The organism is Robiginitalea aestuariiviva (genome assembly GCF_029537735.1).
Taxonomy (GTDB): Bacteria; Bacteroidota; Bacteroidia; order Flavobacteriales; family Flavobacteriaceae; genus Robiginitalea; species Robiginitalea aestuariiviva.
On sequence record NZ_JARPUQ010000002.1, the window covers coordinates 966,926 to 1,082,032 of the forward strand.

Consider the following 115,107-nt stretch of genomic DNA (forward strand, 5'->3'; position numbering starts at 1 on the left):
CCAGAAACAAACCCTGGCCCCGTACGTTTGCCAGAACCGGGTACCTTTGCTGCAGGCCCTGGAGTTCCTGAATAAGGAAGGCTCCGACCCCTGCCGCGTGCTCCGGCAATCTTTCCGCTTCGAGGACATCCAACACAGCCAACCCAACAGCACAGGACACCGGGTTACCCCCAAAGGAGCTGAAGAATTCTGGGCCGGACGCAAAGGCCTCTGCCACCGCCTGGGTACACACCACGGCCCCGAGGGGGTGGCCATTGCCCATAGGTTTGCCCAGGATCACCATATCCGGTGTCACGCCGTATTGCTCAAATCCCCAGAAATACTTACCCAGGCGCCCGAACCCAACTTGTACCTCATCGCTGATGCAGAGTCCGCCCTGCCGCCTAACTTCCGGATAGATGGCCTCCAGGTAGCCCTGGGGCAGGGGTACCTGCCCGCCACAACCCATGATGGGTTCGGCCAGAAAGGCAGCCAGGTCCGTGCCGTGGGTTATGGCCGTTTCCAAGGCCGGGGCTGCAAAGGCATTCCCGGCTTCCCCTGTGTCCGGGTAGCTGGACCCGAAGGCTTTCGGCATAGGGCAAAGCAGGGTATTCGGATAAGCCTGTCCCGGCTGGTGTTTGTAATGGCTTACCGCAATAGCAGCCTCCGTATTCCCGTGGTATCCGTATTCCAGGGCCATGATTTTGCGTTTTCCTGTAACATGGCGGGCCAGCCTTAGGGCCAGGTCTGTGGCAGCGCTTCCGGAATTCACAAGAAATACCCTGCTGAGTTCCGGCGGGAAGGTTGCCAGCAGTTTTTCAGCATAGTCCAGCAAAACGTCGTAGTGGTAACGCGTATTGGTGTTCAGTTTTCGCATGGCAGCGGCACCGCAGGCCACAACTTCCGGGTGGCAGTGTCCTACCAGCATGATATTGTTATAGGCGTCCAGAAAGGTGGTGCCATCCTGCGCATACATATATTGCAAGGCTGCCCGTTCCATAATGATGGGCCGCTTGTAACTCAGGCTCAGAGACGGGCTCAGCAGGTTTTTCCTGCGTCGGGCAAAGGTGTCCGGGTCTGTGGTGTGGGACACCGGCAGTTGCAGGGCCTTGCGGAAGCTGCGTCGGGCCTGTTCCGGCGAAATGCGCACCCATTGCTGCAGCAATTGCCGGGCGGCTGTTTCGCTAATGGCCACATAATCGGATTCCGGACGCAGTTTAGCGGCATGGGCGCTTTGACACAGGCTCATACAAAGGCGGGCAGCCACCAGGTAATACAACAGGTCTGCCTCCGTTTCCTCCAGTGCCGTGATGGAGCGGTAACCGCACAGCACCTGGCTGGCGGCCTCCAGGGGAGCTTCCTTAGTCATCAGGGCATAGGTCAACCCTACAGCCAGGTCCCCGGCCAGCCAGGAATAGGTGGCATCCCCAAAGTCGATCAGGCCCCTAGCACCGCCATCACCAACCAGCAGGTTCCAGTCGTTGGCATCGTTGTGGATAAATCCCTTCCGCAGCTTATACTGTAGGGGTAATACCTGGGCACGGAATTGCTGGGCAAAATAAGCAATGAGCGTGCGTATGCGCGGGTCTGATACTTCCGGCAGGTACTCCAGGCTCAGGGAAAGGTGCTGCAGATCCCAGGAAGAAGGTTCGGCAGGTGGGCAGACGGCGGTAAAGGTTGCAGCCCGCAAGGCAGACACCCCAAGCAGGGCGCCTACGGATTCGAGAAGCACGGGCGTGTGCGATACTTCCGCCAGGAAATCCCCTTCCAGGAATTCCAGCAGGCGGCATATGCAGCCATCCCTTTTGAAATGGTTGGCCCCCTGCCGGGTTTGCAGGGTTTTGGGAAAAGTAAACCGGGGCGCCTGGGCATAATGGGCCATCAAGTCTGCCTCCAGGTCAATACGCGCCTCACATCCGGGCCGCTCCCGATGTTCCTTATAGATCCACCGACCCTGGGGGCCTTCCAGGAGGAAGGTGCGGTCTTCGTACCCTTCCAGGGGTTTTAAGCGAGAGGCGGTTATGCCATAATGGTGGGCAATGGCCTTAAATACATCCTGCATTCCGTTGCGCTTTGCTGGTAAACTTAACTAAAATCCGCAAGCGGGGAATGCCCTTCAGGCAACCTTAAGGGATGGCGCTTTTAGGCCGGGTATTACAGGGGCGGGTAGTGGGAGGGATCGGTTTCGCTCAGGATGGCATAGACCTTTTCGAAAACGTCCTCGGTGTTGGGTTTGGAAAAATAGTCTCCGTCGCTGGCATAGGCCGGGCGGTGGGCATGGGCCGTGAGTGTTTGGGGGGGCGAATCCAGAAAACGGTAGGCGCCCTGCACCTCCACAATCTGTTGCAGCAGGTAGGCGGCACATCCCCCGGGCACATCTTCGTCCACCACCAACAGGCGGTTGGTCTTCTCCACGCTTTTTACCACCTGGTGGTCCAGGTCGAAAGGCAGGAGGGACTGGGCATCGATCACCTCGGCGGAAATACCCACCTCTTCCAACTCCTGGGCTGCCTGCAGGACTACCCTGAGGGTAGAACCATAGGACACGATGGTGATATCCCGGCCTTCGCGGAGCGTTTCCACCTTCCCGATGGGGGTACAGAGCTCACCCAGGTTGGTGGGTACGGGCTCCTTCAGGCGGTAGCCGTTCAGGCTTTCCACGATCAGCGCCGGTTCGTCACTTTTCATCAGGGTATTGTAGAATCCGGCAGCCCGGGTCATGTCCCGGGGCACCAGAATGTACATCCCTCGAAGTAAGTGGATCAGCCCGCCCATCTGGGATCCGGAGTGCCAGATGCCTTCCAGGCGGTGCCCCCGGGTACGTACAATCAGGGGCGCCTTTTGTTTGCCCACGGTGCGGTAGAGCAGGGTAGCCAGGTCGTCGCTCAGGGTTTGCAAGCCGTAAAGCACATAATCCAGATACTGGATTTCGGCAATGGGCCTGAGCCCGCGAAGGGCCATCCCGATCCCCTGGCCAATTATGGTGGTCTCCCGGATCCCGGTATCGGCTATCCTAAGCGGACCGTATTTTTTTTGCAATCCTTCCAGGCCCTGATTTACGTCCCCGATGGCCCCGCTGTCTTCTCCAAAAATTACGGCTTCGGGGTGGCGCGTGAACAACAAATCAAAATTGTCCCTCAGGATCACCCGCCCGTCCACCAATTCCGGATCCTCCGGGTATTGGGGGGGCACGCCGGTAATATTGGTGGCCTTGTTGGGCAATTCGGAATAAAGGTGGGAGCTGTAGTGGGGCTGGTTTTCCGCCATAAAGGCATCAATCCAGGCTTTGAGGGCCGTTTTCTGGGGGTGGTCTTCCCCGATCAGATACCGTATGGCCTTGCGCGCCTTGGAGACCAGGTCCCGCTTCAGGGGTTCTTCCACGGCAATCAAGTCGTTTTTGATGCGGGAAATAAATGCCTTGTTGGGACTGGTCTGAGCAGCGGCTTCCAGCAATCCCTGTAATTCTTTTTTATGTTGCAGGTGCGGCCCCAGGAATTCGGCCCAGGCGTCTTTCTTGGCGGCCCGTACCTCTCGTTTTACTTCTTTTTCCAGGGCGGAGAGTTCCTCTTCTGAAATAATCTGGTTGGCCAGGATCCACTCCCGGAATTTAAGATTGCAGTCGTGCTGCCGTTCCCACTCCAAACGCTTTTCGGTTTTGTAACGCTCATGGGAGCCCGAAGTGCTGTGCCCCTGGGGCTGGGTGAGTTCGGTCACGTGGATCAGCACGGGCACATGCTCTTCCCGGGCAATATCCCCGGCATTTTCGAAGGTGTGGATCAGGGCGGTATAATCCCAGCCATTGACCCGGAAAATTTCGTAACCGCTTTCCGTTTCCGTACGGCGGAACCCTTTTAGGATCTCCGAAATGTTTTCTTTGGTGGTCTGATATTTTGCAGGAACGGAAATACCATAGGCATCATCCCAGATACTGATTACCATGGGAACCTGCAGAACGCCTGCGGCATTGATGGTTTCAAAGAAATGCCCCTCACTGGTGGAAGCATTTCCGATGGTACCCCAGGCCACCTCATTTCCGTTTACAGAAAAGCCTTCGGATGGGATATCCTTCAGGTTGCGATACAGCTTGGATGCCTGGGCCAAACCCAGCAGGCGGGGCATTTGCCCGGCTGTGGGGGAGATGTCGGGGCTGCTGTTGGGTTGCTGGGTGAGGTCTTTCCAGCTGCCGTCTTCATTCAGGCTGTAGGTGCCAAAGTGGCCGCCCATCTGCCGTCCTGCACTCATAGGTTCCAGGGCAATGTCTGTGGTGGCGTATAAACCGTGGAAGAAATCCTTGGCTGTAAGGAGCCCCAGCGCCATCATAAAGGTCTGGTCCCTGTAATACCCGCTGCGGAAATCCCCATTTCTGAAGGCGCGGGCCATAGCCAGTTGGGGCAGTTCCTTCCCATCGCCGAAAATCCCGAATTTGGCCTTGCCGGTGAGGACTTCCCGACGGCCTAAGAGACTGCATTCCCGACTTAGGACGGCTACCCTGTAATCCTTCAGGATTTGGTCTTTGAAATCTTTGAAAGAGATGTCTTTTTCGGGATCCAGATGAACTTCCATAGGTGTGCAGTGGGATTGTCGCGAAGGTACAACTTCTCCTACTTTTTTGCAATGGAAATCCGCAAATAAATTGGATTATTCACAAAATATCATTAAAAATAGGCGGATATATTGCGTATATAACAAAATAAACTCAAAATATTGCGAAAAATATAACTAAAACCACTTCCGGGTAAACAATCCCGTTAAGGTCTTGGGGCTGATGGTGATAATGAAGCGGATGCGTTCCCCGTAGTTAGGCGCTGCAATTTCCCACCCCAGGTTGGAATGCAGGGGGAAATAGAGTTCGAAATAATCCGTAACCAGGTTCAGCCGGATGCCGGAATCGTAAACGAATTGCGGATTGGCGCCCCGGTTTCGAATAAAACCGATGTCTCCGTACAGTTCAAACCACCGCCAGAGGTTAAAGCTGGCGTTGCCCGTTACCATCCAGGAATTGGCGTAGGGCTGGGGGAGTTTGGATTTAAAACCACCTTCGGCAATGATGATCTGCTGGCTCATGAGTCCGGAATCTTCGGAGCGCCCCAAAAAATTATAATCAAAGAGATAATCCGTGGGCCGGTCCAGGGCAAAACTAAAATAATCGGACTGCGTCTTGTTGCGCAGGAAAGCCCCGGCAAAGAGCCGTAAGTTCAGCTGGCGGTTATTGTCGAAAAGCTTTCGGTATTCTGCATTGAGGGAAAGCTTGGTGAAGTCCGGGGCATGCTGAGCATCTGCAAACCCAGAAAAGTAATCTATAATATGGTTTTTCAGGTAGTTGAACCTCAAATTCAACACGCTGTAATCCGGGTCCGTTTCCAGGTCGCCTATGGCCGGGTCAATGGTCCGGAATACGTTGACATAGCGCAGCAGCAGGCTTGAGCGGGTATTGGAGATCAGGTCGTCCGGACGCCATCCCAGCAGGATGGAAGGCGTAAGGGTTGAATAACGGGAATTTTCTGCAAAATGGTAGGAAGACCCGTTAAAGGAATACCGCGTAAGGTAAAAGCCCGTTTTTCGGTGGAATTGCTGGTAACTCAGCCGGCCATATCCCACCAGGGCGCTTTCCTTGGTGGCATAGGTGGGGGCAAAATCGAAGACAAAGGGCCGCTGCAGCAGGGTTTTGTTGGTCAGGCGGATGCCCGGGGTAATCCCATCGTACAGGTTGTAATTCGCCACGGGCACCCAGAAGACCTGGTTGTAATATGGATTTTCGGAATCCCGGAAGAACTGCAGTTTCAGTTTCCGGTTGCCGGAGAAGAACCCGCCCAGGGTTTTCCAGTTGTCCCGCTGGTTGAATTCCGGGATGGTTTGGTCGTAATTCAGCACCAGCCGGCGTTCGCCTTGCTGTGGGATGGTAAAGGTTTTGGTGTTTTGGAATCCCTTAAACCAGTATTGGGATACCACGGAATCCCGGTCTATTCCGAAGAGGGAGATGGGTACTTCGGCCCCGGTCTTGTTTTTCAGGGTCACCCGCAGGGAGTCCTCCGTTTTTTCTATGCGCCTGATCTTGTAATCGATCTGCTTGCTGGTGGTCACATAAGTGTCGAAGAACCAGTGGACGTCTTTCCCGGCATGGGTGAGGATCAGGTGTTCAAAGTCTTCCGGATGAGCGGCCTTTAATTTAAAGGTTTCATAGAAGATCTTGATCGCCCGGTTAATCCCATTGGATCCGGCGTAGCGCCCCAGATAGGCCAGCCCCAGCCCGGCCTTGTAGGTGTTGGCGATCTTCTGGTTGAACTTGATCAGCGAATCGTTGGGGGTGTCCAGGGCCTGGTCCAGGTTCCGCCGCGCCGAGATCATATAGAGGAAGGGGTACTGCTCGTTGAACTGCATGCGCGAAAGGTGGAAGCCCCGAAGCAACCACCAGTCCGAGAGTTTGCCCAGGAGTTTCTGATCCGGATAAAAGGTTTCTACATAGCGGATCATCAGGTAATTGACAATGGCGTCGCTGATCCATTTGTCCTGGCGCGGGTTTAAAAAGATGGATTCCCGCATATAGCTGATCAGGGCGGTCTTCAGGAATTTCATCTCAAACTGAAACTGCTCTTCATACGGGCGTATGAAGGAGGGGAGCTGGTTGAGGCCGTAGAGCGGATTTTTGTTAAAGTCGATTTCGCTTACCAGGAGTTGCTCATAGGGGAAGTCCCCCAGGTTTTCATGGATAAAACGGGAAATGCGGTCTATGGATACCCCCTGCAGGACTTCGTTGTACCGTGGGGACTGAATGTCTGTAATGATCAGCAGGAAGGGGGTCAGGTGCTTCTGGAAGGGGCGCTGCGCATTCAGGATGATGTCGCAATTCTTGCGTTGAACCCCCCGCAGGGTGGCCAGTTGCCGCCCGGGCAGCGGCCTGAGGCTGTAATCCACGTAATTGGTTCCCAGATAAAGGGAATCCGGGAAGTTCAGGTCGATGCGGGTATCGGCAATATCGGTATAGAGGTCTTCCAGGTTCTTATTGGAATACAGGTGCCATTGCCCGTCTTCGTACACGGCCGGGGTCAGGTACCAGTCTTTCAGGTAATAGCTTCCGTTGGGGCTGTAGCCGTATGGAGTGTATCGGTTGGGGGGAAGTTTTACGGTGTAGGTAATAAACAGGCGGGTGGAATCTCCCGGGGCGAGAGGGGTTCCCAGGTCAAAACGCACCACGTCCTTGCCTTCAGTGCGTTCCCATCGCAGCCCGCGGTACACCTGGTCCACCACGCTCAGGATTTGGGTGGCCCCGCGTTCTTCGGCCTTGGCCAGATGGAGGGATTTCTTGAATTCCTCTGCAAAGCGTTTGGCCAGGGCCGTGCCTTTGTGCGAGTAGGCGTTGTTCCAGTCGTTAAAATAGAGTTCCGGGAGGGTGTCCCGGGAGGCATTGATATAGGTGAATTCCTGCTGGATTTCCAGGGTCTGGGATTCTTCCACCAGGTTTACCTTCATGATGTTGCGGTGTTGGGCCCGGGCGCACAGGCATGCCCCGGCCACCATAAGGGCAGCCAGTAGGCGGGGGGTCCGGGATATGTACCGCAGCAATCCCACAGACTCAGAAGTTCGGGCTGAGCATATTGCCTTTATAGAACCCGTCAATCACCTGTACCACATCCTCGGGGCGGTCTACTACATGGATCAGGTCCAGGTCTTCCGGGCTGATATTGCCGGCCTCCAGCATGGTGGCTCGCACCCAGTCCAGTAACCCCATCCAGAACTCCGTCCCAACCAGTACAATGGGGAAGCGCGCGATCTTTTCGGTCTGGATCAGGGTAATGGCCTCAAAGAGCTCGTCCAGGGTGCCGAAGCCGCCCGGCATCACCACAAACCCCTGGGCGTATTTAACAAACATCACCTTACGCACAAAGAAATAATCAAAATCCAGGCTCTTGTCTTCGTCTATGTAGGGGTTGTTGTGCTGTTCAAAGGGCAGGTCGATGTTCAGACCCACCGAAGTACCTCCGGCCAGTTTGGCTCCCCGGTTCCCGGCCTCCATAATTCCCGGGCCGCCCCCGGTAATGATGCCGTACCCGGCCTCTGCCAGTTGGCGGGAAACTTCCACGCACAGCTGGTAGTAGGGGTGGTCCTCCCCGGTGCGGGCAGAGCCGAATATGCTCACGCAGGGCCCGATCAGGCTCAGGCGTTCATACCCGTTCACAAATTCGCCCATAATCTTGAAGATGGCCCAGGAATCGTTGGTCTTGATTTCATTCCAGCCTTTGTGGTGCTTTTCTTTTCTCATGTTACTACTAACGGTAAATTCCCGGAAATTTTATTTCCCGGAAGGGTTTTCTTCTTACGCAGGACTGGGATGACCCAGTTCCTTCCTCAGATAGCGGGCGGTATGCCCCTCCGAGTTGGCACAAACCTCTTCAGGGGTGCCGGTTGCCACCACCTGTCCGCCCCCGCGGCCGCCTTCCGGCCCGATGTCGATCAGGTGGTCCATCATCTTGACCACATCCAGGTTGTGCTCAATGATCAGGACGGTATTGCCTTTGTCCACCAGTTTGTTAAGCACCTCCATCAGCACGCGGATGTCCTCAAAGTGAAGCCCTGTGGTGGGTTCGTCCAGGATATAAAAGGTATTGCCCGTATCCCTTTTAGAGAGTTCGGTGGCCAGTTTTACCCGCTGGGCCTCCCCCCCGGAGAGGGTGGTGGACTGCTGCCCCAGGGAAATATACCCAAGCCCCACATCCTGTATGGTTTTGAGCTTGCGGTAAATCTTCGGGATATGCTCAAAGAAGTCCACCGCCTCGTCTACGGTCATTTCGAGCACGTCCGCAATGGACTTGCCCTTATAGCGGATTTCCAGCGTTTCCCGATTAAAACGTTTGCCGTTACAGGTCTCACAGTCTACATAGACATCCGGGAGGAAATTCATCTCGATCACCCGCAGGCCCCCGCCCTGACAGGTTTCGCACCGCCCGCCTTTAACGTTAAAACTGAACCGCCCGGGTTTATACCCCCGGATGGAGGCCTCTGTGGTTTTGGCAAATAGGGAGCGAATTTCACTGAATACCCCGGTATAGGTAGCCGGATTGGAGCGCGGGGTACGGCCAATGGGAGACTGGTTGATGTCAATCACCTTATCGATGTGTTCCAGCCCGGAGATGCGCTTGTAGGGTTTGGGCACTTTAACGCCGTTAAAATAATGGGCGTTCATGATCGGGTAGAGGGTCTCGTTGACCAGGGTGGATTTCCCGCTTCCGGACACCCCGGTTACCCCGATCATTTTCCCCAGGGGGAAGGTCACATCCACCCCCTTAAGGTTATGCCCGGTACACCCTTCCAGTACCAGCTGGTACCCGTTCCCCGGGCGGCGTTCGGACGGGACGGGGATTTCCTTTTTCCCATTGAGGTAGGCCGCGGTAAGGGTGTCGTGCTGCTTAAGGGCTGCCGGTGGGCCTTCGGAAATAATGGTGCCCCCGTGCTTTCCGGCTTTGGGGCCAATGTCGATCACATAATCCGCCTCCTCGATCATGTCCTTGTCGTGTTCGACCACCAGGACGGAATTCCCCAGGTCCCTCAGGGCCTTCAGGGAGCGGATCAGCCGGTTATTGTCCCGCTGGTGTAGGCCAATGCTGGGCTCATCCAGGATGTAAAGCACGCCCACCAGCTGGGAGCCGATCTGGGTGGCCAGGCGGATGCGCTGGGCTTCCCCCCCGGAAAGTGTCCGGGAGCCCCGGTTCAGGGAGAGGTATTCCAGGCCCACATCCAGCAAAAAGCCCAGCCGGCTGTTGATTTCCTTAATGATTTCGGCAGCAATGACCTTCTGGTCCCCCTCCAGGCGCTCCGGGAGGCGGGCGAAGAACGCGGCCAACTGGCCGATGTCCATCCCGGAAAGGTCCGCAATGTTTTTTCCGTCAATCCGGAAAAAGAGGGATTCCTTCCGCAGGCGGGAACCCCCGCATTCCGGACAACCCACCTTGTCCATAAAATCTTTGGCCCACCGCTGTATGTTGCTTGAATCGCTGTTTTTAAACTGTTCCTGGATAAAACGGGCAATACCCTCATATTCAATGCGGTATTGCCGCTTAACCCCCAGGGTTTTGGAATCTACGTCGAAGCGCTCATTCCCCCCGTAGAGGATTACCTCCATGGCCGCTTCCGGAATCTGGCTGATCGGGTCGGCCAGATCAAACCCATAGCGCATGGCAATGGTTTCCAGTTGTTTAAAGGCCCAGGATTTTTTGAATTCCCCCAGTGGGGCCAGCCCCCCATTGCGTATACTGCGGGACGGGTCCGGGATAATCTTATTCCGGTTTACCTGGTAAATATGACCCAGGCCATTGCACTCCGGGCACATCCCCTTGGGGGAATTGAAGGAAAAGGTGTTCGGTTCGGGTACCGGGTAGGAAATACCGCTTTCGGGACACATCAACTCCTGGCTGAAATAACGGGGGTCCCCATTGCCCTGCTGGGTGACCATCAGGACGCCGTCCCCGGCATACAGGGCGGCCCGGATACTCTCATCCAGACGCTTACGGGTATCATCGGTTTCGGATACCTGCAGGCGGTCCACCACGATCTCGATGTCGTGGGTCTTGTAACGATCTACCTTCATCCCTTTTTCGAGGTCCCGGATTTCTCCGTCTACCCGGACCTTTACAAATCCCTGTTTGGCAATTTGTTCAAAGAGCTCACGGTAGTGCCCTTTCCGGGCGCGTACCACCGGGGCCAGGATGTTGATGCGCTCCCCGGCATAATCCGCCACAATCAGGTCCCTGATCTGGGCATCCGTATAGCGCACCATTTTCTTTCCGGTCACATAACTGTAGGCATCGGAGCCCCGCGCAAAGAGAAGGCGTAAGAAATCATAGACCTCGGTAACGGTTCCCACGGTAGAGCGGGGAGACCTGGAGGTCGTTTTTTGTTCGATGGCAATAACCGGAGACAGGCCGTCAATTTTGTCGACATCCGGGCGTTCCAGCCCGCCCAGGAACTGTCGGGCATAGGCGGCAAAGGTCTCGATATACCGGCGTTGCCCTTCGGCGTAAATGGTGTCGAAAGCCAGGGAGGATTTTCCGCTGCCCGAAAGCCCGGTGATCACCACCAGTTGCTCCCTGGGGATCTCTACGTCGATATCCTTCAGGTTGTGGACCCGTGCCCCTTGAACGCGTATATAGTCTTCGGTACTGCTCACGTGCGAATGCAAGGTTGCGAAATTACGATTTTACGCACGAAAAAGGAAGGTGGCTTCCCTTTGCATTTGATTATTCGCAGCGGTCGATCTAATTTAGGTCCCAAATCAAAAATATACACCATGGAGTTACTTGGAATCGGATCCCGGATCAAACACCCCGATCACGGAAAAGGCGTTGTGGTTAATGTGAGTTCGCGTCACTACTGGGTGACCTTTATGGATTCCGGCCTGGAAACCATAGACCTGGACGATGAATTTGAAGTGTTGGAATCCCTGCAGGACGACGTGGATACCGTAAGCTTTTCCGAGGTGGAGACCTCGTTGATCCGGATTCTGAGGAAATGGAGCGATGTCACCAGCCTGGTCCCCCTGGGCGATAAATGGAAAGGAGGCACCGTACTCCTTAAACCCGGTGATCCCGGGCTCACGGAAAAGGAGATTCCCATTGACACCTTCTTTCATAAAATTGTGATGGTCCGGGACCGCCTGCGCGTGCTGGAGCAAAAAATCAATGCCCATGCCCAACTCTCCGATGTGGAGAAGGTGGAAATGCAACAGTACGTGACCCGCATTTACGGCAGCCTGACGACTTTTAATGTGCTGTTTAAAAATAAAAGTGACCAGTTTATTGGGGAGCGCAGCAAATGATCAGACCGCCCTGCGTACCTGGCCCCATGCTGCTGTAGCCTGCAACCCTTCCGGCAGCGCACTCCCGTAAAAGGCTGTGGGCGGATCGGATGCTTTCCGGTTGGAGAAGAGGGAGACCCCATCCGGGTTTCCTGAGAGCCCATACTTTCTTTTCTGGTCGTACAGTACCCAGGCCCGGGCACCAAATTGTTGCCTTAGCGCCTTGCTCAGTAAGGGCAGTACATCGCAATCCGGACGGATTTCACAGCGGGCGGGTTGCTCCGAGGCCCCGGTAAAGAAGAGGCGGGAGAGGACTTTTTCCTTTTCGGCTGCCGTTTCCCGGGCCAGCCGCATCAAGGGGTCCTGGATGGATTTGGGGATGGGCCCGCCCCCATGGGTTTCCGGATATAAGAGGGCTCTCAGGTAATGCAACAAGATGGCCTCCCGCCCGGACTTTTCGGCAAGGAAGGCAAAATACACCAGGCGTTGGTGGGCCACCCCTTTCTGCCCCAACCATTCCCAATAATACTGGGCCAGTTCCCGGTCTGTGGGTAATACCGTTGGGGCGACAAATAGATTGGGTTCTTCCGCCCCCGCCTTACACAATACCGGAGTGGCTTCCGGATGGGCCAGGGCCCAGGCGGCTGCGGTAAGGAAACCTTCGAAGGTGCCGTCGTACAATCCTGTGGTGCCATTTTCCATAACGCGATGTATTGAGTTGGATATATTCCAAAAATATGGAAATAAGCCATAATATGGAAATATTCCGCAAATTATTTTGGAAAATCTCCAAATTTCATAACTTTGAAGGCCTGCCGGGCGCTAAATCACGGGTTTATGGAATCAGAAATCAGCACCAAACGCTTTACGGACCTGCGCCGGGAACTGGGGTATACCCAGTCGGAATTTGCAGAAATCCTGGGGATTCCCAGCACCACCGCAGACATTGAACGGGGGCGCACCAAGCTCTCCGGGAAAGTGGTAGCGGAATTGCTGCGGCAGTTTAAGGTAAACCCACTCTGGCTCTTTGGCAACAGCACGCAGAAGCATCTGGAGCCCTCAGGGGTGCAGGTGTTGCCCAAGGTGGTTACTGTAGATAGTGCCGAACAGGAAAATATTGTTTTGGTCAATGCCAAGGCGGCGGCGGGGTATCCGCAAAACATACAGGACACCAGCTGGTACCGGCAGCTGCCGGCCTTTGACCTTCCCATCCCCCAGTTCCGCAACGCTTCCTACCGGGGTTTTCAGGTGGAAGGGGACAGTATGCTGCCCAACCTCAGGCCCGGGGACTGGGTGCTGGGCCGGGCCGTGGAAGACTGGCAACATGTAAGCCCGAACCGGATTTATGTGGTGATCCTGCAAGATGCCGTGCTGGTCAAAAAGATTGAAAAGCTGCCCGGTAACGGGAACTTCCGGCTGATCTCCCTGAATGAATCCTATGCCCCTTATGAAGTGGGTGAAAGCCAGTTGCAAGAATTATGGGAAGTGAGCAGCAAGATCACCTTCGGGGTGGAAGCCACCACCGAAAGCGGGCTGCTGCGGCAGTTGCAGGCTTCCATGGAAGAACTCAAGCAAAAACTGGGGCAGGCCTAAAAGCCCGCGGCCGCATCGTCCCCCCTGGGGTCTGCGCCCCCTTCCAACCGCCCGTCCGGCAGTACCCGGATGGCATCGACCTTCCCAATTATCGGCGTCCGGTTTTCATTGATGTGATACCCCCTGGCCCGCAGGCTGTCCTTCAGGGCTTCCGAAAAGCCTTCCGGTTCAAAGGTGATCAGGTCCGGTAACCACTGGTGGTGGAAGCGGGGAGCACTCACTGCCTCCTGCATGCTTTGTTCAAACTCGTATACGTTCAGGATAGTCTGGGTTACCGCCGTAATTATGGTGGACCCCCCGGGGGTGCCAACAACCATCCACAATTCCCCGTCCCGCTCCACAATGGTGGGGGTCATGCTGCTGAGCATGCGCTTCCCGGGGGCAATGCTGTTGGCTTCCGCCCCAATCAGCCCGAACATGTTGGGCACACCCGGCTTGGCACTGAAATCGTCCATTTCGTTGTTCAGGAAGAAGCCCAGGGGGGTGCAGTACAGCTTGGAACCGTAAGCCCCGTTCAATGTGGTGGTGGCCGAGACGGCGTTACCCCATTGGTCCACGATGGAATAGTGGGTGGTTTCGGAGCTCTCGTAGACTTGTATTTCGCCTTCTTTTACCTCCGAGGACGGGGTGGCAGCCTCAAAGGAAAAACCAGCCATCCGTTCCTGTAGATAGGCTTCGCTCAGGAGGGTTTCCAGGGGAATATCCACAAAATCCGGGTCGCCCAGGAAGTAATTCCGGTCTGCATAGGCCCGGCGGGCGGCTTCCGTAAAAAGTTGGATGCTCCGGCTGCTGTGCTGGCCCATTTTGGAAAGCTCATAGGGCTCCATCATCTTAAGAATCTGTTGCATGGTAACCCCGCCGCTACTGGGCGGCGCCATGGAGATAATGCGCAGGTCCTTATAGCGGAACTCCACCGGATCGCGCCATACCGCCTGGTAGGCAGCCAGGTCTTCCAGGGTGATATATCCGCCCCGTGCCTGCAGGAAATCCACCAGGACCCGGGCCGTTTCCCCTTTGTAGAATTCATCCCTGCCATGGGCCGCGATCCGCTCCAGCGTTCGCGCCAGGGCGGCATATCGCAGGGTATCCCCGGCCTGGCAATCGTTGGCGAACAACACGCTGTCACCATTGACCTCCATCATCTCGTCCCGGTAGGCTTCCAGCCGGCGGGCCTGTTTTTCCGTAACCCGCACCCCGGATTCGCAAAGGGCAATGGTTGGGGCCAGCAACTCTTTCATGGGGAGGCTGCCAAAGCGGCGGTGGACCTCGAAGATTCCGGCTATGGTGCCGGGCACGCCCACGGCAGTGGCGCCTTTGCGGCTCAGTTCCGGGTTGGGGTTTCCCAGGGAATCCAGATACATGTCTTTATGGGCGGCCAGGGGCGCCTTTTCCCGGTAATCCAGGCTGCCGGTTTCCCCTTCGGCCGTCCGATAGACCATAAACCCACCCCCGCCCAGGTTCCCGGCAAAGGGATAGGCACTGGCCAGAGCGATCTCGGTAGCTACCATGGCATCGAAGGCATTGCCCCCCTTTTTAAGGACTTCCAGCCCAATACGGGAGGCCTCCTCCCGGGCGGAAACCACCATAGCTTTTTCGGCCACCGTACCGGTAGGCTCCGGGGCAGATTCCGCACACGAGTTCAGGGAAAGCAACAGGAGGGTTAGGCTGGCCAGCAGCGCCTTGCCGCCGGCACGGCCGGAAGGGATCAATGTTTTCAAAGGGTGTCGAATTTTTGTCGCGAAAAGATAACCAATTCCTCAAAGAAGCTCTGGAATTCGGTTTCGAATTTGTCGTAATGCAACCAGAGGTCTTCTATGGCCCGATCCATACCGCTGCGCAAGCGGGTACGCCGGTTCATCCCTTCCAGCACCCTGGCAATCCCGTCCATTTCCGCATAGCTAAGCAACCAGTTATCCGAGATCATATAGGGCATCATCCGCTGCACGTTAGGCGGGAGCATGGCGTACCGGGATTCCAGCAGGTCATAGAATTCATTCACAAAGGCCTCCAGGGGCGTATCGCTGTAGGCCTGCCAGTTGCGCGCCAGGAAATGGTCGTAGAAGATGTCCACAATTACCCGGCTGTAATGGCTGTATTTGGGGTGCAGGCGCTTGCTGCTTTTGCGCGTGGTGGGGTGGGTATCCGTAAAGGTGTCTATGGCCCGGTGCAGGTGGATGCCCTGCTGGATACGGTCCGGGTACTCCTCATAGGCCCGGCCCCGGATGCTGTCTGCAATAAAATTCCCGATGGCGATGTCTGCATCGCCGAAGGAAAGGTAGATGTGTGCGAGAAAATTCAAATACGACTCGGTTTGCCTGCAGCCTAAAAGTACAAATTCGCCTGAATTGAGGCGGAAGCCTGTATATTTGCCTGCAAAATAATACACCATGACGCTGATCAAATCTATCTCCGGGATCCGGGGGACCATCGGGGGCCGCCCGGATAACAACCTCACACCGCTGGACGCGGTTAAATTTGCCGCGGCTTACGGGCAGTGGCTGCGGGCCGAGAGCGGTAAAACCCGGCCCCGGGTGGTGATCGGGCGGGATGCCCGCCTCTCCGGGGAAATGATCCACCAATTGGTGGCCCAGACCCTGGTGGGCCTGGGGATCGACATCGTGGACCTTGGACTTTCCACCACCCCGACGGTAGAACTTGCGGTTCCGGGGGAAGGGGCGGACGGCGGCATTATCCTAACCGCCAGCCACAACCCCAAACAATGGAATGCCTTGAAACTGCTCAACGCCCGTGGCGAATTCATTAATGCCGCCCAGGGGCAGCGCATCCTGGAACTGGCTGCTGCCGAGGATTTTGATTTTGCCCAGGTGGACGACCTCGGGACCGTTACCGCCCACGATGCCTACATGGACATCCATGTGGACGAAGTCCTGGATCTGGAGCTGGTGGAAGCCGATGTGATTCGCAAGGCCGGGTTCAAAGTCGTGGTGGATGGGGTTTGTTCCACCGGAGGTGTGGCCATTCCCAAGCTGCTCGATGCCCTGGGAGTAGAAGTGGTGAAGCTGTATTGCGAGCCCACCGGACACTTTCCCCACAACCCCGAACCCCTAAAAGAACACCTGGCAGACATTTGTGCCAAAGTAAAGGAGACCGGAGCCGATTTCGGGATCGTGGTAGACCCGGATGTAGACCGCCTGGCCTTTATTGACGAGACCGGGGAGATGTTCGGGGAGGAGTATACCCTGGTCGCCTGTGCGGATTATGTGCTGGGTAAAACCCCGGGGAATACCGTTTCCAACCTGTCGTCCACCCGCGCTCTTCGGGACGTGACCCAGGCGCATGGCGGCACCTACCGCGCCGCAGCCGTGGGGGAGGTGAATGTGGTGGCGACCATGAAGGATCACCATGCGGTTATAGGCGGGGAGGGTAATGGCGGCATTATCTATCCCGCCAGCCATTACGGCCGCGACGCCCTGGTGGGTACGGCCCTCTTTCTGATGCTGCTGGCCGAACGGGGTATTACCGTAAGCGCTTTAAAGGCCGGGTACCCCCAATACTTTATGAGCAAGAAAAAAATCGAACTGACCCCGGGCCTGGATGTAGACGCCCTCCTGGCGCGTATTGCCGAACGCTATAAGGACGAGGATCTCACCACCGTAGACGGGGTGAAGATCGATTTCCCCGAGGCCTGGGTGCACCTGCGTAAATCCAATACCGAGCCCATTATCCGGATCTATACAGAAGCAGGCAGCCAGGCAGAAGCGGATTCCCTGGCTGATCGCTTGATTGCGGAATTGAAGGAATTGTCTGAAAGCGCCTGATCAGGCCCGGGCAGCGTCCTTTTTTCCGCGGTGCTTCCACCGCTTGTGGGTCCAGAAATAATACTCCGGGGCTTCGCGTATGGCCCGTTCCGTTTCCCGGAAGAACATATCGGTAATCTGGTAGTCGGGCACGGCAGATGGGTTATCGCTCAGCAGGATGCATTCCCCGTGGTAGTATCCCCTTTTGATCTTGGTGACCTTGAGGTAAATGGCCGGCAGGTCCAGCTGCTTACACAGGAGTTCGGCGCCGGTGTGCATGGGCACTTCAATCCCCATAAATGGCGCCCAGTAATGGGTTTTCTTCAGCATGGGGGATTGGTCTGTGAGGATGCCATAAGTGGCTAAAATCCCGTTTTTCCGGTTCTGGGCTACCACCTCCCGGGTCTGTTTGGTCGTGATCAGCGTCATCCCGAATTTACCCCGGATATCCCGGATGAGCTTGTCAAAATCGGGATGATTGATGGGTTGGTATATGCCGAAACCCCGGGAACGGATATGGCTGTCCAGGATAATGGCCCATTCCCAGCTGGCGTAGTGGGGGAATTGGATCATCACACTTTTGCCCTGGTCTTCCAGGCGATGGAGCAACTCCAGGTTGGAAAAGGTAAAGCGGCGGCGCATTTCTTCCGGGGTCATCCCCATGGTTTTGATCATCTCCAGGAACATGTCGCACATATGGGCGTAAAAGCGGCGCTCTATGCGGCTGCGCTCGGCTTCCGGTTTTTCAGGAAAGACGAGTTTCAGGTTTTCCCTCACTACCTTCCTGCGGTAACGCACCAGGTAATATACCAGCAAGAAAACCCCATCCGAAAGGGCGTATAGCAGCGGAAAGGGAAGGCGGGAAACCAGCCAGAGAAAGGGAAAAGAGAGGAGGTATACGGCTCTTTGCATGGGCTCGATTCTGCGCAAATATAGCTATATTTGAGGCGTCCGATAAGGCTTCACTATGAATTTACACTGGGCAACCCTGTTGCTGATCGCCTCCAATGTGCTGGTGAGCATCAAAGGGTTTAACGACCTCGGTTTTTTTGAACGCTATAAGTTTAATGTGAGCGCCATTCGCGCCGGGCAGAAAGACCGAACCCTCACCTCCGGGTTCCTGCATGTGGATGTGGCCCACCTCTTCCTGAACATGTTCACCCTCTATTTCTTTGCAGATGTGGTGATTGCCTGGTTCGGCCCCTCCCGGTTTCTGATCCTTTATGCAGCAAGTTTGCTGGCTGGAAGTGTGTTGGCCCTGTATTTCCACCGCAATGAACCGTATTACAGTGCCGTGGGTGCCAGCGGGGCCGTTACCGGGGTGCTGTATGCGGCCATCCTGTTGCAGCCGGATATGCGCCTGGCCCTGATGTTTATCCCAATCCCTTTTCCGGCCTATGTTTTCGGGATTGCCTATCTGCTCTATTCCATTTACGGGATGAAAAGCCGCGTGGGCAACATCGGGCACTCTGCCCACTTTGGCGGTGCCATAGGCGGTTTTGCCGTCACCCTACTTTTTAAGCCGGACCTGGTGACTGACCATCCGCTTATGGTATTCTTGCTCGCCATTCCCATTTTGCTATTGTTTGTGTTGCAAAAGATGGGTCGGATTTGAGCTCCTGATGGCTTATACGAATCCATGGTTATGGGCGTTAGTGTATTAGCAACACCCTAAGCCCATGAACTTCCGACAGGTATTACCCGCCCTGCTGTTCTGCCTTTCACTGACTGGTTGCAGCGACCAAACCACCATTTTTGACGAACCCCTTAGGGACCAACTGGTACCCGAAACCCGTGCTGCTGTGCTGGCAGGGGCGGTTCGTTTTGATACGGCCGGCGTCCTCGAAATCTATGAAGACCCTTCCAATACGGGGAAAGCTGCAGACGTAGCCGGAGATTTTCCGCTGAACCTGATTGCTTCCGTTGCTCCGCCATCCTATGCCGCCGGAGATCAGTTAACTGCTTCACATGTGGACCTGGACGGCGACTATGCCTATGTTGGCTATAATACCGTGGGGGAGGAGTTCTATGGCGCCATAGACGTGGTGGACATTTCGGACCCGCATAACCCCAGGGTGAGCGGCCGGATGTTCTACCTGGAAGCGGACATTAATGCCCTGAAATACGACCAGGGCTACCTGTATATAGTCGGGGGCGTAAATGCGGAAACCTCCGTGGAAGCCACCTCGAATTCCTTTGTAGCTCAAATCCCGGTACAGGATGGGCAATTGGTAACAGCGGGTATCCGCTACGGCTTTCAGCAGGGCAATAATGCCACGGATGTCCTGACCCTGGACGATCGCATCCTGGTCAGCAGCGGGAAGGAAGGCAGTGTAACGGCCTATTCTAAAGCGGATATGAGTATCATGGGGGAGGTATACGTTGCCGATGCCCGGGCCCTGGCGCGTACCGAAACCGGTTTTGCCGTGCTTGATGCCGGAACCGGGGTACGGCTCATGCAAACAGATTTTACCGAAACGGGCCTTGTTCCCATTGCCACAGACCTGGGGCTGGCTACCAAAAGAACCCTGGATTTCCGGGACGGCCGTATCCTTGTGGCAGAAGCCCAGAAGGGTGCAGGGGTTTATGACGCAGCCTCCGGCAACCTGCTCGAATATCTGGATATCCCCATCCACCCGGACGGGGCCGATACGGCAGATATTGTCACCAACGCCGTAGTGGCCAACGCCGATGCCTTGTTTATGGCTAATGGGGGTGCAGGGTTTTCCCTCACCCAATGGGGTGGGGCCGCCTCCCGCCTGGTGGGGATTATTGAATTGGAGGGCTCAGTGAATTACGCGGCCTCCCGTGATGATTATGTCTTTGCCGCTACGGGCCAGGGCGGGCTGCAGGTGATCCGTTTGTTACGCCCTGTGGAATCCCTTGCAGGAAGCTGCGAGGCCCTTCCCCTGTATGAAGGCAGTTCCAACCTGGTGGTTAACCCCGGGGAAAACCTCGCTTACCGCGGGTCCAAACGCTTCCAGAGTATGGATATCGCTGGTTCCGCCCTACTATGCGGGGCCTGGACGGTATTTAACCATGTCGATATTCAGGCGGGCGGCACCTTTGAATGGTATGGCAGCCTGGCTGTTGGGCGGTTTTTCCGCAGGCGGAACATCACTGTGGGCGAAGGAGCCGTCTTGCGGATTGAAGGGGACCTGACCCTGTATGGGGACCTGATCCTGAACGATGGGGCCACCCTGGAAATATTGGGCGGGCAGGATTCTGTCCTGGACATTTTCGGGCAGGTGATTACCAACGGGGAGGTTACCATCAACGGAACCTTCAGGGATGTGCGCCGAAGATTCTAATCCCCAGGAACACAAATAAATAACCCCCGAATTCAACAGAATCCGGGGGTTTACTTTCTGTAGGGGGTATATCACGGCAACAGTTCCGCGATCTTTTCCTCCAGGGCTGCACCCCTCAGGTTTTTGGCTACAATGACCCCGTTTTCGTCCAGCACAAAACTCGCCGGGATGGCCTGTACATTGTATTGCAGCGCAATTTCATCATTGAAATACTCCAGGTGGGAGACCTGCGGCCAATCCAGCCCGTCTTCAGCAATAGCCTGCCGCCAGAGGTCGCCGTCGCGGTCCAGGGAGACCCCAATTACCTGAAAGCCCTTGTCTTTGAATTTATGGTAAACCCGCACCACATTGGGGTTTTCGGCCCGACAGGGTTTGCACCACCCGGCCCAGAAATCCACCAGGGTCACTTTCCCGAGATTTTCGCTCAGCGTCAGGGTACCCCCATCGGGGGTTGGCCCGCTAAAATCCGGGGCCTGGGAACCTACTGCCGTTTGCCCCATGGCGTTGAGGCGCTCGCGCAGGGTGCTGGCGTGGTGGCTGTTCAGAATGGACGGATCCAGGCCTTTGTACAGGCTTTCCAGGTCACCGATGGGCAGGCTTTCCCCTTCCAGCAGCCGGTTGATGACCAGCACGGAGATCAGAGCGTCGGGATGGGTTTCCACAAAGGTTTTTTCGTAACCAGCCATCTGGTCCTGCAATTCAAAATATTCGTCCCGTAGGGCGCCAATCACCGCGCTGTCCTGCTGCATCATGGCCTGCCGCAATTCCTGGTTCATGGATTGGCGACGGGCCGAGAGTTCCCTGGCTCCTTCCAGATAGTCGGCATAGGCTTCGTTTTGGGGGGTACCGCTAACGCGGGCCAGTTGCAGGCTGTCCTTGTGGCCCTGCACCTGGACGGTTCCCGGCTCCAGTACCATAGGCACGGCGCCACGGGAGCCTTCCACGAAGATATAGTAGAGTTCCGGCTGGGCGATTTCGCCTTCAAAACCAAAGGTGCCGCCCTGCACTGTGGTGGTGTCCACATCGACGGTTTGCAGGTTTTCATCGCTTTTTCGCAAGAAAACCTGTTTCCCGTCTGCCGCGTTTCCTTCGAGTTGTCCTTCAATCCGGAAGCCCGCCTGGCCTCCCGGGTTGCAGGAAGCGATCAGCATCAAGGCAAAAAGCAGCATAAATGGGTGTTTCATCTGGGGTCAAATTTGGTGAATGTCAAAGGTAGGGAAGTCCTGAAGAGAAGAAAAGAAAAAGCCCTTAACATATGTGTTAAAGGCTTTTAATTTTCTGTTTCTACCGAACTCAGAATTGGTATCGGATCCCCAGGGCAATGTCGAAGTCCAGGTTATCGTTAAAACCGTCATAGCCCACCAGCCCGATCTCCGGCCGGAAGTCCAGGGAGAGCAACAACGGGATATCGAAATTGTATTCAATCCCCAGGTCTCCGGCCCCGAAAATAAAGAGGCCGCCATCATCGGTGGTCACGAAATCCGGGTCAAAGTCCACGCTGCCCAGGCCGCCGCCCACGCCAAAGTACCAATTGAAATTCCCGTCAAGCGGGCGTACCCATTGGTAGATGCCGGCCAGCTTAAAGGCGTCGAAATTCCGGGAATCCCGCCAGCCGAGGTCAAATTCCACCCGGTTGTAGCGGGCTACCGATTTTTGGTAGGAAATCTCAGCCCCGAACCCGTCGCTATCGCCCAGGCGAAGCCCCAGGGCGTGGTTAGAGATGTCCTGGGCAAACACGCCAGCGGAGGCAAAGAATGCGAATACCGTAATAATGCGAATCAGTTTCATAAAGTCCATTTTAATTGAAGATCAAAAATAGGCAGAAGCGGTCTTGCTGCCGCTAATAAAAACTTAAATTAGCCCCTGAAAATTGTTCGGCCTTGGAAATAAAAGCTCTGGAAAATCTGGCAAGCCGCCTCTCCGGAACCCTGCATTGGGACGCCCTGCACCAAACCCTTTACGCCACAGATGCCTCGGTCTACCGTATGCTGCCTCTGGCTGTGGCTTATCCCCGGAATGAGGAAGACCTGGGCGTACTGATCCGTTTTGCCGGGGAGCACGGGGTCGGGCTTATCCCGAGAACAGCCGGCACCTCCCTGGCCGGGCAATGTGTGGGCCCCGGGATTGTAGTGGATGTCTCCCGCCACTTTACCCAGATCCTGGACCTGGATGTGGCCAACCGCCGCGTACGGGTACAGCCCGGGGTGGTGCGGGACGAATTAAACCGTTTCCTGGAGCCCCATGGGTTGTTTTTCGGCCCCAATACCTCTACCTCCAACCGCTGTATGATCGGGGGGATGGTGGGCAACAACTCCAGTGGCACTACTTCGATCCGATACGGGGTAACCCGCGATAAGGTAGCCGGGATGCGCGTCCTGCTCTCGGATGCTTCTGCGGTAGAAATAGCGGGTCTTACGCCCCAGGCACTTGAGGAAAAGATCGGGAAAAATAGTCTTGAAGCTTCAATTTACCAAAATATAATTAAAGAATTATCAGACAGTGATATACAGCAGGAGATAAAGGCAGAGTTCCCTAATCCTGAGATCCACCGCAGAAACACCGGATACGCCGTGGATGCCTTGCTTGGAGCCGGCGTATTCTCGGGGAATGAAACCCCGCTGGACCTGGCCCCCCTGCTGTGCGGGAGCGAAGGCACCCTGGCCTTTACCACCGAGATCACCCTGATCCTTGATGAACTGCCCCCGAAGCATGCGGCTATGGTAGTGCCCCATTATGCCACCCTGGAGCAAAGCCTGGCCGATGTGGTCCCTGCCATGGAGCATCCGCTTTACCTCTGCGAGATGATGGACAAGGTGATCCTGGACTGTACCAAAAGCAACCGGGAGCAGCTGGAAAATCGCTTTTTTGTAGAGGGGGACCCGGCTGCCCTGCTCATGCTGGAGGTGCGCGCCCATACCCCGGAGGCCCTGGAGGACGAAATCCGGGGGTTGCAAACCACCCTTAAGGCCAGTGGAAAATCCTATGCCGCCCCCGTGCTGCGGGGTGACGACATCCGCAAGGCGGTAGACCTGCGCAAGGCTGGTCTGGGCTTGCTGGGCAACATGGTCGGGGATAAAAAGGCGGTGGCCTGCATTGAAGACACCGCGGTTGCCCTGAAAGACCTCAAGGACTTTATAGGGGAATTCTCTGGCATTATGGACGGCTACGGGCAACAGGCCGTGTATTACGCACACGCCGGGGCAGGGGAGTTGCATTTGCGTCCCATCCTGGACCTGAAGAAAACGGAAGATGTTAAACTGTTCCGGGCCATCACCACGGATGTAGCCCGCCTCACCAAGAAGTACAGGGGCTCCTTCAGCGGGGAGCACGGAGACGGCATTGTACGGGCGGAATTTATCCCGCTCATGATCGGGCAGGCTAATTATGAATTGCTTCGGCGCATTAAATCCTACTTTGACCCAAAGGGGATCTTTAACCCCGGGAAGATCGTGGACGCCTTCCCCATGGATCGTTCCCTGCGGTACACCCCGGACCGGGAAGAGCCTGAAATCCCTACCCTGATGGATTTCTCCGACAGTATGGGGATTTTGCGGGCCGCCGAAAAATGCAATGGCAGCGGGGATTGCCGCAAATCGCACGAAATGCCGGGGGCCATGTGCCCCAGTTACCAGGCCACGCGACGGGAGCAGGATACCACCCGGGGCAGGGCCAATACCCTGCGGGAGGTACTGACTTCGGGTTCAGGGCCTAACCGCTTCAACCGGGAGGAGCTCAAGGAAGTTTTTGACCTTTGCCTGAGTTGTAAGGCCTGTGCCCGGGAGTGCCCGAGCAATGTGGATGTGGCCACCCTGAAGGCCGAATTCAGTTACCAGTATCAGCAGGCCAACGGCTACAGTTGGCGCAACCGCCTTTTTGCCCACAACACAAAGATCAATGCCTTTAACAGCAGGATCTCCGGGCTGGTAAACCCGGTGCTCCGCTCCAAAGCCCTGGGTGGCCTGGCCAAACGCGTATTCGGGGTGGCGCCCCAGCGGTCGCTGCCCCAGGTGGCGCGCTTTGATTTTGATAAAGCCCTAAAAAAACTGCAGCGCCAATACCCGGGCGGGACCCGGCAGGTAGCTTTGTTTATTGACGAGTTTACACGCTATCTGGATGTGGAACAGGGCTGTGATGCCCTGGAACTCCTGCTGCGCCTGGGCTATGACCCCCAGGTGTTTTACGCCGAAAGCGGGCGGACCTATATTTCCAAAGGATTTTTAAAACAAGCCCAGGCCCTGGCCTTAAAGAATGCCCCGGCCCTCAAGGAGCTGGCAGATAATGACATACCCCTGCTGGGCCTGGAGCCGTCCGCTATCCTCACCTTCCGGGACGAGTACAAAAGGATGGGGCTGCCGGCAGCTACGGCAGAGGCCATTGCTTCCAATTGTTTTCTGATCGAGGAGTTCCTGGCGGCAGAGGCAGAGAAGGGCCATTTTGGGACGGAGCATTTTACCCGGGAACCCCGTGTGGTTAAAATCCACAACCACTGCTATCAGAAGGCGCTTTCTACCCAAAAGGTCACCTTTGACCTGCTCAACCTCCCGGAGCATTACCAGGTGAGTATCATCCCCAGCGGCTGTTGCGGGATGGCCGGGTCCTTCGGGTATGAAAAGGAGCATTACGAGGTCAGTATGAAGGTGGGCGGGCTTCGATTGTTTCCAGCCATCCGGAAGGCTGGCCAGGAGGTATTGCTTGCGGCGAATGGCACCAGTTGCCGTCACCAGATTAAGGACGGCACCGGGCGGCAGGCCCGGCACCCGGTCAGCCTGCTGCTGGAAGCCCTGGAGTCCTAGAGGGTTTCGGGTGTTTCCTTTTGTTTGTCCGGTTCTCCGCCCAGCAAGGCCGCCAGCAGGGCGTCCGTATCCCATTGCTTTAACTCCTCATCCGCATAAAATGCAGGGAGTTTATCTTCCCGGTAACGGTAGAGCCTCCAACGCTTAAAGGCGTATTCCAGGGCAGTGAGGTGTTCGGTCCAATCTCCCGAATTCAAATACAGGCATTGGCCCTTGGGGGTTTCTATCCATGCTTTTTCGGGTTGGTGCAGGTGGCCGCAGACCACACTGTCGTATCCCTTGTCGATGGCCAGGTCCGTCACCGCTTTCCGGAAGGCACCCACCCGTGTTGCTGTGCAACCTGGCGATCGTTTAAATCGGCCCAATTCCCGGGCAAGCCAACCCATTACCCTATACCCCGGACTTCCGAAACGGGCCAGCCATCGGGTATTGGATGGCGTAAGGTCCAGGACGTCGCCGTGGAAAAACCAGGCTTTGCGCCCGCCCAGGTTCAACACCAACCGGTCGCGTACCCGCAGATTTCCCAGTTGTGATCCTATAAATTTTCGCATCAGACGGTCCCGGTCCCCGGTCAGGTAATAGACCTGGGTGCCAGAGGCAGCCAGGTTCATGATCTTGCGGATTATTTTCAGGTGGGATTTGGGGAAAAATCGTACCCCGGGCTCCAGGGATTCAGCGATATCCCCGTTCAGGACAAGGATCGAAGGCGAAATACTGCTCAGGTAGGCCAGGAGTTCCTCGGCCCGGCAGGCCTGGGAGCCCAGGTGTACATCCGAAATTACGGCAATGTCAATTTTCCTTTTTCTCAATGCCTAAATGGTTACTGCAAAAGTAAGCAGCCACCCGGCCCCGGCCCAGGAATCAAAATCAAGCTTTTCTGACATCTGGGTTAAATTTCCATGAAGGATTTATCGCGTGTGTTATGCCAATATTATCGGGCGCCTTTTGGCTAAGTTTACCCGATACGGTACCTTTGGCAGGAGCGGGCCTTTGCCCGCATTCTGATAGTACACCCTATGGCAGGAAACACCTTTGGCACCGTATTCCGGTTAATGACTTTCGGGGAGTCCCACGGACCCGGCCTGGGCGGGATTATTGACGGCTGCCCTGCGGGGGTGGCCCTTGACCTGGATTTGGTACAGCGCGAACTGGACCGGCGCAGGCCGGGGCAATCTGCTATTGTAACCCAGCGCAAGGAACCGGACCAGGTAGAATTCTTTTCGGGCCTCTTTGAGGGGAAGACTACGGGAACGCCCATCGGCTTCCTCATCCGGAACACCAACCAGAAATCCAAGGATTACACCCATATTGCAGAGACCTACCGCCCTTCACACGCAGACTGGGTCTACGATCAGAAATACGGGTTCCGGGATTATCGGGGAGGCGGTCGCAGTTCTGCCCGGGAAACCGTGTGCCGTGTGGTGGCTGGCGCTATTGCCCGCCAGCTCCTTCCGGAGGTGCAGATTCAGGCCTATGTGTCCCAGGTAGGGGAGATGGCATTGGAAAAACCCTATACCGAATTGGATCTTACCCAGGTGGAAGCCAATGCGGTGCGTTGCCCGGATCTTGAAATGGCCCGGGAGATGGAAGCTTACATTAAGGCGGTGCGCAAAGACGGGGATACCATTGGCGGGGTGGTGAGTTGTGTGATCCGGAATGTACCGGTGGGCCTAGGCGAACCCGTCTTCGACAAACTCCATGCCCGCTTGGGGCAGGCCATGCTCTCCATCAATGCGGTGAAGGGCTTCGAGTACGGCAGCGGCTTTGAAGGGGTTCGCATGCGGGGTAGTGTGCATAACGACGCCTACAATCCGGACGGAACAACGACTACCAACCACAGCGGGGGCATACAGGGTGGGATCAGCAACGGGATGGATATCTACTTCCGGGTGGCTTTTAAGCCTGTGGCCACCCTGATACAGGCCTATGAGACCATAGACAGGGAAGGCAACCCGGCCACCGTGCAGGGGAAAGGCCGGCACGACCCTTGTGTGGTACCCCGGGCCGTTCCCATTGTGGAAGCCATGGCAGCGCTGGTGCTGGCAGACATGCACCTGCTGGCCCGCCTGTCCAAAATATAACCGGCTTTTGGGGGGCTCGCCTCAAAATGGTATCTTCCCGTTCCAATAAAAACGACCAATTCTATGAGGAAAATCGAACTGCACTGGCAGATCCTGATCGGGATGTTGCTGGGGATTGTCTTTGGTTTCATAATGACCTACCCGGATTGGGGTGCCGGTTTTATACAGGACTGGATCAACCCCTTCGGGACCATCTTTGTGAAATTGCTGAAACTCATTGCCATCCCCTTGATCCTGGCCTCCCTAATCAAAGGGATTTCCGACCTCAAGGATATCAGTAAATTCCGGAATATTGGCCTTCGGACCATTGGCACTTATGTGGTGACCACCGTGGTGGCCATTAGCCTGGGATTGCTTTTGGTTAATCTGTTACAACCCGGGGAGGGGATTTCCGAAGAAACCATAATCCGGCTTACGGATACCTTCGCCTCCGATGCGGGGGTAACCTCCAAGCTGGAGGAGGCCAGCCGGCAGCGGGACAGCGGCCCCCTGCAATTTTTGGTAGACATGGTGCCGGACAACGCCTTCCGGGCAGTTAGCGATAACGGCCTGATGTTGCAGGTAATTGTCTTTACCATGCTCTTCGGGATCAGCCTGCTGTTGATCGGGGAGGAAGCCGCCAAACCCCTGAAAAGCTTTTTCGATTCCCTGAACGATGTGGTCCTGAAAATGGTGGACCTCATCATGCTGACAGCGCCCTATGCCGTATTTGCCCTGCTGGCCAATGTGGTGGTCACCTCCGGTGACCCGGACCTGCTTTTGGCCCTGCTTAAATATTCCGGGGTTGTGGTTCTGGGGCTCCTACTGATGATTGTGTTTTACGGCCTGGTGGTTTCCTTTTTGGTCGGGTATAACCCCTTCAAATTCCTAAAGGAGATGAGCCCGGCCCAATTGCTGGCGTTTTCCACCAGTTCCAGCGCGGCCACCCTGCCGGTAACCATGGAGCGCGTGGAGGAACATATTGGCGTAGACAAGGAAGTTTCAAGTTTTGTGCTGCCGGTTGGGGCTACCATCAACATGGACGGCACCAGCCTTTATCAGGGAGTGGCGGCCGTATTTATTGCACAAGCACTGGGCTTTGACCTGACCTTTGCGGGCCAACTCACTATTATCCTGACCGCCTTGCTGGCGTCCATTGGCTCTGCCGCTGTGCCCGGTGCGGGGATGGTCATGTTGGTGATTGTGCTGGAATCCATCGGCTTTCCGGCCGATAAGCTGGCCATTGGCCTGGCCCTGATCTTTGCGGTAGACCGTCCCCTGGATATGTGCCGGACGGTGGTCAATGTAACGGGGGATGCCACGGTTTCCATGCTAGTGGCCAAATCTGTTGGCAAACTCGGAAAACCCCATGTAAAGAATTGGGACGACCACCTTGACGAAATCAAAAAATGAGGCCTATGAATATTTGTTTCCTGATGTACCCCTGGGAGGAGATTGATCCGGAAAACGACACCAGCCTGGCGCTCCTTCACGAGTGTGTACGCCGGGGCCACGGCGTAGCCCTGTGCACCCCGGCCAACCTGACCATCCGCAATAGTGTGACCAATGCCTTCTGTACGGTCATCAACCGTATGGATAAGGTGCCTGTGAGCCTGAAGGCTTTTTATAAAAAGGCTGTCACGCGGGAAGAGATGCTTCCCCTGGCCGGGTTTGACGTGATTTTTATGCGGGCCAACCCGCCCCTGGACCCCCTGATGCTCAACTTCCTGGATTCCGTTAAAGACGACGTCTTTATCGTTAATTCCCTGCAGGGGCTGCGGGAAGCGAATAATAAATTGTATACCGCTGCTTTTGGCGACAGCCACAGCAATATTATCCCGGCCACCCATGTTTCCAAGAACAAGAATTACCTGATCCGGCAGATCCGGGAGTCCAAATCCGATAAAATGATCCTGAAGCCCCTGAACGGCTATGGCGGCTCTGGGGTGATTCTGATCGAGAAGTCGGCCATGAGCAATATCAATTCCCTCCTGGATTTCTACATCAGCAATTCGGACGGCACCTCAAATTACGTTATCCTGCAGGAGTACATCGAGGGGGCTGACCAGGGCGATATCCGCATCCTGTTGCTGAACGGGGAACCCATTGGCGCCATGCGGCGGATCCCGGGCTCGGAGGACCACCGGTCTAATGTTTCGGCTGGGGGGTCCGTGGCCAAACACGTGCTTACGAAAGAGGAAAAGGCCCTGTGCAAACAAATTGGGCCCAAACTGGTGAACGACGGGCTGTACTTTGTAGGAATTGATGTGATTGGGGGGAAACTGGTGGAAGTAAATGTGATGTCGCCAGGCGGCATCACATACATGAACAAGACGTACAAGACCAAGATCCAGCAAAAGGTGATCGATTTTGTCGAAAGCAAGGTGCTGGATAAGTTGCAAGCCTTCGATCGCCGGTCCCGCCTGCGCAAAGAGGTGGAGGATGCATAGGCTCACCCCGGCCGAGATGATCTCCCTGATCCGGGCACAAAAACCCTTTGAGGCGGTATCCGATGATTATGCCTTTCGCCTGAAAGTTGAAGCGTATATACCCCTGGTATGCGGTGCCGTGCATGAAGGACACCAGTTCCGGCCTTCCCTATGGGAGCGGTGCACCCATACCGCATACGAACGCTGGTACGAGGAAGACCCCTGTACCCTTAGCATGGTTTCGGGCCATCCCATTGTCATCAGCGGGTGCGACAGCCGTTTTGAATATGACCTGAACCGCCCCCCGGATACCGCCGTTTACGAAGATGCCTGGGGAAAGCCCTTATGGAAGCAACGGTTGCCCCAAAAGGAAAAGGACCGCAGTCTGGAGAAGCACCACCGGTTTTACGAGGTGGTCCATGCCCTGGTCGAAACCCTGGAGGCCCTGCACGGGGCTGTGCTGGTGGTAGACATGCACAGCTACAACTGGAAACGATGGGACCGGCCGGTTCCCACCTGGAACTTGGGCACCCACAATATAGACAACCAGCGCTTTGGCGGGGTTATGGAGGCCTGGCGTTCCCGCCTGGCCGATATTCGCCTGCCCCACGATATCCCGCCCACAGCCCTGATTAATGATACCTTTTACGGAAACGGGTATTTCCTGAAATACATTACCGGGCATTTTGACCATACCCTGGTGATGGCCACGGAAATTGCCAAGGTGTATTGCGATGAAAGCAGCGGGGTGATCTATCCCGAAGTAGTGGCCTCCGTACGCCGGCAATTGAAAGAATTGATACCTTTGCAGCTTCTGGAATTCCAGCAAGCCTTATGACGGAGCCCCTTTTGCACCCCGACCTGCAGCGGCAGTACGCCCGCGTTTTAGAAATCGATGCCCACCTGGACCGGCTGGTCCGCCGCATTGAATTGCTGCAGTACATCAACCCGCTGAACACGGAAAAAGAGAAGCACCGGTTCTTTGCTTCCAAATACACGGAAGAGCCCCAGTTCAAATACCCCAAACTCAAGTTTGACCCCTACAAGTTGCACCGGCTCTTTTTTGCCCATCGCCTGGATCGTATCGAGGACGAAACCCTGCGGGAGCTCTACAAGGAGGTGATTTACTTTTACGCCAATATGGTACAGTGCATTGAGACCATCGGCAGCACCAAGCGCTTTTATTATAATTCGCTACGGGTTTATGGGACACCCCGGGAAAAGGATGTGGAAAATGCCCGCTTTATCCTGCATTTTGCGGACGAGCCCCAGACTGCACAGATGGAGAAGCGGCATACCCCGGAGGCGGCCAGGGATTACTTCGAAGCCTTTGCTAAGGACTATGATTTCCCCCTGCAAATCCGGTTTTCCACGCATATTTCTGCAGAGGCCATGGTGAGCAACAGCAGCCGCACCCTGCATATTAAACGCAACGCCCGTTTCTCGGACAACCAATTGCTGACCCTGGCCCACCACGAAATCGGGGTGCATCTGGTGACCACCTACAACGGCCAGGCCCAGCCGCTGAAGATTTTCTCCAATGGCCTGCCCAAGAATGTGGAGACCCAGGAAGGGCTGGCGGTGTTTAGCGAATACATGGGGGGAGCACTCACCTTAAAAAGACTTAAGGAATTGTCTTATAGGGTATTGGCATCAGATAGCTTAAGTAAAGGTTATAGTTTTGCGGACACCTTCGACCTCATCCATAACCAGTACAAACTCAACCGGGATGCCGCCTTTACCATCACCCTGCGCGCCCATCGCGGCGGCGGTTTTACCAAGGACCGATTGTACCTGAGCGGCCTGCGCAAGATTTACCAGCGGTATCTGAAAGAGGAACCCATGGACCCGTTGCTCACCGGGAAAGTTTCCCTGGATTACGAGCGCCAGATCGCTTATATGCAACGCCTGGGGCTGGCCGTAGAAGGCCCGCACCGCTGCCTTTCCTTCCGGGAAAAGCGCAATACCAACCCAACCCTGGATTTTATCCTGAACAACCTCAAGTAGCCTTCATAGGGTAATGCTGCGACCCCTGGGGTAGCGCACCTGAAAACCGAACTGCCGTACGTCCTGCTGCCGGGGCGCCAATTCCAGGACCCACTCCAGGATTCCTTTTTCCTTGTCATAGGCTGCATTGCCCGTTTCCTGGTCCGTTACCCGGATTTCCTTGTTCTGGGATATGGGGATCCGATCCAGCAAGCGGACCCGTACAGGCTGCGTCCCGTTGTTTTTCAGTTCCAGGGTATAGGTGCGGTCCAGTACCCGGGTGCTCCCGCTCAGGTTCTTGCTCTTGAACAGGCGCTCCTGTTTGCGCCGTACCTGCAACTGGGGGTCTGCCCCAAGGGAAACCTTGAGCTTACGGGATGCCGTATGGGGGTCCAGCAGGGTGTTGCCCACGAATGTGCCTTCAAAATACACCCGGGCTTCTCCGGGTAACAAATCCCGGTTTTCCCACCCGGAGATTTCGGCGGTCAGGTATACCTGCTCATCCAGGACCGGGGCAGCCTGGTACTCGTAATCGGCGTCCAGGGAAAAGCGGTCTATGGGCACAGCTGTGAATTCAGGTCCCGAAGGCACCGTGCGCCGGCCGGCAATGGCGAAGCTGGTGGTGCGGGCCTCTGCCCCGGCCTCCGGTTCCCGGGTGGTGATCAGGATAACCCCGTCCGCTGCCCGGTTGCCGTAAAGGGCTGTGGCTGATGCCCCGTCCATAGTCGTGATTTCTTCAATCTCACTGGCATCCAGGTCTCCATCCGTATATCCGCTAACGGGCACGCCGTCTATGATATACAGGGGTTCGGGCTCGCGTGGGGCGCTGGCAGCCCCGCGGATACTTACCCCGGCAGCGCTGGTTCCCATAGCCGTGACAACCACCTCTTCCAAAGTATGGGCATCTTCTTCCAGCCGGGTATTTATAACCGAAGCGTAAATGGGAAGGGTCTGGCTTTCCATCCCAAGGTAGGAGATGGTCAGTTCCCGGGCGGTGCCCACCTCCAGGCTGTAATACCCGTCAAAATCTGTTTGCGTACCCCGGGAGGTACCCGGGATTACTACATTCACCCCAGGCAAAGGCAGCCCGCTGGCATCCACGATGTGCCCGCTCACCTTTCGCACCATAGGATTATATACAAAGCGGCTTTTTCGGGAATCTGGTTTCGGTTGGCGCGCATAGCCGAAATCCAGGAAATGCGGGCGCAGCTCGGGCCGGGCTATCCCGCGCCGGGGACGTGCCGTGGAGAGGGTAAGGGGTACGTCGGTCCAGTCTACCCCCGTTTGCTGATAGACATGCCCGCGATACGTCATTGCCAGTGGGGCTCCCATCCTGGCTGAACGCAATTCATAAGAAGGTACCCATCCGGCGTCGGACACCAGGTAGGAAACCACCAGCCTGGCCTCCCGGGCCTGGGGCGCCAGCAGGGTAAGCAGGATTTCCCCTGTGGGTTCCCTGTTTTTGCCACCGGCCTGTGCGATTTGCAGGGTGAGTTCCTTTTGGTCTTCCCGCAAATGGGCCAGTTCTTGTTTGAAGGCCTGGATGCGGTCGCCAATCTGGGTGATGCGCTCCCGGTAATAGGTCCCCATAGCCTGGATTTCGGAAAGGGTGGCTTTACCATCCGGGCCACCAATATTCCGGTTGTCTTCCAGCACCTTTTCTTCGGCTTGCAGGCCTGCTATCTTGTTTTCTACCTGCCCCATCCGGGTTTCCAGATCCTTCAGGCGCCGCCCTAATGCCTGCTTAAACGTACGGGTGGCTGCGGGTTGGATGTAGTTGACCTGGTAAGAGGTGGCCTCCAGGCTCAGGCCCAGCAGGCCTTTCACCTGTATGCTGTTCTCGTCGATCCGGTGCGATAGCCCGGTCAGCAGTAGTTTGGTGGTTCCTGCTGGGAGGGTAACGGTGGCTTCGCGCTCTATTTCGGCCCCATTCACAAAAAGGGTGACCCCCGATATCCGTGAGGGGAGTTCCAGGGTGTCGCGGGATTGTGCAAAAGTCCAGAAGGGGAGTAGCAGCAAAAGGGAAAATAGGGTTTTCATAAGGCAAAGGGTATGGATTATACGCCTAAACCTAGCGCTATAAGGATGTACGGGCAACCCCGAATGATTCCAGGGGCGAAATGGCCTAGGGAAGCCCTCATGCGGGCGAGTTAGGGCAGGAATTTACCCGCAACTTCCGGCGAAGGCACCATGCAATGGGTTTTGTGGCCAAACCAACGGTAGCGGTTGCGGGCAATCAGGTCGTAAACGGCATCCCGAAGGCTGCGTGGGATCCACCCGAGGAGCCGGGGTATCCAGCGGTATCCGCTAAGCTGGCGCGCAATTTCCAGGGCGGCATCGGATTTGATGTAGTAAGCGGTACCCGGGTCGATCAGGAGGATGGAATCCACCTCCCGGGTATCGATGCCGCGTTGTGCAGTCAGGATCCGGCCCGTTTCCCCTTGCAGGGGGGCAAAGCGGAAACGGTCTGAACGGTCGCGTTCCAACAGCCACTGCACAGAGCGGTTGCACAGGTTGCAGACCCCGTCAAAGAGGATAATGCGTTTGCCTTCCGGGAGTTCCATAGGGCAAAGATACGGCGGGAAATTTTGCTTTCCCGTGCTGGGAAGGTGCAGGCCGAGGGGTTAATTTGAATGGGTGGGGGGAGGGGGTCCCCCTTCCAGCCTACTTTTTCCCCTCCACCAGTTCCAGTTTATCCAAACTAACCTGGGTGGTAAAAATACCATAGTTTACCACCGCCCTGTTTTTCTCAATCTGGTCTATACTGCCCACGGATTTGCTGTCGGCCAGGCGTACCCGGTCGCCCACCTTTAATACGGGCCTGGGTTTGCTGGCTTCTTTTTTGGCTGCAGCCTCCTTTTTACGCGTCTTTTCCTTGCGTATGGCCGCCACTTCCCTGGCCACCTCTTTGGCAACCTGCTCCGGCGGCGCCGGTGGTGCAGCTTTTGCCTTTTTGGGAGCCTTGGCCTTGCGTTTGCTGTTTTCGGTTTCCACCAGCCGCAGCAGTTCGGCAACCAGGGGGCGTTTTTTCTTGTCTTTGAAGTACTGGGCAGCCACTTTATCCACCCGGGTGCCCAGGTGGATCATCCGTTGGTTATAGTCGTACAATTCCTGGTAATTGCTCAGCTTGTCCCGAAGTTTGGCATTGAGGGTCTCCATTTTCTGAGCTTCCTCACGCGCCCGGGTTTCTTCCTCCTGCAGCCGGTTCCCGGTGCGCGCCATTTTACTGCGTTCCTTTTGCAGTTTCGCAATGCTCTCATCAAAGCGCACCTTCCCGCGTGTTACCTTCTTTTTTGCCCGGTTAATCAGGCCATAGGGGATGCCGTTCTTCTGGGCTACCTCAAAGGTAAAGGAGCTTCCCGGTTGCCCCATTTCCAGCTGGAAGGTGGGTTCCAGGGTGCGGCTGTCAAAAAGCATATTGGCGTTGGTGGCGTGGGGCAGTTCCCCGGCCAGGGCTTTCAGGTTGGCGTAGTGGGTAGTAATAACGCCAAAGGCCTCCCGCTCGTAAAAAGTCTCCAAAAATACTTCCGCCAGGGCTCCACCCAGTTCCGGGTCGCTCCCGGTGCCGAATTCGTCGATCAGGAACAAGGTGTCCGCATCGCATTTGCGCAGAAACCGGTTCATGTTTTTCAGGCGATAGGAATAGGTGCTCAGGTGGTTTTCAATGGACTGGTTATCCCCGATATCCGTGAGGATTTGTCCAAACAGGCACACGGTACTGCGGGGGTGTACGGGGATCAGCAGCCCGCTTTGCAGCATCAGCTGCAACAGGCCAATAGTCTTTAGGGTAATGCTTTTACCGCCCGCATTCGGCCCCGAAATTACAATAATCCGGTTCTCCGGATGGAGTTCAATGGTCTGCGGCCAGGTTTTCTCCCCTTTAGCCTTGTTGTTAAGTAATAGCAGGGGGTGGTAGGCTTCCCTGAGTAGCAGGCGCTGGTTCGGGTTGCGTTCCGGGAGTACCCCTTGCATGGACTGGGCCAGGGCTGCCTTTGCAGCGGTAAGGTCCATTTCCGTCATGATCTCCTGATAGGATTCCAGATAGGGGATATAGGGCCTAAGGTCTGCGCCCAGGGCGCGTAGGATGCGCTGGATTTCTTCCCGTTCCTCCAGTTCCAGCAGTTGTAGTTCCCGGCTCTGACGGACCGAGGCCTCGGGTTCGATATATACGATGCTCCCGGTTTTGGAGGTGCCCAGAACCTGTCCCTGCACTTTGCGCCGGTGCATGGCTTTTACGGCCAGTACCCGGCGGTTGTCCACCACGGACTCCCGGATTTCATCCAGGTAGTCGGCCTGTACACAACGCGCCATTGCAGCATTGAAGGTTTGGTTGATCTGCCCCCTCACGGCGTGCATGCGCCTGCGTATCTGCTGCAGGTTTTCCGAAGCATTGTCCCGGATTTCCCCGAACCGGTCAATCACCTGCCCGATGCGCTCGGGGAGGTAGGCCTGGAATTCGGCCCGTGAAACCCATCGATGCAGGGCGGGGTAATAGTCCTCGAATTTCTTAAAAAAACGCTGGTGCGTCCGGATCTGTTCCGCAAGGGCACCCATATCCCGGAAGGCTTCAACCGGGAGCAGGCTGTTTTCCACCCGCAGGAGTTCCAGGTGGGGCAGGACGGGCTCAAACTGACTCCCGGGTATACGGTTGTCGTTGTCGTAGCTGGCACTGTACTCGCTGGTGCGCAACAGGGATTCCTCCAGTTCTTCGGGCTCCCGGAAAGGGGAAAGGCTCAGGGCCACAGCCCGGCCCGGCCCGGTCTGGCAATAAGCAGACAGGTGCTCGCGGATCTGTGAGAATTCCAGATCCTCAAGGGTTTTTTTTAATATTTTCTTCAACGTTCCCATGGGCGAGGGCAAAGGTACGAAAGGCTCCGTTATTCGGGAAGTTACAGGCTTATGGCTTTTTCAGGAGGGGGGAATTTCGTACTTTTAGGAAAGAGAACAAGGTGGGGTACGCCCCAATAAATAATGCGCTATGGACATCCAGAAAAAATACGACACCGCCACCTGGGAACGTATAGGCCGGTTGCCCTATATGGTAGCCATTGGGATGGAAGGGGCTGGCCGGAGCGGCCTGTCTGGTTCCGCCCAGGAACGCCATGCTACCGTGCTTAGTATCCTCTCGGCCCGGGAAGCCTTTTCGGGCAACCCCCTGATTGAAGCGCTTCTCCCGGAAGGGGAGGACCCCCAATGTGAACTGGAGGTGATGCGTCGTCACGATGCCGTGCTGGATTTCCTGGACCAGTCCGGGATACAGAGCTCGCAGGCCCTTTGGGACCAGATCGAGTCCTGTGCTACTGGAGTGTTGCAGGACCTTTCCGGGCACGAGGCAGGGGATACGGCCGAGGAATTTGCGCGCTGGCTGCTGCGCATTGCCAGCGATGTTTCGGTTGCAGCCAAGGAAGGCGACTTCCTGGGGCTGGGTGGCGCCCGCATCAGTGCTGAGGAAAAAAGCGGGTACGACCGGCTGGAACGTGTTTTGCAGCCCTATCTTCCATAATCTCTCCGGATGAAGGTACAGATGGCCCCAGCCTGGCAGGAATTGCTGCAACCCGAATTCGATAAGCCTTACTTCCATGACCTGACAACCTTTGTGCGGGAAGAGTACAGGAACCATACCTGTTTCCCGCCCGGTCCGGAAATCTTTGCGGCTTTTTCGCATTGTACCCCGAAGGCCCTGAAAGCAGTCATAATAGGTCAGGACCCGTATCACGGACCCGGGCAGGCCCATGGTTTATGCTTTTCGGTGAGGGACGGAAATGCCCATCCGCCCTCGCTCATCAATATTTTTAAGGAAATTCAAGCCAACACAGGGGCAGGGTACCCGGAAAGCGGGGATCTTTCCCGTTGGGCCAAACAGGGGGTGTTGTTGTTAAATGCAACCCTTACGGTGAGGGCGCACCAGGCGGGCAGCCACCAGAAAAAGGGATGGGAAACTTTTACCGATGCGGTCATACAACGGGTGTCGGCCTCCCAAGAGGGACTGGTATTCCTGCTCTGGGGGGGATACGCCAAACGGAAAAGTGTGTTGATCGACCGGGAGAAACACCGGGTATTGACTTCGGGACACCCATCACCCTTAAGTGCGAACCGCGGCCTGTGGTTCGGGAACGGGCATTTTACCCAGGCCAATGCCTTTTTGGAACGCCAGGGTAAAACACCTATTATCTGGTAGGTTTACGCCAGGATCTGGCTGGGCGAAATATCTTTATTTAAAAGGTTTAACTTGGACAACGTAGTAATTGCATTGTCAAGCACTTCCGAATCTATTTGATGCTGGCTCCATCGGGTGAGTTCCAGCCAGGTTTGCACGTCCTCAAGGCGCAGGCCATAGCGGTTAGACAGGGTGCGGTCTATGCTGGGAATTTGCCTGAATTCAGAAGTATAGGTATTGATAATCCTGCAGATCGCCTGGGCCAGGGAGCGCTGTGCCTGCAGGAATTCACTCCGCCCGGCCAGTACAAAACAGGGCCAGGGGGTAGGGCATTCGCCAATACGCCGGAACACTCCCCGGTCTACTACCGGTTGTGTCGTAAAGCGTTCCCAGAGGAAGTAATCCGCTCGTCCGGCAGTTAATGCTTCAATAGCCCCGTTCAGGGTGTGAACCACTTCAAACTTTAATGCCTCCAGGGGCCAGCCCATCTCTTTGGCATGTACATAGGCCATAAGCTGGCTGCCGCTGCCCGGCCGGCTGATGGCTGCCACCTTTCCCGAAACATCGGAACTTGTCTTATAGGGGCTTTTTGCGGCCACATGAATACCCCAGAGCAGGGGAGAGCCCACATATTCCTGCAGGATGCGGGCCTCCAGACCGTCTGCTACCGCTTTCAGCAGGCCGTCGGTCAGGATCAGGGCCAGGTCCGCTTCGTCCGCTTTCAGCATCTGGGCCATACGCCCGCTCCCTTCCGGGATATCCTCCCATACCAGGTCGATACCCTGCTCGGCGAAGGCGCCTTCTTCCAGGGCCATCATCCAGGGGAGGTTAAAATGTTCTGGGACTCCAATAACGCGAACGTGTTGCATGGTTTAAGAGGTAGATTGAGTCAGGCATTCCAGGCAATGATCGATAAGTCTTTCCACAGCTTTCCGTGGTTGGGAGGAAAAGGTATGTGCTGCCCGGTTGGCCAGGATGCAATTCATGGAGGCAGCCCTGTGCCCCATAAGGCCGGCCAGGCCAAAGATCCCTGCAGTTTCCATTTCCATATTGGTGATACGCATGCCCTGGTGGCTGAAGGCCTGTATCCGGTCCATCATTCCGGAATCTGAAGGCCGCAGCCGCAAACGCCGGCCCTGGGGCGCATAAAAGCCTCCATTTGTGGCTGTGAAACCCATGGAGATTTGAGGCCCGTCAAAAACACCGAGCAATTGTGGGCTGGCAGATACCACATATGGCGTTGCCTTGTCCGAAGACCACTGGGTCTGGGCCACAAAAGAAGCTTCGAATTCTTTATTCCGAACACGGTCCGACTCGTAAAAGTGCAGCAAGCCGTCAAAACCAATGGCCATCCGGCTGAGTACCATGGCGTCTACCGGGATATCTTCCTGCAAAGCACCGGAGGTGCCTACCCGGATCAGGTCCAGTCGTACGGGATGGGCCCTGGGCGCCCGGGTTTCGAAGTCGATGTTGGCAAGTGCATCCAACTCGTTTAGGACAATATCGATATTATCCGTCCCGATCCCCGTAGAGATTACGCTCAGGCGCCTGTTACCCAGCCACCCCGTATGGGTGATAAATTCCCTTTTGGATTTACGAACTTCAACGCGGTCCAGTCGCTCGGACACCATGGGGACGCGCTCAGGGTCCCCAACCAGGATCACCGTGGTGGCCAGGTCTTCGGGGTGCAGGTGCAGGTGGTAGATGGATTGGTCCGCATTCAGGATCAATTCGGACGGCTCTAAGGACATATTACAGCTTAAGGATCCTTCCGGCTTCGGTATTGTAGAGAAAGTTGTATTTGAGTGCGCCGCCCAAATAGGCTTCGTTGTTGCGCAATTCAGAGTAATAGCTAGTCTGGTTCCCTAGTATTTCTTTGCCCTTTGCGCTCAGGCGGGCGGGGCTAAACCCTGTAAACAGGGGTTTGAGTGTTTGCAGGATGCGCTGGTACTGGGAGTCTCCGAAGCCATACCAGCCCTGATCTTCCAAAAGCAGGCCCATCAGGGCTTTTTTGGATTTGGGTTTTTGGTTGGCCACAAGGTCCAGGATATGGTTTTCCACTTCGTTCAGGCCATTTTTAATGGTGGGGAAGCGTTTAAGGTGGGCCTTGATGGTCGGTTCCAGGTATGGGAAATGATAGTTTTCGAAGTCGCTCAGGTTTTCCAGGCGGATGGGGTTGTCGCTGCAGTACAGCTGCCACACATAATCTGCATATTCAATATCGTCCTGGTTAAGCGCCACGCGGTTCTTGTAGAGTTCCTGAAGTTGTTCCTCGCTGAGATCGGCCAGGGCATGTAGCTTATTGCTGCCCGCCATATGGCCGCTGCAGGCCAGGGTGATGCGGGCATGGCGACGGTGGGTTTTAAGCCAGCTGATCACCGCCAGCATATTAATCTGGCAAAACAGGTCGTATTCAAACCACAGTATAATCTCGTCCTGTTGCTTGTGGTTGCAGAGGGAGCGGTACTCCTTCAGGGTTTTTTCGATAAACCAGGATTTACTGACGTTGTAGTTCTTGTGGAGGAATTCGAAGCGGGTCTTCCAGAAACTCTCGCTGCCGACATTAGTTTCGGTCTTCCCTTCGCAGAGCATTTCACGCCAGGTAATGATGTCCCCCTTAAACTTCAGTTTCAAAAGCCGTTGGGTGAACGCGTCCCCGTTCGTGATGTGTAGCTGCGAACTCATGGGTGTCAGTTGTTTGGTTTTCGACTTATAAAGGTAACATTTCGTCGAAAATATCAAAAACTATTTAACAGAAACCCCGGTTCTGGAAGGGAGTTACCCGCCTACCCGTTTTATTTTAAAGCCCATGCCTTTAAGGACTTCCATAATGCGATCCCGGTAATCGCCCTGTATAATGATGCGTTCGTCCTTGTAGCCGCCGCCTACGTGCAGCTCCTGTTTCAGGATGCGGGTCAGGGTTTTGAAATCGGAATCTGCCCCGGTATATCCTTCAAGGATGGTAACCGGCTTTCCCTTCCGTTTTTCAAAGACGCAGCGAATGGGGGCCTCCTGCAGCCAGAGCCCCTCGGGCTTTGCATCGTCTGCTGTTTCGTGTTCTTCCTCCGGCACATGGTCCGGGAACAGATTTTTGAGCTGATCTGATAGGTCCATGTTATCCTTTAATCAACCCCAATTCAATCAGGCGTTCGTGCAGGAATTCCCCGGCGGTAATATCTTCATATAACCTGGGGTGTTCGGCGTCCACGCAGTGCTCCAGGCAATCCAGGGGCATGTCGCTTACCGGGTGCATAAAGAAAGGGATGGAATACCGGGAAGTACCCCAAAGTTCCCGGGGTGGGTTTACCACCTGGTGGATGGTGGATTTCAGGCGGTTGTTGGAAAGGCGTGAGAGCATATCTCCCACATTGATCATGAGCTGGTCCGGCTCTGCAATGGCATCGATCCACTCCCCTTCGTGGTTCTGTACCTGCAGCCCTTTCCCGTGGGCCCCCATGAGCAGGGTAATCAGGTTGATATCCCCGTGGGCTGCCGCCCGCACGGCATCCTTCGGCTCTTCGGTAATGGGCGGGTAGTGGATGGGGCGCAGGATGGAATTCCCATTGAGGATGTACGGGTCAAAATACTCCTCGGGCAGCTCCAGGCGCAGGGCCAGGCCGCGCAACACATATTTGGCCGTTTTCTCCAGCATCTTGTAGGCTTCCTTCCCGGCGCGGTTGAATGCAGGCAGCTCTTCCACAAAAACATTATCGGGGTATTCAGCTTCCAGGGCGGGGTTGTTTTCCACGTACTGCCCGAAATGCCAGAACTCTTTCAGGTCGCCTGCAGAACGCCCTTTGGCGTGCTCTTTTCCAAAGGAGGTGTACCCCCGCTGGCCCCCAATTCCTTCGATTTCATATTTGGCCTTTACGTCTTCTGGGAGGTCAAAAAAGGCCTTGACCTGGGCGTAAAGCCGGTCTACCAGTTCGTCCGACAGGAAATGCCCCCGCAGGGCCACAAAGCCGATTTGCTCAAAGGCGTTGCCGATTTCTTCTACAAACTGCTGCTTGCGCTTGGGGTCGCCGGAGGTGAAGTCCCTCAAATCGACGCTGGGTATATGGTTCATGTGAAAGGATGTTAGCGGCCCAAAGTTAAAAAAAATGGGGCCACCTTCCGGCCGAATATGTAGATTTGTGTACCGCAATTCAACGCCCTGACCATGTCCAAACCCCTTCTGGATTTCACGGAATACGACCTTTCAAAAGAGGAGATGCTTCTCTTATACCGGGGAATGCTCAAGCCCCGGTTAATCGAGGAAAAAATGCTGATCCTGCTGCGGCAGGGTAAGATTTCCAAATGGTTCAGCGGGATAGGGCAGGAGGCTATTTCGGTAGGGGTTGCCCAGGCGCTGGACCCGGAGGCCTATATTTTACCCATGCACCGCAATCTGGGGGTTTTTACTACCCGCAATGTACCCTTGTACCGGTTGTTTGCCCAATGGCAGGGCAAGGCTGCCGGGTTTACCCGCGGGCGGGACCGGAGTTTCCACTTTGGCACACAGGAACATCGCATTGTCGGGATGATTTCCCACCTTGGGCCCCAATTGGGGGTGGCAGACGGGATTGCCCTGGCCGAGGCCCTGCAGGGTACGGGCCGGGTAACTGCAGTTTTTACAGGCGAGGGCGCCACCAGTGAAGGGGATTTTCACGAAGCCCTGAACCTGGCCTCCGTCTGGGATCTGCCGGTGCTTTTCTGCATCGAAAACAACGGCTATGGTCTTTCCACGCCCGTGTCCGAGCAATACCGTTGTGAACACCTCGCGGACCGGGGTCCGGGTTACGGGATGGAATCGCATATTATTGAAGGCAACAATGTCCTGGAGGTTTATACCCGGGTGAAAGCCCTGGCAGAAGACGTAGCTCAAAATCCCAGGCCGGTGTTGCTGGAATTCAAAACCTTCCGGATGCGGGGGCACGAAGAAGCCAGCGGCACCAAGTACGTCCCCCAGGAACTCATGGACCATTGGGCCCTGAGGGACCCCCTGGAAAACTACGCGGCCTACCTGCGAGGCGAAGGGGTGCTTACCGAGGTGTTGGAGGTGCGTTACAAAAAGGAAATTCAGGCCGAAATCCAGGAGGCCCTGGATGCTGCTTATGCCGAATCCCCTGTAGAATTCGAAGAAAGCATTGAATTAAATGATGTATTTCAAAAATTTGTATATCAAGAAATTAAACCCGCAAAAAACACTCAGGAAATCCGGCTGGTAGATGCGGTGTCCCAAGGGTTGAGGCAAGCCATGGAAAGGCATGACAACCTCGTAGTCATGGGGCAGGATATCGCCGATTACGGTGGGGTATTCAAGGTTACCGAGGGCTTTGCCGAAGCCTTTGGAAAGGACCGGGTGCGCAATACCCCCATCTGTGAATCCGGAGTGGTATCGGCGGCCATGGGCTTGTCCATAAAAGGGATGAAGGCTGTGGTGGAAATGCAGTTTGCTGACTTTGTAAGTTCCGGGTTTAATCCCATTGTCAATTACCTGGCCAAGGTCCATTACCGCTGGGGGCAACCTGCGGATGTGGTGGTGCGCATGCCCTGCGGGGCAGGGGTTGGGGCGGGGCCCTTCCACTCCCAGACCAACGAGGCCTGGTTTACCAAGGTGCCGGGCCTGAAAGTGGCTTATCCAGCCTTTCCCTACGACGCCAAAGGATTGCTGGCAACCGCCGTGGAAGACCCCAACCCGGTGTTGTTTTTTGAACACAAGGCCCTCTATCGATCGGTTTATGGCCCGGTGCCCGAATCGTATTACAACCTGCCCTTTGGGAAGGCCAATGTGCTGCGTCAGGGGGAAGGGTTGTCTCTGATTACGTACGGGGCCGGTGTCCACTGGGCCCTGGAACTCCTGGACCAGCAAGGCCTGGAAGATGTGGACCTCCTGGATTTGCGGACGCTTTGCCCCCTGGATTGGGACGCCGTCTTCGACTCGGTCAAAAAAACCGGCAAAGTGTTAATCCTACAGGAAGACAGCCTGTTTGGCGGAGTTGGCTCGGACCTGGCGGCGCGTATTGCGGACACCTGCTTTGAATACCTGGACGGGCCGGTTAAGGTGGTGGGCAGCCTGGAGACCCCCATTCCCTTTGCCCGTAGCCTGGAAGCCGGATACCTGCCCAAGCAGCGGCTGCAAGAGGCCATGGAGGCCTTACGGGCCTATTAAAACCGGAAAATTCCTACCCCGCGCAAACCGAAACACCCTCCGGCCTCGTATATAGGGGCAGAACCAAAAACCGTAACTATGAAACATGCCATTTACGGGTTCCTGATGCTGGCCCTGGTGCTGCAAGGCTGCTCCATCAGCAAGTCTGTACGCGCACAGCGCAACCTGATCAGCGGAACCTGGAACCTTACCGACGTCCGTTACCAAAACAATACCGGGGCTTTTCAGGCCACCCTGTTCGATGACGCAGATGCCATCTGCTTCGAAGACAGCGAGTGGTTTTTCCGGGACAACAACTCTACCGGGCGTTATACCATCACCCAGGGCAGCCTCTGCCAGGGGGGCGACCGCTTCTTCCGTTGGTCGGTGATCGAGCGGCCGGAAAGCTACAAGCCCATCTTCCAGTTTAAGTTTATCGACGAAAACCGCAAAGATATTGGCGGGGGCACAGGGTATCGCCTCAATATTGAATCCCTTACGGCGGAAACCATGCAATTGAGTTCTAATGTGCAGGTAGACGGAGCCCCCATAACCATTGTATACACCTTCAACAAAAAATAAAGGCATGAAAGGATTAAAGATTTTGAGCATGGGCCTGGCGCTGGTATTGATGCTGGGCTGTAATGCGATTAAAAATGCAAACAACAAACAGAAAGGCGCTGTAATCGGGGCCTCAGGCGGGGCCGTGGTAGGCGGCGTCATCGGGAATAATGTCGGCAAGGGCAATACCGTGCTGGGCGCCATTATCGGTGGTGTGGTTGGCGGCGTGGCCGGCGGTTATATCGGTGACCGCATGGACCGGCAGGCCGAGCGGATCGAAGAAGAAGTTCCCGGGGCCGAAGTTACCCGTGTAGGGGAGGGGATTAACGTGACCTTCACTGAAGAAGCCGGGGTGTATTTCGACACCAATAAGGATGAAGTGAAAGGCACCTCAGGGGAAACCCTGCAACGCCTGGCCGGTATTTTCCAGGAATACCCCAAGACCATTATCCTGATCGAGGGCCATACCGACAGTGCCGGCCCGGAGGAATACAATATGGATCTGAGCCGCCGCAGGGCGCAATCTGTGGCCAACTACCTGATTGGGCAGGGTGTGGACGCCAGCCGTTTTACGGTGAAATGGTACGGGGAAACTCAGCCCAGGGCAGATAACAGTACCCCGGAAGGCAAAGCCAAGAACCGCAGGGTGGAACTCGGGATCATCGCCAGCGAGGCGTTGAAAGAGGAAGCCCGGCAGGAAACGGGCAATTGATGATATATCCCGGCTTCGGCCGGGATTTTTTTGCCCCGGTGCATTTTATCGGATAAATATCCTGCACACCGGCAAAATAGGACCTTTAGTCGAAAACGGCTGTACTTTACCAGGTACACTATACGACAATGAAAAGGTTCCTTCTCATGGGAATGCCGTTACTCGGATGTTTCCTGTTGGGGGTTAACGGTGTTCTCGCACAGTCAGGGAGCACCCCGCCTCAGCCCCCCAAAGTAAAAACCCATACGGTGCTGGCGCAATACGCACCGGACCTGGTGGTTCCGGCCACTGAGCGCAGCGAAATGAAGCAGGATCGCCTGGCCCTTATCCGGGAGCGACGGGCCATGCTGGACACCCTGCAATTGTCTCGCAAAAAGAAATTGCGCCTCTTGCGGGAGCTATATCTGAAACCTTCAGGAGCGCACTGGGATCACTTGTATGCAGATCTCACCATGGAGAGCGAACCCCCTGAATAATAAGCTATAACTTAATGTGATTTCAAGCGTTCTTTACGCTTACGGAGCTGCCGTTCCAAATCGTCACTGGCTTCTGCAATGGAGGCTTCAAAATTGCCGTTGGAAGCTTCGGCAAACAGGCGCGGCCCGGGAAGGCTCAGGCGGATGTTGCATATCATTCCGGTGTCCGGGTCCGAGGTATTTTCCTTTTTGAAGAACACGTCTGCCCGAACAATGAAGTCGTATTTCTGGGCGAGTTTCTCCAAACGCTGCCCGGCCATGATCTCGAGGCGGGCACTGGCTTTTACCTGGTTGTATTCGAAGTTGATGTCCATATGCTACTATTTACTCCCTAAATATAGGGCAAAGGTTTTGGGTATGGGTATGATAATCCTCATTGTACCGGTTTCTCATGAGGTTGGTCCTGATTTTTTAGGCAGGTACACGGAAAAAAGGATACCTGCGGCCAGGGATACGGTAATTACGGAAAGGGAAATCCATTCCGGCAGGACCACCTGGTGGGAGAAGATCATCTTCAGGCCCACAAAAGCCAGGATCACCACCAGGCTGTAATTGATATATCGGAATTTCTGCAACATCCTGGAAATCAGGAAATACATGGAGCGCAGCCCAAGGATGGCCAGGATGTTGGAGGAAAATACAATAAACGGGTCTGCCGTGATGGCCAGGATGGCCGGGATACTGTCCAGGGCAAAGAGGATGTCCGTGAGCTCAATGATCACCAGGGCCACAAACAGGGGGGTGGCCGCATAAAGCCCCATCCGGCGCACAAAGAAATCGTGACCGTTCAGGGTGGTAGTGATTGGGAAAATGCGCTTCAGTTGCCGGAAAACCCAGGATTTTTGGGGATTGAACTGGTGGTTTTCCGAATGCAGCATCCGGTATGCCGTATAGAGCAGGAAGGCCCCGAAAACATAAATGATCCAGTCAAAACGGTTGATTAGTGCCACCCCGAAGAGGATCATCAACCCGCGGAAGACAATGGCACCCAGGATGCCCCAGAACAGCACCCGGTGCTGGAATTTGGGCGGGATGGCAAAGGCCTTGAAGATTACGGCAATCACAAAGACATTGTCGATGCTCAGGGAGAGTTCAATCAGATAGCCCGTAATATATTTCAGGGTGGCATCACCCGGGGTAAGCCCGGTTGGGTTTTCCACATAGCCTCCCTGGAATAAGCCGTAAATGGCGGCGCTGAAACCGAGGGCAATGCTTACCCAAACCGCAGTCCAACCGGCGGCTTCCTTAGAGCGGATTTCGTGGTCGTGTTTGTGGAAAACGCCCAGGTCCAGGGCCAGGAATACCGTGATAATGGCAATAAAGCCAATCCAGATCCACATGGGGAATTTTGCTTTTCTACAAAGATAAGGAACCTGGGGGTTGTAACCGCTTATCGTGCCGCACGAAGGCGATAATTGCTATAGCCCAGCAGGAGCAGGGCGGTGGCCCCGCAGGCCAGGAACCCCAGGAACAGCGGCAGGACGGAGCCCTCCACAAAGCGCCCGATCCAGGTGCTGATCACCACGGACATGATGGTTGCGATAAAACCGGTAACTGCAGCCCCGATCCCGGCAATATGCCCCAGCGGCTCCATCGCCATGGAACGGAGGTTCCCGAACAGGAACCCTACCGCAAAGAATTGCAGGGCCAGAAAGACCATCAGGATCCACACCTGGGGGTTGTCACCTCCGGGAAACAGCAGCCAGTAGGCCAGGGGGATTAGCGTATAAACGACCAGGGAAACCGTAATGAGCCTGCGCATTCCGAACCGGAGTACCAGGGTGCCATTCAGGAAGGTAGCCGAACCGATGGTGATGGCCAGGCCTGCAAACAGGTAGGGAAACAAATCCGGGACTCCATACTGGGTTTCGAAGATTTGCTGGGAGGTACTCAGGTAAACCAGGAAAGACCCGGTGACCAACCCCCAGATATAGGTAAAGATCATGGTCCTTCGGTATCCCAGTACCTCCCGGAAGCCCTTCAGAATCATTACGGCCTTAAACCCGGTGCGGTTGCGCTGGGGCAGGGTTTCGGGCTGCCGTTTCCAGAACCAAAGGGCGACCAGCACGCTAAAGCCTACCTGCACATAGAAGATGGCCTCCCAGCCCAGGTAATCCAGAACCAGTTTGCCAAAGGCCGGGGCCACGATAGGGACCAGGATAAATACCACGGTCACAAAAGACATGATGCGAGCCATATAGTCCCCGCTGAACCGATCCCGTATCATCGCAATGCTGATGGTCCGCGGGGCCGAAAGGGACATGCCCTGCAGGATCCGGCCTACGATCATCCATTCCAGGCTGCGCGCCGCCACGCATATGGCGCTTGCCCCAACGAATAAGGCAAACCCGATATAGACAATTGGTTTGCGACCCACGCTGTCGGATACCGGGCCGAACAGCAGGGGCCCCGTGCCCATACCCAGGAAAAACAAAGTGATCAGCAACTGATTGTTTGCCGGGTCCTGGTTGCCAATGGCCACCCCAATGATATCCAGGGCAGGGAGCAGCGCATCCAGTGCCAGGGCTACAATGGACATCAAGGCTGCCATCAGGGCAATGAATTCAGTGTGGTTGCGGCGGGTTGTTTCCATACAGGGGATCGGGCTTGATGGCCGGGGAGGGGCAAAGATAGGGCAAATCCCCGGGGTAGGCGCCTGCATTCGACGCCCGGAAATCGTATCTTTAGGAAAAAGGAAGGGATATGAAAATTCGGATGGAAGGAAATAGCGTCAGGCTACGGCTCAGGCGCTCTGAGGTAGAGGAGTTGGCGCAGGGCAAGGCAGTTCGGGGAACCGTGGCCTTTCCGGAGGGCTTATGGCAATACGCCCTGGAACCGGCTGCGGGTGCTTCACGTCTGGGGGCACGTCTGACAAAGCTGGGGATCACGGTAACCTTGCCGGAAGACTGGGCCCTGGCCTGGGCGGATTCGCCCCAGGTTGGGTTCGAACATAATCTGGTACTGGAAACAGGGGGTCCATTGTATTTGCTTATCGAAAAAGATTTCGTCTGCCTGGACCGGGATCCTTCCGGGCAGCAGGATCAGTTTCCCAACCCTAAAGCGGGAAACTTCTAAGCTATACATTCGTGTATGAGGAACCGGCGGGAGAAATGTCCAGGCCAGTGTGGGGCCGGGTTACTCCGAAGTGGGGAGATGAAACCGGTAGGTAAGCCTGAATTGAAAAAGCAGGCCGGAGCGAACGGACTGGTTTAGGCTGCTGCGCGGGTCGTCGAAAAAAATATTGGCGATGGAGATTTTAACCGTGTCCTCGGCACCGTAAACCCGATAGGATCGGGCAATACTGTAGCCGGCCTTAAACCCGATCAAAAGGGAGGGGGAGAAGTGGTGCTGCAGGTACAGGCTCAGGTCGTTGGAGATGCGTTGCACATAAGCCGGCCCGAATTCCGGGGTTTCAATGGGAAAGGAGCTTCCTAAAGCGTCAAAGGAGGTGCCGGCACGCCAGCGCTCGCTCAGGCGGACGTTAAAATCCCCCCGGGAAGGAAACAGGAGTCGTACTTCCCAGGCGTCCTGCGGATGGTGCAAATAGTAGGTTAGCAGGGGAACCCACATCACCCCGTACTCTTCCGTGTTCAAATAAAATCCGAAACCCAGGGTCTGGCGGTCTCCGCGTTTGCGCTCCAGTAACTGCAGGGTGCCCCACTGCCATTGGGCCCGTCCGTTATCGAATGCCGAAGCCAGGCGGGGTAGCAGCATGTGGGTAGATGTCCACCCATTGCGGTGTGTGAGGTTCAGCCCAAGATACAGGGCTGCCGAATACAACTTGAGTTCAGGGCTGCCCGGGTCGGGCTGCAGCCGGTTATAAGCCCCTGTGCTGCCAGTGAGCAGGGTAGTGCGACCCCCTAAGGGGATCGGGAGAAGCAAATCGTAATCCGCAAAGGTGATCCCGGTCTGCAGGTTGTCGTCTTCAAAAGCGGTTTCCGGGGAATAGCCATATCCAATTTTCAGCAGGTCCACATAGGATTGGCCCGAAAGCCATAAAGGCAGCAGCAGCAACAAAAAGGGCAGTGGCTTCATGAGCGCATTTCTGGAGCGAAGATACTTCAAATTTGGAGTGCCCACATCGAGAAATGAGGCCCGCCCCCGCGATAAAAACCCCTTTTAAGTGTAACGAACCCCCGAAAATCCGATCTAATAGGGCACATCCATCAAAAAACGCAAGAAATGTATATGAAATCCATCTGGGTTGGGGCGCTATGCTTGCTGCTGACAAGCGGCCTGCAGGCCCAGGAAACCCTAACCCCGGAACAATGGCAACAGGACCTTGACCATTTGCAGGCAACCCTGCATCAGGAGTATCCCTTTCTCTTTAAAAAAATCACCCCTTCGGATTTTGATACCCGGGTTGCAGCCCTGCGGCAGGCGATCCCGGATATGGAAGCCCATGAGGTCATGGTGGGCCTGGCGCGGCTGGTAGCCGGGTTTGGCTATGGGCATACCATTTTGGGGTACTGGGAAGGGAAGGTGCCTTACCACCAGTTGCCCCTGGTGCTTTACCAGTTCGACGACGGCATTTACCTGGAAGGGGTGCATCGTGATTATGCCTCCCTGGCGGGCGCGCGCCTAACCGCGATTGAAGGCATGCCAGTAGCCGAAGTCCTGGAGCGGATGCGGCCGGTGGTACCCGCGGAAAACGAGATGTTTGTAAAGGCCTACGGCATCCATTACCTCACCTTTCCGGAATTCCTCCATGCCCAGGGCGTCCTGCCCCGGTTACAGCAGGAAATTACCCTGACGCTGGAGAAGGACGGGAATACCTTGCAGGCATCAGTTAAAGCGGTGCCTGCCTTTCGCATTCCCACCCGGTACGGACGGGTAAAACCGGGGGCGGACTGGGTATCTGCGCGCGACACTGCAAACACCCCGTTGTACCTCAAACACCTGGATCGGATTTATTACTACCAGTACCTGCCCGGGGAAAATACGGTGTACGTCCGCCACAGCCAGATCCAGGACGATTCCCTGCAAACCATCCCGGCTTTTTACCGGGAGGTCTTCGATTTTGTGGAGCAGCACCAGGTAGAGAAGCTCATCCTGGATGTGCGCCTGAACGGGGGAGGGAACAACTACAAAAACAAACCGATTGTAACCGGCCTGATTCGCTCCCGGGTCAATAAACCCGGAAAATTAATGGTAATTATCGGCCGCAGGACCTTTTCGGCCTGCCAGAACCTGGTAAACGAGATCCATAATTATACCCATGCGGTTTTTGTAGGGGAACCCACAGCCGAAAACATTAATTTTTATGGCGATAACCGGCCGCTTACCCTGCCCAATTCCGGGCTGCATGCCTATGTGTCTTATGCCTGGTGGCAGGACAAACCCCAATGGGAGAACGCAGACTGGCTGGCGCCCCAGCTTCCTGCCGGCCTAACCTTTAAGCAGTATCAAAACAATCAGGACCCGGCCCTGGAAGCCGCCCTCGCTTTCCGGGACTCAACCTTTATAGGAGACCCCATGGCGCATCTGACCAAGCTGTTTAATGCCGGGGAGATAGAACAGGTAAAATCCGAGGCGGCACGGATGATTGCAGATCCGAATTACGCCTACTTCGACTTTGAAGCAGAGTTTGATATGATATCAAATAGGCTATTAAAAGACAACTTGTTACAGGAATCTTATTTTGTTTCTGAAATGCTGGTTTCCTTCTTTCCTGAGTCTGCAAGCGCCTGGCTTACCCGGGCCCGCATTTTTAACGCGCTGGGCAACCGGGAGCAAGCCGTTATTAGTGCTGAAAAGGCGTTAACCCTGGGGCTGGATGCCACCCAAAAGGAAGAGGCGGAAGCCCTGATTCAAGGCGGGTAAACGATCTCTTAAAAAGATGTGAATTGGCAGGAAATTGGCAATAAAAACAAAGGGGAGCAGTTACCTTAGAAGGTATGAAGCTTCGGAAAAACCAGATTTTCTTCCTGTGCTACGGGGGTTGGGTACTCGGCATTGTCTGGGTGCTGATGGCAGCCAATACGGGTTGTAGTACGCCCCGATCTCTTACGGCAGAACAGCGGGAGACACTGGACGCCCTGGTGGCCGGCCGTGAAATTTATTTCGATGCCCGTTATGCCTTACCCACGGCGTCCCAGGAATACATACAGGCAGCCAATATGGGGTTTACGCAGGTAAGGGGTAATTCCGTAGCCAGCATTAACCTGCAAGGGGAGCAGTATTTCCTGAAAATCCACGGGGATTCGGTGCGGTCATTCCTGCCATACTTTGGAAGGCGGTACAATATGGCTCAGCCGGGTGACCGGGGCGCCATAGAAGTGGATAATGTTATGGAAGCCTTCGATTCCAGGAACACAGACCGGGGAACCACCCTGGAATTCTTTGCCCGCAACGGTTTTGAACGCTTCCGGTTTCTGGTGGACCTGCAACCTTCCGGAAATATGATGGTTTCCGTCTACAGCCCGCAGCGGGATGTGATACGCTTTAAGGGAACCCATCGATTCGACGCCCCCAATTAATTTAGGATTTTGACAATCAGTATTTTGCTGTTTTTTTCATACCTTATATTCCATTATCCCACTTAGCGCATCGTGATGAAAGGTATAATCGGAATTTTAGGAAGTCTTGTGGTTTGTTTGTGGATAGCAGGTTGCCAGCCTGCCGGCAACCTTGTTGCAGAGGTGGATCAAGGGGTTACTGTGATTGAGGCGCCACTGCGCATCGCCTTTGAAATTGAAGATTCGTCTGAGAGCGCACTGATCAGGTCCCTGGGAACCCCTGGGTTTGGTTCTCAAATCGGGGATTTCAGAAAGGCAGGATTTTATCTGCAAATACATGGGGACCAGGTAACAGCCATATTGCCGCATTATGCCGGCAAGCAACTTTTCCCCGACGTTTACCAAAAGCCGGAAATTACGATCGAAAACAAATTTTTGGAGAATCTGGAGTATAAGCGCTATAAGGATCCCCGGGAGTTTACACTGCAGTTTGATGTTTGGAACCTTACCGAACGCCTGCGCTTTGAGTTGCACGTATTACCGGATCAGACGGCTTATATGAATGTGCGGAGCGCTCAAAGACGTATGATCACCGGATATAGGGGGAAGGTAAGTAGTCTTTTGTTATAAGTATGAACTCTGTTAACCTGGGGGCTTTTTATATTATAATTTGACATAATATAAATTATGATACAAATACATGGTATAAAAAAAGCTTCGTATCGTGCCTTTCTAATCCAATTAACCATAAAGTCCTAAGATCGTAAAACCTCCTTGATAAATAATCCGGGTGGAATAAGCTAACTCTTTTAATGTCAGAGTGCATGCAACGTTGCGTTTGGGTAGTTGTTTCGCTATAATTTATAGTTTATTATCACTGAGCAATAAAATCTAAATATTCATTCAGATAATATCAAATGAATTAATATTCATAGGTAACTGGATCAAGCTTAAAGTAATATTCTCCCATTCTTAGATAAACCTCGTAATGTTCAAAATAGTAGGCTATTTGCTCATTATAATAAGCATATTTTAAACCTTTTGAAGTATTTTTTTGATACGCTATATATTCTTCAATATCATTTATAAACGCATCCTCCGAAATCTCTAAAGAGCTAAATTCTCTATCGGTTAATTTATCTTTTACACTAAAATATAAACCCCCTTTTCTGGTTTTATCGGTGAGAGTAAAGATTTGTTTGCCATATTCAGGTTCAAAAGAGGTATTCCATCTGTGTTCTTCAAATTGAAAAACCAGGGTGTCCTTTTGTCTCTTATCAACATAGTTGAAGCCCTTTCCTTTCGGGTAGAATGTGTTGTACTGAATATATTTAGGAATTATAAAGGAATCATTGCGGACGAAAATTACTTGATACTTATCAAGTAATTTTGATTCTAATTTATTCTTGTTTACTAATCTGTTAAAAGGCCCATCAAAGTAATATTTCTTATTTTCTATCGTCTCTTTTAGGGATAGAACGTTTTCTGGTTTATATCCAACCTTAATAGTGTCTTTTAAGAGATAGATGTATCCTTCATATTCACTTTTTTTTTGCAGTTTGAAGACTTTAAGTAAAAGTTGATCTCGGTTATTTGGAATAATATCTCCATCCAGAATATAATCTGGATCATACTCAAAGAAGAGGGTGTCTCTCTTTAAATCTTGACCAAAACATACTTGAATAAGCAGTAAAATGATATTAAAATAAATCCATTTCATCCTTTATCTCAGGTTGGGAACCCATTCAGGTTTTAGGACGGGCAGGTATAGTTTTCCGTGTAGCGCTTTGCTTATAAAACCTGCTTTTTCACCCGCACCGCATTCCAGCCTTTGGGGCCTTTTTCCAATTCAAACTGCACCTTGTCGTCCTCGTGGATTTCGTCCAGCAGGCCGGTAACGTGCACAAAATAGCGCTCCTGGGTTTCGCTGTCCGTGATGAAGCCGTACCCTTTGGAAGCATCAAAAAAGGCGACTTTGCCGGTGTGGATGGGGTCAATTTCTTCCTCCTCTTTTTGGGGGATTCCAAGGACAATGTCCTCGGCCTTGACCTTGATTTTTTCAGACGGATCCGGAGGGGTGTCCGTGAGGTTGCCATAGGCATCTACATAGGCGAACGGAATTCCGCCCTCCCCCTCGCTGGCTTCAGCCCTTCGGGCCTCTTTCTTCTTTTGCTTTTCTTCGCGTTTTTTTTGTCGCTTCTTCTCTTTTTCCCTTTTGCCAAAGGAGTCTTGTGATCTCGCCATGAAAAATATTGTGCCGTGAAGGTATGAGTTTTTATGACCAATGACGATTTTTTGGCAATAAAGCGTATTGATTTCCCCCGTCATGCTTATTTTACACTTCCTTACCACAGCCGCAATAATCCGCCGAAACCATGATCAAATCCTTTCGCAAAGCCCTCCACACCGACGAGCCCCTGCATGGCGTACTGATGACCCTGCCTTCCCCGGAACTGGTGGAAATGGTGTCCGGGGCCGGGTTTGACTGGATGTTCCTGGACATGGAACACTCCCTGATCGATTTTGAGACCCTGCAGCACCTGATCCGCGCCGTGTCCGGGTCCTGCCTGGTGGCCGTACGTGTGCCCGAAGCCACCAAGACCTATGTTTCCAAGGTGCTGGATGCCGGGGCCGAAGCGGTGATCTTCCCCATGGTGTCCACCCCGGGAGAAGCCCGGCATGCCGTTTCCCTTTGCAAGTACCCCCCTCAGGGGCGCCGGGGTGTGGGCCTGGGCCGGGCCGCCGGGTACGGGAAGGATTTTGCCCCATACCTGGAGGCTGCAAATGACCATATTGCCTGTATTGTGCAGATCGAGGATGCCGCCGGGGCCCAAAATGCAGCTGAAATTGCGGCCGTAGACGGAGTAGACGCTTTATTTATTGGGCCTTACGACCTATCCATGGACATGGGCCTCCCGGGGCAGGTATCCCATGCCCGCATCCGGGAAACCATTGCTTCCATAGCCTGTTTAAAGGCCCCGGGCACAGCCCTGGGCATTTTCTCCACAGATCCGGAGGCTACCCGGGCATATGAAGCCATGGGCTTCCGCCTGCTGGCCTGCGGCATAGACACGGCCCTGATCCAAAACGGAGCGCAGCGCCTGCTCGGAGAGCTCAGGGGTTCATCCGAATAAGCGCTGCGCTTGTAACACACTGTTTTAGGGCGTCTATGTGGCTTTGGTCAGCTCCTTTTGGATGTTGTCCGGCACTACCTCATAGGATTCAAAAGCGCTGGCAAAGGTAGCCTTGCCCTGGGTCAGGGAGCGCAGGCTGGTGGAATATCCGTATAACTCCGCCTCGGGGGTGGCGCATTTCAGGATCTGGAAGTGGTCTTTGTTTTCCATCCCCAGGATCAGCGACCGCCGGCTTTGCAGGTCCGTCATCACCCCGCCCATCATGTCTTCCGGCACCTTTACCGTAAGCTGGTGGATGGGCTCCAGCAATTTGGGCGCGGCATTCAGGAAAGCTTCCTTAAAGGCGTGTGCGCCTGCGATTTTAAAAGAGATATCGTTGGAGTCTACGGAGTGCATTTTCCCGTCGTACACCATCACCCGTACATCCCGGATGTAGGATCCGGTAAGCGGGCCGGATTCCATCACCTCCAGGATACCCTTTTTAATGGACGGCAGGTAGCGTTGGTCTATAACTCCGCCCACAATGCAGTTGTAGAATACCAGTTTACCGCCCCAGGACAGGTCAATTTCCTCCTTGCCCCTGAGGCTGAAGCCTTCGGGTTCGGGCATGCCTTCAAACCAGGGTTCGATTTTCATATGGACCTCCGCAAACTGCCCTGCCCCGCCGGATTGTTTCTTATGGCGGTAACTGGAAGTGGAAGAACGGTTTATGGTTTCCCGATACGCAATTTTCGGGGCTTCAAATCGCGCCTCCAGGCCATAGATATTTTCCAGCATCCATTTAATGTTGGCCAGGTGGAGTTCTCCCTGGCACCCCAGGATTTGTTGCTTGAGCTCGCTGGAATACTGTATGGTTACGGTGGGGTCCTGGCTGTGGATTTTCTTCAGGGCATCCGTGAGTTTTTCCTCGTCGCTTTGCTGGGTGGCAAAAACGGCTTTTTTGGTGCGGGGTTGCGGATAGGCAATTGGGCGGATGGTTACCGGGTGTGATTCTGCATGCAGGGTATCATTGGTCTCGGTATCCTTTAGCTTCAGGGTTGCCCCGATATCGCCCACCATAAGTTGATTCACCGCAAGGCGTTTCTTACCGTCCATGATAAAGAGCTGGTTCAGGGTCTCGGCTTCCCCGGTACGGGAATTCACCAGCTTGTCGTTCAACTTAACCGCCCCGGACTTCACCTTAAAGAAAGTGACCTGGCCCACATTGGGTTGTTGCAGCGTTTTAAAGACAAAAAGGGCTGTGGGGGCCTCTGCGGTGGGCTCCACCGGGTTGCCCTCCATGCTTTGTTCCGGTTTCAGTTCGGCCGCTGCAGGGGCTACATTGTCGATAAAGCCCATCAGCCTGCCGCTGCCCATATCCTGAAGGGCGGACATACAGAAGACGGGGAAGAGTTCATGATGAAGCATTCCGGCCTTGATGCCTTGCCGCATCTCGTCTTCGGAGAGCGTACCTTTTTCAAAATACAATTCCAGCAAAGCTTCGTCGTTTTCCGCGGCTTTTTCCACCAGCTCGTTGTGCAGGCGGTTGGCCTTTTCCTGTTCGGCCTCCGGGATGGGTAATTTTTCGGGCTTGCCGCCTTCGGGAGGGAACTTGTAGAGGCGCATTTTCAGCACGTCTATGATCCCCTGTGCCCCATCTACCTTTATGGGATACTGAATCTGGGCAGCGTTGTTTCCCACCAGGTTGCGGATGTCGCGCAGGCTGTCTTCAAAACTGGCGTTGGGGTGGTCAATCTGGTTCACCACAAACAGGGTGGGCCGGTTGTACCGGTCAATGTAGTTCCAGATAATTTCCGTGCCCACTTCCACCCCATTGCGGGCATTGATCACGGTAACCACCGTATCGGCCACGCGAATGGAAGACAGGATCTCCCCGATGTAATCGTCCAGGCCTGGGGTGTCTATGATGTTGATCTTGTAGTTGCGCCATTCCGTATGCAGGGGGGTAGCAAATACGGATGCTCCCCGCTCGTGTTCCAGCTCGTGGTAATCGGAAACCGTGTTCTTGTTTTCTACTGTACCCCGGCGGTTGATCAGCTCTGCTTCAAAGAGCATGGTCTCCGCCAGGGTCGTTTTGCCACTGTTATGGGCGCCTACAAATACAATGTTCTTGATGTGCTTATCGTCGTATATTTTCATGGTCTCGGAAGAAAAAGGTTAGCGAATCGTTAAGGTTGTCCTGTAAAGGTAGCCGCAAGCAGCCGCCAAAAACATGACATTTTCCCATATTCTTCACCTGCCGGTGCACAATCGGCAGGACCCGGGACCAGAAGTGTCAGGGCGGGCTCCCCTACCCGCTCCCCTGCCCTACCGGGCAGCCACGGGCTCCGAATAGGTGACCCGGTAGATGGCGTCCCCGAAATCGTCCGAGATCAACAGGGAGCCGTCCTCCAGGAAGAGCAAATCCACAGGCCGTCCAAATTGTTCCTGGGTTTTGTTGTCCAGCCAGCCTTCAATGAAGGGTTCATAGCCCACCGAAGTGTTGCCGTCCAGGCGCACCATGGAAATCCGGTATCCGGACTTCTCGCTTCGGTTCCAGGAACCGTGCTCGGCTATCAGCGGGTTGTTGCGGTATGCGGGCGGGAACATGTCCCCGGAGGCAAATTTCACGCCCAGGGGCGCAACGTGGGCCCCCAGGTTCTGGGCTGGGGCCACAAATTCATCACAGGAATGCTGGTCGCCGTATTCCGGGTCTGCAATGGTCCCTCCATGACAGAAGGGGTACCCGAAATGTTGCCCCACCTCGCTTACGCGGTTTAGTTCGCAGGGCGGGATATCGTCTCCCATCATGTCCCGTCCGTTGTCGGTAAACCACAACTCTCCGGTTTGCGGGTGCCAGGTGAACCCGACAGAATTCCGTACCCCATGGGCTACGATCTCCCGGTTACTCCCATCCGGGTCCATACGGGTAATGGAGGCGTATCGTGGGTCCGCCACGGCCGAATCGCAGATGTTGCAGGGGGCGCCCACGGGCACGTAGAGCTTGTCGTCCGGCCCAAAAGCGATATACTTCCACCCATGGTGGAATTCGGTGGGGTAATCGTCATAGACTACAACCGGGGCGGGCGGGTTTTCCAGTTTACTTTCAATACTGTCGTAACGCAGCAGGCGGCCCACCTCGGCCACATAGAGCGAACCCTTGCGGAACGCGATCCCGTTGGGGACGGACAGGGTGGAATCCAGGATCAGGATGCGGTCGGCCTTGTAATCTTTGTCCCGGTCCTGAATGGCGTATACGGTTTTATCGTTACGGGTGCCTACAAACAGGGTGCCGTCCTCCCCCATGGCCATGGAACGGGCACCGTCCACACTGTCTGCGTAGACCTCAATCTGAAACCCCGGGGGCAGCTTTAACCGATCCAGCGGAAGGTTGCTGGGGGCTTCTTCATACTGTACCAGAGGGGCTTCCACCTCCTTCTCTTTACAGGAATAAACGGCCACAACCAAAAGGGCCATAATCATGGATTTCAAGGGCATGTGCTTGAGGATCATCAGAAGTGTTTTTTTTTTGGAAGCCCTAAAATACGGAATCTTCAGCCAAATTGCATCGCCCTCCCATGGGAAAAGTGTTACATTTACATTTTATTGAAGTTCTCCATGTATCGTTTTATATTCCTTCTTGCGCTGGCGGCCTTGCACGCCGGGCTCTTAGGCCAGGAACCCCTTCAGGTAGCCCGGGTAAGCGGGATTGTGTTAGACGGGCATGTAGACGAACCGGCCTGGGAAGCCATTCCGCCCCTGCCCATGGTCCAGTACGAGCCCAATGCCGGGGCATCGCCTACGGAGCGCACGGAGATCCGCATTGGTTATGATGAGGATTATTTTTATGTATCCCTGAAGGGATACGACCGGGACCCGGACGGAATTCGTGCCACCTCCCTCTACCGCGACCGCATTTCCGGTTCCGACCACCTTGAGGTGATGCTCGATACCTATAACGATAACCAGTCCGGCTTTATCTTTACGACCACCCCGGCGGGTATCCGAAACGACCTGGCAATCTACAATGACGCCACCGGGGGTACCATCTCCTCTTCGAGTTGGGCCAACCGGGACTTTAACACCTTTTGGGACGCCGAGACCACGGTAACCCCTGAAGGGTGGTTTGCAGAGATCCGGATTCCCTTCAGCAGCCTGCGGTTCCAGGATACGGATGGGCGCGTGGTCATGGGTTTTACGGCCCAGCGGAAAATCGCACGCCGCCGCGAACGCCTGGTTTACCCGGCCATTGGCCCTATTACCAATTTTGCCTTCCTGCGGCCTTCCCTGGCGCAGAAGATTGTTTTTGAAGGCATCCGCCCCAGCCATAAGCTCTATGTAACCCCTTATGTGCTGGGCGGGCATGAACGGGTGCAGGAATTGAACGCGGCTGGCACAGGGTATACCCCGGCTGAAGACTTTAAACGCAATGCCGGTGCCGATGTAAAACTTTCGCTTACCAATAACCTTACGGCGGATTTTACCGTAAATACTGATTTTGCCCAGGCCGAGGCGGACGACCAGCAAGTGAACCTCACCCGTTTTTCCTTGTTTTTTCCGGAGAAGCGGCAATTTTTTCTGGAGCGGGCCTCCATCTTCGATTTTCGGACCGGGGGACTTAGCCGGCTCTTTTTTAGCCGCCGCATCGGACTTACCGGCGATGGCCGGCAGGTGCCGATATGGGGAGGGATGCGGCTAACGGGTCGGATGCAATCCTGGGATGTGGGTGTGCTCAATATGCAAACCCAGGCACTGGATTCCCTGCCTTCCGAAAATTTTGGGGCCCTTCGCCTGCGCAAGCGGGTCCTGAACCAGCATAGCTATATTGGCGGGATGTTTACCAGCCGCCTGGACGGACAGGGTCATGCTAACCTGGCCTATGGCCTGGACGGACTTATCCGCGTTGTGGGGGACGACTACCTGACGCTCCAATGGGCGCAGACCTTCGACAACCGGGACCCTATCGATGTCGGAGGGCTGGAAAACGGGCGCCTGGCTGTGGAATTAAACCGCCGCAGGCGCAAGGGCTTCGGGTATACCCTTGGGGCCATATATTCAGGAGCGGGATATGCCCCGGGGATCGGGTTTGTAGACCGTCGGGATTTTAAATACGGGGCTGTGGAAGTGTCCCATACCTGGCTGCGGGAGAAAGGGCCCTTTATCTGGCACCAGGGCAAACTTTTGGGCAACGCCTACCTGGCCAACACCGGGGGGGAGGTGCTCTCCTCCCAGACTGGCGCGGCCTGGACTTTCAGTACCCGCGGCCTGGATAGTGGGGAACTTTCCCTGGTACAGGCCTTCGAACGGCTGCCAGCTGAATTTCCGCTGGCACAGGGGGGGGTAATTCCGGTGGGCACCTACGACTTCCAGCGGGCCAAAGCAGCCTATACTATGGCCGTAGATAAAAAGCTGCGCACGGGGGTTTCCCTGGATATGGGTTCCTTTTATGACGGCAGGTTGCTAACCCTGGGGGTAACCCCTTCCTGGTATCAGTCCAAATACCTGCAGTTTAATCTGGAATACAGTTACAACCACGGGTATTTCCCGGCCCGGGACCAGCGCCTGGATTTCCACCTGGCTCGGCTGCGGGTGGGGACAGCTTTAAACCGTGAGATTTCCACCAATGCTTTTATGCAGTATAACGGGGCTGGGGACCTGCTCACCTTTAACGTGCGCTTCCGCTGGAATTTCAGGGAAGGACAGGACCTGTGGGTGGTATTCAATTCCGGACGCAATACGGACCGATGGGCCATACAACCGAGGCTACCGGCCTGGCAGTCGCGTTCCTTCCTGGTGAAATACACCCATACGTTTATTTTTTAAAGAAGCTCAGGCGCCAAGTTAAAAGCATGGCGGTCCTACCCTACTACTAAAAGGGATCCCTGAAGTTTTCCAATCATTTTTTTGGCCAGGCTGCGGTTCACCCCTTTCGGAATACAAAAAAGTCCGGTAGGCACCTTATCCGCAAAAGCGGTCAGGCGTTCCAGGGCATCCCCTTCATCGGTAAACACGAAATGGTTTCCTGACACCCGGGTTTGGGGTAAGGAGTCCTGCTTTACGCTAAAATACCTCATGGCATCGGATTCCATCTCCAAAAGGGCATCCCAGGGCTCCAGCTCAATTTCTCCCCGGTCTGCAAATACCCCAACAGTTTCACTGTGCAGGCCTTTTTCCAGATCCACGATGAGCACCGATCCCCGGGCTTCCTCCAAGACCCATTCCGTAAGCCGGTCGCCTAATAAGCCGCCGAGTTTCGGGCGGCGGCGCCCCAACACGACCACATGAGGGTTGCTCTCGCGAATGGTTTCCCGTACCCCGGAACTGATATGGGAGTAAATCAGGTTACAGGTGGCAGGAACGGGCAGGTCCTTACACAGGGCTTTCAGTTGCTCCGCGGTATTCCCGTAATCCTGGTAGAGTTCCTTCTTGGCCGAGAACTGGTTGTCCTGGCGAATGGCTTTGGCCGGCTCTTTAACGTGCAGGACGGCAAGGGGAACCTGCATTTTCTCTGCAATGCGGGCTGCCTGGTCCAACAAGATGCGGCTACTTTCATCTAAGGTGGTCAAGGCAAGGACGCCCCTGTTCGTATTCGAGTTAGGCATAGTTCGGTTTTAGGATATGTCCTTAATATAATCAACTGCTGGAAATGGCTTCGGGTTTTAACCTTTTCTTGACATGTTTACCGAAATTCCGCTCCGAATTAAAGGCCCCTTGGAAGGCTAGTCTGTCTTCCGGGAAAACGGGTGGGGGTTTTGTTTTGCCGGTATGGTTAAAAATGTGTGTTTAACACTATATTTGAGACTTAAACCAACCGTTTACCATGAAAAGTCCTTGCCTATCCCTGTTTGTGTGGATTTTTGTTCTTTCCGCTTCCCCTGTGCTTGCCCAGAATTCCAGGCCCGGAGACAGCCTTGCTTCCCGTCCCGCTTACCAGGCAGTGCGCCTGGAAAACGAGCCCCAGGTAGATGGGGATATCCTGGGAGACCCCGTTTGGCAGGCTATCCCGGCCATTGAGGATTTACAGCAGATCCGCCCGAATTACGGGGCTCCGGTAAGTGAGCGGACGGCAGTACGCATTGCCTACTCCCGCAGCACATTTTATGTAGGGGTGGTGTGTTACGACAAGGATCCGGATAAAATCGTAATCTCGGATTCCCGCCGCGATGCCGACCTGAACGACGAAGACAGCTTCCTCTTTATCATCGATACCTACCATGACCGGCAAAACGGTTTCCTTTTCGGAACGAACGCCCAGGGCATGGAATACGATGCCCAGATCGACAATGAGGGTAAGGGAAATTTTAACGCCAACCGCCAGCAGGGCGGGGTTATTGGGGGTACCAATCTAAACTGGGATGCCACCTGGACCGTGAAGACCCAGGTGGGCAACTACGGGTGGAGTGCCGAATTTGCTATTCCTTTGCGCTCCCTGCGGTTTGCCTCCGGCGACCTCAAGACCTGGGGTCTGAACTTCCAGCGCAACATCGCCAAGAATACCGAAACGGCGTTCTGGGCCAACCTGCCCCTGGGCTTTGACCTGAAGCGGATTTCCCTGGCCGGGCAGCTCACCGGGCTTAGCCTGCAAAACCCAGGGAACCTGAAACTGATTCCCTACGTTCTGGGGCAGGCGGTGCGCGATCAGTCTGTATCCCCTACCGAAACGGACACCCGGGCGGATGCCGGGCTTGATGTGAAATACAGCGTAACCCCCAGCCTCACCCTGGACCTCACTTACAATACGGATTTTGCCCAGGTAGAGGTAGACGACCAGCAGGTCAACCTGGACCGGTTTAATTTGTTCTTCCCGGAAAAACGGGCATTCTTTTTGGAAAACGCCGGGCAATTTACCGTAGGCAGCCCCGGAGAAGTAGATCTGTTTTTTAGCCGTAAAATTGGGCTTTCTGCAGATGGAAGCGTGGTGCCCATCATTGGGGGTGGCAGGCTCTCGGGCAAGGTGGGGAGCACCAACATCGGGTTGCTCAGTATGTTTACCGAGGCTGTTGAAGGCTCCGGGATAGAGGAAAACAATTTCTCTGTGGCCCGGGTAAACCACAATTTTCCCGGGACGCGCTCGGCCCTGGGCGGCATTTTCATTAACCGGGCCGGTCTGGGTAGTGCCCCGGACGATTACAACCGGGTGTATGCCGTGGATGGCAAATGGGGGATCGGGAACAAGGCAGAGGTGACGGGCTTCCTGGCCAAGAGCCTTACCCCGGGGATCGATTCACGCGACCACGCCTTTAAACTGACGGCCAATTACAACTGGGCCGGATGGAACCTCACGGCCGGCTATACCGAGGTAGGCGAAGGCTTTAACCCCGAGGTGGGCTTCCTGCAGCGGACGGCCTTCCGCAAACCGGAATTATTGATTTTCAAGGCCCACCGCCTTAAAAATGCCGGGAATTTCCTGGAAATACGCCCCCACACCTCCTATAGGGGGTATTGGAATTTCCAGGACCAGCTGGTCACGAGTTTCTGGCACATCGACAACCACTGGGTTTGGCGCAGCGGCTTTGAGGTACACACCGGCATCAATTTAACGGCAGAAAACGTCTTGCAGCCTTTTAACCTCGCCGGGCTTCCTGTGCCTGTGGGGTATTATAACAATGAAGAACTGCAACTGGTGGTCATTACCAACCCCAACAATGCCTTTTCCCTGAGCACCCGGACGTTTATCGGGGGGTATTTTGACGGGAAACGCATCTCCAACAGCGGGACGGCCAACTTCCGGGTGGGCGACCGTTTCAATTCATCCCTCACTTTCAGCCACAACGATATCAAACTGGGCAGCGGGGATGTGACCGCCCTGGTCGGGGGGTTGCGCCTCTCCTACTCCTTTACGCCAAGGATGTTTATACAGAGCCTGATCCAGCGCAACAACGTCTCGGAAATCACTTCGGTAAATGCCCGTTTCGGGTGGCTGCAGAATGCGAATACCGGACTGTTTGTGGTGTTCAACATCGTGAAAGACGATAATTTGCTGGACGCCCTGAATAACCAGGTGCTCACCATTAAATACACCCACCGGTTCGATCTGGTGAAATAATCCCTAATGGGCTTTGCTGCGGAACCACCGGGACCTGATCGGGTTGCGGTGTACGTTGATGAAGTAGACCCCGGTAAGCAGGATAACAGCGGCCACAACGGACTGGGCGCTAATGGTTTCGTCCAGGTAGAGCCAGCCAAAAAGCATGGCCACAATGGGGTTTACATAGGTGTTGGTGGACACCTTTTCCGGGGAGACGGTTTTCAGCAGGAAATTAAAGGCGGTAAAGGCGGCAATACTGCCAAATAATATAAGCAGCAGCATAGACCAGTGGGTTTGGGCCTGCCAGTCCAGGGGATTGGTCCAGGTTTCCCCTAAGGCCCAGCTCATCCCCATCAGCATCACCCCGCCGGTGGCCATCTGGTAACCTGTATTAACAAAGGTATTTCGCGGCAGGTCTGCCGTTCCCACAAAAAGGCTGCCATAGCCCCAGGCCAGCATGGCCGCAAAAATCATGGCCACCCCTGCCCAGGCGTATTGATCGCGGATTACGGCGTCCTGGTTTACCAAAAGGTAAATCCCCAGGATGCCCAGCAGGATGCCGATCATGGACATAGGGCGGATGGCCTGCCCCCGGATACCCCACATCATCAGCAGTACAATCAGGGGCTGGGCCGAAATCTCCAGGGCTGCAAAATTGCTGTCCACGTATTTCAGGGCCCAAACCACTACCCCATTCCCGAAGCTTAAAAACAGGAAACCGGCCACGGCTGTATTCCACAATTGCCGCGGGGTGATCTTCAGGCTTTTGCCCATGAGGGCTGCCAGGCCAAAAATAAGGACGCTGGCAATCGTGAACCGGAACCCGGCCAACATAAAGGGCGGCAATTCAGAAACAGCTACTTTGTTGAGCAGGTAGGTAGATCCCCAGATCACGTAAATCGCAAAAAACGACAACAGGACCAGGATGCGCTGGGAGCGGTTTTCCATTCCGCAATATTAGCACATTCCCGGATGCCAAAAGATAACCGGCACTGGGAATTTCCTCCTGTTACGTAACAATGAAGGCATGTTGTTCGTCTTTGGGGTAAAGGCAACCGATATGAAAGCCCTGAATATGCAATTCGACTGGCGAAGCCTGAGGTATACCCCAGCAGAGGGATGGCGATTTAAGCGCATGTACCAGGTTCGGTTACAGACCACCCCCATGGCTTAACACCCATTCACATCCTTTTTCGAATGTTTAACGATAATACAAGATGTTTAAACATTAAATTAGAAGGTAATGACTCTCATTTGCCTAATTTTGAGGTGTTTAACTGAAAAAATAAGAAGCAGATGAAAAAGATTACGATCGGGGCCCTGGCCCTGACCACCCTGCTGGCCCTTTCCTGCGGCCAGTCCCAAAAGAATTCAGAACCCACGGCCAGTCTTGCCCAGAACCAGGAAATGGCGCAAGAGGCCTGGAATTCGGACCCTACCCTGGTAGGCGTAGCCAGTAACAACGAGCAATTCTCTACGCTGGTGGCTGCAATCGGGGCCGCAGACCTGGCCGGCACCCTGAATTCCCCAGGGCCTTTTACCGTCTTTGCTCCTACCAATGAAGCATTTGAAAAATTGCCCCCGGCTACCCTGGAAAACCTGTTACAACCAGAAAACCGTTCGAAACTGATTCAAATCCTGACCTACCATGTGGTGCCGGGAAAATATACGGCAAGTCAGGTGATGGAGGCTATCAAGGCCAATAACAATGCCTTCCCGGTAGAAACCGTGGAGGGATCAGTTATTACCCTGAGCCTGGAAGAGGGCGCCGTGGTCCTGACCGATGCAAAAGGAAGTACCAGTACCGTTACCACGGCAGACGTAGAGGCATCCAATGGGATTATCCACGTTATTGATACTGTGGTGCTGCCTTAGGGTTTGCCGGTATATCCATTAAAAAATCGCCCCGATCCGGGGCGATTTTCTTTTTCATAGCATGTGTTGAAATATGATGGGGTCAGACAGTAAGCTGAGGCTTAAGGCGGGATTCCACCTTCCTTTTGATTTCCGTGAGCCGTTTCATTACATCCATCAGATGCTGGTCACGGTTCTTCTTATAAACCTCGTTGATCTCCAAAATAAGATTTTTCAGATCGCGGGAGGCCTGAACCCTGTCGCTGGTCGAAATCCGAGACCATTTCCGGTTCTCAAACTCGCTGGCTTTTTCCAGTAATTCCATATGGGTAAGGATTATATTTAAGGTTTACGAGGTCAAGATAGCCAATCCCATCACATGTTTAAAATGATTAACAAAAGTTTAAACATCCCATACAGAAAGACATTCTGTTTCTGCGGGTCAATGCATGTAACTCCCTGCATTTACATCTACTACGGTACCGGTGGCATGGTCCATCTGCCCGGAGCACATAAAGCCAATCAGGGGGGCTACATCTTCCGGTCGGGTTAGGGTATTCAAGGCAATTTCGTCCAGGACACGCTGCTCCCCGTGCTCGGCAATAAAGGCCTCGGCCATGGCCGTACGGGTAAACCCGGGGGCCACCACCATGGCGGTAATGTTCTCTTTTCCAAAGGAACGCGCCACCGATCGCGCCAGGGAGGTAAGCCCGCCTTTAGAGGCCGCATAGGCCAGGTAGGCATCGGTTTCGCCCCTGAAGGCCGCACGGCTGCCAATATAGATCAGGCGTCCCCCACCCTGCGCGCGGAAATGCAGGATGGCCCTGTGGGTCAGGAGCCCTGGGGCATCCAGGTTAATGGCCAGGGTTGTTTTCCAGGTTTCCCACCAGGCTTCCGGGGTCTGGGAAGGCAGATGGGACAGGAACACGCCGGCATTGAGTACCACAGTATCGATATGTCCGAGGGCCGTTACGGCTGTATCCCAGAGCCTGGCGACTTCTTCCGGCGCCTCCAGGTTGGCCTGCAGGGGTACCCCCTGGCTTTCAAATCCTTCCAGGAGCTTGAGGGCGGCCTCCTTATTACGATTGTAGTGCAGCCCAACGCGTGCACCCTGCTCCAGCAAATAGCGGGCAATGGCCGCGCCAATGCCCTGGGAAGCACCGGTAACCAGTATGTTTTGTCCGTGAAGATCCATGTTTGCATTTTCCCCGAAGGTAGGCAGTTTACTGCATTATTCCAATGGGATTCTCCGTACAGCATAAGCCTTGTCGATTCCTTTATAGTCCCCGGGGTTACCCCCCTGCACTACCCGCTTTAAGGCATAAATATGTTAAAAATTGCTTAAGATGGTACCTTTTTATGCAAGGTACTGTAACAATTTAAAAACTCAACCGTCTTATCAGTGTAACCGCAAAGGGAAGAAGCCATGAAGGCACAGGCAAAACATCTTGAAATCAAACAGGTCTTCTTCCTGGGATTCGGATGGAACACCTCCCAGGCCGCGGTAAAACAGAAAAACATCATCAAAAAAACATATCGTCATGAAAACCTCTTTTAAATCTACACCCACCGATGCCCGCAGATTTACCTATTTCTCAAGCTTTAAGGGCAGCCCCAGGGTACGTTGGTCCGCCAGCAGGAATTATACTTCCTAAGGCCGTCAAAACAGCAACGATCTCATCATCATCATCAAAAAACAAACAGTCATGAAACCTTTTTTCAAACAAACGCCCACCGAGTCCCGGAGATTTTCCTACTTCTCCAATTTCAAGGACAGCAAACGCGTGCGGTGGACCGAGAGCAGGCATTACGTCTACTAGTCCACCCCGAAAACGACAAAGGCCCGGAATTTCCGGGCCTTTTTTTATTTGGTAAACCGCGCTCAGAGCGTTATTGGCTCCTGTGCGCCGTTCGGGTAAGTGAGCATGGCCTGGTCGTCGCAGGTCCCGTCACCCAGGTCTACGGTAATGGCCAACCCGTTCTTGGAAAGTTCCAAAACGCCGCTTACCAGGTAGCCACAGCCAAAATTTCCGGTCAGGGGCTCCTGTACCACGGCGCTGTACAGGTTGTTGTCCATACTGATGTTCCAGGATCCGGTAATGGTAAACGTGCTCTCTGCCAGGGTATTGCCAAAGTAGAATGCCACAGTTTTATTGCCGGTTTCCGAAATCACGCGTTCATCCGGAAGGGTAACCGTCATGTCGCTGGTCACGTCTATGGTGATGTCGGCCGCGCCACCGGTAGTCAGGGTGTAGGTGCGGGTACCGTTTAATTCGACGTCGTTTACAAAAAACGCTTCAAAAACGGCGGTAAAGGAAGCGGTTTCGGCCTGTAAATCATACGTGACCGTTAGGGTTCCATTGGCATTATCCGTTCCATTGAGGACACAATTGTTAAAGACGGCTACAAAACCGGTATCGGAATAGGTAACCTCATAACAGGCCGGAAAGGATTTTCCGGAAGCCGAATTGCCGTTCTGATAGATTTCTGCCAGGGCTGCGTCTGCTGCACCGGTCCATTGGTCCGTGTTCATAACGGCCTGGAATTCCACCTGGGTCAGGCGGGCCTCCTCCGGGATTATCAATTCATCTGCATCGGTACTGCAGGCCTGCAGCACCACTATTCCAACCATCAGGGACAGTACCTGCCCGATTTTAAGGGATTTGCCAATCATTTGGGTGCGATTTTGCGTTTATCCCTATAAAACGCCGTGTACTGCCGAATTAGTACCCGGGAAGCCCTGCATTCGACCAACGGCACGCTTATTCCCCGGTTTCCGGGAAGAGGCTGCGGTCAATCCCCGGGAGCAGCTCCAGCGCATTCTGATAATACACCTTCCGCAGGACTTCCTCCGGCAGGTCCAGGCCGTACATGGCCCAGAACGCATGGTATTTCTTGTAGTAGGGAAAATACTCGTCGTTGGATTCCAACACCCGGAAATAGGTTGGGTATTCCGAAGGATTCCAGGCATCCTTCCCAAAGAGGATGCGGTCCTGGTATTTTTCAAAAAAGGCCTTTGCCATGCGGGGCTGGCGACCCAGTTCCGCAATAATGGCACCGATTCCCACATACATATTGGGCATCTCATCCAGGAGTTTCCCCAAGTGGGCCAGGTCGTTGGCAAACCAACCCATATGGGCGTTGATAAACTTGGTATCCGGGTGTTTGCGGAACATGCGGTGCTGCTCTTGGATGATTTGCTCCCAGGGCGCCGGATCGGTATCACTGCGCTTGCGTCTGGGCCTGAGTTTCAGTTCCAGCCACCGTTCGTTCAGGGAATCCATGGGGTCCCAAAAGGAACGGGGATCGGCTGAGTGGATCAACACCGGGATCCCCAATTCAGCACATTTCGCCCAGATCGGGTCCAGGCGTGGGTCGTCTACCGGGATGCGGTTGCCATGAACATCTCGGTTGCGCAGCCCCAAACTCTTAAATACCTTCAGACCGGAAGCCCCATTGCGGACATCCTGTTCCAGTTGGGCTGCAGCGGTTTCGCCCCACCCGGGGTTACCCACCCCGCTGAAATCCACATTTGCAAACAAGAGAAAACGGTTCGGATAATGGGTGCGGATATTCGCCATCGCGCCGGTAATGCGGTCTGCAGACCCTCCGCTCAGATTTACCATTACCGCCATGTTCAAGGTGTCCATGGCAGCTATCAGTTGGGAAAGGTCCTGCTCCGGCATCCGGTAGTGGTGGCTGTGGACATCCACGAAGGGGAATTTGGCCCGGGATACCGGGTGCTGGGGAACCTTCAGGGTTGAAGCAGGATTGTAGGCCTCAAAGTCCATCTTTTGGGCCTCTGCCAGGGTAACTGACAGAAGAACCGCAGTCAATATCCAAATACGTTTGTTTTTCATAGGTTCTCTGGTGTTTTAAGCCCGGCAGCCCGCAGGAGCTCCAGGTACATCTCGGGGGTATCCATATCCCGGATCGCGCCACCGGGATCCACTACCCTAACCTTTTCTACTTCCCTTGCGATCAATTTTCGGGCTCCTTTGCCGGGTGGGAGGCTCGACAGGTCCTTAAAGCAGCGTGCAGGAAACAGGGCCGGTACGCCTGCCCCATCGGGGTTTCGGCTGGCTACGAGTATGGGTGGATCTGCTTCCAGGTGCCACTCGCGCAGCTGACGGAGGTAGGCTGCCGATATCAGGGGCTGGTCTGCCAGCAGGATCAATACCCCGGTGGCATCGGGCCACTGCTTTTGCATGTAGGCCATACCGCAGCCAATACTCGTGCCCATACCTTTATGCCATTCCCAATTGTGAGCTATTAGGGTGGATGTTCCCTCCAGCAGCTGCGAAATCTCGCCGTGGTGGGCCCCGGTAACCACCACGTAATTGGGGTACCCGGCCTGTTTTAGCACCTCCAATTGGTGCTCCAGTACGGTGTGGCGGCCCCAGGGCAACAAGGCCTTGGGTGTCCCCATGCGGCTGGAGGCCCCTGCGGCCAATACGATGGCGGGTGTCTTCCCCTCCATTAAGAATGAATGGCGCCTGTCTTTTCGCGTAGCGAGACAGGAATAGTTCTCTGGCGCAGCACGCTCAGAATTTCGGCCAGAATGGAGACGCCGATTTCCTGAGGGGTGATGGCCCCTATATCAAGCCCCGCTGGGCCATAAACGGCATCTATCCATGGAGGGATGTCTCCGAAATACCGTTCCAAAAAATCTCCGAGGAGCTTTTCCCTCCGGGCAGCAGGTCCCAGAATCCCCAGGTAACCGGGACTGGCCTGTGCCAGGCGCATCAGATATTTCAAGTCCTTGGTATAGCTGTGTGTCATTAATACCACGGCGGTTTGCGGATCCACATCCGAGGCATCGAGGGATTCCGGAATCAGGGCCCTTAATTCGCAAACCCCTGGGAAATCTTCCGGGTGTTTGGCCTCATCTGATGCTACGGTTACCCTTACTTCCCAGCCCAATCGGGCGCCCAGGGCCGTAAGCTGAACCGCGTCGTGTTCGCCCCCGTAGATATCCAGGCGTAATCTGGGTGGCATTTCCTGTTTTAATACAAGGCCAGTCTCCCCGGGCATATGCCCAGATATAGCATGAACTTCCCCGTTCAAAAGCAAGATTGTCCCTGAGCCGGGCGCTTGCCCAATCTGGGTGTGATAGTAGGTTTCCATTCGGAAGGTCTCGCGCGACCGCACTACGGCCTCAAAGGCTTCCAGAGTTGTCTCGGCCGGCTCAAATGGTTCAATCAGGATGTAGAGTATGCCTTCACACCCCAGTCGGAACCTGCCGTCGTATTCCATTATTTTGGGTTGCCCCGTTTGAAACACTCCGGCCGCCTGGCGAAAGATCTCCTTTTCCACGCACCCACCACTAACAGCCCCATAGGCCGTTCCGTTTTCAAGCAATAACATGCGAACCCCTGGTTTGCGATATGAGCTACCCTGGAGTTCCACAACGGTTGCCAGGGCGGTTTTCAACCCCGTCTCCCGGGCTTTGTGGTACCCGGATATCAGTTGTATGATTTCATGTGTCATTCCCATGGGCTGAAAGGTATAACAGGAACCAAGGTGCCTTCGGCGAAATCCTCAATTCCAGGTTCCAGTACCATAAAGCAAGACGCCTTGCTCAGGCATTGGAAATCCCCGGAATTATTCATTGGCACCTCATGTGCCCAGGCATGCCCTTCCTTTCTTACCAGTGTGGCAGGCCTGAAATGGGTCAACAGTGTATGGTTAGCTGCCGATCCTGCTAGGCGGGCTTGTTGCACCTGCCTTGGCAGGCCCATTCTACTTTGGAACCAATCCCTAAAATACAAATGAAAGTTTAAAAATGCCGAAACCGGGTTTCCCGGAAGCGAAAATACCCGGCAATTGAGGCTGCGATGCCAGCCAAACCATAAGGGTTTCCCCGGTCGCTGGGCTACTCTATGGAAACGCTGCTCTACTCCCAACTCCAGTAAAACGGAGGGTAGAAAATCAAATTTACCCATGGATACACCCCCTGTAATAATTAAAACATCGTGTTGCCGAAGGGCTGTGGAAAGCTGCTGCGCAATTACTTCCTTGTGGTCGGGCAAATGAAGGAGTTCCGCTGCCATCCCCATTTGCTCCAGGGCGGCTCGCAGCACGGGCAGGTTTGAACTTCGGATTTGGTGTGGTTCCGGTTGCCGATGCGGCTCCACCAGTTCGTCCCCACTGGAAATCAGGCAAATCCTAGGGAGCGCAAAGACTTCCACATCAGTGCAGCCAACGGAGGCCAGTACCCCGATTTCGGCCGGCCGGATCACTCGCCCCATGGGTACAAGGATATCTCCTTTTCGGGCATCGCTTCCTTTGGCATGGATGTTCTGTCCGGGTTGGCAATGCGTTGCATGGATACAAAACCCCTGTCCGGTAGCTGTAAGGTCCTCATAGCGCACCACAGCATCTGCACCCTGCGGTAGAACTGCACCGGTGGCTATCTCTATGCAGGCCTCGAGATCTTCAAGGCGTATCCCCGGCATTCCTGCCGCAGCATAGGCCTGTCTTTTAAATTCGCGTCTACCGGCCTGAAAGGTAGCTGCCTTCAGCGCAATGCCGTCCATGGTTGCCCTGTGGTATGGGGGCAAGTCCCGGTCTGCACGCACCGAAGCTGCCAGCACCCTTCCCGCGGCGTTCTCCAGGGCCACTCGGACGGTAGCCGGGCGTTCGCAGGTTTCCTGAACCAATTCCCAGGCTTCTGCGACTGAAATCAGCTCCGTGGGTTCAGATTTTCTCATTATCAAGATTAAAGAATGTATGCATCCCCTCCTCGATGGAATACAGGGTTACCCCATCCAAAAGGCCTTCCAGGCGCTGGCATGCCTGGGCACTCCGGCTGCCGGATTTACAATAGAAATAAATATGCGGTGTTTGCCTGAATTCGGGCTGATCCGGCTTCAGGTTTCCCAGGGGGATGTTGATGGCATCCGGCAGGTGTGCACGGTCGAATTCCTCCGGCTCCCGAACGTCTACCAGCAAATGGGCTTCCCCCCCTGCCTTTCGCTCCTGGTATTCAGAAAGGGAAATTCCTGTTCCCGGCCCGCACGAGGCAACGTACTGGTAAGCGTTGGCGTCTAACCGGCGGGGCTGCTGCTGCGGGTTCCTTGGAAACGCTATGGCTTGCATCCGCTGGTCCAGGGCATTGTACAGCAAGAGTTTACCGCGTAGTACTTCACCTATTCCGCAAAGCACTTTTACCGCTTCAAGCGCCTGGAGGGTGCCGATAATTCCAGGGAGGACCCCCAGGGTCCCCAGGGTATTGCAATCCGGAATTTCCCCGGCCTTGGGCATCTTGGGAAATAAACAGCGATAGGTTGGGCCTTCCTGGTAGTTAAATACGCTTACCTGCCCCTCAAACCCGTGCAGGGCTCCATATACCCAGGGAATCCCCCGAAGTACGCAGGCATCGTCCAGCAGGTAGCGTACCGGGATCCGGTCTGTGGCATCCACTACCAGGTCATACGCAAGGAGCAGGTTGGAGACCTTAGAAGGCTCCAGGAATTCCGGATAAGCCCGTATGGTGATGTCCGGGTTTTGCCGATGCAGCACCTCCTGCAGCACGTCCACCTTCAGCTGGCCCACGTCTGCAGGGGTATAGGCCGGTTGCCGATGCAGGTTGGAGGTTTCCACCCGGTCCCCGTCAATGATACCCAGGGTACCCACCCCCATAGCGGCCAGGTACTGGCTCACCGGTACGCCCAGGCCCCCTGCCCCTACGACCAGGACACGGGCCCTTTCGAGCCGCTGCTGGCCTTCGGGGCCAAAGCCCTGGAGTTTTTGTTGTCTGTTGTACCGGGAACCGGTCATAAACGCCCCATTTTAGCCATTAATGCCTCGTAGTCCTCAGGGGCATTGGCATTGGCCAGCCACAGGTCGTCCTCCGGGTTTACCAGGGATGCTTCCTGGCGGATCAGGAATTTGCGGGGGCAGGTACTTTCCCCCTGTTCCAGAAAACCGATGGCCTGTTGCAGGCCCGATGGCTCCCATAGCGCTGCCATGGGTTCGGGAAGCCCGGTCTCTTGGGTAGCAAAGGCGGTGGCGGGAGCCTGGGGGTTCCTTCGCTCCAGCAAATACCTCAGGGCTGCCGTATCCATCATCGGGAGGTCGCAGGCCACCACCAGCCAGGCAGCATCCGGAAATTTGTGGTGGGCGGATAACAAGCCGTTAAAGGGGCCCCTATATAGGTTTTCATCCAGGATGTATGGCAGGTGATCCGGCAGGTCGCTTTCCTGCCCGGGACGCAGGCTCAGGTATACCTCGGAACACAGGGGCTGTAACTGATGGTACAGGTACTCCCGCTGCGGCTTGCCGTGGTATTCGAGAAGGCCCTTGTCCCGTCCCATACGGCGGCTCTGGCCCCCGGCCAAAACCAGGCCCTTCACAATTGGGTTTGTCGTTTTCATAGCTGTAATAAATGTATTGAACCGGAGCTAGCCCCCGATGGAAGTCATGGAACTCCCAAAGATCGACCCGAAACGCTCCTGGGCCTCAAAGCCATCCTTGGCCCGGGAACCTACGGCCTGCACAAGCAGGTCTTCCACAATAGCGTCATCATGCGCAAATCGCAGGGGAGACCTCAGGTTGGCTACGGGCTTGCCATAGAGGCAGGTGATCAGGTCTCCGGTGGCGGTTACCCGCAGGCGGTTGCAACTGCCGCAGAAGGTGCGCGTAAAGGAAGGGATAATCCCGAAAGACCCCTGGTGCCCGGGGATCTTATAGTTCACCGAGGTAGAGGTCAGGGGTGCGGGCTGCTTTTCAAATTCCGGATACCGCTGCCGGATATGCTCCAGGATGGCCCGGTGGTTCCATTTGAGTTTTACAAAATCCCGGCTCCCCCCGTTAAAGGGCATTTCTTCCAGGAATCGCACCCGGACGGGATATTGCTCCTGGAATTCCATCATATGGTAGACGTCATCCACGTTCTGCCCGTCCAGGACAATAAAATTGATGCGCACCTCCATTTTGGAATCGATCAGCCGCATCAGGTTTTCGTATACCGTATGGAACTGGTCGCGACGGGTAATCCGGGCAAAGGAATCCGGCCGGATGGCATCCAGGCTCACGTTTACGCTATTGATCCCCAGCGCCTCCAGGCGGTTAATATGTGGGCCGATCAGGGTGGCATTGGTGGTGATGGATACCTCCTTCAGGGTTTCCAGGGTAGCCAGGTGTTCCAGCAGGTCCATCAGGTCCTTGCGCACAAAGGGCTCCCCACCGGTGATCCGGATCTTATCCACCCCCCGTGCCACCAGGATGTTGCAAAGACGCTTCATTTCGTCTATTCGCAATAAATCGTCCTTGCGTGAAAAGGCAATACCCTCTTCCGGCATGCAATAGTTACATCGCAGGTTGCAGCGGTCCGTTACGGCCAGCCGCACATAATTGATGACCCTGTCGTGGTTGTCAATCAGCATAGGTTATTATTTATCCCCCGCTAACCGGTGGGATGAGTGCAATTTCGTCCTGGGTATCCAGGGGGTCGGTATCGGTAGCATAAGCCTTATTTACGGCCACGGCCAGCGAGCTCAGGTGGTCCAGCGCGGGATACCTGTGCCTCAGGAATGCCTTTAAGGCCCCAACAGTTGCCAGTTCCCCCGCCTCGGCAGAGGGAATGGACAGGGCTGCTTCCCCTACAATGTCCCGGGTAACCCCGAACAAAAGTACTTTCATTTGGTTCCAACTCAGGTTCAGGCCCCGGGAAACTCCCGGGATGGATCCGGTTAAAAATACAAAAAATAGCGGTAGAAAAGATCACGGTTGTACCCCACCTGAGTTGCCTTGTTATTCTACTGGATTCAACGGTTAAAAGTCCGGTTTTGTGACCAATGTTACTGTCTTCTTCCGTCTATAGTATGAATTTCACCCCCTGAAAATGTACTTCGCCCAGGGCATATGCCGGGCTGATCGATATGGATGAACTCAGAACCCTGGCCAGGAAGCTCGGTTTCCTGTTTGCCACCATGTTTGCGCTTATTACCGCCCTGTTCACGGGGTTGCTTACCTATACCCCCGATTCAAGGGTGTCCCTTTCTTCCATGGACCCGATCAGGAAATTGGAAGCCTGGCACCCGCGCGATATTACCCAGAATGCCACCCAGGCCCCATCCCGGGTACGCAAGGGGTATGAGCTGGTTGCCCATACAGCGGATTACCTGGGTCCGGAAGCCCCGGACCCGGAGATGCGTTTTACGGGGAACCACATGAACTGTACGAGTTGTCACCTGAAGGCCGGTACCCAGGCCGGGGCTGCTTCATGGGTGGGGGTAGCCGCCCGTTTTCCCCAGTTCGGCGGGCGTTCCAATCGCGTAGGCACGCTCGAAGACCGCATTAACGGGTGTATGGAACGCAGTATGAATGGGCGCAAACTTCCGGTGGATTCCGAACCTATGCAGGCCATGGTGGCTTATATGGAATGGTTGGGGGAAGATTTACCTGAGGCAGAAGCCGCTGCGTACCAGGGCTTTCCCCGCTTAAAGATTCCCGAAGGCGCCGTAGACCTGCAAGCCGGGGAGGCCGTTTATGCAAAGGACTGTGCAGTATGCCACGGGGCCGGCGGCCAGGGGATTTCCAAACCGGACGGAGGTTACATTTATCCCCCGCTGTGGGGTCCGGACAGTTTTAATGACGGGGCCGGTATGCACCGGGTTTTGACCGCAGCACAATTTATAAAAGGTAATATGCCCTACGGGCTGGCTACCCGGGAATCCCCGGTGTTGACGGACGAAGAGGCCTTTCAGGTTGCCGGCTACATCAACAGTTTTGACCGGCCGCATAAAACGGGAACCGAAGCGGACTATCCGGATCGTACCCTGAAACCGGTTTCTACCCCCTATGGCCCCTGGGCGGACGATTTCAGCCCGCAACAGCACCAATATGGGCCTTTTCCTCCCATTATAGCCTATTACAAAGAATATTATAACCTCACAAAGACCAAATGACCCTGAGGCTGCTATTTCATTATATGATGGGAACCCTAATGGGGACGCTCCCGGTTCTGGGCCAGGAATCGGCTGAAAAGCAGGTATCCGGTTCTTTTTCCGGGGAATGGAGGACGTATTATATGCAGACGGTCAACAAAGGGGCGTTACAGGATTTTCAAGCCCTGGCAACCGGTGGGCACCTGGCATACACCCTGCGCCTCGGCAAGTCCTGGGAGCTGGGCGCAGCCCTCTACAAGACCACCGACCTTGGCCTTGGGCAGTGGAATACCCCGGACCCGCAGACCGGCAAGGCCAGCCGCTATGAGGAAGGCCTGTTTAACCGTCTGGAGCCTTCGGCGGATATGGTACTTTTGCTGGGGAACCTCTATCTGGATTACCACCATAAGGGACATGCCATTCGCCTGGGGCGGATGAAGGTAAACACCCCCCTGATCAACTCCCAGGACGGGCGTATGATCCCCACCCTGGTTGAAGGGTTATGGTATGCCTACCAATTCCCGGACCGGTATGGGTGGCAATTGGGCATCGTGAACCGGATTGCCCCGCGCTCTACCGGAGATTTTATGGGCATAGGGGAAAGTATAGGTGCCTATCCGGCCGGCCGGGACCCCGAAGGCCGTACAAGCCTGTATCCCGGTCATACCCGTTCGGACGTGGTCGTGGTGGCCCACGGGCAGGTTCGCCCCATGGAATCCCTGCAGCTGCTGGCCTGGAACTATTACATTGAAAACGTATCCAATTCCTTCTACCTGAAATCCCAGATCTCCCTGGGAGGCCCGTGGGAAGTGGCTGCGGAATGGCTCCATCAAAACCGTTTGGGGGAAGGGGGTAATGGGCTGGACTCCCTTCGGTATTTTGATCAGGCCCGGGCAGACCTGCTGGGGGTTCAGCTGCGTTATGGCAACAACAAATCCGGGGCTTCCCTGGCATACGACCATATCCTGCCCCATGGCCGGTTCCTGTTCCCCAGAGAATGGGGCAGGGAGGAGTTGTTCAGTTTCCAGAAGCGGGAACGCAGTGAAGGATCGGCACAAAACCACGCCCTGGTTATCACCTACCGGAAACCTTTGGTTGTTAAGAAGGATGAGGCCACCGTGCAGGCTATCCTGAGCGCCGGCCGGCACTGGAAGCCCCCGGTGCAGGATCCCGCCCTGAATAAATACGCCTTCCCGGATTACACCCACCTGAACCTGGATTTTTTTCTAACCCTCCAGGATTTTCCGGGCTTCCGGCCGGAGTTGCTGCTCACCTTTAAACGTGCCCATGGGGACCTGCCGGACAACCCCAATCTGTTTTTTAACAAGGCAGACCTGTTCCACATGAGCCTGGTCTTCAATTACCGGTTCTGATCCTGTTTTCGGTCGGAAAGGGTACCTGGATATGACCAAAATTGCGAATTTTGGCCCCAGAAATACTAGAAAAGCCACATCTCCGTTTTCCTAGGAAATCAAAACGAACACGTATATGAAAATGCCCAGAATCTTATTGTTTTTCCTTGGAATTACCCTGGTCCTCTCTTCCTGCGGGAATTCCGAAGACGACGTACGCCTGGACCTGAACCTTGGAGGAGACCTGGGGCTTGGGACCCCTGCGGATGATTGTCTTGGGTTTGGCGAGAGCGAACTCATCCTGTCCATACAGGACCAATACACCACCCTTCCGGGAAAGGTGTCCATATTTTTCAGGGTTTCCGACAACCTGGGGAATCCCGTAGCCGGACTCACGGCTTCGGATTTCACCATTTATGAGCAGGGCCGCAATGATGCCTGTTTCAACACCATTTCCGCTTCGGAATCCTTTGCGCGTATTTCGCCTAATACCCAGATTTTCAAAAACCATACGCTGTTGGTGCTGGACCTGAGTAACAGCGTACTCAGCACCAGCCTCACGGAACTGAAGACCGCCGCCAGCAGTTTTATCGACAACGTGATGCCCGCCCAGGAAGCGGAATCCTTCCAAATGGCCATTTACTGGTTCGATGGGGAGGATGTCTTGCATGAACTGCAGCCGCTAACCCCCTCGGCTACCCAGCTAAAGGCTGCTGTGGACGGGATTACGTCCGATATCAGCAACGACCCGTCTACGGACTTATACGGGGCGGTCCTGAAAAGTACGGACCTGGCGGAAGGTCTGGTAAATGAGAGCGTACAGGGCGGAACGATAGGGGCCGCTTCCGTGGTGATCTTTACCGACGGTACGGACCAGGCCTCCCGCTACACCGAACAGGCGGCCCTGCAGAAAGTTGAGGACGCAGACAGCAACATCTCCTTCTTTACCATTGGCCTGGGCGCGGAGATCGACGCCACGGTACTGGAGGAAATCGGGAAAACCTTCAGCGTATTTGCCGGCAATAAAGAGGAGTTGGAAATCACCTTCAACCAGTTGTCTCAGAAAGTGTCCGAGCGGGCCAACAGTTATTACCTGTTCGAATATTGTAGCCCCAAGCGGGACGGCAGCGGGGAAAACAACCTGGTCATCCGGGTGGTCCGCAACACCCTGCAGGGTTCGGTACAAACCGCCTTTAACGCCACCGGCTTTACCGGGGGTTGCCAATAGCGCAATCTGTCAAGAAATGCGAAAGCCTCCTTCGGGAGGCTTTTTTTATGTACTGGGCAGATAAGCTTACAAGTAGGGTTTGCAGCCTCTGGGTTGTTTTATAGATACAACTGCCTTTACATCCTGAAAACCAAACAGAATACGAACCCTTAAAACGGGACTGCCATGGATGTAATTTATAGAATCATACAGCAAAGCGCCATAGGCCCCAGGCCGGAATGGTTGCAAAAACTGGTCATTGGCCTCTTCCTGGCCATTGTACTGACCCTCCTTAGTATGCTCGGGGTATTACTCACCCTGGGGCAGCACGCCCATTTCAGTTACGGGTATTAGCCCTTAATCCAGTACCAGGCTGTTTTTGCCTTTTCCGCTGCGGTTTTCCAGGTCGTAGAGGAAGCCGTTTACCACGGCATAGGCCGGCTTGCCGTCCTTGTAGAGCACAAAGGTTGGGTTGTCCCCTACATCCCATTTGGCCGGGGGTGCCTCAAAGTCCGGGCCTGTGATGTGCACCGGCAGGGCTACCGCCGGGGTGTTGGCGGGGCGTTTCCGGACGCGGATGTACGTATACCCGCCGGCAAGTACCTCCCAGAGATCCAGGGCGGCAACAGCATTAAGGTCATCCAGCGTGTGCGGGAACACCTTTCCGGCCTCCATCCGGTACCCTTTGGCATCCAGGGTTTCATATCCATAGAAGGTAGACAGGTCGCCCATATCGATAATACGGCTGCTGTTCCAGAAATCCCGATGGCCCTCCAGGTCTACTTCGTTCCGGTAAATCCCGAAATCCATCAGATAGTCTGTGCCCAACAACGGATAGGTAACCCGCTCAATCTTCAGGTCCAGCATTTTCCGGTCGTTCTCGGGGATGTTGTAGTAATCGTCCAGGGGAACCGCAGCAAAACTCCCGGAGGAAATGGCGTAAATGGCGGAAAGGATGGAAACGTAATTCAACTTTCGGATTTCCTGTTTTTCCAGGTCTTCCGGGTAGCCCCCGGATTCGATTAGGATGGCACTGGTACCCCATTTCTGGATGTTGTCCCCAAAGGCGCGGGGTTCGAAGTCGTCGTTGTACCTGCCAACCTGCCCCGGGGCGTATTGCTGCAAAATGCGGTTCATATAGCCAATCACCTGCATAGCCCGGTGACGTACGGGGTTAACTTCCTTTTCGTAGTTGTAGGCTGGCGCCAGGTAAGAGATGGTGGCCGGTTTTTCGGTTTGTTCGGCATTGTAGTACCGGCTCTGGTCGTGCAGGTTAAATCCGAATTCGGCATCCAGGCTGTCCCGAACGCGTTTCAGGGTACGGCCTTCCGGGGATTGTAGCCTCAGGGCGTCCCGGTTAATGTCGATCCCCAGATAATTCCGGCGTTGGAATTGCTGGGCCCCATCGGGGTTCAGCATGGGCAGGAAATGGATGCGGACCGTGGCAAGCAGGGCCGCTTTTTCTTCCGCAAAATCCGGGGAAGCCATAAAATTGAGGATGTCGAAGATGGCCTGGGTGGCCGTGGGTTCATCTCCGTGCATCTGGGACCAGAGGAAGATGTCCGTTTCACCGGACCCCGTACTGATCAGCCGAAAGGGCCGGCCTTCAATGGATACGCCCACTTCATTCACTTCAAACCCGGGCTTGGCGGCAATGGCGTCAATCAGGGGTTGCAAGTCCGCATGCTGGATGCGACGTGCGCCCAGGCTGGGTTCCTTATAGGTTTCATAGGTTTCGTAAAAGCGTTGGGTAAAGGCTTCGGTCTGTGCGTGCAGCCCGGCAGCACCCAGGGCGCATACAAGTAGTAAGAGGCGTTTGATCATGGATTTTGCATTTTGGGAGGGCCCTGCAGCCCCAGGTCTTTGACGGCCCGGCGGACATCGTTCATAAATGCCGGCCCCGGGTCTGTTTTCTCGGTGCGGTAGGCGGAATCCTGCTCCAGCCAGAGCGGGTGCCCCTCAAAAGATGTGTATTCGTGATGTCCGATCAGGTAGGTGATCGGAAAGGAGGCCTTCAGGTGCCGAACCAGCCAGATATTGGCTTTGAGCTGGGCTTCAGTAAGTGGGGTTTCAGGGGTGCCTCCCACATTTTCAATCCCGATGGCGCAATGGTTCAGCCCGATGGTATGCCGGGCCATCAGGGTGTCTGCCAGTAAATGATAAATGGTGCCATCCCGGTCTACGAGGTAGTGGGCTGACACATTCAGGGCCCCGGCCGTCTGTATGTCCGGGCGGGTTTGTGGCAGGCGGGAAGGTTCAAAGGCTTCCAGGGATTTCTCCAGGGTGGGGATGGCCGTCCAGTGCAGGACTACCATTTTCGGGTTAATCCGGGGGGTTACCGGGGTAAGGCCGTACCGGGCCTCCAGATAGGCCAGGCTCAGGCGCTCCCGTTCGGCATCCCAGGTAATGGGGCGCTCCACAACCGCTGGTTCATATTCCGCGCAGCCCGCGAGACTGATCCCCAGGAATAAAACGGCCAGGCCGGTTCGCAGGCATCGCCAAAGGCCGCCGGACCTTTGGGGCACTGCCGTATCAATGTTATATCGAATGGGGCGCACCAAATGATTATCTTGGAGCCTAAAGATACAGTTCCTTTCCAAAAACCGATGGTATGAAACGTTTAAAAGTTGCCGGTGGCCTGGCTGTTGTGATCCTTCTTGTCCTTGGCGGGATGCAGTATCCCAAGCTCACCATCATCAGCGGATATGCCTCCAAGTATATGGCCTCGGCTGCCTTTGTGGGAGGGATGCCCCCGGACTCTGTTTTGGCCCAGGATTTTCAGGTGCCGCTGATCTCCCTGGCCAAAGCCGGGTATATGAGGGAAACCCATATGGCTGAGGCCTCCGTGTTCGGGCTGCAACAGCGGGAAGCGTTCTGCAGGGAAGGCTTGGGTTGTGCCCTTAGGCTGGAGGGGGTCGCTCCTGCAAACGACGGCCTGCGCCCCAACAGGTACCGGGAAAAGGTACCCCTGCCCTACCCCATGGGCCATCTTCCCCCCAAGGACACCGTCTTTCCAGAGGTCGATTACACCCGGGTTCAGGCTGCCATAGACCAGGCGTTCAGCCTGCCGGAACAGCAGCGCACCCGCACCCTGCTGATCTTGTACAAAGGACATATCCTTGGGGAACGTTATGCGGCGGGCTTTGGGCCGGATACCCCCATCCTGGGGTGGAGCATGACCAAAAGCGTCCTGGCGACCCTCTACGGCATCCTGGAATACCAGGGGCGGCTCCGCCTTACCGACCCCGCCGGGTTGCAAGGCTGGGCCGGGGATGAGAGGGCGCGTATCACCTTTGAGGACCTGCTGCGGATGCAGAGCGGCCTGGAATGGGACGAGAATTACAACGACCTCTCGGATGTGACCCGTATGCTTTTCCTAAGTGCGGATATGAGCCAGGTCCAGGCCGGGAAGCCTGCCGTGGCCAGCCCCGGCGAGGTTTGGAATTATTCCTCGGGCACCACAAACCTCTTGTCCGGGTTGCTCGGGCAGCAATTGGGTTCCAAACAGGAATACCTGGATTTCCCCTACCGGGAGCTCATCGACCGCATTGGCATGCATAGCATGCTTGTGGAAACCGACCTGTCCGGGCATTTCGTGGGCTCTTCCTACGGGTGGGCCTCAACCCGGGACTGGGCGCGCTTTGGGATGCTGTACCTGAACCGCGGAAACTGGAATGGAACCCAGGTTTTTGACCCGGGGTGGGCTGCCCGGGTGGCCCAGCCTACAGCGGCTTCCCAGAGGGAGTACGGGCTGCACTTCTGGTTGAATGCCTCAGGCGTATACCCGGACGCCCCCGCAGACCTGTACTCCGCTAACGGGTATCAGGGGCAGCACGTCTTTATCATTCCTTCAAAGTCGCTGGTGGTGGTGCGTACGGGCCTGGCCGAGGCCCCGGACTTTGATGCCAATGCCGTGTTGCGGGAGTTGGTTGCAGCCATTGGGGAGTAAGGATCCCCTTTTACCGGTTGTTTTTGCTTTTGGTCGGGCTCACCACAGTTTTTTCCGGGTTCACAACAAAAACTTCTGCAGGCCCAAAGGATGCCCTAAGTTTACCCTGTCTTTACTTCTTAAGACGGAGTAATTTTTTCATTTTCATATAGTGTTCTCGTAGAAGAGTCCTGGTTAACATCAGGGCTCTTTCTTATTTAAGCCCTTGTTAAAAAAGGATTAAGGAATCCACTGGTCTTTTCCGAAATCGGGTTTCCGCTTTTCCAAAAATGCGTTCCGGCCTTCTTTGGCCTCTTCTGTCATATAGGCCAGGCGGGTAGCTTCCCCGGCAAAAACCTGCTGCCCTACCATGCCGTCGTCGGTAAGGTTCATGGCAAACTTGAGCATCTTGATGGAAGTTGGGGACTTGGCCAGGATTTCCCGGGCCCATTCCCAGGCCGTTTGCTCCAGCTTCGCATGGGGGATCACGGCGTTAACCATTCCCATTTCATAAGCCTCACGGGCATTGTAATTCCGCCCCAGGAAAAAGATTTCCCTCGCCTTTTTCTGCCCCACCATCTTGGCCAGGTAGGCAGAGCCGTACCCTCCGTCAAAACTGGTTACATCCGCATCGGTCTGCTTAAAAATCGCGTGTTCCTCGCTGGCCAGGGTCAGGTCGCAAACCACGTGCAGGCTGTGGCCGCCGCCAACGGCCCACCCGGGCACCACGGCAATCACCACCTTGGGCATAAAACGGATCAGGCGCTGTACCTCCAGGATATTGAGGCGGTGGTAGCCATCTTCCCCCACATATCCCTGATGCCCACGGGCTTTCTGGTCGCCCCCGCTGCAAAAGGCATAAACCCCATCCTTCGGGGATGGCCCCTCGCCGGAAAGCAGCACCACGCCTATTGACCGATCTTCCTGGGCATCGTAAAAGGCCTGGAATAACTCACTGGTGGTTTTTGGGCGGAAGGCATTGCGCACTTCAGGGCGGTTAAAGGCGATGCGGGCAACGCCCTCGCATTTGTGGTAGGTTATATCTTCAAATTCGGCAACCTGGGTCCACTGGGGTGTTTTCATTTCGGAATAACTTGAATTGGCCTTCAAAGATACGCCCTGCAGCCGAATTCACCGAGACCCTCCCCCGCCCTTGTTCTTTTCGGTAATCCAGCGGGAAAGGTACCGATAGCTGTCAAAGGCCCGGTGCCTTAACAGGCGCGACAGGATATCGGCCTGGGAATCAGGGGAGGCATGCCCCCCTGACAACAAAATTTCCCTGAGCTTTTTGGCCCATGCCTCCGGGGAACTGAAATGCCCGGCTGCGGCTCCGGTTTGTTCCCGCAGTACCGCCTCCCATTTTTTCGGGTCCTGGTAAAGGGCTATGGCTTTGGCTATAAAATCCGGATCCGATGCGGCCAGGAAGCCGTCTGCGGCAAAGACGTCTTCTGCCCCCACCGCGGTGGTCAGGGTAGGCAGGCCTGCCTGCAGGGCAGACAGTAGTTTGCCTTTTACCCCGGCCCCGAATCGCAGGGGAGCCAGCTGGGCACGGTACCCCTGTAACCTGGGCAGGAGTGCCTCGCAGTGCCCCTTAACCTTTACTCCGGGCTGGGCCTTCTCCCACTGCTGCCAGGCCGCCGGCAGATAGGCCCCGTAGAGGTGGAGTTCGGCCCCGGGCAATTCCCGGCGGATTAGGGGCCAGAGCTCGTGGACCAGGTGGTGCGCGGCATCCCGGTTGGGCGGGTGTTTCCCATTGCCCGCCAAAACAAAATCCCGTCGCGCTTCAAATCCGGGCAGGCCCGTTTGGGGTGCCTCAAAGCAAAAGGGCAGATAGGCACACCGGGTCTCCAGCATCGGGAGCAATTCCAGGAGTAAGCGTTGCTCTGTGCGGGAAATCAACAAGGTAAGGTCTGTGCGAAAGATGCTTGCCACTTCCCGATAAAAGGCAGGTTCTTCTATCCAGGCACGGGGGGACCAGTCTTCGCCTTTACGAAGTGTAGCTTCCCTGGAATAGCGGAGGCTGTGAAGGTCCTGGGTGTCCAGGATGGTCCGGCACCCGGGCAGGTGCTGGTGCACCCGCCAGCCAAATTGCTCTTCGGAGAGGAAACGGTCAAAGACGATCAGGTCAAAATCATGCTCCTTAAGAAAAAGGTCAAAGGAACCGCAATTCAGGGCCAGAGGGTGGCAGGATATACCCCGGGTTTCCAAAGGGCTCGCCAACGGGCCCCGTTCGGCTGCCGAACCAAAATGCACCTCCAGGCCCATGCTCTGTAGCAATAGCAGGAGTTGCACGGTGCGTTCCCCGGCCGCACTGGAGCGGGGTTCCGGCCACTGATGGCCGATGTACAATGCCTTTCTGGGTTCCCGCGGGCTCACATCCGGGCGGCGTATAGCTGGGAAATGCGCAAGCGCAAGCGGCGCTCGTAATCTTCCTGCAGCCAGTCCCGGTAGTTTTTGGTGTTGTTCATAATGCAGTAGGAATACTGCTTGATGCGAAATTCAATCTCCTCCTGCAACTCCCGGGCCAGCATGCGGGCATCGAAGATGTCGGCGCTGTTATCCAGGCACATACGGGCGTGTTGTTCTATGCTCCGTTCCAGCACCAGCTTGGATTTTTTCCCCTGGGAAAACACCTTTTTGTATTCTGCTTTCACGTCAAAATCGATATCCGGGGTGCGCGAAAACTTCGCCCGCAGGGCTGCCGGCATTTCATACACGAATTCCCGTTCGATCTCTTCGTCATTGCGGATATTTTCCAGGTAGTAATCCGGAAAATGGAAGATTTCCTGCCAGTCTACCGGCGCATCCCAGGGTCCGAAACGGGCTATATTGTTCCCCAGGTCTATCACCGTAAATTCGTCCTTGTCTTTAAAAATGCGGGAACCCCTACCGATCATCTGGAAATAGAGGGTCAGGGAACGGGTGGCGCGGTTCAGGATAATGGTTTCCACGCTGGGCTCGTCAAACCCCGTAGTCAGGATACTCACGGAGGTCAGGATGGCATCGGGGGTCTGGGAGAACCAATCCAGGATTTCCCGTCGTTCGGAGGCGGAATTCTTATTGTCCAGGTGGCGGATGGGATAGCCGGCCTTGCGGAAGGTTTCGTATACGTATTTAGAGGTGCTGATCCCGTTGTTAAAGATGAGCGTTTTAGTGCCCCTGGCCAGTTCGTCGTAAGCCGTGGTCAGTTTTCCCAGCATGGCCGTATTGGAATACAGCGCATCCGAGGATTTTACGGTATAATCCCCGTTGATGCCCAGTTTCAGAGATTTCAGGCTTACATCGTAATTGTACATGTTGGCCCGCGCCAAAAAATTCTTCCGGATCAGGGAGGCGATGGACTCTCCTACGATCAGCTTTTTGTAGTGGTCCTTCATCGGGAGTTTGATGTTGGAACTCAGGGGGGTGGCGGTAACGCCCAGGATGGCGGACTTTTCGAAGTATTTAAAGAGTTTGCGGAAGGAATTGTAGTGGGCCTCGTCGATGATCACCAACCCTACCCCTTCCAGCTCTATGGCCTTTTCCTGCAGGCGGTTGTTCAGGGTTTCCACCATAGCCACATAGCACTGGTAATCCTCCTCCCCTTCCAGGTGTTTTACCTCGGAGTTAATGACCTTGTTGCGGACCCCGAACCCGCTCAGCATTCGCGAGGTCTGCTGGCTAAGCTCGATGCGGTGGGTGAGCACCACCACCTTCCGGCCCTTCTGCTGGATGTATCGGCGTGCTATTTCGGAAAAGACCACCGTTTTCCCCCCGCCTGTAGGCAATTGGTACAAGAGGTTAATGTCGTCCGGGGACTCCTCCAGGCATTTAAAAATCTTGCCCAGGTCCTCCAGTTGGTAATCGTAAAGTGTTTTCTCTTTGGTGTGAGACGTTGAACCCAAATCCGCAATTTTTTACTCGATTCTGCCGGCCACAGGTCCCCAATGGCCTAATGTGCAAAACTAGCCGTTTTTTTAAACCCTGGGGAAACCAAACCCCAGGTTTTCTCAACATCGGATCGTTAATAACCCCGTTGGAGGTCTACCTGATGGCGCAGCGGAGCCCCTGTCATCAGGGCCTTATAATTGGTTATGATTTGGCCGGCAACCGATGCCGGATCCGAAACGCTGGCGATATGCGGGGTGATGTTAACGCGGGGATGCTTCCAGAAGGGATGCCCGGCCGGCAGGGGTTCTTCATGGAAAACATCCAGCCAGGCTGCGCTCAGATTACCTGCATCCAGTGCCAAGAGTAAATCCGCTTCTTCCAACAGCGGCCCCCTGGCCACGTTGATCATAAGGGCGCCCGCAGGCAGGTTTGAAAATAGCTTACGGTCCAGGATGCCACGTGTTGCCGGGGTAAGCGGCAGCAGGCACACCAGTACATCGCAGCCGGAGAGGAATTCCGCCTGGCCGGCTGCCCCGTGAAAGACGGGAAAACCGGGATCGGGTTTGGGGGTGCGGGCCCACCCGGACAGGGGGAATCCCGTTTTCGCCAGCAGGCGGGCTACGGCCATCCCCAATTGCCCAAGGCCCATAATACCTACCCTCAGGTTCGCAATTCGGTTATACGGCCGGGGATGCCAGGCGCTGTTGGCCTTGTCCCGGCCATATTCCGGAAGTTGTCGTAGATGCGACATGACCAGGGCCAGGATGTATTCGGCCATGTCAGAGGCCAGGTAAGGATCTACCACCCGCATAACCGGCAGGGCCGGATCCCTGTCCGGGTCTTCCAGGATAAAATCCACTCCGGCCCCCAGGCCATGGATGCCTTTCAGGTTGGGGAATTCCGCCGTGCTGCCCTGGGGATGTTTCCAAACGGCAGCCATGGTAATAGCTTTCCTGGGCACCGCTGGCCCATAGGCGTAAACCGGGATTTCCGGGTCCTGTGCCTGGAGCAGGGAGACCCACTGCGGGGTTTTTTCGTCATTTCGGATTACCACTATTGCCATGATGATTGGGGTTAAAGGTTATCGGCCAGGCGTTCAAACCCCGGCGCAAATGGCCATCCTGCTTCCAGGACGGCATCCAGGTACGCCTGAACGCGCTGGCGGTTAGCTTCCAGCAATCCCTGGGCTGCCAGGTATTCCACCCATTGGGTGGCCGAGTTCAGCATGCTCTTGTAAAAGGCATCAGGGCAACGGCGGGTCCGTTCATAGCGCAGGGCGGTTTCCAGGTTAAACCCCATCAGGTCCGCAACCAGATCCGGGTCTACCCCCAGGGTCTGGAAGTGACGGAGGTATTTTTGTGCTACCGACCGCCTCGCCCGGGGTCGCCTGCGTGTTTTTGGGAAATACTCCTTGAGGATCCGGGCCCGGGCTTCTTCCATTCGCTTGTCTTCTTTAGGGTTGAAGGCGAAATCGTAGAATTCTTTTACCTGGGGGAAGCGTTCGTACAGGTCCAGCAGTTGTTCGCGCAGGGCATCCGCCTCCAGGGAGGCCAGGTATTTTTTCAGGGCTCTTTTGCTCATAGGCTGTGAATATACACAACCCGCCTAAATCCCGGGATGCCCCCTGCCCCCAATTGCTAAATCTTTCCAAAATTCTCATAATTATTGTAAAACTCCCCGGGCCAGGGCTTGGAAAAACGTGAGAAAAAACGTATAATGAGAGAATGTTGAATTAATAAACGGGTAATCATACATGAGGCAACTTAAGATTGTCAAGCAGGTGACCAACAGGGAGTCTAAATCGCTTGACAAGTACCTTCAGGATATTAGTAAAATTGATCTTATTACCGCCAATGAAGAAGTAGAACTTGCACAACGCATCAAACAGGGAGACCAGGTAGCCTTGGAAAAACTCACCAAGGCAAACCTGCGCTTTGTGGTATCTGTAGCCAAGCAATACCAGAACCAGGGGCTTAAATTGCCGGACCTGATCAACGAGGGGAACCTGGGGCTGGTCAAAGCCGCCAAGCGGTTCGACGAAACCCGGGGCTTTAAATTCATTTCCTATGCCGTCTGGTGGATTCGCCAATCCATCCTGCAGGCCCTGGCGGAACAATCCCGCGTAGTGCGCCTGCCGCTGAACAAAATTGGTTCCATCAACAAGATCAAGAAGACCTTTTCCTATCTGGAACAGGCCCACGAGCGGCCGCCAACTGCAGAGGAAATTGCGAAGGAATTGGATATGACCGTTAGTGAGGTCAAACAGTCCATCAAAAACAGCGGCCGCCACGTTTCCATGGATGCCCCTTTGCGGGAAGGCGAGGATTCCAACCTCTACGATGTCTTGCGATCCGGGGAATCCCCCAAGCCGGATAAAGGCCTGATGCGCCAGTCCCTTAACGCCGAGATCAACCGGGCGCTGGACACGCTCTCTCCCCGGGAGGCAGACGTGATCAAACTCTACTACGGAATCGGGGACCAGCAGTCTATGACGCTGGCCGAAATCGGCCAAACCTTCGACCTGACCCGGGAACGCGTACGGCAGATCCGGGAGAAGGCGATCCGAAAACTCCGGCACGACTCGCGCAGCCGGTTGTTAAAAACCTATCTGGGCTAATAAAAAAAGCGGCTATTAAAGCCGCTTTTTTTTGTAACGCACACAATAAACATTAAGTACAGCTCAATCGGCTGATATTGGAATCGGTAAGGATTTCGTTCAGGGCCTGGATAAAATCCAAATAGGCCGCGTGGTCGTGGTTTTGATTTGCCATAGTGCCTTGTGTTGGGGTTAACTTTTCTTGAGGGGAAAGGGTTACAGGTAATCCAGTTCCACCAATTCGTTCAAGCTCAAAATTTCGTTTAATTCCCGGAGGAAGTTCAGATACTCCTCCCCATAGGTGTCGTAAAGCATGATGCGTAGGTTAAAGTTCAGGTCGTTGCCGATTTGGGATTGTCGGTAATGACAGGAATAAATCTATATGCTTTCCGGCGTCAGGGCAATTTTTTGTGGTGAAGCAACCCGTTTCTGTTGGCAAATGGCAGGCATGTGTCGGTAAGCGGAAGATCAGAATCCCACCTCAAAGCGCAACCCTGCGCGAAGCGCCCAGAAGTAGGCCCCCGGCTCCTGGATAAATTCCTGCCGGCTTACCCCGAGTTGGGCCTTAATGCGCCGGTCCAGTGGGCCTGCCGTAAACTGGTATTCGGCCTGCAGTTGCTGGGATTCCACAAAGAGCAAGGTCTCTGCCTGCAGCTGGGTACCCGCCCAGAGTTGCTGGAATTCGGTAGTGTACCCGTATTGGGCACGCACCCCCAGGTAATGGAAGCGGTTACTCAGGTAGCGGCGCACCATCAGGTTGGCCGAAAACCCCGGGGCCCGGTCTTTGAACAGGGTCATAAAGGGACGGAAGTTCAGGAAGTAATTCCCGCGGTACAGGCTGTAGGATCCGGTAATTAAGGTGGCTTGCTGTTCGGTAAAGTCCAGGTAGCGGACCCCTGCGGAAACCTCGCTCCCCTTCCCGAAGAAGGCATAGAGCTCTGCCCCCCCGCGGTGATGCGGATAGGTGGGGGCATTGGAATACCCGTAATTCAGGTACCCCCTGAAGGTTTCCGAAAGCTTGGGATAGTAATCCAGTTCGGCCTGCAGGCCGTGGGTCTGGAAGCGGTAACTGTAATTGATCCGCGGGATCAGTTTCCCGAAAGCCCCCAGCCGCTGGTATTCCAGGCTGCCGTAAATCATGGGCTCGTAAGTCTGGTCAAAGATCTCCATGGCATTCTGAAGCGCAATCACATTGGAGGAAATGACCGGCTCCTCCCCCGGGCGTTCCTGCACTGCGGCTGCTGTATTGGCATCCAGGATGGCCTGGCGAATCTCCTGGATTTCCATACTGCTTTCCAGGTATTTCAGGGCTTTGTTTGCCAGGCCCAGGGCCAGGGAGTGATTCCCGGCATACCATTCATTCTTGACGGCGCCCACCCAGGCTTCCTCGGCCGAACGGTCGCGGGAAGTGATCCGGTTGTAATGGCCCCGCGCCTGGTCATAGGCACCTTCCCAGGTGTAGGTGCTGGCCAGCAGGTTCTCCACATCCGTATACTCCGGATAATCCCTAAGGATGCGCGTAAGGGTGTCCCGGGCCTGTAAATACCGGCCGGCAAAGGCCAGTTCCCGCGCCTGTACATAGGCGGCATCCGGGTCATAAGCCATGTCCTGGGCCCGGACTGAGAAGCAGGCAAACAGGCATGCCAGCACAAGAATTAGGAAAAATCGGATGTGCATCATGGCATATGGTTTTGTGCCAGGGTGTTCCCGGCGTTTGTAGGCTGTGGCCCGTGCTCCTGCCAGCGGGAGGCAGCCCGGTCCAGTTTGTCCCGCAACTCCCGGCTGTTGCGCAGGTAATTCTCAATAGCCGGCTGCAGGTAACGCGCTTTCCCGTCCTGCCCGGACCAGTAATATACATCCAGCAGGGCGGCATATCCGTCTTCGTACACGGGGTATTTATTCACCACCTGCTCCAGGATATCAATGGCTTTCTCGTAATGGCCTTCCCAGGCGTTGATCCGCCCCAGGAGGATTTCCGTATCCACATGCCCGGGTACTTCGGAGAGGATGTAGTTGCACAGTAATTTGGCCCGCTCCCGGTCGGAATTCAGAGCCAGATCCCGTGCGATGATAAAGGCCTTGTCAAAATCCGACCCGTTAAACACGCTTTGGATCCAGACCAGTTCCTTTTTGGTAGGGGTGCGGTACAGGGGCTCAAAAATGGCAGCTTCCCTGGGGATCAGAGCGTTCTTTTCGAAAACAAACCGGTATCGGGCCCGGAAATCCCTGGCCAGCGCCTTCAGGGTATCGCGCATGGCGGCATTGCCTTCCTCCAGGGTAAGCCCGCTTTGGGCCTTATAGATTTCGTTCCCGCTGAGCATATGGCCGTCTGCTATATAGTCCCCAGCCCCGTAGGTGTTGCCAAACAAGGGAATGGAAGCCGGCATACCGGCCTCTGCCTGTTTCAGGCCCTGCCCCATCCAGGGCGCCGCAGGGGGCATATTCCAGCCATAGCGACGGGCGAGGCTACCCACCAAATCCGGCGCCACATCCAGATGGGAGGCTTGGCCGGCCAGGGTTTTGGGTTTTGTTACCAGGGAACCAAACACCAGGAAAGGCACCTGATAGGCGGCCATGGGTTCCCGGTCGCGCAAGGACTTGGGGCGGTGGCTTCCCGTTAAGATAAACAGGGTATTGGCATAGGTTTCGGTCGCTTGCATGGCCCGGATAAAACGGGCTAATTGCTGGTCGGAATACTGTATCGATGCCAGAAGGTCTGCATTTTTACGCGCCATCCGGTGGGTTTTGGGATCCAGCCCAAGTGTTTCCAGTTTTCCTTCCACGGTATCCCGCCGGGCTTCGGCATCCGGGATCTGGTTGGGCTGGGAGGCGCTCAGGGTAAAGAAAACGTCCAGGCGGGGTACCTCAGGAACCGCTAGCGTTTTTACATAGCGTTCAAAGAGGGCGGCATCCGGAAAGCCTGCCGAAATCCCGGCGGCGTCCGCATCCTGCATTTCATAGCCCGGGCCAAAGGATTTGCGGTCTACCAATTCGTCTACCCGCTCCTGGTACAGAAAGCGGTCCCAGCCGTTCAGGGCACTGTTGCCTCCGTATTGAAAACTGGTATGGTATCCGGCTTTCTTCAGCAGGGCAAACAGACTGTAGCGTTCCGGGACGTGCATCCCGGCCCGGGCCTGGGCCATGGGCAGGGAGGCCGAAACCGCTGTCAGGGCCGCAGCGGCCTCACGGCCATTGGCCAGAAAGTTTTTCCAGTACAGGGATTGCTGCCGCAGGGAATCCACAAACGGCGCAAATTCCCGTAAGGGGGCATTGTCCCCCACAAAATCCCCGGCCAGGCCATCGGCGATAATCAAAACCACATGAGGCGGGGCAGGCTGAAATTCCAATTGTTCCCCGAGCAGCCCCTCCCCTTTCCAGGCCGACCAGAACGGATAGGGATTCTGACCCGTATAGGGGGTCTCGCCCATCCAGTCCTGCATATAGGTCTCGGCCAGGTATTGGGTTTTATTCAGGTTTACCGGCCGCTTTTCGGAAAGCAGGGTGGCCAGGAACAGGGAAAACAGGATTATGGTAGCCGGGAACATGTTGGCGATGATCCGGTAAAAGCGCTTACTCAGGCGATAACTGCTGCGAAAGGCCCCGCCAATAACAATGGTGGACACCGTTAAGGTAATCAGGATCTGGGTAAAGGAATACCGCAGGCCCAACTGCCGGGTAAACCCAAGGCCGGGCAGTTCGTAATAATCGATATAATAGACGGTCATGAGGGTTTCCAGCAGGAGCATGCCCATAAAAAGGGCAATGCATACCCGGAACCCCCACCCCGGTCGTTTGCGCTCCAGGTTGTTGAAGAGGAAGGCCCCGAAAAGGCCCGTAAATGCGGCAAAGCCCAGTTGGTGTAACCCCAGCAGCAAGAGGTTCATGTTCAGGATACTGTCCAGGGCCCCCTGTTCAAACAGGCGTACCTGCTGGTAGAGGGAAATCAGCAGCAGGCTAATATAGAAGGCAATAACCAGGCGGAGGTAATCCTGCAGGTATCGTTTGCCTTCGGTGGCCCTGAAAAATGCTGAAACCTTCATCCCTTATGCCTTTGCGAATCCTTTCCGTACCTGGGAACCCCAGCCCGTATTAACCTTAAAGAGTTTCTTGAGATTCCCCCGCACCGCAGACCAGACAATGATCATGTGGAAGGTAAATGGTTCAATGATGGCGCAAAACAACAGGATCAGGATATCCCGAGTGCGCGTATACTGGTTATAGGACCACACATCCCACAGCACGGCGTAAAAGGAAAACATCACCGCATAGCAATAGACCATAGCCGTGAGCGCCAGGAAGAAATCCCAGTTCAGGATGCCGAAATAGGCAAAAAACAACACGCAGAAGTACCCAATAAATTCCAACAGGGGTGCCAGCCATTCGTAGAAGAACCAGTATGGATAACTCAGCATCCCCAGGCGCCCGAATTTGGGGTTGAAGAACATATCCTTGTGGCGGAAAAGAGTCTCCAGGTTACCCCGGGCCCAACGGTCGCGCTGGTTCATCAGGATTTTCATGTCTTCGGGTACCTCCGTCCAGCAGAGCGGGTCCGGGAGGTATTCCACCGTGTAGGGAATGCCCTGTTCGTGCATGTGGCGCCGCATCCGGAAGACAATTTCCATGTCCTCTCCAACCGTGCCCGTATCGTATCCGCCAATTTCCATGGCAATTTCCCGGTCAAAGAAGCCGAAAGCCCCTGAGATGATCAACAGGCTGTCTATGCGCCCCCAGGCCATGCGCCCCAGGAGGAAGGAACGGGTGTATTCCAGCAACTGGAACCGCGCCAGCCAGTTCTTGGGCAGACGGATTTCCTCGAGAACGCCCCCGTCAATCTTACAGGAGTTAGCCACCCTGATTACCCCGCCTACCGCAATGACCCGTTTCTGGCTACGCTGGTAGAAGGCGCGTACCACATGCAGGAGGGCATCCGGTTGCAGCAGGCAATCCACATCGATACAGCCAACATATGTGCTGTCCGAAAGGCGGATCCCGGTATTGAGGGCGTCGGATTTCCCCCCATTGGCTTTATCGACTACGGTAAGTTTGGAAAAGGATCTTTGCCGGGATTTATACACTCCGCGGATAGGCTTGCAGGGCCAGTCGGGGTCAATTTCCCGGGGCACCCGCTCCAGGTCGTAGGCCTCGATCATCTTCTGGAGGGTGTCGTCCTTGCTGCCGTCGTTCACTACCATCACCTCGTAATTCACATAATGTAAGGACAAAAGGGACCGGATATTCTCTACAATGGTAAGGGCCTCGTTATAGGCGGGGGCAATGATGGTAATGCTGGGCGAAAGGGGCGATGCCATAATCCTGGATATATCGCCTATACTGTTCTTTTTGCGGTAGTGGATGGAGTTTCGCGAAGAAAGGTACCCCATGATGGTAAACAGGGTAAAAAGTACCGCCGTAAACACCAGAAATACAATATTGATGTATTCCAGCAGGATGTCGAAGAGTCCGTTATGCATCTGCCGGGTTTTGCGAATTGTGCTTTGAAGGGGCCGTATCTCCTGCTTCGGGGAAACCCAGAGGAATGAAATTCAGTTCCAGGCAATGGGCCAGTTCGGCTTCGGGCGCCCCGGGTTCCAGCGTGCCCAGACGCTCCTGCAGGGTGGCAACAGCCCATTGGGCCTTTTGACGGATACGTGGGTCTTCATCCCGCAAAAGGCCTTTGAGGAACAGCAGTTCCTTTACGCTGCCCACCTCCGGAATTTCCTCCAGTAAAATCAGTTTGGATTCCGTGCCGTAGGTACGGAAGAATTCGGCGAAGATTGAAAAACGTTCCAGGTCGGGCAGGCCGGCCTGGAAGTACCCTTCTGTGAGGTCAACAATCCGGTTTTCGGGCTGCTGTTCGAGTTCAAAGGCTGGTGCCGGGCCTCCTCCAGGGGGTGGTTCCGGCGTAATTGGAATTTCGGTTTCAAGGGCCTGTTCCTGTGGCAGGGGTTCCACAGGGCATTCAGGTTCTAACCCGATGGTTTTTTCCGAGGCTTCGGGGTTAGTTGCAATGGGTTGCCCGGACGGGCTGATAGGGCTATCGGCCGTTACCGTTTCAAAAATTACAGGAATATCGGCCAGCCAGCTGGCTACACCTGTACTGGGCTCTTCCTCCTGGGATTCAATCACCAGGGGGATAAAATCCGGCACTTGCGGCGCCTGCTCCCCGCCTACCCCAGCCTGTTGTAAAATATCTGCCAGTTCCTGTCTCAGGCAGAGATCAAAGAGGGCCTCATCCCATTCGTCCAAGGGAGCTTCCGGCACCACCACCTCCAGTTGGGCCAAAGGCTGATCGGGCTCCTCAACCAGGCTTAATGGATCAGATTCCGCCATTTCCGGAGCGTTGTCCAAGTCAGTTTCTGCTGCCTCAACTTGTGCAACAGGCACTTCTTCCGATGGCTCGGTTTCTGTTGGCAGACTTTCAATTTCCAGGGCCGGTTCGGGTATAGAGGCTGCTGTATCTGGCTCGGGTTCTACTGCCGCTTCGGGGGGTGCTACAGGAGCTGGGTGATGGGTGGTACCATCGAACCCTTCCATATCCTCTGTCCGGGTCTCTGCCGGAATTTCATGGGTTTCGATTCCGTTCTGTATTTCGACATCCGGGGCCATTTCAGGCATGGCCTCCGGGGCGTCCGCAGGCTGGTCTGCCACAGGTCTTTCACACTCAGGTTGCAGGGTGCTGGCTGTTGGTTCCTGGGTTTCTTCGGGAAAGAGTTCCTCCGGAGAAAGGGGTGCGATTTCCGAGGTGGGCAGTACACTGCCCGGTTGCAGGATATTCATGACGGCCCGGGATTTGGAACGGATGATAAAATTGCCATCCTTTGATCCCACCTGCTCCAGAAATGGGAGGTCCTCCGTCCGTCCCAGCACGCTCATCGCCTCCAGGATCTGGAGCTTGAGAGCCTCATTGGAACGGGAAAACAGGGTTTTCAGGGCCGGGCGGGCGGCGGAAAAGCGAAATTCTCTAATGCATTCCACTGCAGCCAGGCGTACCGGTTGCTTCCGGTGTTGCAGGAGGGTTACTATGGCCGCCTCGGCTTCGTTCTGCCGGTATTGGCGGATAAGCCGTAGGGCAAAGAGTACCACGTCCCGGTTTTCGGAGGTGAGCCAGGCCTGAAAGCGCGGGGGATCGAAATCTTCCCATTGGCGCAGGATTTCCATCAGCTTGATCTGCTGCCATTCCGAGATGCGGTAGCGGGCTGTGTCCATGAAATAGGCAATGCCCTCCTCTTTCAGGGAAACCGTGGCCAATTGTGCCTGTTTGCGGATCACGCCTCGCTTGTCGTTAATAAAACGCCGGATTTGCGAGTAGGCCTGTTCCACTTGCATTTCGGTCAGTTCGTTTATGCCCTGGGATATCTTTACCCAACTCCAACTCTCGAGCTTTTCAAAGGCATCTTTATGTAACCCCAGGTTCTGATACAGGTCCAGCAAGCGCTGGCGGGCACTCCCCGATACATCAGATTTGAGGTCCAGCAGGACCTCGGTCAGTACCTTTCGGTTAAAGTCGTCTTTTAAGAGTTCCCGGATTTCAATTTTCATCCGGATGTATTCCTCCCGTCCGTCCGTCTCCGTTTCCGGATCGTAGAACAGGAAATTGCTGATCATGGGGGAAAGCTCGGTTTTGCGCTGGCGAATCACCTTCCGCTTGGCAGAAAGGCGGTTGCGCATCACAAAGATCCCCAGGACGTAGACCACGCTGATCCCCAAAAAGCAGATCCCCAGAATCCAGAGGGTTTCCACCCGGATTTCGGGAGCCTGAATGAGCGGCAGAGGCAGGTATGACGTCAGCGAATGGTTCAAACCAGGGAGGAACGGAGCAACTTTCGCACGCGGATGATCAGTTCTGTGGGGTTTACCGGTTTGGCGATAAAATCGTCTGCCCCGAGCTCAAAGGCGCTCAGGACATTGGTTTCATTGCCCGCAGTGGAAATGATGATAATCGGGATGTTGGCGCCCAGGGTATTGCGGACATAGTCTACCATTTCGATCCCGGAAAAATAGGGCATCATAATATCGCTTACGATGATTTCCGGCAGGGCCTGGTTCAGGGATTCCTTCATTTGCCGGCCATCGGCTACCCAGTCTACCAGGAAACCTTCCTTTTCCAACCTGAATTTCAAAAGGGCCGCGAGCATTTCGTCGTCGTCGGCCAGTAAAAGGCGTGTCTGTGTCATTGTCCGTGTTGTTTCTTGAGGGCGGCCATTGCGGCATGGAGGGAACTTTCCAGCACGGGATACGCCTCGGTTAATTCGGTGTATATTTCAATAATGCGTGATATGCCGGTTTCTGCCCGGCTGAGTTGTTGTATTTCGGAGACGGCCTCGATCCAATGCGAAGCCCCCAGCAGCATAAGGCCTGCTTTTACCTTGTGGGCGGCTTCCCGGATTTGCAGGAAATCCGAAGTGGCGCTATGCACTTTCAGGCGGCCCAGGAATTCCAGGATATTGCCTTTAAAGAGTTCTGCCAGTTCTTCCAGCATGTCTACATCCCCGTCGCACTCGTCTACCAAAGTTTGTAAATCCAGGGTGGTACCAGGTCTGCTCACAACCTGAGGTTCGTCCTTTGTTGCCGGTTGGCCGGCAAGCAGTTCCAGCAATTTGCCGGAGAGTTCCTCGGGCGCAAAAGGTTTTACAATGACCGCATCAAAGCCGGCCTGCTGATACTCGGCGTCATACTCTGCGTTCATATCGGCCGTTACGGCAATCACCGGCAGCTTTCGAAGGGCGGGGTTCAAATGCTTCCGAATCCGGGAACAGGCCTGATACCCATCCATGTCGGGCATCCGGAGGTCCATCAGTACGGCATCCACCTGTTCGGCCTGCAACATGGCCAGCCCCAGGGTGGCATGGGAGGCCTGCAGTACGCGGCATCCCCAGGTTTTCAGGCGGATATCCATTAGCCGCATGTTCAATTCGTTGTCTTCAAAGACCAGGATATTCTTGCCTTTCAGGGCGTCTTCCGGCTTTGCCGGTGTCTGGTTATCGCCCGGGTCACCAGCCTTGGAGGAGTTTTGGAGGCGGGCCAGCAGTTCCAGCATGGACCGGGACATCCGGTCTATGGCAGACAGGGCTTCCTGCTGGTCCGGCTTTACCGGACCGCTAAGCAAACCGCCGGCGGCCCCGGAAATCTTTTCCAGGGAGGGTTGCAGCATCCGCACGAAGGATTCCATGGGGTGTTGGTCCGCAGGGTCCTGTGGTGCTTCGGGGATAGCCTTCCGGGGGGCTTCCGGGTTCCAGTAGCGGTCGTCCAGCTGGGTGCAAAACGCATCAAAGGCCTGTTTAAGGCTTTGGGCTTCTTCCACGGAAAGGGATTCGAAGGAATAGGCGTGCAGGGCGTCTTTCAATTCGAGCACCCGGCCCTGCAGATTTTTGGATTGTGTCGGCATTAGTTGGTTTTGGTCGGTGAATGTGTACCGTTGGTTTTAATCATGTACGCTAAAAATCCTGAAAACCACCCCTGTGGACAATTAAATGTTCCCTATCTTTCCAATTCTGTTGTAAAACCCCTTAAACTGTTGGTTAAAACATGAGAAGCTACTATCAATTCCCCCTACTGCTTTGCAGCGTACTACTGATCATTGGAGGATGCAAGGAGGCTCAACCTCCTTCCCTGGACGAGCAGGCCCGGGCCATTCACGATGCCGTCCTGACCGTAGATACCCACGTGGATATCAATGTCCGGAATTTCACGGATTCAGTGAATTATACCCAGCGCCTTGGCACACAGGTTAACCTCCCGAAAATGGAGGAAGGCGGGTTGGATGTAGCCTGGTTCATTGTCTATACCGGCCAGGATACCCTGAGTGCTGAAGGCTATGCCAAAGCTGCCGAAAATGCCCGGTCAAAATTCGATGCCATCCACCGGCTGTGCGAAACCATTGCCCCGGAGCGAATTGGCCTGGCAACCACTTCGGAAGAGGCCCGGAAATTGCACGCCGAAGGCAAGAAGGTTGCCATGATCGGAGTGGAGAACGCCTATCCCATTGGCACCGACCTTTCACAGTTTGAAGCCTATTACAAGCAGGGGGCGCGCTACGTTTCCCTGGCGCATAATGGCCATAGCCAATTTTCGGATTCCAATACGGGAGAAGCAGATAGCGTATGGCTTCATAATGGTTTAAGTGAATTAGGCAAAGAGGCTGTAAAAGAAATGAATAGGCTGGGCATTATGATTGACATCTCCCACCCTTCCCGGGAAGCGGTGTTACAGATGCTGGAGCTTTCCCGGGCCCCCATTATTGCCTCCCATTCTTCTGCACGCGCCCTGTGTAACCACAGCCGGAACCTGGACGATGAGCAACTCTTGAAATTGCGGGATAATGGCGGGGTGGTCCAGACGGTGGCGTTTCCGGCTTACCTGAATACCGAGAAAAACGACGCCCGCAGCGCCTACATGCGCACCCTATGGCAGGAAGCGGCCGATTCCCTGGGGGTGACCTGGTATAACCGGTCGGATTTTGCCTCCCTTACCGAAGCCCAGATTGAAGCGTTTATGGAAGACCGGCCCAGGGTTCGGGCCCTGGCCGACGAGATGGCCGGCAGCCGCAGCGATGCCCCGCCTGCAGTGGATGTTGCCGATTTTGTAGACCATATCGATTACCTGGTAAAACTTATCGGCATCGACCATGTGGGGATCAGCTCCGATTTTGACGGCGGGGGTGGGATTAAAGGCTGGTCCGATGCTTCGGAAACCTTTAATGTAACCCTAGAACTCGTGCGAAGGGGGTATTCCGAGGAGGATATACGAAAGCTATGGGGTGGAAACCTCTTGCGCGTTTTGGACGAAGTACAGGCTGTGGCCCGCAGCTGGCAGGCAGATTAGTCCTCTTCCCGGGCCAGCCGGTCCTTTACATATTCCACTTGCTTCTTGAAATGCGGGGCGGGACGGCCGTTGGCATCCAGGTTGACGATAATCACCTGGTCTACGGTTACAATGGTTTCACGAGTCATCTTGTTGCGCGCTTCGCAACGCAGGGTAAGGGAAGACACGCCGAATTTAACCACCTCTATTCCTATTTCCACCACGTCTCCGGACTCGGCGGTACTCATAAAGTTGATTTCGGACATGTATTTGGTAACCACCCTTTTATTTTCCAGCTGTATGATGCTGTACAGGATAGCTTCTTCATCAATCCAGGAAAGCAAACGCCCTCCGAAAAGTGTGCCGCTGGAGTTTAAATCCTCGGACTTGACCCATTTTCTGGTATGAAAGCGCATAGCGACCTTTTTAGGTAAAGATACGCGCGTACTCCGTCTTTTGGTTGGGCCGGCCCATGGTTTACCATCCGATTTCCCAATTCCGGAAAAAAGGGGTGGACAGAATACAAATATGCCAATCTGAAAGGGGTAGAAGCCAGAATTTATTACCTTTAGAAGCCTAAACCGCTGCCGCCACGTGTACGCTTTTGTAAAACTTCTCGTCCTGCTGGCCCTTTCCCTGATCCTCGGATGGCTCTAGGATATAAGACTACGAATTTACACCGAAAGAAATACTTCAGGTAATTGTCGTATACCATTTAAAAACAAATGATTATTGTTTTTTAAAATATACCGTTTTGGCATTTACGAACTCATGGATCCCGGCTTCGGACAACTCCCTCCCATAACCCGAACCCTTAACGCCCCCGAAAGGTAAGCGGGGGTCGCTTTTCACGAGATCATTGATAAATACGGCCCCTTCGTCCAACCTGGGGATCAGGCGGCGGGCACGCTCTGCATCTTCGGTGAACAAAGAAACCCCCAAACCGAACGGGGTTTGCCCGCTCAGACGCAGGGCTTCCTCCTCCGACTCAAACACGGTTACCGCCAGCAGGGGCCCAAAGGTTTCCTGTCGGAAGGCCGGCATATCCGGGGTGACCCCGGTAAGCAGGGTCGGTTCAAAATAAGCGCCCTGGCGATTGCCTCCAAAACGCAATTGGGCGCCCATTTTCAGGGATGCCTTTAGCTGATCTTCCAATTCGGCAGCCAGGTCTTCCCGGGCCATCACCCCGATATAGGTATCCGGATCCATCGGGTCCCCGCTTTTAAGACCCCGAATTTGGTGTTCCAGCTGCTCCAGGAACCGATCCGCCACGCCGCTTTGCAGCAGGAGGCGTTTCCCTGCAATGCAACTTTGGCCCGAATTCTGGAACCGGGCCTGCAGGCAGGTTTCTACCGTGGGCTCCAGGGCTGCATCCTCAAAGACTACCAGGGCATTGCTTCCTCCCAGCTCCAGTACGGCTTTTTTGATGTGCTGCCCGGCCGCCGCAGCCACTGCCCTGCCGGCCCGTGTACTACCTGTAAGGCTAACTGCTTTCACTGCAGGGTGCTCCAGGATACCGGCAACTTTGTCGCTGCCCACCTCCAAATGCTGGAATACGCCCTGCGAAAACCCGGCCTCCCGGAAAATCCCCTCCAGGAGCCGGCCGCAGCCCCATACATTAGAAGCGTGTTTCAGCAAGGCTGTATTGCCGGCCATCAGGGTAGGAGCCGCAAAGCGAAAAACCTGCCAGAACGGATAATTCCAGGGCATTACGGCCAGGATTACTCCCAGCGGATCGTAGCGCACATAGCTCTCCTGCGCATCGGTGGCTATGGCCCGGGAGGCAAGCTGCCCTTCGGCTTCCTGGGCATAATACCGGCAAACCCAGGCGCATTTTTCTACCTCTGCCCGGGCCTGGGCAATGGGTTTGCCCATTTCCAGGGTAATGGTACGGGCATAGTGATCCCGGTTTTTTTCCAGGAGTTCGGCAACCCTGATCATGCCGGCTTTCCGATGGTCAAAGGAGGTTTCCCGCCAGGACTCAAAAGCCTGGTCCCCCTGCACTATCCGGTCGGATAGGGACTTGGCATCCAGGGGGTTGTAGGTGTGTAATACTTCGCCGTTAAAGGGGTTTACAGAGCGTACCATAAGGCAGGTTAAGGATTGGTTTCCATAAAGATAAGGGGTTTGCGGGGATCGTTGTTCATAAAGCCGTTAACAACTTCGGACCTGCCTTCCGGCACGCCTCCCGCTTTTAATTACTTTTAAAAAAACACCCGAAATGAGGAATCGATCGGCCGATCTGCTCCACATACGGCCCACCCTCGCCACTGCACAGGTACTGGCACATACCTCCCCGGACGAGCAGTTCCAGAACGCCACCTTGCGCCCTGTCATCAAGATGCAGAATGATCTGTTGGTGGCTGCCTTCCGCAACTACGCCGTAAAGCACAAAGGACAGTTCTTTGGCCTTACCCTGGAAGGCAAACAACGCTATATCGAAAATGCCATTCAGAAGGATATCAAGTTCAGGAATTCCCTTAAAGGGATGATCATGGGGCAATTCACCCTGGAGGAATACGAGTTGTACATCCAGAATTCTTCTGCCCTGAATAAGCGCATGATGAAAATGGTCATAGAAAGGCTGAAGGATCAGCTGCAGCTCATTGATCTTCCCTCACTGGTCCCCTAAGGGCGTCCCGTTCACATCCGTGGTCAGGATTTCGCTCATCAGGTCCAGCCAGGGTCGAGCGGCCCGGTATAAATGGTTTACCTGCAGCATAAAGTCCGGGGCCAGAACTTCCTGGTCTGCAAAGGGGCGCGTAAAAATAAACTGCTTGAGGCGGATCAGATCCAGGTTCGGGTCTTCCCTGCTAAATCCCTTAGGGGCGGTTTTCACCTGCTCGCCTTGTATCGGCCCCCATGCCTTTAAAAAATCCTGAGCTCCGATAATTTCCCTAAAGGGGCCGGCGTCTACCTCCAATTCTTTTCGAATCCGCAACAGGTCCTTGGGTTCGGGGTTCCAGAAACCTATGGCGGCAAAGGATTCCCCAGGACGAACCCTGAGGTAATACCCGCCGCGCCGTTGGGTGCCTGCACGCCTGAAGGAGCCGGCGAAGTGCGGGTTATAGGGGGATTTGTCCCTGGAAAAGCGCACATCGCGGTAAATGCGGAACAACTTGGACTTCTCGATCTCGTCGTGTGTATTCAGGGCTGCTTCCAGTCCGCCATAAAAAGCCTTGGCGGCCTGCTGGTGTTTTTTGAATGCGGCCTTTCTCGGCTCGAACCACTCGCGGGTATTGTGCTGTTTAAGCTGGCTCAGGAATTCCAGGGCTTCCGGGGTAAAGGTTTCCAAAGTTTTGGTTTTTTGAGAATCAGGTTAGTGCCCCCATTGTGCAGGGAATGCTAAAGTTACGTAAAACCCCTGTCCGCCGATGGATTTTATAGTTACTTTTGAGGGTAAGAAGAAGTCTATGAAGCACGCGGAAATCGTGAATCTGATCGAGTCCCGGAAGAACAACCCTTGTTTGAAATTCCGGTTGAAGCGGCAAACTGAAAGGTTTACCGACCTGTTGTTCCTGACCCTTTTTGACCAGGAAACCCCGGTGGCCGAGAACCTGCCACGCCTGCAGGCGTATTTCCGGGAGTTGGTGGAATTGGCGTGCTGGAAGCCGAATGCTTCCTGCGGTGAAGTCTGGGAGCGTTACGTACAACGCCTTCCGGAATTGCTCGATAAGCTCAACCTGGATGCCAAGGCCATTTCGGATTGCGACCCGGCTTCCCTTTCGATGGAGGAGGTCTATATGGCCTACCCGGGCTTTTACGCCATTTGCATTTACCGCCTGGCCCACGAACTATACCGCGAAGGCTTTCCCCTGGTGCCGCGCCTGATGACGGAATACGCCCACCGGCAGACCGGGGTGGACATCAACCCGGGCGCCCAAATCGGAAAATCCTTTTTTATCGACCACGCAACAGGGGTGGTAATTGGGGAAACGGCCGTGATACACGACAATGTAAAGGTCTACCAGGGCGTAACCCTGGGGGCGCTGTATGTGGCCAAACAACTGAAGCAAACCAAGCGGCACCCCACCATCGAGGACAATGTGACCATATACGCCAATGCCACCATCCTTGGGGGCGATACGGTGGTTGGAGCCAATTCCGTGATCGGGGGGAATGCCTGGCTTACCCATTCCGTCCCACCGAATTCCAAGGTATTTCATTCCCCGGAAATCAAAATCAAGACCCAGCATGTCGGCTGACCTGATATCCCTGATCGGCAATACGCCCCTTGTACAAAGCAGGAGCCTGGTGACCAAACCCGGCGTGCGCCTTTTATTTAAACTGGAAGGCCAGAATCCGGGGGGGAGCGTAAAGGACCGTGCGGCCCTGAATATGATACGAAGCGGCCTGGAGCGGGGCGAAATCGGGAAGGAAACCCGCCTCATTGAGGCCACCAGCGGGAATACCGGCATTGCCCTGGCTATGATTGCGCGGCTGTATGGGCTGCATATTGAACTGGTCATGCCCGAAAATGCCACCCGGGAACGCGTGCAAACCATGCAGGCCTATGGGGCCAAAGTCATCCTTACCCCGGCCTCAGAAGGCATAGAGGGCAGCCGGGATTATGCCCAGGCGCAGGTGCAACAAGGCGGGTACAAGATGCTGAACCAATTTGGGAACCCGGACAACTGGAAAGCCCATTACAAAACCACGGGGCCGGAGATCTGGCGCGACACCGAAGGGCAGGTCACCCATTTTGTGAGTGCCATGGGCACCACCGGTACGATTATGGGGACCAGCACCTTCCTGAAGGAGCAAAACCCCGACATTCAGATTGTAGGGGTACAGCCGGACGACGCCTCCAGCATCCCAGGTATCCGAAAATGGCCGGAGGCCTACCTGCCAGACATTTACAGTCCCGAGCGCGTGGACCGCATTCTGGAAGTTACCGAAGTCGAAGCCAGGGCCATGAGCCGCAGGCTGGCCTCCGAGGAAGGGATTTTTGCAGGGATGAGCAGCGGGGGTGCAGCGGCAGCGGCCGTTCGCCTGGCTCAGGAACTGGATAAGGGCATCATTGTGTCCATTGTCTGCGACCGGGGAGACCGGTACCTTTCCTCCGATCTGTTTGATGCATAAAAAAACGCCCTGCCGGGCATTTTTAATTTCGAGAATGCTGCAGGGATCAGGCTGCGGCCGTCTTCAGGGACTCCTTGGGGGTCCTGTTCCAGGCATCGAGCATCCAACTGGTTTTCTCCAGTTCCCGGATGTAGGCCCCGATCAGGTCTACGGTTCCCTCGTCCCCTACGGTCTCAGCCTTGTCCACTACCCTGGACATCTGACGCAACAGGATGCTATGGGCTTTCAGGATTTCGCCCACCATCTCCCGGTCTTCCAGGGAAATATCACTTTCTTCGATAGATGAAGTTTCCATATAGGCGCTCAGGTTGCTCATTGGATGGTACCTCAGGGTAAGGATGCGCTCGGCAATTTCATCGATTTTGCCGCGGGCATCCTCGTAAAGCTCTTCAAACTTCTCGTGCAGGTCAAAGAAGTTGCGTCCCAGGATATTCCAATGGAAATTCCGCAGCTTTTGGTAATACAAGTGATAATCCGCCAGCAGGGTATTGAGTTCCACTACTACCGGTAGCACTTGTTCTTCTTTCATATTCAGATAATTCATTTCTTGTATTTCAGGGATTCTACTTTAGTTTCTGGTTTAATTATTTAAACCTTTACTATAGAATATAAAATATAAAACCTTATATAAAAGCGTTTTAACTCTTTTATAAAACATTTATGATAAAAAATGTTAAACCCTGTTAAAGGTCTTTAAGAAGTCCCGAATTCGCAGCGCAATGCTGCCCTTAAAGGCTACCCGAATGCGCAGGATCAGATCCAGCGTTTACGTCTGAAATACAGGATCAGGCCTAGAAAGATCAGCCCCATGAGCCCCAGGATGCCATAATAGCCATACTCCCATTCCAATTCCGGCATATTCTTAAAATTCATGCCATAGACCCCGGCAATAAAAGAAAGGGGAATAAATATGGAAGCCATAATGGTGAGGACCTTCATGACTTCATTCATCCGGTTGCTGACACTGCTCATGTACATCTCCATCAGGCTCAGCGCCATTTCCCGCTGGATCTGCAGGGAATCGTTGATTTCCTGGGTGTGGTCCAGGATGTCTTTGAAGAATAGCCGGGTATCCTGGCGGATCAGGGCGGATTCCGTATTGACCTGCCGGTTGACCAGTTCTTTGACCGGGGCCATCCATCCGCGAATGGTAATAATTTCCTTGCGCAACATCTGTATACGGTAAGCGGTGTCCTGGGTAGGTTTGCCAAATACCTCCTGTTCCAGTTCATCGATCTGCCGCTCCGTAAATTCCAAAACCAGGAAATAATTGTCAACAATGGCATCCAGCAAGGCAAAAAACAGGTAATCTGCCTGCCGGCTGCGGATACGACCGGATTTTTCCTCCAGGCGCTTGCGTACCCCGTCAAAGACGTCGGTTTCCACCTCCTGGAAGAGGAAAACCTGGTTTTCGGTCAGGACCAGGGCCAGGTGCTCCTTTACAATCTTGCTATCCGCACTCAGGTAGAGCATTTTGAATACCCCGAAGGTATAGTTTTCGTATTCGTCTACCTTCGGGCGTTGCTCGGTATTGAGGATGTCCTCTACGGTAAGGTTATTCAGGCCAATGCTGCGCCCGACCTGGTCCATCAGTGCCTCATCGCTGAGGCCTATGACATTGATCCACTCGGTATGGGCTTCCCCATTTGGGCGCCCAAGTACTGTAGGGTCCTCAATTAAGGCTTCTTCATATCGGGTTTCGTTGTATACAATGCGCTCTATGCGGGTCACGAGCCCTTCCCGGGACCCCAGGTAGGTAATGGTACCCGGGGCTTTCCCGATCTTCTTGCGCCGCCGGCTGGGCAAAACTTTGCGCACTTTGGGCAGGGGAGGTAGTTTTCTGGCCATAACTACAAGGTAGTATTTTTGTGAGGCCCGTCAAACTCCGTGCGCCATAAATGGAGTCCGGAAGCCGGGGCGATATGCTGCGGTTTCCAGTCCGATTCCCCCTTTAAAACACAGGTGAGGGTTTGGGCGTCCAATTCCCCCCTGCCTATTGCTGCCAGGGCGGCAACCATCAACCGAACCTGGTTTCGGCCGAAGCCCGGCGCACGTACCTCCATCACATAGCAAGGATCAGGCATTATACTTGCCGTTAGCCAGGTGTTTTGAGAAATGCGACATGATATAACCTCACGGTAGGTTTTGGAACGGGGGCCTGCTGAAGTGATCAAAGCATTAAAATGGTGTTTGCCTTCAAAGATCGGAGCGGCAGCCATCATGGCCGGGACATCGGTTAGCCCCGGCAGGAAACCCACCCAGGCGGTAGTATAGGGATGTGGCTTATGCCCTGTGGTAAAGAGGTAACGATAGGTTTTTTCCCGGCAATCCCGGATGGCATTAAAGGTTTGAGGAACCGGCTGCACGCCAAGCAGGCGGATATCTGGTGGCAGGTTCCGGGCAATATTCGCCTCCAGTCCTGCTATATCCTCCAGCAGGGGCCCTTTAAGGATTAGCTGTACGGGGAAATCCCAGGCCGAAACCCGGGCATCGGTCCGGCCGGCGGCCAGAAATTTAGCCTGGTGACCGGGTAAAACAAACCTGAAGGTTTTTCGTAGCATCCCCTCTACGGTCTGCTGCCCGGGCTGGTGTTGCCAACCGTGGTAGCGAAAACCCATAAACTGCAATCGCAGCAAAAAATATTGGGATGGAACTACGGGCATGCCGGAACGGTTTACTTCAAAAATAAGGCTTCGGACCAACATAATAACCGCATATGTGGGGGGCTAAACCCGGTTTTGGCCCGTTTACTATTCTCTGCCATAGACCATCTTGCGCCGCGCGTCTCGATAAACGGTATCCCTCGGGGGGCGTTCCTGCGGGTTTCACCACGGAATAGAACGGCTTTACAACATTCGTGACCGTTTGTCGATTTACGGGAAATATTCGATTTCCCGTCGCGTTTTGATAAGGAAATTCTTACTGAATATATAGTGTCTCCCCGCCTGAAATCTTCTTTCTTAACCTACCTGATCCCCTGGAAAACCTGCTTTTATTCGAGCATTGTCCTGATCCCGGTGCTGATCGTATTCAATTTTTATGGGTTGTATTCCAATCAGTTCTATTTCCTGAAGGTGGACAATTTTATCTTTCCCCTGGTTACCATCCTGCATTTTGTATATCTCTACGTAGTCGGGTTCAAAATCCGGGAATCCGAATACCCTGATGTTCCGATGCGAAATGTAGAATACGGGATGTACGCCGTACTGGCCATCTATATATTCAAATGTCTGGACACCCTGTATATCCTGAGCAGTTTCAGGGATTTTCAGGCCCATATTATCCCTGAAACCTTCCTGCCCCTGGGCATCCTGATTTTTGCCCTGCAGGTTTTTCTGGTCCTGTTAACCCTCACGGCCTTCCGGCACCGCCGGGAACAGGTCGGGGTATATGATTTTGACCATATCAATGAAAATATTGATTCCTGGCCTTAAAGGCACAGGAGTCCCTATGTTGTGGCGAAAAGCCCCGGGTGTATGCCCGGGGCTTTTTATTTGTAAGCAGGGGATTTTGGCGCGAATCCTACAAGCCGCGGATAAAGTTGCCATACAGGTCCTTAAACTGGAAACCCTCCGAAAACCGGCTTTTGCTGAGCTTTTCGTGAGCCACCAACCCCCAAAGTGCCAGTTCCATTAAGAAATAACGGGTATCGACATCTGCATCCGGCTGCTGTTGGGTCACCAACCGACCAAGGGGCTTTACACTGTCGAGCAGGTCCCTGTATACGGCATCGGTCACTTCATCTTCCAACTCCAGGCCTTCTCCTTCAAAAAACCACTGTACAATTTCGTCATACGGGGTTTCCGCATCTTTGTGTTCCAACTTTTGAATGGAGGGGAAATACCGGTCGAACAAGGTTTTTACGGCTTCCTCAATCAGATGGGCGGCCACCGTATCGGCGCCTTCCTGCTCTCCTTCGTATACCAGTTCAATTTTTCCGGTAATCGCAGGAATCACCCCCATATAATCGCTTAACCGCACCCAGGTTTCCGTGTCCCCGTTGCGCAACATCCGGCGTTCAGCCGTGCTCATCAGGTTCTCCAGGGCGGTAATGCTGGTCCGGGCACTAACGCCGCTTTTACGATCTACGTATTCACTGTCCCGGGCTTCAAAGCTGATTTGTTCCAACAGATCGCGGGCAGCATCAACCAAGTGCACCCCCTGGTCCTGGGCCTGGGTCACACCCGCTTCCTGTTCGGTGATGCGGCGGGCTGTAGCGATGTCTTCCGGATAGTGGGTCAGGATTTGGGAGCCGATCCGGTCTTTCAGCGGGGTCACGATGGACCCCCGGTTCGTGTAGTCTTCCGGGTTGGCTGTAAAAACAAATTGCAGGTCCAGCGGCAGGCGCACCTTAAACCCGCGAATCTGCACATCTCCCTCTTCCAGTATATTGAACAGGGCTACCTGAATGCGCGATTGCAGATCCGGCAATTCATTAATGCAGAAAATGCAGCGGTTGGCACGGGGTATCATTCCGAAATGCACCACCCGGTCGTCTGCATAGGACAGCTTCAGGTTCGCTGCTTTTATGGGGTCTACATCCCCGATCAGGTCGGCCACGGTCACGTCCGGCGTGGCTAATTTTTCATAAAAGCGTTCACTGCGGTGTACCCAGTTTATAGGGGTATCGTCCCCGAGTTCGGCAATGCGCTCTTTCGCAAAGCGGGAAATGGGGTTGAACGGATCATCGTGGATTTCCGAACCGGCCACCTCCGGGATCCAGGCGTCCAGCAGGTTCACCATGAGCCGGGCCATCCGGGTCTTGGCCTGCCCGCGCAGCCCGAGCAGGTTAATATGGTGGCGAGACAACAGGGCCTGCTCCACTTGTGGAATGACCGTGTTTTCATAGCCCCACACCCCTTCAAAGGCGGGGGTATTTTCGCGGATACGACGGATCAGGTTGGCCCGGATTTCGTCCTTGATGGAGCGGGAAACGTAGCCCGAAGCCTTTAATGCTCCCAGGGTATTCAGGGTTGGTGCTTTTTCTTCGTGTTGCGTCATGAATTTGGGTATTAGCCCCTCAGGCGTTTTTTGCGATTGGATTCGTAGTCTTCAAAAATCATTTCTCCCAGCCCCTTGAGGCCCGTAAACAGAGCCTTTCCTTTGTTAGCTTCTGTAAAATGCCGTACGAACTGCATCAGGTAGGGGTCACGGGCAATCATAAAGGTGGTAATGGGGATGTGGAGTTTCCGCGCCTGGCTGGCCATGTTGTAGCACTTCTCCACAATAAAATCGTCCAGGCCCACACTGTTTTTGTAATAGGTCCCGTCCGGTAGCCTCAGGCAGGATGGCTTGCCATCGGTGATCATAAAGATCTGCTTGTTGGTATTGCGCTTGCGGCGCAGCAAGTCCATGGCCAGCTCCAGCCCCGCTACTGTATTGGTGTGGTAGGGCCCCACTTTAAGATAAGGCAGCTCCTTTACGCTAATCGGCCAGGCGTCATTGCCAAAAACCAGGATATCCAGGGTGTCTTTGGGGTAGCGGGTGGTAATGAGTTCGGCCAGGGCCATAGCAACCTTCTTGGCCGGGGTAATGCGGTCCTCCCCATAGAGGATCATGCTGTGGCTGATGTCGATCATCAGCACGGTACTCATCTGTGCTTTAAAATGGGTGTCTTCTACCACCAGGTCGCTTTCGTCCAGCCGGAATTGGTCCATCCCATGATTCACCTGCGCATTGCGCAGGCTTTCGGTCATTGAAATCCGTTCCAGCCCGTCCCCGAACCGATAGGCCCTGAAGTCCCCGGTGTGTTCGTCTCCCGGCCCGGCCTTCCCGGTGCGGTGGTTTCCGCTGCCCCGGCGCCGCAATTTGCCGAAAATCTGCTCCAGGGCCCGCTGGCGCAGCATGCGCTCCAGTTTGGAAGTAATAGCCAGGTCCGGCTTGCCCGGCTCCCCCGGGCCATCCCCTTCCGGCCCGTAACGCGGTTCTTCCCGAAGGTATCCCTTGGCTTTCAGGTCTTCGATAAAATCGTCTATGGTATACTGGTCGTCGGTGAGTTCGTATTCCTGGTCCAGTTGGCGGAGCCAGTCCAGGGCTTCTTCCACGTCCCCGGAGGTATGGGTGATGAGCTCCTGAAAAATATCGAACAGTTTTTCGAAGGGGCTCTTCTCGGGCGCTTCGAAGTTGGTAAATCGAAATCCTTTTCTTCTTTCCATAGCCAATCCTAAAAATACGACAATTGGCTATCCCCAAAAAGCATTTAAGAATTCTTAACGCTGCCGGTGGCGTTCCTGAAGGACGCCCAGTACGTCCTGCAGGGTAAACCCCTTGGCCTGCAGCAGAATCAGGTAGTGAAACAACAAATCCGCACTTTCCCCAAGAAAGAGGTCGTCGTTGGCGTCCTTGGCCTCAATAACGGTTTCCACGGCCTCCTCCCCTACCTTCTGGGCAATCTTATTGATGCCCCCGGCAAATAATGAAGCTACATAACTCCCGGAAGCCCCTTCCGGGGATTCTGCCTGCGCGCGGCGGGAGGCGATTACGCTTTCCAGGTAGGCAAGAAAGACATGCCCGCCTTCGTTGGTGTCACCCCAGCAGGTATCGGTACCGGTATGGCATACCGGGCCGCTGGGCCGGGCCGATACCAGGAGGGCATCCGCGTCGCAATCAATTCGGATATCTATCAGGTGCAAGGTGTTTCCACTGACTTCGCCTTTGGTCCAAAGGCGGTTCTTGCTGCGGCTGTAAAACGTAACCTTCCCACTTTTCCGTGTTGCCTCCAGGGCCTCCGGGTTCATATAGCCGAGCATCAGCACCTTGCGGGTGTCGGCGTCCTGTACTATGGCGGGGACCAGCCCGCCGGCCTTTTCAAAATCGATGTGCTCCATGGTGTTTTTTTATATCCGCATCGGGATTCCCAGCCCTGAAAGATACTGTTTCAATTCCGGGATCGGGATTTCGTTAAAATGAAATACACTGGCAGCCAGGGCCGCATCTGCCAGGCCTTCCCGGAAGGCATCTGCAAAATGCTCTGGTTTTCCTGCCCCGCCGGAGGCTATCATGGGAACTGGCACCTGCTCCGACATCCGGGCCAGGGCTTCATTGGCAAAACCGTTCTTGGTACCGTCGTGGTCCATGCTGGTGAAAAGCAACTCTCCGGCTCCCCGATCCACCACTTCCCGCGCCCAGGCAAAAAGGTCCAGTTCGGTGGGCACCTTCCCCCCTACCAGGTGAATTTTCCAGGCCTCCCCTACCTGCCGGGCATCCAGGGCCACAACAATGCATTGCGAGCCGAATTTTTTGGCCAGGGCATCGATTAGTCCGGGGTTTCGCACTGCTGCCGAATTCACGGAAACCTTGTCCGCCCCGTTGTGCAGCAGCAGGTCTACGTCCGCCACGGAAGAAATCCCGCCCCCAACCGTAAATGGAATATCGATTTGTTCGGCTACCTTACGCACCAGCCTGGCCAGGGTGCCGCGGTTCTCTTCTGTGGCAGCGATGTCCAGGAAAACAAGTTCATCAGCCCCCTGCCGTGCATAGGCAGCAGCCAGTTCCACAGGGTCCCCGGCATCTCGCAGGTTAACAAAATTCACCCCCTTAACGGTTCTTCCGTCCTTGATGTCCAGGCAGGGGATGATGCGTTTGGTCAGCATGTTCAGTCTTCGTTTTTTACATTCAGGTCCATGGCGTCATAAAACCCCAGGTCCTTGTTTTCCCAGGCTTTTACGGCATAGGCAATCTGCCCGGTGTGGTAACTCAGGTGTTCCACGGCGTGGAGCACCATCCCCAGGCCGCTCAGTCGGAAGCCCTGTACCGAACGGACCTTCAAATATTCTTCTTCTCCTGCCTGGTGAATGGCCTGACGCACCTCGGCAAGCGTTCCTGTAAACAACGCCCAGGTTTCCTGCTGGCCCAGGTTGGGTTGGGGCAGAAATTCCCGGGTGCGGTTTCGATGGTCCGGGGCACCTCCCAGGCCGCTCACCACATATTGCCTCAGGTTGCCGCAAAGGTGAAGCAAAAGGTTGCCCACGCTGTTGGAGGATGGGTTGGGCTGTTCCCAGAAGCGTTCCGTCGGAAGGATTTCGAGCGCCCTTCCGATCATCCGCTCAGATTCATCCAGGCGGTAAATGCTGTTTTCCTTGAATTCCTTCAGCCAGTTCGGATCCATAATAAAGGATTTAGGTGTTCCATTTTTCCAGGGCTGTCAGGGAAATATGTCCTTCGTAAATGGCTTTCCCGACAATGGCCCCCTCACACCCCAGTTCTCGGAGCTGCTCCAGGTCTTCCATCCGGCTGATGCCCCCGCTGGCGATGAGGTGGAAAGCCCCTCCCGGTTGCTGGCCCCCGGCCGCTTGCAGCAGCCCCTGGTAGGCCTCCATTGCCGGGCCCTGCAACATGCCGTCCCGCCCAATGTCTGTACAAATTACATAGTGTACGCCCTTACCCAGGTATTCCAGGATAAAGGGCTCCAATTCCAGGGCACTTTCCTCCTGCCAGCCGGATACCGCAATCCGGCCATCCCGGGCATCGGCACCCAGAATGATACGCTCCGGCCCGTAGGACCTGAGCCAACCCAGGAATCGATCCGGGTCTTTTACGGCGATGCTGCCCCCGGTGATTTGCCTTGCCCCGGATTCGAAGGCTATCCTCAGGTCTTCATCCGATTTTAACCCACCGCCGAAATCCACGGACAGGCCGGTATGCCCTGCAATGCGTTCCAATACCTTGTGGTTTACGATATGGGAGGCCTTTGCCCCATCCAGGTCTACCAGGTGCAGGTGGCGAATGCCGTGGTCTTCAAAGGCTTTGGCCATTTCCAGGGGATCGTCCGAGTACGTCTTGGCGGTCCCGTAATCCCCCTGGGTTAGGCGAACGCATTTGCCCCCGATCAGGTCTATGGCTGGAATAATCCTCATAATTCCAAAAAGTTTTTCAGGATGCGTGCACCCACTGTACTGCTCTTTTCCGGGTGAAACTGTACCCCGTAAAAATTGCCTTTGGCCAGGGCAGCACTATACTCCGGCCCATAGGAGCTGGTGGCCGTGGTTGCCGCGCAGAGCGGGGCGTAAAAACTATGTACCAGGTAAATATAGCTACCCTCCGGCACCCCCTTAAAAAGGGGGCTTTTCAGGCCTGTTATCTGGTTCCACCCAATCTGGGGCACTTTCAGGTGTGACCCGAAACGCACCACCTCCGTATCAAAAATACCCAGTCCTGGTGTATCTCCCTCCTCGGAATGCCGGCACATCAGCTGCATA

At 54.9% G+C, this 115,107-nt stretch carries 105 protein-coding genes (2 of these 105 only partly in view); 38 read left to right on the plus strand and 67 right to left on the minus strand.

The features are described 5' to 3' along the window. The 5 genes from OZ410_RS11075 to uvrA form a co-directional block, all read right to left on the minus strand. Positions 1–2,041: the 5' portion of an aminotransferase class III-fold pyridoxal phosphate-dependent enzyme gene (locus OZ410_RS11075; protein WP_277708029.1), read on the minus strand. Its footprint begins 206 nt before the window's first position; 2,041 of the gene's 2,247 nt are visible here — the first part of the coding sequence; its start codon is at positions 2,039–2,041; its stop codon lies off the left edge, out of view. A 92-nt stretch (positions 2,042–2,133) separates the two neighbouring features. After that, positions 2,134–4,542, minus strand: a complete 2,409-nt coding sequence (locus OZ410_RS11080) for an alpha-ketoacid dehydrogenase subunit alpha/beta (protein ID WP_277708030.1) — start codon at positions 4,540–4,542, stop codon at positions 2,134–2,136. A 156-nt stretch (positions 4,543–4,698) separates the two neighbouring features. Beyond that, positions 4,699–7,494, minus strand: coding sequence for a gluzincin family metallopeptidase (locus OZ410_RS11085; protein ID WP_420917757.1), 2,796 nt, complete (start codon positions 7,492–7,494; stop codon positions 4,699–4,701). Between the two features lie 55 nt (positions 7,495–7,549). After that, positions 7,550–8,236, minus strand: a complete 687-nt coding sequence (locus OZ410_RS11090; protein ID WP_277708031.1) for an LOG family protein — start codon at positions 8,234–8,236, stop codon at positions 7,550–7,552. A gap of 54 nt (positions 8,237–8,290) precedes the next feature. Continuing rightward, positions 8,291–11,137 carry an excinuclease ABC subunit UvrA gene (gene uvrA / locus OZ410_RS11095; protein ID WP_277708032.1) on the minus strand — a complete coding sequence of 949 codons (2,847 nt, stop codon included), beginning with the start codon at positions 11,135–11,137 and terminating at the stop codon, positions 8,291–8,293. A 120-nt stretch (positions 11,138–11,257) separates the two neighbouring features. Between uvrA and OZ410_RS11100 the strand changes: the two genes are divergently transcribed. Next, positions 11,258–11,785, plus strand: coding sequence for a hypothetical protein (locus OZ410_RS11100; protein ID WP_277708033.1), 528 nt, complete (start codon positions 11,258–11,260; stop codon positions 11,783–11,785). On the opposite strand, the gene OZ410_RS11105 is transcribed toward OZ410_RS11100, so the two are convergent. Further along, the gene (locus tag OZ410_RS11105; RefSeq protein WP_277708034.1) at positions 11,786–12,466 is read right to left on the minus strand and encodes a DUF4130 domain-containing protein; all 681 of its coding nucleotides are present in this window, start codon (positions 12,464–12,466) and stop codon (positions 11,786–11,788) included. 135 nt (positions 12,467–12,601) lie between these two features. Between OZ410_RS11105 and OZ410_RS11110 the strand changes: the two genes are divergently transcribed. Beyond that, positions 12,602–13,357 (plus strand): XRE family transcriptional regulator, encoded by a 756-nt coding sequence (locus tag OZ410_RS11110; protein WP_277708035.1) that lies wholly within the window; start codon positions 12,602–12,604, stop codon positions 13,355–13,357. On the opposite strand, the gene ggt is transcribed toward OZ410_RS11110, so the two are convergent. Both ggt and OZ410_RS11120 read right to left on the minus strand, forming a co-directional pair. Beyond that, on the minus strand, positions 13,354–15,075 hold the full coding sequence (gene ggt / locus OZ410_RS11115) for a gamma-glutamyltransferase (RefSeq protein WP_420917753.1): 1,722 nt from the start codon (positions 15,073–15,075) through the stop codon (positions 13,354–13,356). The two genes, OZ410_RS11110 and ggt, sit on opposite strands and share 4 nt — an antisense overlap. Then, the gene (locus OZ410_RS11120) at positions 15,072–15,656 is read right to left on the minus strand and encodes an acyl carrier protein phosphodiesterase (protein WP_277708036.1); all 585 of its coding nucleotides are present in this window, start codon (positions 15,654–15,656) and stop codon (positions 15,072–15,074) included. The genes ggt and OZ410_RS11120 overlap by 4 nt, the downstream gene beginning before the upstream one ends. A gap of 88 nt (positions 15,657–15,744) precedes the next feature. Here OZ410_RS11120 and glmM point away from each other — a divergent pair, with 88 nt between their 5' ends. Next, positions 15,745–17,136, plus strand: coding sequence for a phosphoglucosamine mutase (gene glmM / locus OZ410_RS11125; protein ID WP_277708037.1), 1,392 nt, complete (start codon positions 15,745–15,747; stop codon positions 17,134–17,136). Here glmM and OZ410_RS11130 read toward each other — a convergent pair whose 3' ends face one another. Next, positions 17,137–18,027, minus strand: coding sequence for a lysophospholipid acyltransferase family protein (locus OZ410_RS11130; RefSeq protein WP_277708038.1), 891 nt, complete (start codon positions 18,025–18,027; stop codon positions 17,137–17,139). 55 nt (positions 18,028–18,082) lie between these two features. On the opposite strand from OZ410_RS11130, the gene OZ410_RS11135 reads away from it, so the two are divergent. Both OZ410_RS11135 and OZ410_RS11140 read left to right on the plus strand, forming a co-directional pair. Beyond that, positions 18,083–18,730 carry a rhomboid family intramembrane serine protease gene (locus OZ410_RS11135; protein WP_277708039.1) on the plus strand — a complete coding sequence of 216 codons (648 nt, stop codon included), beginning with the start codon at positions 18,083–18,085 and terminating at the stop codon, positions 18,728–18,730. Positions 18,731–18,794: 64 nt separating this feature from the next. Beyond that, complete coding sequence (locus OZ410_RS11140; protein ID WP_277708040.1) at positions 18,795–20,426, plus strand: LVIVD repeat-containing protein; 1,632 nt, start codon at positions 18,795–18,797, stop codon at positions 20,424–20,426. A gap of 71 nt (positions 20,427–20,497) precedes the next feature. On the opposite strand, the gene OZ410_RS11145 is transcribed toward OZ410_RS11140, so the two are convergent. After that, entirely contained in the window at positions 20,498–21,610 is a 1,113-nt protein-coding gene (locus OZ410_RS11145) for a TlpA disulfide reductase family protein (protein WP_277708041.1), read from the minus strand. 109 nt (positions 21,611–21,719) lie between these two features. Beyond that, a complete protein-coding gene (locus tag OZ410_RS11150; RefSeq protein WP_277708042.1) occupies positions 21,720–22,214 on the minus strand; it encodes a hypothetical protein in 495 nt (164 codons plus the stop codon). A 92-nt stretch (positions 22,215–22,306) separates the two neighbouring features. Here OZ410_RS11150 and OZ410_RS11155 point away from each other — a divergent pair, with 92 nt between their 5' ends. Next, positions 22,307–25,219 (plus strand): FAD-binding and (Fe-S)-binding domain-containing protein, encoded by a 2,913-nt coding sequence (locus OZ410_RS11155; RefSeq protein ID WP_277708043.1) that lies wholly within the window; start codon positions 22,307–22,309, stop codon positions 25,217–25,219. Here OZ410_RS11155 and OZ410_RS11160 read toward each other — a convergent pair. Further along, positions 25,216–26,028 carry a UDP-2,3-diacylglucosamine diphosphatase gene (locus OZ410_RS11160; protein ID WP_277708044.1) on the minus strand — a complete coding sequence of 271 codons (813 nt, stop codon included), beginning with the start codon at positions 26,026–26,028 and terminating at the stop codon, positions 25,216–25,218. The genes OZ410_RS11155 and OZ410_RS11160 overlap by 4 nt on opposite strands. Positions 26,029–26,235: 207 nt before the next feature. Here OZ410_RS11160 and aroC point away from each other — a divergent pair, with 207 nt between their 5' ends. The 5 genes from aroC (at position 26,236) to OZ410_RS11185 (ending at position 31,715) form a co-directional block, all read left to right on the plus strand. After that, a complete protein-coding gene (gene aroC, locus OZ410_RS11165; RefSeq protein WP_277708045.1) occupies positions 26,236–27,300 on the plus strand; it encodes a chorismate synthase in 1,065 nt (354 codons plus the stop codon). A gap of 63 nt (positions 27,301–27,363) precedes the next feature. Continuing rightward, entirely contained in the window at positions 27,364–28,692 is a 1,329-nt protein-coding gene (locus tag OZ410_RS11170; protein WP_277708046.1) for a dicarboxylate/amino acid:cation symporter, read from the plus strand. Between the two features lie 5 nt (positions 28,693–28,697). Next, on the plus strand, positions 28,698–29,729 hold the full coding sequence (gshB, locus tag OZ410_RS11175; protein ID WP_277708047.1) for a glutathione synthase: 1,032 nt from the start codon (positions 28,698–28,700) through the stop codon (positions 29,727–29,729). Further along, complete coding sequence (locus tag OZ410_RS11180; RefSeq protein ID WP_277708048.1) at positions 29,722–30,546, plus strand: N-formylglutamate amidohydrolase; 825 nt, start codon at positions 29,722–29,724, stop codon at positions 30,544–30,546. Before gshB ends, OZ410_RS11180 begins: the two co-directional genes overlap by 8 nt. Further along, positions 30,543–31,715 (plus strand): peptidase MATCAP family protein, encoded by a 1,173-nt coding sequence (locus tag OZ410_RS11185; RefSeq protein ID WP_277708049.1) that lies wholly within the window; start codon positions 30,543–30,545, stop codon positions 31,713–31,715. Before OZ410_RS11180 ends, OZ410_RS11185 begins: the two co-directional genes overlap by 4 nt. A gap of 3 nt (positions 31,716–31,718) precedes the next feature. Here OZ410_RS11185 and OZ410_RS11190 read toward each other — a convergent pair whose 3' ends face one another. The 3 genes from OZ410_RS11190 to OZ410_RS11200 form a co-directional block, all read right to left on the minus strand. Continuing rightward, the gene (locus tag OZ410_RS11190; protein ID WP_277708050.1) at positions 31,719–33,734 is read right to left on the minus strand and encodes a DUF4139 domain-containing protein; all 2,016 of its coding nucleotides are present in this window, start codon (positions 33,732–33,734) and stop codon (positions 31,719–31,721) included. A gap of 110 nt (positions 33,735–33,844) precedes the next feature. Beyond that, positions 33,845–34,258, minus strand: coding sequence for a thiol-disulfide oxidoreductase DCC family protein (locus OZ410_RS11195; protein WP_277708051.1), 414 nt, complete (start codon positions 34,256–34,258; stop codon positions 33,845–33,847). 100 nt (positions 34,259–34,358) lie between these two features. Beyond that, positions 34,359–36,533: an endonuclease MutS2 gene (locus OZ410_RS11200; RefSeq protein ID WP_277708372.1), complete on the minus strand. Its 2,175-nt coding sequence runs from the start codon at positions 36,531–36,533 to the stop codon at positions 34,359–34,361. Between the two features lie 139 nt (positions 36,534–36,672). Here OZ410_RS11200 and OZ410_RS11205 point away from each other — a divergent pair, with 139 nt between their 5' ends. Both OZ410_RS11205 and ung read left to right on the plus strand, forming a co-directional pair. Next, entirely contained in the window at positions 36,673–37,197 is a 525-nt protein-coding gene (locus OZ410_RS11205; protein WP_277708052.1) for a pyridoxal phosphate-dependent aminotransferase family protein, read from the plus strand. Positions 37,198–37,206: 9 nt separating this feature from the next. Beyond that, positions 37,207–37,872, plus strand: a complete 666-nt coding sequence (ung, locus tag OZ410_RS11210; protein ID WP_277708053.1) for a uracil-DNA glycosylase — start codon at positions 37,207–37,209, stop codon at positions 37,870–37,872. 2 nt (positions 37,873–37,874) lie between these two features. On the opposite strand, the gene OZ410_RS11215 is transcribed toward ung, so the two are convergent. The 5 genes from OZ410_RS11215 to OZ410_RS11235 all read right to left on the minus strand — a co-directional run bounded on the left by OZ410_RS11215 (position 37,875) and on the right by OZ410_RS11235 (position 41,917). Then, positions 37,875–38,720, minus strand: coding sequence for a substrate-binding domain-containing protein (locus OZ410_RS11215; protein WP_277708054.1), 846 nt, complete (start codon positions 38,718–38,720; stop codon positions 37,875–37,877). Positions 38,721–38,723: 3 nt separating this feature from the next. After that, positions 38,724–39,602: a nucleoside phosphorylase gene (locus tag OZ410_RS11220; protein WP_277708055.1), complete on the minus strand. Its 879-nt coding sequence runs from the start codon at positions 39,600–39,602 to the stop codon at positions 38,724–38,726. Position 39,603: 1 nt separating this feature from the next. Then, the gene (locus OZ410_RS11225; protein WP_277708056.1) at positions 39,604–40,536 is read right to left on the minus strand and encodes a DUF1835 domain-containing protein; all 933 of its coding nucleotides are present in this window, start codon (positions 40,534–40,536) and stop codon (positions 39,604–39,606) included. A gap of 93 nt (positions 40,537–40,629) precedes the next feature. Continuing rightward, on the minus strand, positions 40,630–40,965 hold the full coding sequence (locus OZ410_RS11230; protein ID WP_277708057.1) for a translation initiation factor: 336 nt from the start codon (positions 40,963–40,965) through the stop codon (positions 40,630–40,632). Between the two features lies 1 nt (position 40,966). Then, complete coding sequence (locus OZ410_RS11235; RefSeq protein WP_277708058.1) at positions 40,967–41,917, minus strand: isopenicillin N synthase family dioxygenase; 951 nt, start codon at positions 41,915–41,917, stop codon at positions 40,967–40,969. Between the two features lie 93 nt (positions 41,918–42,010). Here OZ410_RS11235 and OZ410_RS11240 point away from each other — a divergent pair, with 93 nt between their 5' ends. The 4 genes from OZ410_RS11240 to OZ410_RS11255 all read left to right on the plus strand — a co-directional run bounded on the left by OZ410_RS11240 (position 42,011) and on the right by OZ410_RS11255 (position 45,730). Further along, a complete protein-coding gene (locus OZ410_RS11240) occupies positions 42,011–44,002 on the plus strand; it encodes an alpha-ketoacid dehydrogenase subunit alpha/beta (RefSeq protein WP_277708059.1) in 1,992 nt (663 codons plus the stop codon). Between the two features lie 78 nt (positions 44,003–44,080). After that, entirely contained in the window at positions 44,081–44,563 is a 483-nt protein-coding gene (locus tag OZ410_RS11245) for a lipocalin-like domain-containing protein (protein ID WP_277708060.1), read from the plus strand. 4 nt (positions 44,564–44,567) lie between these two features. After that, positions 44,568–45,254 carry a YiaD family glycine zipper/OmpA-like lipoprotein gene (locus OZ410_RS11250; RefSeq protein ID WP_277708061.1) on the plus strand — a complete coding sequence of 229 codons (687 nt, stop codon included), beginning with the start codon at positions 44,568–44,570 and terminating at the stop codon, positions 45,252–45,254. A gap of 248 nt (positions 45,255–45,502) precedes the next feature. Then, positions 45,503–45,730, plus strand: a complete 228-nt coding sequence (locus tag OZ410_RS11255; protein WP_277708062.1) for a hypothetical protein — start codon at positions 45,503–45,505, stop codon at positions 45,728–45,730. 11 nt (positions 45,731–45,741) lie between these two features. Here OZ410_RS11255 and hpf read toward each other — a convergent pair whose 3' ends face one another. The 3 genes from hpf to OZ410_RS11270 form a co-directional block, all read right to left on the minus strand. After that, positions 45,742–46,044, minus strand: coding sequence for a ribosome hibernation-promoting factor, HPF/YfiA family (gene hpf, locus OZ410_RS11260; RefSeq protein ID WP_277708063.1), 303 nt, complete (start codon positions 46,042–46,044; stop codon positions 45,742–45,744). Positions 46,045–46,119: 75 nt separating this feature from the next. Further along, a complete protein-coding gene (locus OZ410_RS11265) occupies positions 46,120–47,070 on the minus strand; it encodes a TerC family protein (RefSeq protein ID WP_277708064.1) in 951 nt (316 codons plus the stop codon). A gap of 50 nt (positions 47,071–47,120) precedes the next feature. Beyond that, the gene (locus tag OZ410_RS11270; protein WP_277708065.1) at positions 47,121–48,323 is read right to left on the minus strand and encodes a multidrug effflux MFS transporter; all 1,203 of its coding nucleotides are present in this window, start codon (positions 48,321–48,323) and stop codon (positions 47,121–47,123) included. Positions 48,324–48,433: 110 nt separating this feature from the next. Between OZ410_RS11270 and OZ410_RS11275 the strand changes: the two genes are divergently transcribed. Continuing rightward, positions 48,434–48,805 carry a DUF7009 family protein gene (locus OZ410_RS11275; protein WP_277708066.1) on the plus strand — a complete coding sequence of 124 codons (372 nt, stop codon included), beginning with the start codon at positions 48,434–48,436 and terminating at the stop codon, positions 48,803–48,805. A 60-nt stretch (positions 48,806–48,865) separates the two neighbouring features. Here the strand turns inward: OZ410_RS11275 and OZ410_RS11280 are convergent, their stop codons facing one another. Further along, a complete protein-coding gene (locus OZ410_RS11280; protein WP_277708067.1) occupies positions 48,866–49,765 on the minus strand; it encodes a hypothetical protein in 900 nt (299 codons plus the stop codon). 153 nt (positions 49,766–49,918) lie between these two features. On the opposite strand from OZ410_RS11280, the gene OZ410_RS11285 reads away from it, so the two are divergent. The 3 genes from OZ410_RS11285 (at position 49,919) to OZ410_RS11295 (ending at position 52,818) form a co-directional block, all read left to right on the plus strand. Next, on the plus strand, positions 49,919–51,553 hold the full coding sequence (locus OZ410_RS11285; RefSeq protein WP_277708068.1) for a hypothetical protein: 1,635 nt from the start codon (positions 49,919–49,921) through the stop codon (positions 51,551–51,553). A 74-nt stretch (positions 51,554–51,627) separates the two neighbouring features. Beyond that, positions 51,628–52,209 (plus strand): DUF4251 domain-containing protein, encoded by a 582-nt coding sequence (locus OZ410_RS11290; protein ID WP_277708069.1) that lies wholly within the window; start codon positions 51,628–51,630, stop codon positions 52,207–52,209. Positions 52,210–52,284: 75 nt separating this feature from the next. After that, entirely contained in the window at positions 52,285–52,818 is a 534-nt protein-coding gene (locus OZ410_RS11295; protein WP_277708070.1) for a DUF4251 domain-containing protein, read from the plus strand. A gap of 292 nt (positions 52,819–53,110) precedes the next feature. On the opposite strand, the gene OZ410_RS11300 is transcribed toward OZ410_RS11295, so the two are convergent. Continuing rightward, the gene (locus OZ410_RS11300) at positions 53,111–53,908 is read right to left on the minus strand and encodes a hypothetical protein (RefSeq protein ID WP_277708071.1); all 798 of its coding nucleotides are present in this window, start codon (positions 53,906–53,908) and stop codon (positions 53,111–53,113) included. A gap of 71 nt (positions 53,909–53,979) precedes the next feature. After that, complete coding sequence (locus tag OZ410_RS11305; protein ID WP_277708072.1) at positions 53,980–54,432, minus strand: cold-shock protein; 453 nt, start codon at positions 54,430–54,432, stop codon at positions 53,980–53,982. 131 nt (positions 54,433–54,563) lie between these two features. On the opposite strand from OZ410_RS11305, the gene OZ410_RS11310 reads away from it, so the two are divergent. After that, positions 54,564–55,322 carry an HpcH/HpaI aldolase family protein gene (locus OZ410_RS11310; protein ID WP_277708073.1) on the plus strand — a complete coding sequence of 253 codons (759 nt, stop codon included), beginning with the start codon at positions 54,564–54,566 and terminating at the stop codon, positions 55,320–55,322. A gap of 33 nt (positions 55,323–55,355) precedes the next feature. On the opposite strand, the gene OZ410_RS11315 is transcribed toward OZ410_RS11310, so the two are convergent. Together OZ410_RS11315 and OZ410_RS11320 are read right to left on the minus strand one after the other, a co-directional pair. Next, the gene (locus OZ410_RS11315) at positions 55,356–57,461 is read right to left on the minus strand and encodes an elongation factor G (protein ID WP_277708074.1); all 2,106 of its coding nucleotides are present in this window, start codon (positions 57,459–57,461) and stop codon (positions 55,356–55,358) included. Between the two features lie 168 nt (positions 57,462–57,629). Then, positions 57,630–58,814 (minus strand): PQQ-dependent sugar dehydrogenase, encoded by a 1,185-nt coding sequence (locus tag OZ410_RS11320; RefSeq protein WP_277708075.1) that lies wholly within the window; start codon positions 58,812–58,814, stop codon positions 57,630–57,632. Between the two features lie 105 nt (positions 58,815–58,919). On the opposite strand from OZ410_RS11320, the gene OZ410_RS11325 reads away from it, so the two are divergent. Continuing rightward, positions 58,920–61,124: a carbohydrate binding family 9 domain-containing protein gene (locus OZ410_RS11325; RefSeq protein ID WP_277708076.1), complete on the plus strand. Its 2,205-nt coding sequence runs from the start codon at positions 58,920–58,922 to the stop codon at positions 61,122–61,124. A 35-nt stretch (positions 61,125–61,159) separates the two neighbouring features. Here OZ410_RS11325 and OZ410_RS11330 read toward each other — a convergent pair whose 3' ends face one another. After that, positions 61,160–61,903: a universal stress protein gene (locus OZ410_RS11330; RefSeq protein WP_277708077.1), complete on the minus strand. Its 744-nt coding sequence runs from the start codon at positions 61,901–61,903 to the stop codon at positions 61,160–61,162. Positions 61,904–62,121: 218 nt separating this feature from the next. Between OZ410_RS11330 and OZ410_RS11335 the strand changes: the two genes are divergently transcribed. Further along, positions 62,122–64,347 (plus strand): DUF5916 domain-containing protein, encoded by a 2,226-nt coding sequence (locus OZ410_RS11335; protein WP_277708078.1) that lies wholly within the window; start codon positions 62,122–62,124, stop codon positions 64,345–64,347. A gap of 3 nt (positions 64,348–64,350) precedes the next feature. On the opposite strand, the gene OZ410_RS11340 is transcribed toward OZ410_RS11335, so the two are convergent. Then, the gene (locus OZ410_RS11340; protein ID WP_277708079.1) at positions 64,351–65,277 is read right to left on the minus strand and encodes an EamA family transporter; all 927 of its coding nucleotides are present in this window, start codon (positions 65,275–65,277) and stop codon (positions 64,351–64,353) included. Between the two features lie 79 nt (positions 65,278–65,356). Between OZ410_RS11340 and OZ410_RS11345 the strand changes: the two genes are divergently transcribed. After that, the gene (locus OZ410_RS11345) at positions 65,357–65,503 is read left to right on the plus strand and encodes a hypothetical protein (protein WP_277708080.1); all 147 of its coding nucleotides are present in this window, start codon (positions 65,357–65,359) and stop codon (positions 65,501–65,503) included. 122 nt (positions 65,504–65,625) lie between these two features. Next, a complete protein-coding gene (locus OZ410_RS11350) occupies positions 65,626–66,204 on the plus strand; it encodes a fasciclin domain-containing protein (RefSeq protein WP_277708081.1) in 579 nt (192 codons plus the stop codon). An 82-nt stretch (positions 66,205–66,286) separates the two neighbouring features. Here the strand turns inward: OZ410_RS11350 and OZ410_RS11355 are convergent, their stop codons facing one another. Continuing rightward, entirely contained in the window at positions 66,287–66,508 is a 222-nt protein-coding gene (locus OZ410_RS11355; RefSeq protein ID WP_277708082.1) for a hypothetical protein, read from the minus strand. 117 nt (positions 66,509–66,625) lie between these two features. Beyond that, positions 66,626–67,378: an SDR family NAD(P)-dependent oxidoreductase gene (locus tag OZ410_RS11360; protein WP_277708083.1), complete on the minus strand. Its 753-nt coding sequence runs from the start codon at positions 67,376–67,378 to the stop codon at positions 66,626–66,628. 231 nt (positions 67,379–67,609) lie between these two features. Here OZ410_RS11360 and OZ410_RS11365 point away from each other — a divergent pair, with 231 nt between their 5' ends. Continuing rightward, complete coding sequence (locus tag OZ410_RS11365; protein WP_277708084.1) at positions 67,610–67,741, plus strand: hypothetical protein; 132 nt, start codon at positions 67,610–67,612, stop codon at positions 67,739–67,741. Positions 67,742–68,065: 324 nt separating this feature from the next. Here the strand turns inward: OZ410_RS11365 and OZ410_RS11370 are convergent, their stop codons facing one another. The 9 genes from OZ410_RS11370 to OZ410_RS11410 all read right to left on the minus strand — a co-directional run bounded on the left by OZ410_RS11370 (position 68,066) and on the right by OZ410_RS11410 (position 75,828). Beyond that, positions 68,066–68,857, minus strand: a complete 792-nt coding sequence (locus tag OZ410_RS11370; RefSeq protein ID WP_277708085.1) for a hypothetical protein — start codon at positions 68,855–68,857, stop codon at positions 68,066–68,068. Positions 68,858–68,945: 88 nt separating this feature from the next. Beyond that, complete coding sequence (locus OZ410_RS11375; RefSeq protein WP_277708086.1) at positions 68,946–70,043, minus strand: amidohydrolase family protein; 1,098 nt, start codon at positions 70,041–70,043, stop codon at positions 68,946–68,948. Further along, complete coding sequence (locus OZ410_RS11380; RefSeq protein ID WP_277708087.1) at positions 70,040–70,663, minus strand: nucleotidyltransferase family protein; 624 nt, start codon at positions 70,661–70,663, stop codon at positions 70,040–70,042. The genes OZ410_RS11375 and OZ410_RS11380 overlap by 4 nt, the downstream gene beginning before the upstream one ends. After that, entirely contained in the window at positions 70,663–71,679 is a 1,017-nt protein-coding gene (locus OZ410_RS11385; protein ID WP_277708088.1) for an XdhC family protein, read from the minus strand. Before OZ410_RS11385 ends, OZ410_RS11380 begins: the two co-directional genes overlap by 1 nt. Beyond that, entirely contained in the window at positions 71,670–72,896 is a 1,227-nt protein-coding gene (locus tag OZ410_RS11390) for a molybdopterin molybdotransferase MoeA (protein ID WP_277708089.1), read from the minus strand. The genes OZ410_RS11385 and OZ410_RS11390 overlap by 10 nt, the downstream gene beginning before the upstream one ends. After that, entirely contained in the window at positions 72,883–73,965 is a 1,083-nt protein-coding gene (locus tag OZ410_RS11395) for a HesA/MoeB/ThiF family protein (RefSeq protein ID WP_277708090.1), read from the minus strand. The genes OZ410_RS11390 and OZ410_RS11395 overlap by 14 nt, the downstream gene beginning before the upstream one ends. Next, entirely contained in the window at positions 73,962–74,561 is a 600-nt protein-coding gene (gene mobA, locus OZ410_RS11400; protein WP_277708091.1) for a molybdenum cofactor guanylyltransferase, read from the minus strand. The genes OZ410_RS11395 and mobA overlap by 4 nt, the downstream gene beginning before the upstream one ends. A 27-nt stretch (positions 74,562–74,588) precedes the next feature. Beyond that, positions 74,589–75,572, minus strand: a complete 984-nt coding sequence (moaA, locus tag OZ410_RS11405; RefSeq protein WP_277708092.1) for a GTP 3',8-cyclase MoaA — start codon at positions 75,570–75,572, stop codon at positions 74,589–74,591. 10 nt (positions 75,573–75,582) lie between these two features. After that, positions 75,583–75,828, minus strand: a complete 246-nt coding sequence (locus OZ410_RS11410) for a MoaD/ThiS family protein (protein ID WP_277708093.1) — start codon at positions 75,826–75,828, stop codon at positions 75,583–75,585. Between the two features lie 239 nt (positions 75,829–76,067). Here OZ410_RS11410 and OZ410_RS11415 point away from each other — a divergent pair, with 239 nt between their 5' ends. The 4 genes from OZ410_RS11415 (at position 76,068) to OZ410_RS11430 (ending at position 79,988) form a co-directional block, all read left to right on the plus strand. Further along, the gene (locus tag OZ410_RS11415; RefSeq protein WP_277708094.1) at positions 76,068–77,096 is read left to right on the plus strand and encodes a c-type cytochrome; all 1,029 of its coding nucleotides are present in this window, start codon (positions 76,068–76,070) and stop codon (positions 77,094–77,096) included. A 23-nt stretch (positions 77,097–77,119) separates the two neighbouring features. Beyond that, on the plus strand, positions 77,120–78,448 hold the full coding sequence (locus OZ410_RS11420) for a hypothetical protein (protein WP_277708095.1): 1,329 nt from the start codon (positions 77,120–77,122) through the stop codon (positions 78,446–78,448). Between the two features lie 115 nt (positions 78,449–78,563). Then, complete coding sequence (locus tag OZ410_RS11425; RefSeq protein WP_277708096.1) at positions 78,564–79,655, plus strand: vWA domain-containing protein; 1,092 nt, start codon at positions 78,564–78,566, stop codon at positions 79,653–79,655. Between the two features lie 165 nt (positions 79,656–79,820). Then, entirely contained in the window at positions 79,821–79,988 is a 168-nt protein-coding gene (locus tag OZ410_RS11430) for a hypothetical protein (protein ID WP_277708097.1), read from the plus strand. Between the two features lie 3 nt (positions 79,989–79,991). Here OZ410_RS11430 and OZ410_RS11435 read toward each other — a convergent pair whose 3' ends face one another. Then, the gene (locus OZ410_RS11435) at positions 79,992–81,458 is read right to left on the minus strand and encodes a M14 family zinc carboxypeptidase (RefSeq protein WP_277708098.1); all 1,467 of its coding nucleotides are present in this window, start codon (positions 81,456–81,458) and stop codon (positions 79,992–79,994) included. Beyond that, a complete protein-coding gene (locus tag OZ410_RS11440; RefSeq protein WP_338156656.1) occupies positions 81,455–82,054 on the minus strand; it encodes an N-acetylmuramoyl-L-alanine amidase in 600 nt (199 codons plus the stop codon). The genes OZ410_RS11435 and OZ410_RS11440 overlap by 4 nt, the downstream gene beginning before the upstream one ends. 191 nt (positions 82,055–82,245) lie before the next feature. Between OZ410_RS11440 and OZ410_RS11445 the strand changes: the two genes are divergently transcribed. After that, complete coding sequence (locus OZ410_RS11445) at positions 82,246–83,583, plus strand: serine hydrolase domain-containing protein (protein WP_277708099.1); 1,338 nt, start codon at positions 82,246–82,248, stop codon at positions 83,581–83,583. Positions 83,584–83,802: 219 nt separating this feature from the next. Here the strand turns inward: OZ410_RS11445 and OZ410_RS11450 are convergent, their stop codons facing one another. The 5 genes from OZ410_RS11450 to OZ410_RS11470 form a co-directional block, all read right to left on the minus strand. After that, complete coding sequence (locus OZ410_RS11450; protein ID WP_277708100.1) at positions 83,803–84,645, minus strand: 1,4-dihydroxy-2-naphthoyl-CoA synthase; 843 nt, start codon at positions 84,643–84,645, stop codon at positions 83,803–83,805. Positions 84,646–84,693: 48 nt separating this feature from the next. Beyond that, positions 84,694–85,911, minus strand: coding sequence for a glycosyltransferase (locus OZ410_RS11455; RefSeq protein WP_277708101.1), 1,218 nt, complete (start codon positions 85,909–85,911; stop codon positions 84,694–84,696). A gap of 23 nt (positions 85,912–85,934) precedes the next feature. After that, positions 85,935–87,446, minus strand: coding sequence for a DEAD/DEAH box helicase (locus OZ410_RS11460; protein WP_277708102.1), 1,512 nt, complete (start codon positions 87,444–87,446; stop codon positions 85,935–85,937). Between the two features lie 119 nt (positions 87,447–87,565). Continuing rightward, positions 87,566–88,495, minus strand: a complete 930-nt coding sequence (locus OZ410_RS11465; protein ID WP_277708103.1) for a 2-hydroxyacid dehydrogenase — start codon at positions 88,493–88,495, stop codon at positions 87,566–87,568. A gap of 11 nt (positions 88,496–88,506) precedes the next feature. Further along, positions 88,507–89,013, minus strand: a complete 507-nt coding sequence (locus tag OZ410_RS11470; protein WP_277708104.1) for a DUF6155 family protein — start codon at positions 89,011–89,013, stop codon at positions 88,507–88,509. Between the two features lie 172 nt (positions 89,014–89,185). On the opposite strand from OZ410_RS11470, the gene OZ410_RS11475 reads away from it, so the two are divergent. Further along, complete coding sequence (locus tag OZ410_RS11475) at positions 89,186–90,049, plus strand: sigma-70 family RNA polymerase sigma factor (protein WP_277708105.1); 864 nt, start codon at positions 89,186–89,188, stop codon at positions 90,047–90,049. Positions 90,050–90,496: 447 nt separating this feature from the next. Here OZ410_RS11475 and OZ410_RS11480 read toward each other — a convergent pair whose 3' ends face one another. Genes OZ410_RS11480 through OZ410_RS11505 form a run of 6 tightly spaced genes read right to left on the minus strand, consistent with a single transcriptional unit; the run spans position 90,497 to position 99,413 of the window. Further along, on the minus strand, positions 90,497–91,708 hold the full coding sequence (locus OZ410_RS11480; protein ID WP_277708106.1) for a YaiO family outer membrane beta-barrel protein: 1,212 nt from the start codon (positions 91,706–91,708) through the stop codon (positions 90,497–90,499). Beyond that, entirely contained in the window at positions 91,705–94,068 is a 2,364-nt protein-coding gene (locus OZ410_RS11485) for a sulfatase-like hydrolase/transferase (RefSeq protein WP_277708107.1), read from the minus strand. The genes OZ410_RS11480 and OZ410_RS11485 overlap by 4 nt, the downstream gene beginning before the upstream one ends. Before the next feature lie 3 nt (positions 94,069–94,071). Continuing rightward, a complete protein-coding gene (locus OZ410_RS11490; RefSeq protein ID WP_277708108.1) occupies positions 94,072–95,499 on the minus strand; it encodes a glycosyltransferase family 2 protein in 1,428 nt (475 codons plus the stop codon). Next, the gene (locus OZ410_RS11495; RefSeq protein WP_277708109.1) at positions 95,492–97,828 is read right to left on the minus strand and encodes a HEAT repeat domain-containing protein; all 2,337 of its coding nucleotides are present in this window, start codon (positions 97,826–97,828) and stop codon (positions 95,492–95,494) included. Before OZ410_RS11495 ends, OZ410_RS11490 begins: the two co-directional genes overlap by 8 nt. After that, on the minus strand, positions 97,825–98,202 hold the full coding sequence (locus OZ410_RS11500; protein ID WP_277708110.1) for a response regulator transcription factor: 378 nt from the start codon (positions 98,200–98,202) through the stop codon (positions 97,825–97,827). Before OZ410_RS11500 ends, OZ410_RS11495 begins: the two co-directional genes overlap by 4 nt. Continuing rightward, entirely contained in the window at positions 98,199–99,413 is a 1,215-nt protein-coding gene (locus OZ410_RS11505) for a response regulator (RefSeq protein ID WP_277708111.1), read from the minus strand. The genes OZ410_RS11500 and OZ410_RS11505 overlap by 4 nt, the downstream gene beginning before the upstream one ends. Before the next feature lie 140 nt (positions 99,414–99,553). Here OZ410_RS11505 and OZ410_RS11510 point away from each other — a divergent pair, with 140 nt between their 5' ends. Beyond that, positions 99,554–100,849, plus strand: coding sequence for a dipeptidase (locus OZ410_RS11510; protein ID WP_277708112.1), 1,296 nt, complete (start codon positions 99,554–99,556; stop codon positions 100,847–100,849). On the opposite strand, the gene OZ410_RS11515 is transcribed toward OZ410_RS11510, so the two are convergent. Together OZ410_RS11515 and OZ410_RS11520 are read right to left on the minus strand one after the other, a co-directional pair. Continuing rightward, on the minus strand, positions 100,846–101,244 hold the full coding sequence (locus OZ410_RS11515) for an acyl-CoA thioesterase (protein ID WP_277708113.1): 399 nt from the start codon (positions 101,242–101,244) through the stop codon (positions 100,846–100,848). The genes OZ410_RS11510 and OZ410_RS11515 overlap by 4 nt on opposite strands. Before the next feature lie 313 nt (positions 101,245–101,557). Next, on the minus strand, positions 101,558–102,916 hold the full coding sequence (locus OZ410_RS11520; protein WP_277708114.1) for an NAD-dependent succinate-semialdehyde dehydrogenase: 1,359 nt from the start codon (positions 102,914–102,916) through the stop codon (positions 101,558–101,560). 133 nt (positions 102,917–103,049) lie between these two features. On the opposite strand from OZ410_RS11520, the gene OZ410_RS11525 reads away from it, so the two are divergent. After that, complete coding sequence (locus tag OZ410_RS11525) at positions 103,050–103,460, plus strand: glyoxalase (RefSeq protein ID WP_277708115.1); 411 nt, start codon at positions 103,050–103,052, stop codon at positions 103,458–103,460. Here the strand turns inward: OZ410_RS11525 and OZ410_RS11530 are convergent. After that, positions 103,446–104,123, minus strand: coding sequence for a DUF2461 domain-containing protein (locus tag OZ410_RS11530; RefSeq protein ID WP_277708116.1), 678 nt, complete (start codon positions 104,121–104,123; stop codon positions 103,446–103,448). The genes OZ410_RS11525 and OZ410_RS11530 overlap by 15 nt on opposite strands. Before the next feature lie 118 nt (positions 104,124–104,241). Here OZ410_RS11530 and epsC point away from each other — a divergent pair, with 118 nt between their 5' ends. After that, positions 104,242–105,033, plus strand: coding sequence for a serine O-acetyltransferase EpsC (gene epsC, locus OZ410_RS11535; protein ID WP_277708374.1), 792 nt, complete (start codon positions 104,242–104,244; stop codon positions 105,031–105,033). Next, a complete protein-coding gene (gene cysM, locus OZ410_RS11540; RefSeq protein ID WP_277708117.1) occupies positions 105,023–105,910 on the plus strand; it encodes a cysteine synthase CysM in 888 nt (295 codons plus the stop codon). Before epsC ends, cysM begins: the two co-directional genes overlap by 11 nt. A gap of 46 nt (positions 105,911–105,956) precedes the next feature. Here the strand turns inward: cysM and OZ410_RS11545 are convergent, their stop codons facing one another. The 3 genes from OZ410_RS11545 to OZ410_RS11555 form a co-directional block, all read right to left on the minus strand. Beyond that, positions 105,957–106,454 (minus strand): Dps family protein, encoded by a 498-nt coding sequence (locus OZ410_RS11545; protein WP_277708118.1) that lies wholly within the window; start codon positions 106,452–106,454, stop codon positions 105,957–105,959. A gap of 209 nt (positions 106,455–106,663) precedes the next feature. Then, positions 106,664–107,758 carry a magnesium/cobalt transporter CorA gene (gene corA / locus OZ410_RS11550; protein ID WP_277708119.1) on the minus strand — a complete coding sequence of 365 codons (1,095 nt, stop codon included), beginning with the start codon at positions 107,756–107,758 and terminating at the stop codon, positions 106,664–106,666. A 2-nt stretch (positions 107,759–107,760) separates the two neighbouring features. Beyond that, positions 107,761–108,573, minus strand: coding sequence for a tRNA pseudouridine synthase A (locus tag OZ410_RS11555; protein ID WP_277708120.1), 813 nt, complete (start codon positions 108,571–108,573; stop codon positions 107,761–107,763). 270 nt (positions 108,574–108,843) lie between these two features. Between OZ410_RS11555 and OZ410_RS11560 the strand changes: the two genes are divergently transcribed. After that, positions 108,844–109,344 (plus strand): hypothetical protein, encoded by a 501-nt coding sequence (locus OZ410_RS11560; RefSeq protein ID WP_277708121.1) that lies wholly within the window; start codon positions 108,844–108,846, stop codon positions 109,342–109,344. 88 nt (positions 109,345–109,432) lie between these two features. On the opposite strand, the gene OZ410_RS11565 is transcribed toward OZ410_RS11560, so the two are convergent. The 7 genes in view from OZ410_RS11565 to hisH are tightly spaced (at most 54 nt apart) and all read right to left on the minus strand, a layout consistent with a single transcriptional unit that may run on beyond the window. Continuing rightward, a complete protein-coding gene (locus tag OZ410_RS11565; protein ID WP_277708122.1) occupies positions 109,433–110,911 on the minus strand; it encodes an AAA family ATPase in 1,479 nt (492 codons plus the stop codon). Between the two features lie 11 nt (positions 110,912–110,922). Further along, the gene (locus OZ410_RS11570; RefSeq protein ID WP_277708123.1) at positions 110,923–112,065 is read right to left on the minus strand and encodes a vWA domain-containing protein; all 1,143 of its coding nucleotides are present in this window, start codon (positions 112,063–112,065) and stop codon (positions 110,923–110,925) included. Between the two features lie 54 nt (positions 112,066–112,119). Next, positions 112,120–112,737, minus strand: a complete 618-nt coding sequence (gene hisIE / locus OZ410_RS11575; protein WP_277708124.1) for a bifunctional phosphoribosyl-AMP cyclohydrolase/phosphoribosyl-ATP diphosphatase HisIE — start codon at positions 112,735–112,737, stop codon at positions 112,120–112,122. A gap of 9 nt (positions 112,738–112,746) precedes the next feature. Beyond that, positions 112,747–113,502, minus strand: coding sequence for an imidazole glycerol phosphate synthase subunit HisF (hisF, locus tag OZ410_RS11580; RefSeq protein ID WP_277708125.1), 756 nt, complete (start codon positions 113,500–113,502; stop codon positions 112,747–112,749). A gap of 2 nt (positions 113,503–113,504) precedes the next feature. Next, on the minus strand, positions 113,505–114,017 hold the full coding sequence (locus OZ410_RS11585; protein ID WP_277708126.1) for a DinB family protein: 513 nt from the start codon (positions 114,015–114,017) through the stop codon (positions 113,505–113,507). Between the two features lie 10 nt (positions 114,018–114,027). Further along, positions 114,028–114,765, minus strand: a complete 738-nt coding sequence (hisA, locus tag OZ410_RS11590) for a 1-(5-phosphoribosyl)-5-[(5-phosphoribosylamino)methylideneamino]imidazole-4-carboxamide isomerase (RefSeq protein WP_277708127.1) — start codon at positions 114,763–114,765, stop codon at positions 114,028–114,030. Further along, positions 114,762–115,107: the 3' portion of an imidazole glycerol phosphate synthase subunit HisH gene (hisH, locus tag OZ410_RS11595; RefSeq protein ID WP_277708128.1), read on the minus strand. Its footprint extends 236 nt past the window's final position; the window shows 346 of its 582 coding nt (coding positions 237–582); the start codon falls outside the window, past its right edge — the gene reads right to left on this strand; it ends in the stop codon at positions 114,762–114,764. Before hisH ends, hisA begins: the two co-directional genes overlap by 4 nt.

Coding starts and splice junctions, on each gene's coding strand:
- OZ410_RS11080 (WP_277708030.1), bottom strand. CDS start 4,542: ATGGAAGTTCATCTGGATCCCGAAAAAGACATCTCTTTCAAAGATTTC.
- OZ410_RS11085 (WP_420917757.1), bottom strand. CDS start 7,494: ATGGTGGCCGGGGCATGCCTGTGCGCCCGGGCCCAACACCGCAACATC.
- OZ410_RS11090 (WP_277708031.1), bottom strand. CDS start 8,236: ATGAGAAAAGAAAAGCACCACAAAGGCTGGAATGAAATCAAGACCAAC.
- OZ410_RS11100 (WP_277708033.1), top strand. CDS start 11,258: ATGGAGTTACTTGGAATCGGATCCCGGATCAAACACCCCGATCACGGA.
- OZ410_RS11105 (WP_277708034.1), bottom strand. CDS start 12,466: ATGGAAAATGGCACCACAGGATTGTACGACGGCACCTTCGAAGGTTTC.
- OZ410_RS11110 (WP_277708035.1), top strand. CDS start 12,602: ATGGAATCAGAAATCAGCACCAAACGCTTTACGGACCTGCGCCGGGAA.
- glmM (WP_277708037.1), top strand. CDS start 15,745: ATGACGCTGATCAAATCTATCTCCGGGATCCGGGGGACCATCGGGGGC.
- OZ410_RS11130 (WP_277708038.1), bottom strand. CDS start 18,027: ATGCAAAGAGCCGTATACCTCCTCTCTTTTCCCTTTCTCTGGCTGGTT.
- OZ410_RS11135 (WP_277708039.1), top strand. CDS start 18,083: ATGAATTTACACTGGGCAACCCTGTTGCTGATCGCCTCCAATGTGCTG.
- OZ410_RS11140 (WP_277708040.1), top strand. CDS start 18,795: ATGAACTTCCGACAGGTATTACCCGCCCTGCTGTTCTGCCTTTCACTG.
- OZ410_RS11145 (WP_277708041.1), bottom strand. CDS start 21,610: ATGAAACACCCATTTATGCTGCTTTTTGCCTTGATGCTGATCGCTTCC.
- OZ410_RS11150 (WP_277708042.1), bottom strand. CDS start 22,214: ATGAAACTGATTCGCATTATTACGGTATTCGCATTCTTTGCCTCCGCT.
- aroC (WP_277708045.1), top strand. CDS start 26,236: ATGGCAGGAAACACCTTTGGCACCGTATTCCGGTTAATGACTTTCGGG.
- OZ410_RS11170 (WP_277708046.1), top strand. CDS start 27,364: ATGAGGAAAATCGAACTGCACTGGCAGATCCTGATCGGGATGTTGCTG.
- gshB (WP_277708047.1), top strand. CDS start 28,698: ATGAATATTTGTTTCCTGATGTACCCCTGGGAGGAGATTGATCCGGAA.
- OZ410_RS11180 (WP_277708048.1), top strand. CDS start 29,722: ATGCATAGGCTCACCCCGGCCGAGATGATCTCCCTGATCCGGGCACAA.
- OZ410_RS11185 (WP_277708049.1), top strand. CDS start 30,543: ATGACGGAGCCCCTTTTGCACCCCGACCTGCAGCGGCAGTACGCCCGC.
- OZ410_RS11190 (WP_277708050.1), bottom strand. CDS start 33,734: ATGAAAACCCTATTTTCCCTTTTGCTGCTACTCCCCTTCTGGACTTTT.
- OZ410_RS11195 (WP_277708051.1), bottom strand. CDS start 34,258: ATGGAACTCCCGGAAGGCAAACGCATTATCCTCTTTGACGGGGTCTGC.
- OZ410_RS11205 (WP_277708052.1), top strand. CDS start 36,673: ATGGACATCCAGAAAAAATACGACACCGCCACCTGGGAACGTATAGGC.
- ung (WP_277708053.1), top strand. CDS start 37,207: ATGAAGGTACAGATGGCCCCAGCCTGGCAGGAATTGCTGCAACCCGAA.
- OZ410_RS11215 (WP_277708054.1), bottom strand. CDS start 38,720: ATGCAACACGTTCGCGTTATTGGAGTCCCAGAACATTTTAACCTCCCC.
- OZ410_RS11220 (WP_277708055.1), bottom strand. CDS start 39,602: ATGTCCTTAGAGCCGTCCGAATTGATCCTGAATGCGGACCAATCCATC.
- OZ410_RS11225 (WP_277708056.1), bottom strand. CDS start 40,536: ATGAGTTCGCAGCTACACATCACGAACGGGGACGCGTTCACCCAACGG.
- OZ410_RS11230 (WP_277708057.1), bottom strand. CDS start 40,965: ATGGACCTATCAGATCAGCTCAAAAATCTGTTCCCGGACCATGTGCCG.
- OZ410_RS11235 (WP_277708058.1), bottom strand. CDS start 41,917: ATGAACCATATACCCAGCGTCGATTTGAGGGACTTCACCTCCGGCGAC.
- OZ410_RS11240 (WP_277708059.1), top strand. CDS start 42,011: ATGTCCAAACCCCTTCTGGATTTCACGGAATACGACCTTTCAAAAGAG.
- OZ410_RS11245 (WP_277708060.1), top strand. CDS start 44,081: ATGAAACATGCCATTTACGGGTTCCTGATGCTGGCCCTGGTGCTGCAA.
- OZ410_RS11250 (WP_277708061.1), top strand. CDS start 44,568: ATGAAAGGATTAAAGATTTTGAGCATGGGCCTGGCGCTGGTATTGATG.
- hpf (WP_277708063.1), bottom strand. CDS start 46,044: ATGGACATCAACTTCGAATACAACCAGGTAAAAGCCAGTGCCCGCCTC.
- OZ410_RS11265 (WP_277708064.1), bottom strand. CDS start 47,070: ATGTGGATCTGGATTGGCTTTATTGCCATTATCACGGTATTCCTGGCC.
- OZ410_RS11270 (WP_277708065.1), bottom strand. CDS start 48,323: ATGGAAACAACCCGCCGCAACCACACTGAATTCATTGCCCTGATGGCA.
- OZ410_RS11275 (WP_277708066.1), top strand. CDS start 48,434: ATGAAAATTCGGATGGAAGGAAATAGCGTCAGGCTACGGCTCAGGCGC.
- OZ410_RS11280 (WP_277708067.1), bottom strand. CDS start 49,765: ATGAAGCCACTGCCCTTTTTGTTGCTGCTGCTGCCTTTATGGCTTTCG.
- OZ410_RS11285 (WP_277708068.1), top strand. CDS start 49,919: ATGAAATCCATCTGGGTTGGGGCGCTATGCTTGCTGCTGACAAGCGGC.
- OZ410_RS11290 (WP_277708069.1), top strand. CDS start 51,628: ATGAAGCTTCGGAAAAACCAGATTTTCTTCCTGTGCTACGGGGGTTGG.
- OZ410_RS11295 (WP_277708070.1), top strand. CDS start 52,285: ATGAAAGGTATAATCGGAATTTTAGGAAGTCTTGTGGTTTGTTTGTGG.
- OZ410_RS11300 (WP_277708071.1), bottom strand. CDS start 53,908: ATGAAATGGATTTATTTTAATATCATTTTACTGCTTATTCAAGTATGT.
- OZ410_RS11305 (WP_277708072.1), bottom strand. CDS start 54,432: ATGGCGAGATCACAAGACTCCTTTGGCAAAAGGGAAAAAGAGAAGAAG.
- OZ410_RS11310 (WP_277708073.1), top strand. CDS start 54,564: ATGATCAAATCCTTTCGCAAAGCCCTCCACACCGACGAGCCCCTGCAT.
- OZ410_RS11315 (WP_277708074.1), bottom strand. CDS start 57,461: ATGAAAATATACGACGATAAGCACATCAAGAACATTGTATTTGTAGGC.
- OZ410_RS11320 (WP_277708075.1), bottom strand. CDS start 58,814: ATGATCCTCAAGCACATGCCCTTGAAATCCATGATTATGGCCCTTTTG.
- OZ410_RS11325 (WP_277708076.1), top strand. CDS start 58,920: ATGTATCGTTTTATATTCCTTCTTGCGCTGGCGGCCTTGCACGCCGGG.
- OZ410_RS11330 (WP_277708077.1), bottom strand. CDS start 61,903: ATGCCTAACTCGAATACGAACAGGGGCGTCCTTGCCTTGACCACCTTA.
- OZ410_RS11335 (WP_277708078.1), top strand. CDS start 62,122: ATGAAAAGTCCTTGCCTATCCCTGTTTGTGTGGATTTTTGTTCTTTCC.
- OZ410_RS11340 (WP_277708079.1), bottom strand. CDS start 65,277: ATGGAAAACCGCTCCCAGCGCATCCTGGTCCTGTTGTCGTTTTTTGCG.
- OZ410_RS11345 (WP_277708080.1), top strand. CDS start 65,357: ATGTTGTTCGTCTTTGGGGTAAAGGCAACCGATATGAAAGCCCTGAAT.
- OZ410_RS11350 (WP_277708081.1), top strand. CDS start 65,626: ATGAAAAAGATTACGATCGGGGCCCTGGCCCTGACCACCCTGCTGGCC.
- OZ410_RS11355 (WP_277708082.1), bottom strand. CDS start 66,508: ATGGAATTACTGGAAAAAGCCAGCGAGTTTGAGAACCGGAAATGGTCT.
- OZ410_RS11360 (WP_277708083.1), bottom strand. CDS start 67,378: ATGGATCTTCACGGACAAAACATACTGGTTACCGGTGCTTCCCAGGGC.
- OZ410_RS11365 (WP_277708084.1), top strand. CDS start 67,610: ATGAAGGCACAGGCAAAACATCTTGAAATCAAACAGGTCTTCTTCCTG.
- OZ410_RS11370 (WP_277708085.1), bottom strand. CDS start 68,857: ATGATTGGCAAATCCCTTAAAATCGGGCAGGTACTGTCCCTGATGGTT.
- OZ410_RS11375 (WP_277708086.1), bottom strand. CDS start 70,043: ATGAAAAACAAACGTATTTGGATATTGACTGCGGTTCTTCTGTCAGTT.
- OZ410_RS11380 (WP_277708087.1), bottom strand. CDS start 70,663: ATGGAGGGGAAGACACCCGCCATCGTATTGGCCGCAGGGGCCTCCAGC.
- OZ410_RS11385 (WP_277708088.1), bottom strand. CDS start 71,679: ATGGGAATGACACATGAAATCATACAACTGATATCCGGGTACCACAAA.
- OZ410_RS11390 (WP_277708089.1), bottom strand. CDS start 72,896: ATGAGAAAATCTGAACCCACGGAGCTGATTTCAGTCGCAGAAGCCTGG.
- OZ410_RS11395 (WP_277708090.1), bottom strand. CDS start 73,965: ATGACCGGTTCCCGGTACAACAGACAACAAAAACTCCAGGGCTTTGGC.
- mobA (WP_277708091.1), bottom strand. CDS start 74,561: ATGAAAACGACAAACCCAATTGTGAAGGGCCTGGTTTTGGCCGGGGGC.
- moaA (WP_277708092.1), bottom strand. CDS start 75,572: ATGCTGATTGACAACCACGACAGGGTCATCAATTATGTGCGGCTGGCC.
- OZ410_RS11410 (WP_277708093.1), bottom strand. CDS start 75,828: ATGAAAGTACTTTTGTTCGGGGTTACCCGGGACATTGTAGGGGAAGCA.
- OZ410_RS11415 (WP_277708094.1), top strand. CDS start 76,068: ATGGATGAACTCAGAACCCTGGCCAGGAAGCTCGGTTTCCTGTTTGCC.
- OZ410_RS11420 (WP_277708095.1), top strand. CDS start 77,120: ATGATGGGAACCCTAATGGGGACGCTCCCGGTTCTGGGCCAGGAATCG.
- OZ410_RS11425 (WP_277708096.1), top strand. CDS start 78,564: ATGAAAATGCCCAGAATCTTATTGTTTTTCCTTGGAATTACCCTGGTC.
- OZ410_RS11430 (WP_277708097.1), top strand. CDS start 79,821: ATGGATGTAATTTATAGAATCATACAGCAAAGCGCCATAGGCCCCAGG.
- OZ410_RS11435 (WP_277708098.1), bottom strand. CDS start 81,458: ATGATCAAACGCCTCTTACTACTTGTATGCGCCCTGGGTGCTGCCGGG.
- OZ410_RS11445 (WP_277708099.1), top strand. CDS start 82,246: ATGAAACGTTTAAAAGTTGCCGGTGGCCTGGCTGTTGTGATCCTTCTT.
- OZ410_RS11450 (WP_277708100.1), bottom strand. CDS start 84,645: ATGAAAACACCCCAGTGGACCCAGGTTGCCGAATTTGAAGATATAACC.
- OZ410_RS11465 (WP_277708103.1), bottom strand. CDS start 88,495: ATGGCAATAGTGGTAATCCGAAATGACGAAAAAACCCCGCAGTGGGTC.
- OZ410_RS11470 (WP_277708104.1), bottom strand. CDS start 89,013: ATGAGCAAAAGAGCCCTGAAAAAATACCTGGCCTCCCTGGAGGCGGAT.
- OZ410_RS11475 (WP_277708105.1), top strand. CDS start 89,186: ATGAGGCAACTTAAGATTGTCAAGCAGGTGACCAACAGGGAGTCTAAA.
- OZ410_RS11480 (WP_277708106.1), bottom strand. CDS start 91,708: ATGATGCACATCCGATTTTTCCTAATTCTTGTGCTGGCATGCCTGTTT.
- OZ410_RS11485 (WP_277708107.1), bottom strand. CDS start 94,068: ATGAAGGTTTCAGCATTTTTCAGGGCCACCGAAGGCAAACGATACCTG.
- OZ410_RS11490 (WP_277708108.1), bottom strand. CDS start 95,499: ATGCATAACGGACTCTTCGACATCCTGCTGGAATACATCAATATTGTA.
- OZ410_RS11500 (WP_277708110.1), bottom strand. CDS start 98,202: ATGACACAGACACGCCTTTTACTGGCCGACGACGACGAAATGCTCGCG.
- OZ410_RS11505 (WP_277708111.1), bottom strand. CDS start 99,413: ATGCCGACACAATCCAAAAATCTGCAGGGCCGGGTGCTCGAATTGAAA.
- OZ410_RS11510 (WP_277708112.1), top strand. CDS start 99,554: ATGAGAAGCTACTATCAATTCCCCCTACTGCTTTGCAGCGTACTACTG.
- OZ410_RS11515 (WP_277708113.1), bottom strand. CDS start 101,244: ATGCGCTTTCATACCAGAAAATGGGTCAAGTCCGAGGATTTAAACTCC.
- OZ410_RS11520 (WP_277708114.1), bottom strand. CDS start 102,916: ATGGTACGCTCTGTAAACCCCTTTAACGGCGAAGTATTACACACCTAC.
- OZ410_RS11525 (WP_277708115.1), top strand. CDS start 103,050: ATGAGGAATCGATCGGCCGATCTGCTCCACATACGGCCCACCCTCGCC.
- epsC (WP_277708374.1), top strand. CDS start 104,242: ATGAAGCACGCGGAAATCGTGAATCTGATCGAGTCCCGGAAGAACAAC.
- cysM (WP_277708117.1), top strand. CDS start 105,023: ATGTCGGCTGACCTGATATCCCTGATCGGCAATACGCCCCTTGTACAA.
- OZ410_RS11545 (WP_277708118.1), bottom strand. CDS start 106,454: ATGAATTATCTGAATATGAAAGAAGAACAAGTGCTACCGGTAGTAGTG.
- corA (WP_277708119.1), bottom strand. CDS start 107,758: ATGGCCAGAAAACTACCTCCCCTGCCCAAAGTGCGCAAAGTTTTGCCC.
- OZ410_RS11555 (WP_277708120.1), bottom strand. CDS start 108,573: ATGCCCGTAGTTCCATCCCAATATTTTTTGCTGCGATTGCAGTTTATG.
- OZ410_RS11565 (WP_277708122.1), bottom strand. CDS start 110,911: ATGACGCAACACGAAGAAAAAGCACCAACCCTGAATACCCTGGGAGCA.
- OZ410_RS11570 (WP_277708123.1), bottom strand. CDS start 112,065: ATGGAAAGAAGAAAAGGATTTCGATTTACCAACTTCGAAGCGCCCGAG.
- hisIE (WP_277708124.1), bottom strand. CDS start 112,737: ATGGAGCACATCGATTTTGAAAAGGCCGGCGGGCTGGTCCCCGCCATA.
- hisF (WP_277708125.1), bottom strand. CDS start 113,502: ATGCTGACCAAACGCATCATCCCCTGCCTGGACATCAAGGACGGAAGA.
- OZ410_RS11585 (WP_277708126.1), bottom strand. CDS start 114,017: ATGGATCCGAACTGGCTGAAGGAATTCAAGGAAAACAGCATTTACCGC.
- hisA (WP_277708127.1), bottom strand. CDS start 114,765: ATGAGGATTATTCCAGCCATAGACCTGATCGGGGGCAAATGCGTTCGC.